The sequence below is a fragment of the Streptomyces sp. NPDC026500 genome (genome assembly GCF_055567635.1).
In genome coordinates, this window is sequence record NZ_JBVHQB010000032.1 from 1 (window position 1) to 81318 (window position 81318).

General features: G+C 68.2%; 69 protein-coding genes and 14 pseudogenes. 48 read left to right on the forward strand and 35 right to left on the reverse strand.

Translation table 11 applies throughout. The features are described from left to right. The 3 genes from ACZ4N5_RS37915 to ACZ4N5_RS37925 form a co-directional block, all read left to right on the forward strand. The coding region (locus ACZ4N5_RS37915) for a bestrophin-like domain (protein ID WP_467761565.1) at positions 1-707 on the forward strand (707 nt) is incomplete at its 5' end. Between the two features lie 1216 nt (positions 708-1923). Continuing rightward, the gene (locus ACZ4N5_RS37920; protein ID WP_467761566.1) at positions 1924-2415 is read left to right on the forward strand and encodes a sortase; all 492 of its coding nucleotides are present in this window, start codon (positions 1924-1926) and stop codon (positions 2413-2415) included. A gap of 129 nt (positions 2416-2544) precedes the next feature. Next, positions 2545-3171, forward strand: a complete 627-nt coding sequence (locus ACZ4N5_RS37925) for a class F sortase (protein WP_467761567.1) — start codon at positions 2545-2547, stop codon at positions 3169-3171. Between the two features lie 742 nt (positions 3172-3913). Here the strand turns inward: ACZ4N5_RS37925 and ACZ4N5_RS37930 are convergent. Then, entirely contained in the window at positions 3914-5512 is a 1599-nt protein-coding gene (locus ACZ4N5_RS37930) for an FAD-dependent monooxygenase (protein WP_467761568.1), read from the reverse strand. A gap of 671 nt (positions 5513-6183) precedes the next feature. Between ACZ4N5_RS37930 and ACZ4N5_RS37935 the strand changes: the two genes are divergently transcribed. From ACZ4N5_RS37935 to ACZ4N5_RS37950, 4 genes and pseudogenes are all read left to right on the forward strand, one after another. Continuing rightward, positions 6184-6567: a hypothetical protein gene (locus ACZ4N5_RS37935; protein WP_467761569.1), complete on the forward strand. Its 384-nt coding sequence runs from the start codon at positions 6184-6186 to the stop codon at positions 6565-6567. Next, positions 6539-6778 (forward strand): annotated as a pseudogene (locus ACZ4N5_RS37940) (tyrosine-type recombinase/integrase); the annotation flags it as partial. The gene ACZ4N5_RS37935 and the pseudogene ACZ4N5_RS37940, both read left to right, overlap by 29 nt. A gap of 481 nt (positions 6779-7259) precedes the next feature. After that, positions 7260-7340, forward strand: a pseudogene (locus ACZ4N5_RS37945) (AAA family ATPase); the annotation flags it as partial. A 94-nt stretch (positions 7341-7434) separates the two neighbouring features. Further along, the gene (locus ACZ4N5_RS37950; RefSeq protein ID WP_467761570.1) at positions 7435-7854 is read left to right on the forward strand and encodes a hypothetical protein; all 420 of its coding nucleotides are present in this window, start codon (positions 7435-7437) and stop codon (positions 7852-7854) included. A gap of 74 nt (positions 7855-7928) precedes the next feature. Here ACZ4N5_RS37950 and ACZ4N5_RS37955 read toward each other — a convergent pair. Beyond that, positions 7929-8118, reverse strand: a pseudogene (locus ACZ4N5_RS37955) (transposase); the annotation flags it as partial. 431 nt (positions 8119-8549) lie between these two features. Between ACZ4N5_RS37955 and ACZ4N5_RS37960 the strand changes: the two are divergent. After that, positions 8550-8744, forward strand: a complete 195-nt coding sequence (locus tag ACZ4N5_RS37960; protein WP_467761628.1) for a DUF6207 family protein — start codon at positions 8550-8552, stop codon at positions 8742-8744. On the opposite strand, the gene ACZ4N5_RS37965 is transcribed toward ACZ4N5_RS37960, so the two are convergent. Both ACZ4N5_RS37965 and ACZ4N5_RS37970 read right to left on the reverse strand, forming a co-directional pair. After that, the gene (locus tag ACZ4N5_RS37965) at positions 8684-10237 is read right to left on the reverse strand and encodes an alpha/beta hydrolase (RefSeq protein ID WP_467761571.1); all 1554 of its coding nucleotides are present in this window, start codon (positions 10235-10237) and stop codon (positions 8684-8686) included. The two genes, ACZ4N5_RS37960 and ACZ4N5_RS37965, sit on opposite strands and share 61 nt — an antisense overlap. A gap of 673 nt (positions 10238-10910) precedes the next feature. Continuing rightward, positions 10911-11324, reverse strand: a complete 414-nt coding sequence (locus tag ACZ4N5_RS37970; RefSeq protein ID WP_467761572.1) for a helix-turn-helix domain-containing protein — start codon at positions 11322-11324, stop codon at positions 10911-10913. Positions 11325-11673: 349 nt separating this feature from the next. On the opposite strand from ACZ4N5_RS37970, the gene ACZ4N5_RS37975 reads away from it, so the two are divergent. Next, the gene (locus ACZ4N5_RS37975; RefSeq protein ID WP_467761573.1) at positions 11674-12633 is read left to right on the forward strand and encodes a LysR family transcriptional regulator; all 960 of its coding nucleotides are present in this window, start codon (positions 11674-11676) and stop codon (positions 12631-12633) included. Between the two features lie 39 nt (positions 12634-12672). Here ACZ4N5_RS37975 and ACZ4N5_RS37980 read toward each other — a convergent pair whose 3' ends face one another. Next, positions 12673-14106, reverse strand: a complete 1434-nt coding sequence (locus tag ACZ4N5_RS37980; RefSeq protein WP_467761574.1) for an aminopeptidase P family protein — start codon at positions 14104-14106, stop codon at positions 12673-12675. Between the two features lie 252 nt (positions 14107-14358). On the opposite strand from ACZ4N5_RS37980, the gene ACZ4N5_RS37985 reads away from it, so the two are divergent. Continuing rightward, entirely contained in the window at positions 14359-16365 is a 2007-nt protein-coding gene (locus tag ACZ4N5_RS37985; protein ID WP_467761575.1) for a collagenase, read from the forward strand. A gap of 209 nt (positions 16366-16574) precedes the next feature. Here the strand turns inward: ACZ4N5_RS37985 and ACZ4N5_RS37990 are convergent, their stop codons facing one another. Both ACZ4N5_RS37990 and ACZ4N5_RS37995 read right to left on the reverse strand, forming a co-directional pair. After that, positions 16575-16823, reverse strand: coding sequence for a hypothetical protein (locus ACZ4N5_RS37990; protein ID WP_362406213.1), 249 nt, complete (start codon positions 16821-16823; stop codon positions 16575-16577). Then, positions 16820-17077: a toxin-antitoxin system HicB family antitoxin gene (locus ACZ4N5_RS37995; protein ID WP_339135258.1), complete on the reverse strand. Its 258-nt coding sequence runs from the start codon at positions 17075-17077 to the stop codon at positions 16820-16822. Before ACZ4N5_RS37995 ends, ACZ4N5_RS37990 begins: the two co-directional genes overlap by 4 nt. Before the next feature lie 268 nt (positions 17078-17345). On the opposite strand from ACZ4N5_RS37995, the pseudogene ACZ4N5_RS38000 reads away from it, so the two are divergent. Then, a pseudogene (locus ACZ4N5_RS38000) lies at positions 17346-17621 on the forward strand (NF041680 family putative transposase); the annotation flags it as partial. A gap of 37 nt (positions 17622-17658) precedes the next feature. Here the strand turns inward: ACZ4N5_RS38000 and ACZ4N5_RS38005 are convergent. From ACZ4N5_RS38005 to ACZ4N5_RS38025, 5 genes and pseudogenes are all read right to left on the reverse strand, one after another. Next, entirely contained in the window at positions 17659-18324 is a 666-nt protein-coding gene (locus tag ACZ4N5_RS38005) for a hypothetical protein (protein ID WP_467761576.1), read from the reverse strand. Positions 18325-18951: 627 nt separating this feature from the next. Beyond that, complete coding sequence (locus ACZ4N5_RS38010) at positions 18952-19728, reverse strand: hypothetical protein (protein WP_467761577.1); 777 nt, start codon at positions 19726-19728, stop codon at positions 18952-18954. A gap of 261 nt (positions 19729-19989) precedes the next feature. Further along, a complete protein-coding gene (locus tag ACZ4N5_RS38015) occupies positions 19990-20139 on the reverse strand; it encodes a hypothetical protein (RefSeq protein WP_467761631.1) in 150 nt (49 codons plus the stop codon). Between the two features lie 47 nt (positions 20140-20186). After that, a pseudogene (locus ACZ4N5_RS38020) lies at positions 20187-20789 on the reverse strand (3'-5' exonuclease); the annotation flags it as partial. A 238-nt stretch (positions 20790-21027) separates the two neighbouring features. Then, positions 21028-21186 (reverse strand): hypothetical protein, encoded by a 159-nt coding sequence (locus ACZ4N5_RS38025; RefSeq protein ID WP_467761578.1) that lies wholly within the window; start codon positions 21184-21186, stop codon positions 21028-21030. Between the two features lie 931 nt (positions 21187-22117). Between ACZ4N5_RS38025 and ACZ4N5_RS38030 the strand changes: the two genes are divergently transcribed. Beyond that, positions 22118-22951 (forward strand): serine hydrolase domain-containing protein, encoded by an 834-nt coding sequence (locus ACZ4N5_RS38030; RefSeq protein ID WP_467761579.1) that lies wholly within the window; start codon positions 22118-22120, stop codon positions 22949-22951. Positions 22952-23128: 177 nt separating this feature from the next. Here ACZ4N5_RS38030 and ACZ4N5_RS38035 read toward each other — a convergent pair whose 3' ends face one another. Next, positions 23129-24328, reverse strand: a complete 1200-nt coding sequence (locus ACZ4N5_RS38035; RefSeq protein ID WP_467761580.1) for a S53 family peptidase — start codon at positions 24326-24328, stop codon at positions 23129-23131. Positions 24329-25384: 1056 nt separating this feature from the next. Next, positions 25385-26335, reverse strand: a complete 951-nt coding sequence (locus tag ACZ4N5_RS38040) for an alpha/beta hydrolase family protein (protein WP_467761629.1) — start codon at positions 26333-26335, stop codon at positions 25385-25387. Between the two features lie 163 nt (positions 26336-26498). Between ACZ4N5_RS38040 and ACZ4N5_RS38045 the strand changes: the two are divergent. The 4 genes and pseudogenes from ACZ4N5_RS38045 to ACZ4N5_RS38060 all read left to right on the forward strand — a co-directional run bounded on the left by ACZ4N5_RS38045 (position 26499) and on the right by ACZ4N5_RS38060 (position 29130). Continuing rightward, positions 26499-27096, forward strand: a pseudogene (locus ACZ4N5_RS38045) (TetR/AcrR family transcriptional regulator). Positions 27097-27236: 140 nt separating this feature from the next. Continuing rightward, positions 27237-27428 (forward strand): annotated as a pseudogene (locus ACZ4N5_RS38050) (ATP-binding protein); the annotation flags it as partial. 76 nt (positions 27429-27504) lie between these two features. Then, entirely contained in the window at positions 27505-27963 is a 459-nt protein-coding gene (locus tag ACZ4N5_RS38055) for a DUF4265 domain-containing protein (protein ID WP_467761581.1), read from the forward strand. Positions 27964-28428: 465 nt separating this feature from the next. Beyond that, positions 28429-29130, forward strand: coding sequence for an alpha/beta hydrolase (locus ACZ4N5_RS38060; RefSeq protein WP_467761582.1), 702 nt, complete (start codon positions 28429-28431; stop codon positions 29128-29130). 187 nt (positions 29131-29317) lie between these two features. Here ACZ4N5_RS38060 and ACZ4N5_RS38065 read toward each other — a convergent pair whose 3' ends face one another. Further along, positions 29318-31000: an SWIM zinc finger family protein gene (locus ACZ4N5_RS38065; protein WP_467761583.1), complete on the reverse strand. Its 1683-nt coding sequence runs from the start codon at positions 30998-31000 to the stop codon at positions 29318-29320. Between the two features lie 565 nt (positions 31001-31565). Here ACZ4N5_RS38065 and ACZ4N5_RS38070 point away from each other — a divergent pair. The 6 genes from ACZ4N5_RS38070 (at position 31566) to ACZ4N5_RS38095 (ending at position 39360) form a co-directional block, all read left to right on the forward strand. Next, positions 31566-33266, forward strand: a complete 1701-nt coding sequence (locus ACZ4N5_RS38070) for a trypsin-like peptidase domain-containing protein (protein WP_467761584.1) — start codon at positions 31566-31568, stop codon at positions 33264-33266. A gap of 3 nt (positions 33267-33269) precedes the next feature. Further along, entirely contained in the window at positions 33270-35420 is a 2151-nt protein-coding gene (locus ACZ4N5_RS38075) for a protein kinase domain-containing protein (RefSeq protein WP_467761585.1), read from the forward strand. A gap of 109 nt (positions 35421-35529) precedes the next feature. After that, complete coding sequence (locus ACZ4N5_RS38080; protein WP_467761586.1) at positions 35530-36942, forward strand: VWA domain-containing protein; 1413 nt, start codon at positions 35530-35532, stop codon at positions 36940-36942. Further along, positions 36939-37787, forward strand: a complete 849-nt coding sequence (locus tag ACZ4N5_RS38085; RefSeq protein WP_467761587.1) for a hypothetical protein — start codon at positions 36939-36941, stop codon at positions 37785-37787. The genes ACZ4N5_RS38080 and ACZ4N5_RS38085 overlap by 4 nt, the downstream gene beginning before the upstream one ends. Next, positions 37784-39013, forward strand: coding sequence for an ABC transporter substrate-binding protein (locus tag ACZ4N5_RS38090; RefSeq protein WP_467761588.1), 1230 nt, complete (start codon positions 37784-37786; stop codon positions 39011-39013). The genes ACZ4N5_RS38085 and ACZ4N5_RS38090 overlap by 4 nt, the downstream gene beginning before the upstream one ends. A gap of 17 nt (positions 39014-39030) precedes the next feature. Continuing rightward, a complete protein-coding gene (locus ACZ4N5_RS38095) occupies positions 39031-39360 on the forward strand; it encodes a CU044_2847 family protein (RefSeq protein WP_467761589.1) in 330 nt (109 codons plus the stop codon). 329 nt (positions 39361-39689) lie between these two features. On the opposite strand, the gene ACZ4N5_RS38100 is transcribed toward ACZ4N5_RS38095, so the two are convergent. Further along, a complete protein-coding gene (locus ACZ4N5_RS38100; protein ID WP_467761590.1) occupies positions 39690-40322 on the reverse strand; it encodes a hypothetical protein in 633 nt (210 codons plus the stop codon). 247 nt (positions 40323-40569) lie between these two features. Next, positions 40570-41409 (reverse strand): SAM-dependent methyltransferase, encoded by an 840-nt coding sequence (locus ACZ4N5_RS38105; RefSeq protein WP_467761591.1) that lies wholly within the window; start codon positions 41407-41409, stop codon positions 40570-40572. Positions 41410-41775: 366 nt separating this feature from the next. On the opposite strand from ACZ4N5_RS38105, the gene ACZ4N5_RS38110 reads away from it, so the two are divergent. The 8 genes from ACZ4N5_RS38110 (at position 41776) to ACZ4N5_RS38145 (ending at position 48725) form a co-directional block, all read left to right on the forward strand. Further along, the gene (locus ACZ4N5_RS38110) at positions 41776-42093 is read left to right on the forward strand and encodes a hypothetical protein (RefSeq protein WP_467761592.1); all 318 of its coding nucleotides are present in this window, start codon (positions 41776-41778) and stop codon (positions 42091-42093) included. Positions 42094-42606: 513 nt separating this feature from the next. Further along, entirely contained in the window at positions 42607-43914 is a 1308-nt protein-coding gene (locus tag ACZ4N5_RS38115; RefSeq protein ID WP_467761593.1) for a hypothetical protein, read from the forward strand. After that, positions 43914-44036: a hypothetical protein gene (locus ACZ4N5_RS38120; RefSeq protein WP_467761594.1), complete on the forward strand. Its 123-nt coding sequence runs from the start codon at positions 43914-43916 to the stop codon at positions 44034-44036. Before ACZ4N5_RS38115 ends, ACZ4N5_RS38120 begins: the two co-directional genes overlap by 1 nt. Next, a complete protein-coding gene (locus ACZ4N5_RS38125) occupies positions 44033-44236 on the forward strand; it encodes a hypothetical protein (protein ID WP_467761595.1) in 204 nt (67 codons plus the stop codon). Before ACZ4N5_RS38120 ends, ACZ4N5_RS38125 begins: the two co-directional genes overlap by 4 nt. A 703-nt stretch (positions 44237-44939) precedes the next feature. Beyond that, complete coding sequence (locus ACZ4N5_RS38130) at positions 44940-46118, forward strand: IS4 family transposase (RefSeq protein ID WP_467761596.1); 1179 nt, start codon at positions 44940-44942, stop codon at positions 46116-46118. 433 nt (positions 46119-46551) lie between these two features. Next, positions 46552-46875, forward strand: a complete 324-nt coding sequence (locus ACZ4N5_RS38135; protein ID WP_467761597.1) for a hypothetical protein — start codon at positions 46552-46554, stop codon at positions 46873-46875. 100 nt (positions 46876-46975) lie between these two features. Next, the gene (locus ACZ4N5_RS38140) at positions 46976-47776 is read left to right on the forward strand and encodes an IS5 family transposase (RefSeq protein ID WP_467761598.1); all 801 of its coding nucleotides are present in this window, start codon (positions 46976-46978) and stop codon (positions 47774-47776) included. 508 nt (positions 47777-48284) lie between these two features. After that, positions 48285-48725, forward strand: coding sequence for a VOC family protein (locus tag ACZ4N5_RS38145; protein ID WP_467761599.1), 441 nt, complete (start codon positions 48285-48287; stop codon positions 48723-48725). Positions 48726-49383: 658 nt separating this feature from the next. Here ACZ4N5_RS38145 and ACZ4N5_RS38150 read toward each other — a convergent pair. After that, on the reverse strand, positions 49384-49863 hold the full coding sequence (locus tag ACZ4N5_RS38150) for a DUF6193 family natural product biosynthesis protein (protein ID WP_467761600.1): 480 nt from the start codon (positions 49861-49863) through the stop codon (positions 49384-49386). 653 nt (positions 49864-50516) lie between these two features. Then, entirely contained in the window at positions 50517-50894 is a 378-nt protein-coding gene (locus ACZ4N5_RS38155; protein WP_467761601.1) for a hypothetical protein, read from the reverse strand. Between the two features lie 441 nt (positions 50895-51335). Here ACZ4N5_RS38155 and ACZ4N5_RS38160 point away from each other — a divergent pair. Further along, a pseudogene (locus tag ACZ4N5_RS38160) lies at positions 51336-51794 on the forward strand (ATP-binding protein); the annotation flags it as partial. Positions 51795-52055: 261 nt separating this feature from the next. Here the strand turns inward: ACZ4N5_RS38160 and ACZ4N5_RS38165 are convergent. After that, positions 52056-52724 carry an HAD family hydrolase gene (locus ACZ4N5_RS38165; RefSeq protein ID WP_467761630.1) on the reverse strand — a complete coding sequence of 223 codons (669 nt, stop codon included), beginning with the start codon at positions 52722-52724 and terminating at the stop codon, positions 52056-52058. A 102-nt stretch (positions 52725-52826) separates the two neighbouring features. Here ACZ4N5_RS38165 and ACZ4N5_RS38170 point away from each other — a divergent pair. From ACZ4N5_RS38170 to ACZ4N5_RS38190, 5 genes and pseudogenes are all read left to right on the forward strand, one after another. Then, positions 52827-53046, forward strand: a pseudogene (locus ACZ4N5_RS38170) (transposase); the annotation flags it as partial. A 241-nt stretch (positions 53047-53287) separates the two neighbouring features. Then, a complete protein-coding gene (locus tag ACZ4N5_RS38175; RefSeq protein ID WP_467761602.1) occupies positions 53288-53851 on the forward strand; it encodes a hypothetical protein in 564 nt (187 codons plus the stop codon). Between the two features lie 98 nt (positions 53852-53949). Further along, positions 53950-54690, forward strand: coding sequence for a hypothetical protein (locus ACZ4N5_RS38180; RefSeq protein WP_467761603.1), 741 nt, complete (start codon positions 53950-53952; stop codon positions 54688-54690). Positions 54691-54725: 35 nt separating this feature from the next. Further along, positions 54726-55384: pseudogene (locus tag ACZ4N5_RS38185) on the forward strand (IS5 family transposase); the annotation flags it as partial. A 34-nt stretch (positions 55385-55418) separates the two neighbouring features. After that, positions 55419-55922, forward strand: a complete 504-nt coding sequence (locus ACZ4N5_RS38190; protein WP_467761604.1) for a hypothetical protein — start codon at positions 55419-55421, stop codon at positions 55920-55922. Positions 55923-56255: 333 nt separating this feature from the next. On the opposite strand, the gene ACZ4N5_RS38195 is transcribed toward ACZ4N5_RS38190, so the two are convergent. The 3 genes from ACZ4N5_RS38195 to ACZ4N5_RS38205 form a co-directional block, all read right to left on the reverse strand. Beyond that, a complete protein-coding gene (locus ACZ4N5_RS38195) occupies positions 56256-57461 on the reverse strand; it encodes a phospholipase D-like domain-containing protein (RefSeq protein WP_467761605.1) in 1206 nt (401 codons plus the stop codon). A gap of 868 nt (positions 57462-58329) precedes the next feature. Next, entirely contained in the window at positions 58330-60150 is a 1821-nt protein-coding gene (locus tag ACZ4N5_RS38200) for a hypothetical protein (RefSeq protein WP_467761606.1), read from the reverse strand. A 322-nt stretch (positions 60151-60472) separates the two neighbouring features. Then, complete coding sequence (locus ACZ4N5_RS38205) at positions 60473-60889, reverse strand: hypothetical protein (protein WP_467761607.1); 417 nt, start codon at positions 60887-60889, stop codon at positions 60473-60475. A gap of 402 nt (positions 60890-61291) precedes the next feature. Here ACZ4N5_RS38205 and ACZ4N5_RS38210 point away from each other — a divergent pair, with 402 nt between their 5' ends. Further along, positions 61292-61876 carry a TerD family protein gene (locus tag ACZ4N5_RS38210; protein ID WP_467761608.1) on the forward strand — a complete coding sequence of 195 codons (585 nt, stop codon included), beginning with the start codon at positions 61292-61294 and terminating at the stop codon, positions 61874-61876. Positions 61877-62101: 225 nt separating this feature from the next. On the opposite strand, the pseudogene ACZ4N5_RS38215 reads toward ACZ4N5_RS38210, so the two are convergent. Next, a pseudogene (locus tag ACZ4N5_RS38215) lies at positions 62102-62409 on the reverse strand (fic family toxin-antitoxin system, toxin component); the annotation flags it as partial. A gap of 219 nt (positions 62410-62628) precedes the next feature. Here ACZ4N5_RS38215 and ACZ4N5_RS38220 point away from each other — a divergent pair. Together ACZ4N5_RS38220 and ACZ4N5_RS38225 are read left to right on the forward strand one after the other, a co-directional pair. Then, a complete protein-coding gene (locus tag ACZ4N5_RS38220; RefSeq protein WP_467761609.1) occupies positions 62629-62754 on the forward strand; it encodes a hypothetical protein in 126 nt (41 codons plus the stop codon). Between the two features lie 545 nt (positions 62755-63299). Beyond that, positions 63300-63470: a hypothetical protein gene (locus ACZ4N5_RS38225; protein ID WP_467761610.1), complete on the forward strand. Its 171-nt coding sequence runs from the start codon at positions 63300-63302 to the stop codon at positions 63468-63470. 241 nt (positions 63471-63711) lie between these two features. Here ACZ4N5_RS38225 and ACZ4N5_RS38230 read toward each other — a convergent pair whose 3' ends face one another. Next, entirely contained in the window at positions 63712-63960 is a 249-nt protein-coding gene (locus ACZ4N5_RS38230) for a DUF1206 domain-containing protein (RefSeq protein WP_467761611.1), read from the reverse strand. Between the two features lie 513 nt (positions 63961-64473). On the opposite strand from ACZ4N5_RS38230, the gene ACZ4N5_RS38235 reads away from it, so the two are divergent. Next, complete coding sequence (locus ACZ4N5_RS38235; protein WP_467761612.1) at positions 64474-65886, forward strand: hypothetical protein; 1413 nt, start codon at positions 64474-64476, stop codon at positions 65884-65886. Positions 65887-65908: 22 nt separating this feature from the next. Continuing rightward, entirely contained in the window at positions 65909-66265 is a 357-nt protein-coding gene (locus ACZ4N5_RS38240; RefSeq protein WP_467761613.1) for a hypothetical protein, read from the forward strand. A gap of 173 nt (positions 66266-66438) precedes the next feature. On the opposite strand, the gene ACZ4N5_RS38245 is transcribed toward ACZ4N5_RS38240, so the two are convergent. Then, positions 66439-67437, reverse strand: coding sequence for an Lrp/AsnC family transcriptional regulator (locus ACZ4N5_RS38245; RefSeq protein ID WP_467761614.1), 999 nt, complete (start codon positions 67435-67437; stop codon positions 66439-66441). 161 nt (positions 67438-67598) lie between these two features. Between ACZ4N5_RS38245 and ACZ4N5_RS38250 the strand changes: the two genes are divergently transcribed. From ACZ4N5_RS38250 to ACZ4N5_RS38260, 3 genes are all read left to right on the forward strand, one after another. Next, positions 67599-68498 (forward strand): alpha/beta hydrolase, encoded by a 900-nt coding sequence (locus ACZ4N5_RS38250; protein WP_467761615.1) that lies wholly within the window; start codon positions 67599-67601, stop codon positions 68496-68498. A 447-nt stretch (positions 68499-68945) separates the two neighbouring features. Next, positions 68946-69494 (forward strand): PRC-barrel domain-containing protein, encoded by a 549-nt coding sequence (locus ACZ4N5_RS38255; protein ID WP_467761616.1) that lies wholly within the window; start codon positions 68946-68948, stop codon positions 69492-69494. 277 nt (positions 69495-69771) lie between these two features. After that, positions 69772-70761, forward strand: coding sequence for an ornithine cyclodeaminase family protein (locus ACZ4N5_RS38260; RefSeq protein WP_467761617.1), 990 nt, complete (start codon positions 69772-69774; stop codon positions 70759-70761). A 231-nt stretch (positions 70762-70992) separates the two neighbouring features. Here ACZ4N5_RS38260 and ACZ4N5_RS38265 read toward each other — a convergent pair. The 4 genes and pseudogenes from ACZ4N5_RS38265 to ACZ4N5_RS38280 form a co-directional block, all read right to left on the reverse strand. Further along, positions 70993-71465 (reverse strand): annotated as a pseudogene (locus ACZ4N5_RS38265) (YxiG-like protein). A gap of 493 nt (positions 71466-71958) precedes the next feature. Next, positions 71959-73077 carry an SRPBCC family protein gene (locus tag ACZ4N5_RS38270; RefSeq protein WP_467761618.1) on the reverse strand — a complete coding sequence of 373 codons (1119 nt, stop codon included), beginning with the start codon at positions 73075-73077 and terminating at the stop codon, positions 71959-71961. A gap of 6 nt (positions 73078-73083) precedes the next feature. Further along, positions 73084-74061: a histone protein gene (locus ACZ4N5_RS38275; RefSeq protein WP_467761619.1), complete on the reverse strand. Its 978-nt coding sequence runs from the start codon at positions 74059-74061 to the stop codon at positions 73084-73086. A gap of 335 nt (positions 74062-74396) precedes the next feature. Continuing rightward, positions 74397-74663 (reverse strand): hypothetical protein, encoded by a 267-nt coding sequence (locus tag ACZ4N5_RS38280; protein ID WP_467761620.1) that lies wholly within the window; start codon positions 74661-74663, stop codon positions 74397-74399. 128 nt (positions 74664-74791) lie between these two features. On the opposite strand from ACZ4N5_RS38280, the pseudogene ACZ4N5_RS38285 reads away from it, so the two are divergent. Then, positions 74792-74996, forward strand: a pseudogene (locus tag ACZ4N5_RS38285) (ribonuclease BN); the annotation flags it as partial. 1051 nt (positions 74997-76047) lie between these two features. Here the strand turns inward: ACZ4N5_RS38285 and ACZ4N5_RS38290 are convergent. Beyond that, positions 76048-76833 carry an ANTAR domain-containing protein gene (locus tag ACZ4N5_RS38290; protein ID WP_467761621.1) on the reverse strand — a complete coding sequence of 262 codons (786 nt, stop codon included), beginning with the start codon at positions 76831-76833 and terminating at the stop codon, positions 76048-76050. A gap of 99 nt (positions 76834-76932) precedes the next feature. Here ACZ4N5_RS38290 and ACZ4N5_RS38295 point away from each other — a divergent pair, with 99 nt between their 5' ends. The 3 genes from ACZ4N5_RS38295 to ACZ4N5_RS38305 all read left to right on the forward strand — a co-directional run bounded on the left by ACZ4N5_RS38295 (position 76933) and on the right by ACZ4N5_RS38305 (position 78819). Further along, the gene (locus ACZ4N5_RS38295; RefSeq protein ID WP_467761622.1) at positions 76933-77325 is read left to right on the forward strand and encodes a helix-turn-helix transcriptional regulator; all 393 of its coding nucleotides are present in this window, start codon (positions 76933-76935) and stop codon (positions 77323-77325) included. A gap of 327 nt (positions 77326-77652) precedes the next feature. Beyond that, positions 77653-78126: a hemerythrin domain-containing protein gene (locus ACZ4N5_RS38300; protein WP_467761623.1), complete on the forward strand. Its 474-nt coding sequence runs from the start codon at positions 77653-77655 to the stop codon at positions 78124-78126. A gap of 150 nt (positions 78127-78276) precedes the next feature. Beyond that, positions 78277-78819 carry a type 1 glutamine amidotransferase domain-containing protein gene (locus tag ACZ4N5_RS38305; RefSeq protein WP_467761624.1) on the forward strand — a complete coding sequence of 181 codons (543 nt, stop codon included), beginning with the start codon at positions 78277-78279 and terminating at the stop codon, positions 78817-78819. Positions 78820-78947: 128 nt separating this feature from the next. On the opposite strand, the gene ACZ4N5_RS38310 is transcribed toward ACZ4N5_RS38305, so the two are convergent. The 4 genes and pseudogenes from ACZ4N5_RS38310 to ACZ4N5_RS38325 form a co-directional block, all read right to left on the reverse strand. Next, a complete protein-coding gene (locus ACZ4N5_RS38310; protein ID WP_467761625.1) occupies positions 78948-79619 on the reverse strand; it encodes an HAD family hydrolase in 672 nt (223 codons plus the stop codon). After that, positions 79616-80602, reverse strand: coding sequence for an LLM class F420-dependent oxidoreductase (locus tag ACZ4N5_RS38315; RefSeq protein WP_467761626.1), 987 nt, complete (start codon positions 80600-80602; stop codon positions 79616-79618). The genes ACZ4N5_RS38310 and ACZ4N5_RS38315 overlap by 4 nt, the downstream gene beginning before the upstream one ends. Positions 80603-80723: 121 nt before the next feature. Beyond that, positions 80724-81068, reverse strand: coding sequence for a hypothetical protein (locus ACZ4N5_RS38320; protein ID WP_467761627.1), 345 nt, complete (start codon positions 81066-81068; stop codon positions 80724-80726). Between the two features lie 4 nt (positions 81069-81072). Continuing rightward, positions 81073-81318 (reverse strand): annotated as a pseudogene (locus ACZ4N5_RS38325) (NrfD/PsrC family molybdoenzyme membrane anchor subunit); the annotation flags it as partial.

An 81318-nucleotide genomic window follows, 5' to 3' on the forward strand; every position in this document is an offset into this window, starting at 1 on the left:
GCCGGGAGGGCAGTCGTCAGGCGCGCGAAGCGCGTCAAGCCCGCTGCCGCGAGGTAAGCAGGAATCTCCCGGCTTCAGCCGGGAGAGCACTTCAAGGAATCATCCTCGCCTTCGTCATCGTCACTCTCTGGACCCAATTGGAGGACACCCAGACCATCGTCGCCACCGAGGCCACCGACACGGCGCTCATCACCCGTGACGCAGCCGCGTTCCCGGCGCTGGTGCGTACTCGTCTCGACTCCACGATGAGCGGCTACGTCCACGCGGTCGTCGAGGACCAGTGGCCCCGGATGCGCGCGGGAGACCCCAGCTACGGGGCCATAGAAACCCACCTCGGAGCCGCCTTCCAGGTACTCCAGAAATATGACCCGAAGAGCCAAAGCGAGCAGGTCTTCTACCAGGAGGCCGTCACTCATCTCAACGACGTCGCCGCCCAGCGCCGCGCCCGCATCACCACGGCACGCCAGGAACTCCCGCCGCTGCTCCAGGCCCTGGCCATCGGCGGCGCACTCGTCCTGGTCCCCCTCACGTTCCTCTACGGCATGCGCAAACTGAGGGTCCAGATCCTCTTCGTCGCCTCGGTCGCCGGCCTCGTCGGCTTCAGCCTGCTCCTCGTCTTCGTCCTGGACCGCCCGTTCGCCGGTGAACTCAGCGTCAGCCCCGCCCCGTACAGAGAAGGAGCCCTCGCCCAGTACTGGAGCCGGTGAGCCGACAACGGGTGTACTGGGCGCCGAGTACTTCATGTCGGCTCGACGGCGAAGCGGCCTGCGCCAGTTGGTGTTCGATGTCGTTGAACGGTCGCCGAACGAGGCCTTGGCCGACCAGCGGGGGCGCATCGACGTCACCCTCACCTTGACCTGTCGGGCAATTCGTCGAGGCGGCTGAGCCACTCCGGGGTCCCGGCCTCGATCGGAGCCACGCGGACCCGACCGGGCGGCGACGGCGACAACGCGAACCTCGTCCGCAGCACCGGCGCCGTGCGCGCATACGTCCGAGACGCCGTACGAGCGCACCTCGACGCACGGCTGGAGCAGCGCCCGAACAGACTGCGGCCCGGACACGCGGCGGGTGACAAGAGCCACGGCGCGGTGCGGGCTGTCCGTGATCGTGCGCGGGGCGGTCCGCGGAACTCATGAGCTGGGCAGGCCGCCGTGGCACGGATTCCTGTCGATGGCTGCGGAAGCACCCCGTCGTCCGGCAAATCTCCGGCGCTCTGCGGGAAGCCGCCAGACCACCCTGACCTTCGGCTCTAGTGCCGCGATCCTGGCTCGGCTGAGACCCTGCAGCATGTGAACCGAGACGATGCAGCTCGCACCCGGAGGAGGTTCCTCGGGGAACTGCGTGCCGACTGGGCGCAGGTACGCGGTCGGACGTGGATGTGGTCCGATACGACCGCAATGTCGGTCTACCACGTCGTCGCGCTCCCGTCGGTTTTCGCGCGGGGGCCTGTTCTGACCGGGGGCGAGTGGGGTGGCGCGGCGGGCTGCGGGGCGGACCACAGCAGTGCCTCATGGGCAGCACACCCGCGTCGCCGAACTGCCGCGCCATGTGCACGCACAGGACCTCCGAACACGCCCCTGGGCACCCGGAACCCGGCCACCGCTCCCCCGCCGTCGGCATTCGTCGCCGACGGGCCGGTGAGCTGGTCCGCTGGCGTGCCCGCACATACGGCCGTACACCCTTGGCCCGTTCGGGGGTGAGGTGCGTTAGCCCGTCCGCCCCCTGTGGCTACACCTCGACGCGTTGCATCCGCTTCCGCGACCTGCGCAAACGTTCCCGCGAGGGCGGTCACTACGACTGCCCGGGTGACACCTGTGCCGATCCCTCCTGTTGCGGAGCTGACGGATCGTCGGTTTTCTCGTCGATGGAGACCACAGGAGCGCCGAGCGGACAGGTCGGCCACTGCACTGTCGGAGGATTCCCTTGCGAAACACACACGTTGGCGTCGGTGTCGGTCTGCTCTTCGGAGTCCTGGCTCTGCAGAGTACGGCGGTCTGGGCCGCCGGTGACCCGGAGCTCCGCATCGATCCGGGCAATGCCTCACCAGGCTCCACGGTCACTGTCACCACCACGGCCTGCGGCCCGGACGTGACCTACGGCAAGGGCGAGTCCGTGGCGGGGGGCCAGTTCCATCTCTTCGAGGGCAACCGCAAGGGCGTGCTCGCGGGAGAGTTCCAGATCCCGGCAGAGGGAGCGTCCGGCACCGACACCGTCACTGTGAAGTGCCCGCCACGGATCAAGCTCACGGATACGTACGAGATCGCCGAGCGGCGGCCCAACGGCGCCATCGAGGCCGGCTTCGGAGGCGCCGAGGACACCGACAGACAGGTTGCCGTGGGCGGAGCGTTGATCACCGCGGCCGCGGCCGGGGTTCTGATCAGGATGCGCCGCCGCTCGCCCGGCGCCCGGTTCTGACCTCCCGCTCAGGCCACCCCGTCCCGGCGCCGCACCGTCCCGGGGAACGCGGGAACAAACCCCACCCGGCTCCAGGCAAGAGGCTCAACTGTGAAGGAATCCCGGGAAAGGACCGGCGCACCGCCGCGCATGTTCGTCCCACCGGTCACGTATCTGGTCCTGGCACTCGTGGCGGGCAGCCTGCTGGTGCTCGGCACGATGGTCGACAGGCGCCCCCCGCAGCCGTCGGCCGACCAGGCTTTCGCCACCTCGTCAGCGGGCCTTGGCTCCTCGCCGGCACACCCCGCCGTCCGGCCACTGCCCCCCGCGAAGCCCGTCCGGATTCGTATCCCCGCCATCGACGTGAACGCGCCTCTGGCAAGGCTGGGCCTCGACAGGGCGGGGGCTCTGCGGCCCCCGCCCGCCGACGAACCCGGTCTTGCCGGTTGGTACGGCGGGGGCACGGCACCGGGTTCGCCAGGTGTGGCCCTGGCCGCGGGGCATGTGGACACACGCGCCGGCAGTCCCGGCGTCTTCTACCGACTGGGTGCCGTCACCAAGGGCGAAACGATCGAGATCAGCCGGGCGGACGGGCGCACCGCCGTTTTCACCGTCGACGCCGTGGAGGTCTACGACAAGGACAGATTCCCCAACGAAAAGGTCTACGGCAGCTCTGGCCGCCCCGAACTACGACTGATCACCTGCGGCGGCCAGGCAGGGGGCAGCGGATACCTCGGCAACATCGTGGTGTACTCGACTCTCACCGCGGTGCGATAGACGCCACTCCCCGGCAGATTGGACCGCACTCGGTGAACCACCTTGCTGCCGGGAACGAGACTGCGCCGCAAGGCCCCATGCTGAGCCTGACCCCCGGAACCGATCCAGGTGGCGCCGACGCAGGCGGCGCGTTCGGCCGTGACGGGGTCAACGTCCTCGCGGGTCTGGTGCGACAGGTCGGTGCCCTGGCCGACCTGCCGCTTCGGCGGTGTCGACAGGACCCCGCCCAGGCCCGCCTCCCGCGTCGACTCCGCCTCACAGCGCTCGGCGAAACCGCAGGTCGGTCTGCGGCCCGCCCCGCCTTCGGCACCCCTGGACTGCCCTGCTCCACCATCACCGCAGGTCCCCGAGAAACGAGAGGCCCTGTCGTGGAAGTGCCGCGTGGTCGCGGTCACTGAGTCCAGTTCGTCCACTCGCGGGTGGACTGTCTCGTCCACAGGTGCGGGAACGTTTCCGACCGGCCCACCCCGGCGGCCACGGTACAACTCGGACGCGAACGATGCCGAGTGGTTCCCTGGTACGGGATCTACCGCCGGTTCCGGGACGGCTGGCCGGCCCGTCGGCCCAGCAGTCCATGCCAGGAACGCGCTGCCGCCGCCGGCGTACGGTCGCCTTCGGCGGCCGGGGAGCCTGTCCGTCCCCGATCACGACACCGACATCGGAGCTTTGGGGGCCCAGTTCTCGATACGCGCCACCAGCGTCCGACACCCGCCGGTGCTGGCGCCGGTGCGAGACGGCCCCGTCAGCCCGCCGCCCCGGCAAGGACACCGCGAGCCACCGAAGCCGAACCTGCTCGTGCTCCCGCCGCAGTTCCCGGACCGAAGTACGCCGTCAGAGCATCCGTCAGTCCCTGCCTGCCCGACGCCCAGGCGATGTAGCCATCGGGCCGCACCAGCAGCGCGTCACAGGACAGCTCCGGCACCGGCCCGGCATGCACCACGCGCACCAGCCCGGTCCACCCGCGGGCCTGCTCCGCATACCCCCCGCGGCCACCCCGCTCACCGAACAGCAGGAGTAGTGGACGCTCCTCCCGCAGCAGCGAGATCACATCGACCAGGCCCGACGAGGTGTGCAGGGCGACATTGTGCAGAAACCTTCCCTCCCACTGCGGACAGTCCGCCCCGCGCGTCGGCAGCACCGTGTCCTGCGCACTGACCATCGACGCCAGCACACCACTTTCCCCACCCCCCGCCAGTAGCTCACCGAACAACACCCGCAACGGCTCCAACTCAGGACCCGGCCGCATCAAAGCGAGCTGGGCCCGCGTACCGTCCACCACCCGCAGCGCAGCCGGCTGCCGCTCCGCGTCATAGGTGTCCAGCAGCCCCGCACCCGCCCTGCCTCGCACTGCGAGCGCCAGCTTCCAGCCCAGATTCACCGCGTCAAGCAGCCCCGTGCTCAACCCCTGCCCGCCCACCGGGAAATGCACATGCGCCGCGTCTCCCGCCAAAAAGATCCGCCCCCGCCGGAACGACCCCGCCACCCGCGAAAAATCACTGAACCGGCTCAGCCACCGCGGCTCCCCCATCGCGATGTCCCGCCCCAGGATCCGGCTCACCTCACCCCGCAACTCCCCCATCGTGGGCGGCAGATGACGTCCCACGTGCGCGCCCCGACAGTCAAGCGTCCGCAGGCGCACCACCCCTTCCCCCACCTCCTTCACCACGACCCAGCCGCGCTCGGTGCGTTGCCACCCCGCTTCCAGCACCTCGCCCTCCCCCAGCCGTACATCACCCGCCAACGCCGACACCGTCGCCGGCCATGTCCGCGACACAAAACCCGTCTGCCCCCGCACCACGCTCCGGGCCCCGTCCGCCCCCACCAGAAAGCCCCCTGAACACACCACAACGCCCCCCGGCCCCCGCGCCACCACGCTCACCCCCGCCGAGCCCTGCGACATCCGGACTACCCGATACCCACGTAAGATCCGCACCCCTGCGGCACGCGCCCGCCCCTCCAAGTCACATTCCAATTCCTCCTGAGCACACTTCAACACCGCCACCGGCTCCCCCGCGGGCGCCGGAATCCTCAGCCCCCCAACACCCCCGAAATGAAACGGAGCCCCATCCCCCGCCGAACCGCCCCGCACCCCGTCGGCGCCACCAACCGCCCCCACATCGCCGCCCGCCGACCGCGCACCCACAAACGCGCCCAGGTAGCCCCGCCGCACCAGACACTGCACCGCACGCGCATGCAACGTCGTCGCCTTCGGACACCCCGACACACCCAACCGCGACTCCATCACCACCACAGCCACCCCCCACCCCGCCAACTCACACGCCAACAGCAACCCCACCGGCCCCCCACCGACGACCACCACCTGCGCCCGTATCTCACGCATCACACAGACCCCCAAAGACGGAAATCCAACCCGAACCCGACCGAACCCCGAACTCACCGCGGAACCAAACCCAAGCCCGAACCGAGCAGCAACTGAACCTCGAGCCGAGGCGGAACCAGCCCGCCCAGCCCCGTCTTCTCTCCCTGCGCAAGCGAGAAAATATACCGGCTGGACGGTTCTTTGCAACGATGCCGACGACTGACTTCCCCTCCCCCAAAAACAGCAGACACCCCACACACAAACCCGGGCTGACCGCGCTCGTGATTACCCGTCGGGGCTGCGGCGCCCCCGCACCCTCGGCGCGGACCTGACGATCTGTCGTGGTGCCGATCGCGGTGAGTGTCGGTTCGACAATCTTTCCGGCTGGAGCGCGAGCGGCAAAGGGCCAGGCGGTGAGGCGCTACAGGACCGTCAATCCGCGGGGCAACGCCGCCGGTCGGCGTATCTGAGAGGCCAATCGACGACCTCCGCACCTGTCAGCAGCTCCTGGGAGTACTCGACCAGGCCCGTCTGCTCAGCGAATTCACGCACGTGCAGGGCCGCCCCAGTCGAAGTCCGGCTACCTCAAGGTGCCTCGCGCGTTCTTCCGCGACCTGCACGAATGGGAGTGGATCCCGCGCCGGTTCGACCCCGCCCACGCTCTGAGAACGCCACGGAGCGTTCGCGCTCTGATGGGCCCGGACCCGCGGGGCATCGCTGATGACATCTGGGCCAAACTGCTATGGGCCGGCCTGAACGTCGAGCCCGGCGACCTGCCGACCGCGGACGGCCGCACCTATCCGGTCGAGCTGATCCGCGCCATCACGTCGACCTGGCTTTTCGCAGGCCAACGCAGCGACGAGATCGCCCGGCTCCGGTTGGGCTGCATCCGTTGGCAGCACGACGGGCTGCCCATCCCCGGCGACTCCGGCGAAGCCCTCGCCCGCGACGCTGTCTGCCTGCTGGAGGTGCCCACCACAAGACCGGCACCGCGTTCACCAAGCCCGTCGACCCCCTGCTCGGCCAGCCATCGAGGCAGCGCAGGCCGTGAGGTCCGCCCAGCCGCCCAAGCTTGACCGCAAGACCAACGAGTACGCCGACTTCTTGTTCGCCCACCGGGTCCGTCGGGTCGCCAAGCACTACATCAACACGGCGATCATCCCGATGCTCTGCCGCAAGGCCGGTGTCCCTCCCGCGGATGTTCGCGCCAACATCACCAGCCACCGGGCCCGGTCCGCCATCGCCAGCCAGCTCTACAACACAAAGGAGCCGATGACGCTCTTCGAGCTGCAGGAATGGCTCGGTCACCGCACTCCCGAGGCGACCACCCACTACGCGAAGCTCACCCCGAACGCCCTCGCCAGGGCCGGGCCTTCAACGACGCCGGATACTTCGCCCGAAAGGTGCGCACCATCGAGGTCCTCGTCGATCGCGACGCGGTCACCTCCGGCGCGGCCGCCACCGGCGAGCCCTGGCAGTACTTCGACCTCGGCCACGGTTGGTGCACCTACTCCTACTTCGAACAGTGCCCGCACCGCAGGGCCTGCGCACGCTGCGACTTCTACACTCCCAAGGGCTCCAGCAAGGGCCAGCTCCTGGAGGCGAAGGAGAACCTTCAGAAGATGCCGGCCAGCATCCCGCTCACCGACGACGAACGCGCCGCAGTCGATGACGGGCAGGCCGCCCTCGACCAGTTCCTGGAGCGACTCACCGACGTTCCCACTCCGGCCGGACCGACCCCTCGACAGATCGGGCTGCCTGCCACCGCGACGTCGTCGCGATCAACGGCCCCAGCTACCGACTCAAGAACCGCCTCAAGGCCATCGAACGGGACACCAACGTGGCCTGACCACTGGCCACGTTCAAACGTACCGACCCGGCCACATCGAAGAGTACGTGGACAGCGGGGCATGGACCTACGCTCGGAGTTGCTTCCGCCACCGGTGGAACAACAACACCTTGAGGAGGTCTGCAGCGAGATCGAGCGGATCGCAGACCTGATTGCTCGCGGCGGACTGGCAGACGACGCCATCGCGGCCTTCAACGAAAGAACCGGACACGAGTACGTCTCTCTCGACTTCACGGAGTACTACGGGTGGCGCGACCTGCACGACTTCGCCCGTGAAGCCGCCCGGCCAGCATGGCCGAGGGTGCCCGACATCACTCGCGACGATCTCGCCGAAATCGTCCGCAGAGTTCTGGCCAATGACGCCGAAGCCGACTACTACCTGCGGCTTTTCGAAGTCAACGTGCCCCATCCGCAAGCAGCTTCTCTGATCTTCCGTCCTCCAGCCGAACTACGGGACGCCTCCGCTGGAGCGATCGTTGATGCGGCGCTGAGCTACCGCGCGATCGCCTTGTGACAACCTCAGCGATACGCCCGGGGACTTGACGCTCTCATATGCCACAGAAACGGCGGGAAGTCGTGAGGCAGCTAACGCCAGGCAATGCCGGTGCCGTCGACGTAGAGGATGGCGTCCATCAGGCGGCGCAGGTCGTGCTCGGGCGACCGGCCGATGTCCAGAGCCCTGCCCCTGCGCTCGACCCGCCACCCGGTGAGGATGGGCCCGATCAGTTCCCAAGCGCGCATCGGAGAGGTCGCTGGGATACGGGCGTTGTCGCGTCATGTTTCGGTAGTACCGGCGGCCAGCCCGTCCCTGCAGGGAGCAAACCGAGCCAAGCGGGGGCGCCTTGGGATCGGATAGCAGCGAACCGACGAGAACGGGCGACCGAGGGGCGACATCTACCCCATCCGCCACATGGAACACCTTCGCCCCAGCAGCCTTCTCGACTCGTCCCGGTGAAGCGCCACCAAACAACCTCGCCGGGACAAAACGCTCTTTGAGAGCCTGTCTCTGAACCCCCGTCGCTCGCGCGGAGCGCGGGCGCAGCAGCGGCCGATGCGGTGTGTGCGGCGAGCGTGCGTACGGGGCGCTGGAACGCAGGTGGGGGTTCAGGACAGGGTCTTCAGCAGGCCATCCTGGTCTGTCGGCGATCTTCAAACTCCGCGAGGAGCACCCGAATCGGGTGACGCTGCCCCGATTTGGAGAAGTGAGCAATCCTTGACGCGCACGTGGCCGAGCCGGGCCTGGCAGTGGTGGAGATTGCCGCCGCCGACGACGCGACCGCCTTCACCCTCCAGATGCGAGCGAACCGGTGTGGTGACGGCCGCCCGGCGGATCCGTACGAGCCTCAGGACATGCTGCCCCGGCACACCGTCCCCGGGGCCGGGGTGCGGCCCGTGCGGAGGTAGTGGTCGACCGTCTGCGTGACGCAGCGGTTCTGCGGGTATGTGCCATGACCCTCCTCCTCGGCCGTCAGAAGGACGCCGACGCCGTCGCCCAGGGCGCGGGCCATGTGGCGGGCGCCGGGGTAGGGGGTGGTCGGGTCGCCGGTGCCGCCGACCACTAGGACGGGGGCCGCGCCGTCGGCGTTCACCTGGAGCGTGGCGCGCTCGCCGTCGAACGGCCAGTCGTAGCAGAGGTAGACGCCGGTGGACCAGGCCGCGCCGAAGACGGGTGAGGCGGCTTTGATGCGGGCCGCGTCCCGGTCGAGGCGTCCGAAGCCGGGGCGCAGGCTGGAGTCCGCGCAGGTGATCGCGGTCAGGGCGGCGCGGATGCTGTCGCGCGGGGTCGCCGCGCGGTCGGCGGATCCGAGGTCGTCCGCGCCCTTGCTCAGCGGACGGCCGTCGTTGTGGTCGATCAGCGCGGTGAGGGCCTTGGCGAGCGGCGCCCAGCCGTCCGTGCCGAGGTCGAGATGGTCGCTGACGGCGTACGCGAGGTCGTGGGCGTCGAGGTTCCTTCCGGCGCCGGCCGGGGCGGGCTTCTTCTCCAGGCGGTCGGCCAGGCGCGCCATGCGCCGCGCGGCCTCCTCGGGCCCGTCGCCGGTCGGGCAGTGGCGGATCCGGGCCGCGCAGTGTGCGGCGAACCGGTCGAATGCCGCCTGGACCGCCTTGACCTGGGACACCTGCTCCTCGTCGTGGTCCTCGGTCGGATCGACGGACGCTTCGAGGACGAGCCGTCCGACGTGCGACGGGTACAGGTGGGCGTAGACCCCGCCGAGTGCCGTTCCGTACGAGACGCCGAAGTAGTGCAGCCGCTCGTCGCCGAGGAGATAGCGCATCAGGTCGAGGTCGCGTGCGGTGTGCGAGGTGCCGATGTACGGGAGGAGCGCCCGGGAGTGCTCGGCGCAGGCGTCGGCCCCGTCGTAGCCGGTGTCGTCCGCGGTCTTCCCGCATCGCACCGGGATGGTCGCGCCGACGCCGCGCGGATCGAAGGAGACCAGGTCGTAGCGGTCGAGGAGCGGCTCGTACTGGTTGATGAGTTCGGGCAGTCCGCTCACGCCGGACACTCCGGGGCCGCCGAAGTTGAGGACGAGCGAGCCGATGCGCCGAGCGTTCGGGCCGGTGGCCTTGCGGCGGATCAGGGCGACGTCGATCGTCCTGCCGTCCGGTTTCCGGTAGTCGAGGGGGGCCTTCATGGTGGCGCAGTCGTAACCCGTGCGTGCGGTGGGCGGCAAGGTGCAGTTGGACCAGTGGAGGTGCTGGCCGGTGGTGAGCGCGGTGGGCAGACCGGCGGGCGGGTTGTTTGCGGTGAACTCCGTACGCGGCTCCGCACTCCGGCCGGGAGCGTCGTGCTGCAGCCAGGCGCTGACGGCCCCGATCGCGGCGAGGACGACCACCGCGATGATGCGCGCGCCGACCGAGAGGCCCGGTCTATGGCTTCGTATCGGATGTGCGTCACTCATCGAAATCCCCGCGCTCCCGCCCCTGGACACCCGCCCCGTGCCCGCATGCCCGTACCCGTGATCATCCGATCGTCGAATGCGTGCAGGATACAAGCCGCCTCCGACAGCACGGCCGGACGCCCGGCGCGCGATGTCCGGGGCGGCGGGCTCGCTGTCACCGCCGGACTCTCTACAACATGGAGCTCCGCCCAGGTCGAGGGCCACGTCACACGCGTCAAACTCCTAAAACGCATGGCCTACGGACGAGCCAACTTCGACCTCCTACGCCAACGCACAACTCGCCCCATGACCGTGCAACATCACAAGATCCCCGACAGAGCCGAATATCGCGAACGTCCACGGACGTCGGTGGCAGAACCTCGTCGGTGGTAACGCCGGTGCGGATTGAAGCGGCTGATGCTCCGCAGGGTGTCGGCGAGGAACAACTGTTGTCCCGTGACGGGGATGAGGTGGATGGCTGAGGGGCCATTGGCGTGGGTTCCCGCGGTCAGCATGCGGGCCTGGTGACGGCACAACCGGCAGTGTCCGTCGGCCAGCGGGACGGTACGTACGCAGGTGATGCAGCGTCCGACTGCGTGGGTTCGCGCGGAACTGCGGCGGGCTTTGCAGATGTAGCCGTCCATGTAGCCCCAGGCGACGCAGACACGGCACGAGCAGGGCCGGCTTCGCGCGTTCAGGTGGGGGTGGCAGCGGCGGCACCAACCGGACATCCAGTACTCCCCGCCACACCCTTTGCACGGAGCAGGGGGATCGGCCGGCCAGCCGCACTCCCAGCAGCATTGGTGCCTCGGCGTGCGCGGCGGCCGCGCCCGGCAGGACACACACCAACTCGCCGTCCAGGGCCGCCCGCAGGATCGGTGAGAGGTTCTTGCGCCCGCTCATGGTGGCGTGCTGCGGCCGATGCGACGAACGGGCCTGACCGCAGGCTGACTACCCACGGCCTGCTCGGCTCTTTCGCAGGAGCGGCCGTGATCTTTCCTGGCTCGCGTATCAGCAGGTCCTCCGGACCGCAGTTCAAGACCGCGCAGATGACGTCCAGGTCATCGAGGCGGATGGAGGTCGGCTGCCCCGACCACAGGCCCGACATCCTGCCGCCCCAACGTTTGGGGCGAAGTCTGTTCGGGGGCAGGTCACCTGAGTTCAACAGCGTAGGAGTCGCCGGAGAATTCCCGGCCGTCGGTGCCTTCGCCGATGTCGGCGACGATGACGTCGTCGATGAAGCGGTCCTCGAAGTCGTCATCACGCAAGTCGTCGGCCAGCCACAGCGTCTCGATTTCGCTCCAGTCCCCACGGCTTCCGTCGATGCGTAGGGGTGCGGCGCGGCGGGTGCCGCGTTCGCGTAGGCGGTTCTCCGCTTACTGACCCCGCGATGAACCACCGCTAGAGTCGCCCGGTGGCCGCGGACGGTAGGGGCATCGAGACGAGGAGCCCGGACGATGGACCTGGAACTTCGGCATCTACGGACCTTGTGTGCGATCGCCGACGCCGGGAGTCTGGGGCGAGCCGCGGCACTCCTGAAGTACTCGCAGCCGGCGATGAGCACCCAACTGCGCCGGATCGAGCGGCTCTTCGGTGAGGACTTGTTCGTGCGTACCGCGTCGGGAGTCGAGCCGACCCAGTACGGCCTTGAGGTCTTGACTCAGGCGCGCGACATTCTGGCCCGTGCGGATGCCATCAGGCGTCGTCCGGCGGGGGACGGCGTCGGAGCACCCCGGGTCCTGCGCCTTGCGGCGACCAACTCGCCCGTCCTGTCCGGCATGGTCGTCCGTATACGCAGCCGGAGGCCTGATCTCACGCTGACGGTGAGCAGCGTCTACCCGTCGTCGGAGATAGTCGAGCACTTGGAGAAGGGCGAGGTGGACGCCGCGATCGCCGCGGACTACCCGGGAATGGAGTTGCGGCACTCCGCGGCCGTGGCGCATCGTGAGATCGTCAACGAACCCGCGTTCGTAGCCCTGCCCGCCGGTCACCGGCTCAAGCACCGCATGGAGGTCCCCCTCGCCGAACTCGCCGACGAGGCCTGGTTCCTGACCCCCGACGACGGTGCCGGCTGGCCGGGCGTGTTCTACGCGGCCTGCGCGGCAGCCGGGTTCACGCCCGCGGCCGTCCATGAGTACCTCGGTGACCGGCTCCAGCTCCAGGACATGATCGCCGAGGGACTCGGCGTCTCCATCGTGCAGGCCACGACCCGGCCGAACCAGGGCGTGATCGTCAAACCGCTGACCGGCACACCGCTGTGGACCCGCTATCTGCTCGCATGGCGCCGCGACCAGGTCACGGAGGACATCACGGAGACACTGTTCAGCTCCGCGCACGCGTCCTACCGCGACCTCATCACGCGGTCGGCGCACTTCCAGGCGTGGGCGGCGCAGACGTTCCATTTGCCGCGTTCCTAGGGTCAGTTACGGCGGCGTCCCGCGCCTTGGGACGCGGGGTCAGACCAGGAGCTCGCCCATCCACGTCTCGATCGCCGACGCGGTGCGCGGCAGCGCCGACGACATGAGGCGGGCGCCGTCCTCCGTGACGACCAGATCGTCCTCGATGCGCACGCCGACGCCGCGCAGCTCCGGCGGCAGCGTCAGGTCGTCCGGCTGGAGATACAGGCCCGGCTCGACGGTCAGGACGTGACCCGCCTCCAGGACGCCGTCCAGGTACTGCTCGGCGCGGGCCGCGGCGCAGTCGTGGACGTCCATGCCCAGCATGTGGCCGCTGCTGCACCACGTGTAGCGGCGGAAGAGACCGCTCTCGGGCTCAAGGGCCTCGTCCGGCGTCACCGGGAGCAGGCCCCAGGAGTGCAGCCCCTCGGCGATGACCCGCATCGCGGCGAGGTGGAAGTCACGAAAGCGCGCGCCCGGCCGGACCGCAGCGATACCGGCGTCCTGCGCGGCGAGCACGAGGTCGTAGAGGTCGCGCTGCGCGGCGGTGAAGGTGCCGCTCACCGGAAGGGTGCGCGTGATGTCGGCGGTGTAGAGCGTGTCCGACTCGACGCCGGCGTCGAGCAGCAGCAGGTCACCGGGATGGACCGGACCGTCGTTGGCGATCCAGTGCAGTACGCACGCGTGCGCTCCGGCGGCGGCGATTGTCTCGTAGCCGAGGCCGTTGCCCTCGAGGCGGGCGCGCAGGCCGAAGACGCCCTCGACCCAGCGTTCGCCGCGCGGATGGCGGACGGCCTCGGGCAGTGCGCGCACGACGTCGGTGAATCCGGCCGCCGTGGCGTCCACCGCGATCTGCAGCTGCTCGACCTCCCACTCGTCCTTGACCAGGCGCATCTCGGACAGGAACGAGGCGAATTCGAGGTCGTCCTTTTCACGGCCGGTGCTGTCGACGAGCGCGTCGATCTCCGGGTCGACACCGCGCAGCAAGCGGGCCGGCCGCGCGCCCACCAGCCGGGCGGGCACGTCGTCGAGGCCCTGGGTCGCCATGCCGAGCCGTGAGGAGGCCTCGTCGAGGGTGGCGCGGCGGCCGACCCAGATCTCGCCGTAGCGGCGGTCGCGGTAGAACTCCCCGGTGTCGCGCGGGGATCGCGGGCGGACGTGCAGCACCGCCTCGTGACCGGAGGCGGTCGGTTCGAGGATCAGGACGCTGCCCGGCTCGGTCCCACCCGTCAGGTACGAGAACGCGGTGTGCGGCCGGAACCGGTAGTCGCAGTCGTTGCTGCGCACCTTGAGGACGCCAGAGGGAACGACGAGCCGTTCGCCGGGGAAACGCGCGGACAGCCGGTCGCGCCGTTTGGCCGCCCACGGTGCGATCGACTGCGGGGGCGGATCGGCGCGCGGCGAAGAGTCCCAGTTCCCCATGAGGAACTCGGCGAGCGCCGAGGAGACCGGAAGGTCGTGCGAACCGGTGTGGAACGGCTTCTTCGTCGTCATACCGGGATCGTAGGGAGCAGGGGGCCGCCCCGCCCCATACCGTTTTCCCGCCGCACGCATAACACGAGCCGGAGACCTGCTCGGCGTCCCCGACCTGACCATCAACTGCCTCTGCGGGCACGGATGTTATGGCCCGCCCCGCCATTGTCGTATCCCTCGGTCCGTTGTCATTGGCCGCTGTGAGTGGGACGTTCCCCCCACGCCTCGCCGCTCGTGCTCGAAGCGCCCCCCCCCACTCACGAAGGAGCATTGATGCGTCGTCGACCTGCCCTGCCCGGATTCCATCCCGGAAGTCGGTCCAGATTCGCGTCCGGATTCCTGGCCGTCAGCCTGGCGGTCAGCGCCCTGACAGCAGGCCTGCTGGCCGCACCGGCCCTCGCAGCAGCCGGACCGAAGACCGCCACAACGGCTGCTCCCACGACCACCGCCGTGACCAAGCCCAAGCCGCGCGCGCTGTCGCCGCTCGGCGCGAACACCACTGCGCCCGATCAAGCAGACGTCCAGAGCGGGCGACTGGCCGCCGCCCATGTCCGGCCGCTCAGCCCGCAGTTGCCGCCGACCTCCTCGACCTCGAGGACCGTGCGCCCTCCCAAAGCCACCAAACACGCGGCAGCCGCGTCGTGCACCCCGGCCGACTTCGGCACCCGTACCGGATCCGAACTCGTCGCGTACATCAAGGACTCGACCACCGACTGCATCAATACGCTGTTCGGCATCACCGGCACGGACGCCCGCAACGTGTTCCGCGAGGCGCAGATGGTGACCGTCGCAGGCGCCTTCCAGGACGCGTCGCAGAGGTATCCCGGCGACAACTCCACGCACGTGTGGCAGCTCGTGCTGTTCCTGCGCGCCGGCTACTACGTGCAGTACAACGACTCGGCCGACGTCGGCGACTACGGCCCGCCCCTGGCCGCGGCCATCGAAGGCGGACTGGACGCGTTCACCACCAACTGCCGCTTTATGCACGTCAGTTCGGAACACGGCAACGTCCTGGGCGACGTCATCATCCTTACGGACAGTGCCGACGAGCAGGCTCGCTACCTGAACACGTACAAGCGACTCCTGAACGCCTACGACAGCTCCTACGACGCCTACTGGAGCATGGACACGGCCGTCAACGACGTCTTCACCCCGCTCTTCCGCGGCCACTTCAACCCCGCGTTCATCAGCGCGGTCACCGCTGACCCGAGCATCATCGACACGCTGAACTCGTTCGCCCTGAACCACATGTCGATGCTGAGCGGGACCTGGTACTTCATGGCCGCCAACGCCGGAACCGAGACGGCGCGCTTCCTCGACACGGCCGGGCTCCAGGACAAGGTGCGGCCGATGGTGAAGGGCCTCCTCGGCGCCTCCTCGATCACCGGCCCGACCGCTCCGCTGTGGGTCGGCACCGCCGAGATGACCTCCTCGCACGACGCGGCCCTATGCTCGTACTACGACACCTGCGACCTGACGTCCAAGCTCACCGCGGCGGCACTCCCCATCACCTACAAGTGCGATGACGGGCACACTTTCCTGGCCCAGTCCCTGACCGACTCGGCGCTCGCCGAGGCCTGCGCGAGCGTGCAGGGACAGGACGCCTACTTCCACGGCATTGTCAAGGACAGCGGCCCGGTCGCCGATGACCGCAACACCAACATCCAGATCGTCGTCTTCGCGAGTCCCAGGGACTACCAGACGTACTCAGGCTGGATCTTCGGCAACAGCACCAACAACGGCGGCGAATACCTGGAGGGCAACCCCGCCGACCCCAACAACCAGGCCCGCTTCGTCGCCTACGTGAAGAGCGTGGGCGACGGCTTCCCGGCGGACATCTGGAACCTGAACCACGAGTACACCCACTACCTCGACGGCCGCTACGACACGTACGGCGACTTCTCCGCGGGCCAGACGGTCCCGGACATCTGGTGGATGGAGGGCTTCGCCGAGTACGTCTCGTACACCTACCGGGGCGTGCTCGACACCGAGGCGCTCTCCGATGCCGGGAAGCACACCTACGCCCTGAGCACCCTGTGGCAGAGCACGTACGCCAACTCCGACCTGACCCGCACTTACCCCTGGGGCTACCTGTCCGTCCGCTACATGATTGAGAACCACCCGGACGACGTGCAGGCCATGCTCACCAAGTTCCGCACCGGCGACTACGCCGGAGCCTATGCGGTCTACAACACCGGCATCGGCACCCGTTACGACACGGACTTCGCCGCCTGGCTGGACACTTGCGCGGCCGGCGCCTGCCGCGGGAGCAGCAGCTGACCGAGCCCTGACGGCTGAGCCGGCCGCCGCCTGCCCCTGCCTCTCCCTGTCACCCCGCCGGGGCGGGAACCTGGTGGAAGTGCGGTGCGCGCTGCATGAAGTGGCCCAGCGCTCGATGCAGTTCGTCAAGCAGCTGGGTGTCGGCCAGCTCTGCCGGATCTTCCTGAAGCCGGTCGAGCTGTCGGCCGGTCTTGGCGCGCCCAGGTGCGTCAGACCGTGATGGCGAAGACCCACAGGTGAGGGTCGGGGCCGGGGATGATCACGTAGTGGACGATGGCGGTGCGGGTCGTGATGACGCGTACCGCCTCATCCATGTCGTACTTGTCGGCCTGCGGCCAGGACCAAGGGTCGGCGCATGCGCGGATCACCGCGTCGTGGAGCTCTTCCTTGGCCGGGCCGGGCAGGTTTTTGATGGTCTCGCCGATGTGCGCGGCGAATCGGGCGGGGATTGCCGTCACGCGCCGAAGACCTCGTCCATGGTCATGGAGCCGGTTTCGGGTCGGCCGCTGGCGATCCACTTCTGGTAGGCGACGCGGGCGTGCATGCGCGCGCGGGCTTCCCGCAGGTCTTCGGGGCCGTCCGCGGCGGCCTGGTCGGCCTCGAGGACGCCGGTGACGTAGTCGTTGAGGGACATTCCGGCGCGCTGCGCCGAGGCGCGCACCTTGTCGGCCAGCTCCTGGTCGACGCGAGTGTTGAGCTGTGCGATTCCCATAGCAGCCATGTTAGCGATCTGCTAGCAGGCGGGGAAGGGGCTGTCGGGCGACGCCCGCGGGCGCAGAGCTGGTCCCGTGTCGCCTGTCCTTCTACCGGCTCGCGGGGGCCGAGGTGGAGCCGTCGCAGGGTGCCTGGGTGTCGCAGACCTCATGGCGTCTGTCCGTGCTCGGCGGAGCGGGGCGAGGGGTTCGTCGACGAAAAGGGGATGAGGCGTGCCCGACCGGTCGCCTGTGCACGCGTACCGCTCACCGACGGTCCTCGACCACGACGGGCCGTTGCCCATCAGCGAGGGCACCGTCATCCGCCTGGTCGTTCAGAAGCTGCCCAGCGGTGGGGTCAACAAGCCTGTCTGGCTGTGGTGGTCGCGCACCGGCGCCACCGAAGTGGACGTCGACCGCTGCTGGCAGTGCTTCCTTCGGCGCTTCGACATCGAGCACACATTCCGCCTGTTTAAGCAGACCCTCGGCTGGACCAAGCCCCGACTTCGCAGCTCGGAAACGGCCGACCGGTGGACCTGGCTCGTGACCGAGCTAAGATCGGCACCTTCGACAACCCGGACGACGCCGCTTGGTTCCGGGGTCACGACGAGCGGACCGGGTATCCCGTCGCGCGGATCTCGTCACGGACGTCCGCGAGGGAGATCTTCGGGTTCAGGCGTCTGACGATGTCCTCGTCCAGCGGTCGCTGCTCGTAGATGTCCCGCACCGCGTCAAGGTCCACGGGCCGTTCGTAGTAGTCCTTCGCCCATGATCGGAACGCCTGCGGTGTGCGCTCGGTGAGCATCGCGAACATCCATCCGGAGCCGTCGGGGTCCCTCTCCCCCTCCGGGAAGTCGATCCGGCCCGTGCGCCACCGGTCGTCCTCCTTCTCGCGCCACAGACAGCAGGTGACCATGGGCATGTCCTCGTCCCGGAAGGCCGGTTCCTCGACGGCGGAGCGGAACACCTCAGGCACCGTGTCCAGGACGCCAGGCCACACCTCGCCTTCCGCGTACGGGCTCATCGCCGACTCGTGGTCAAAACCCCGGATGTACGCACCGGCCGCCGAGAAGACCACGTCGTACTCGTCGCCGCCGCCGTTGCGCATCGAGAAACAATTCTCGCCGTCCCGCCCCTGCGCGCCGAAGGTGTAGTACCGGTAGGCGCCGCCGTGATTGAGCACGGCCTCCGCGACGGCGATCGAGAGGCACAGGTCGTGCAACTCGGGCAGGTCAGGCAGCGAGGCCGCCACGTCATGAACAGTCATGACGTCATCCAAGCGCACACCACCGACAGCACCGACGGCGCCGTCGCGCGCCACCTCCGAGGCCGCACTCCTGAAGCTCTCGAAGCCGCATCCCGTGAAGGGGCCATGGGCCGATCGCTGAATGCGCGCACGCGCGGCACCGCAAGGCAGGGACAGAGACCGTCGGACCGGCCGCGGGACGAGCGCCGACGCCTGCGGGTGCCGTCGTCGGCGGTGGGATCGGCGGTCTGGCACTGGCTGCAATGTGACATTCGGATGCCAGGGCGGCGCGAGGCTTCTGCAATGGCAGGCGCGGAAATGTGTGCGTCGTTACAGGGTGACTGACCACCGGCCACGGGTTTGTGTGTTTCTCCGTCGGGGTGATCGTGACTGCGCCGCCGTAGACGGGCAGTTCGCCAACGGTGTTGAGGCGGTCGCGAATCTCTTCCAGCAGGTTCCATAGGCGGCGCGGGCCGCCCTGATGGACCGTCGGTGACTGGCGGGGGCCGTCCGCAGGCAGCAAGCTCCGGTCATCATGCGCGCGTTGAGGCTGCGGTGTCGCTCGCACCCAGGGGCGCATCCCGTGGGCCTATGCAGCCCACGGGATGCGCCGTGGCCGAGGAGGACTTCCGCGGTGTCGCTCGCCGGCTACTTCAGGTTGAGTACGTCTCCGGCCGACACCTTCCGTGAGGTGGTCGTGGTGCCGGGAAAGTACCAGCGCCAACTGCCCCCCGAAGTAACGGTCACCTTGGTGGTCAGCTTTCCGGCGTCGCCCGTCGTCACGGTCTTGACCGTGCTGTACTGGGCGACGCCCTTCTTCCTGAACTGGAGTTTGACCTGCTGCCCGGTGAACCCGTGGTACTTCAGGTCCTCCCAGTTGGCCCGCGACAGCTTGCCGGTGACAGTTACCTTGGCGCCCTTGGTGACCTCCTCGGGTGCGATCACCGTGGTGAGCTGGGCGGCACGCTTGACCTTGTACAGGGCGATACGGTCGGAGATCCAGTAGTCGCCGTCGTTCGCCTTGACGGTGGCGTTGACCTGCCAGACTCCCGCGACCTTGTTGCTGTCGCTGTCGCTGTAGCCGGGAATCCAGGCCGGCGTGACGGTCATCGTGGCCCTGCACACCGATGTCGTCGCCGACTTCTTGGTGCAGGAGGTGCCGGTCCAGTCCACGAAGCCGCTGCCGGCGGCGCTGGAGGCGTTGTACGTGCTGACATGCGTCAGCCCCTTCACGCCGGAGCCGTCCTTGACGGTGATGTCGATCGGGTACCGGATCGTCTTCGACGTTCCCACAATGACGTTGCCGCCGCCGTTGACGACGGTCTTCACCACCCGGATGTCGCCCCGCCCCTCCGCATGGGCTCCGGTCGCCAGCGCCAAGGCCGCCGCCCCGCCGGCCGCAGCCCAGGCCATTCTGCTTCGCATGATCCTCCCCTTGTCGTGTCCGTGCCAGAAGAGGCTATGCGATCAGGGCTCTTGCCGTGACGACACGGACCTCCTGGGGCGTGTGTGAGAGGGCCGCACTGGTAGCTGGCGGCACTCAGGCCAGACAGATACGCCCACGGCAATCGACCTTTCCGGCAAACTGCCCATCCGTGGACTGACGACGGCCCGCAGCAACCCTGCCGTGAGCTCCGGATCCCACGGCCGATGGTCAGGTTCATCAGAATCGCTTTGGTCTCCGCCTCAAGAGCTGATCACGTGCAGGGTTGCCAGCAGGAGCTGACAATTGGTGATCGCGTCGTACTGTCCGCCCAGGGGTCGATAGCGGTACGCCCTGCGGTGAGCTGCCCACAGGCCCTTCCAGGTGACGTACGACCGCATGGTGTCTTCCACACGGAGTTCGCCAACCATTCTCGGGTCCGGCGAGCGTCGGCGAAGTGGCGGTACAGCTCCCGCTCCATCACTTCGCGGTCGAAAGCTGCGTTGTAGGTGACGCAGCGGCGGCCGTGGAGCAGGTGAGCGAGTTCGGGTACGAGCTCGCTGAACGCCGGTGACACGGCCGTCTGGACGGGGGTGATTCCGTGGAGCGCGCTGGCGCGGGGCGTGATGGCGGCGCGCGGGTTGACGAGTTGGTTGAGGAGGGGGGTGCCGTTCGTGTCCGTCAGACCGATCTGAACGGCCCACGAGCGGTTGAGTCCGATTGTCTGGAGGTTGAAGACGAGCAGCTGGGGATCATGGAGAAGTCTGCTCGACCATTGTCTTGCGGTGTCGCGCCGCCTTGGCCAGGAAGGCGGTCGACGCGGGGCCCGGACGGCGTCGTCCAGGCGAAGGTGGCGTTCGCGGGTGGACTGTTCGCGCCAAAGCTGCCGGCTTCGGGCTGGGTGTTGCTGGTCGGATTCACCGACGTCGAGATGGACCGGGCGCCAGCAGGCGTCGAGGGTCTCGCGGGGCGAGCGCCAGGCGAAGTTGACGTGTGGTCGGCCGGGGACGAAGGTCAGGCGCAGGCGGCCCTTACTGTGTGCCTCGCAGGCTGGAACAGCCAAACCATGTTGCCGTAGATACGTTCACGCTGGACGATGTGGAGCCGTGCGGGGGTTCCGTACTGAAGTTCCACGACGATGCCGTCGGGGCAGACGACGTCGGCTTCCAGATCATCGTGCGGAACGAACTGCCGGTCTTCGGGCAGGCCTTCGCGCCATCGCTGGTTCCAGGACCCCTCGCCGCGTACACGGGAGGGGCCAAGCACTGCCCCGCACTCGGGACACGTAGTCGGGGAGGCCATCACGCAGCCTTGAGCTCCGCGTCCAGCCACATCACGGCGGCCTCGGTAAGGCCGAGTTCCTGGGGTGGCATTCCTGCTGCGCGCAGGACTCCGGCGACAGTGCTCTCGTTGCGATGCCTGTTGACCAGATCGATCAGGACGCTGTCGGCCTTCTCCACGAGATCGAGTGTTGCCAGCAGGTCGCCATTGGTGGCGATCTGCCGGTCGCACCCCGATCAGCCTCCGGCTCTCCTCCTTGGCCTTGTTCCGGCGCGTGGGGACGCTGACGCGGAACTCGGAGTAACGCACAGTGAACGGGGTTCCCTGGGACTATCTCGTGACGGTCGCCCAGTTCGCCGTCGATGACGACGCCGAGCTCGATGTCAGCACGCCCAGCGTCCGCGTAGACGAGGAGCTTGACCGGCAAACACCGGACACCGGACACCGGACCGTGAGGGGACATCGGGGCGTGCGGGCTCCAGCGGAAGGGTGCACTTTCGGCCAAACAGTTCCCGGCAGGGATCGGAGGGGCGCCGATCCGTGATCAACACGGGGACCTTGGGCATGTCTGGTTTTGAGTGGAAGTAAATATTGAATTTTGGATCAATTCGGGTGCCCTTGTCCAGTTCCGTTGATCGTTTTCAGTCACTGAGGTGTTACTGGCGAGGAACATAAATTCGAAGTGTGCCAGTATTCGAGCCAACGGGGACGGCGCTGGAGTACCGGATATCCGGTACCGGCAGGGCGGCATGCTGACCACATGCCGCAGCGGCCCCGTGCCAGTAGGGGGAGTCGGGTGCTTTTTTGATGTGTGCGAAGCACCGGCATCGGCGGCACTGTTCCTTCCTGGCCCGCTACCCACTGTCCCAGTTGCCGAACGTGTGCGACGGCTCGCCCTCCGCCGTGCAGGTGCGCACCACCCGGCCAACTCCAGCCGGACCGGGGCTCGTTGCGGTCCGCCCCGGTCAACGGACCGCGATCATTGTCCTGTTCCGGCGGGCGGCCGACATCAGGGAGACCGCTCAAGTAGTCCATCGCCGGACAGCCACCCACCGGCATCGCCCGCCCGACGGCACGCGCGCCGCCCCGAACACACGACAGAAGATCATCATGATCCGAGTTCCCACCTGCATACTCAGCAGCTTTCAGGCACCCCAGATCTCTCACGGCCACAACCCCGACCGGTTCGTGCAGATCGGTTCGTTGACCAAGCCGCTCACCGCGACCGTCCTGACCGCCTTGGCCGACGCCGGAGTCCTGAGCCTCGACGACCCGCTGGAGCTGTTCCTGCCGGCGCCCCGCGGCACGGGAATCACCCTGCGCCGGCTTGCCGAGCACACCTCGGGCCTTCCTCGGATACCTCCCGGCATCGCCGGGCGCGATCCCTACGTGGCTTTCGACGCCGACACCCTGGACTCGCTCGTACGGCACCTCGACACCCTGGTCACGGCTCCCGCGGGGACGGTCGAGGAGTATTCCAACCTCGGATACGCGGTCCTGGGCGCCGCTCTGGTCGCGGCCACCCGCACCCCGTACGAGGAACTGCTGCACCGCCACCTCCTCGATCCCCTCGGCATCGCCGACGTCGCCGCCGATCCGCCGTCCGGCAGACGACTGTGCCGCAGGGGGCTGTTCGGCCGGCCTCGGCAGCCCTGGACCATGGACGGCGCGATCCTTCCCGCCGGCGGGCTGTGGGCCACCCCCCGGGCCGCCGCCCGCCTCCTCACCGACCTGCTTGTCGACCGCAGGCTGGGTGAGCCTGCACCGGCCTGGCAGAAGGCGGGGAGCCTTCTGTGGCACAACGGCGCGACAGGCGGCGCGTCCGTCTTCGCGGGAGCCTCACCGCAGGGCTGGATTCTTGTTCACCGTCTGTCCGGTAGAAGTGCCGTGACGGACAAGATGGCCCTGGACACGCTCAGACTCTTCATCGGGCCCCGAGCTTGATGCCCGGAGCGGCAAGGAGCCCGGATGCGTCACCACGACGCTCTTCCGAACGGTGCCGTCAGCAACCCTGACGAGCCTCACCGCTCTGAACTGCGTAAAGAGGATGCGAAAAAAGCTGCCGGGCCGCGGGCGGGAAGCCGCCTGCGGCCCGGCAGTTGGTACGAGAGGAGCGGCGGATCAGAAGGCGCCGGTGCCGTTCGGGGTGCCGAGGCCGGTGGGGCCGTCCCAGCCGACGCGGGCGTTGCACCACTGGGTGGTCGGGCAGCTGCCGTTGCTGCCGGAGGTCACGTCGTAGAGCGACGTCGCGTGTGTGTAGGGGTAGTTGTTGTCGATCGAGCCGGTGTTGCCGGCCAGCCCGTAGACCGAGGCGATGATCGGGGACGACACGCTGGTGCCGCCGAAGACCATCCAGCCGGACAGGCCCTGGTACGCGGTGCTGTCGTAGACGGCCACGCCGGTGGCGGGGTCGGCGACCGCGGAGACGTCCGCCTCGGCGCGGTTGGCACAGCCGGTGCCGAAGGATGCGGCGCCGCTGAGCGCGGCGTTGTATGCGGAGCAGCCGCTGCCGGCGCCGCTCCACGCGGTCTCGGCCCAGCCGCGGCTGCCGGTCGAGGTGGTGAGGTGGGTGCCGCCGACGGCGGTGACGTAGTGAGAGGAGGCCGGGTAGCTCGCGCCGTAGCCGCTGTCACCGGAGCTGGCGGTCACCGCGATGCCCGGGTGGTTGTAGTACGAGCCGTAGGTGGCGTCGGAGGCGTCGGAGCCCCCGTAGCTGTTGCTGATCGCCACCACGCCGGGGGTGGCCGCCGCACGGTTCACCGCGGCGCCCAGATTGGCGAAGGAAGAGGAGCTGGCCTCCACCAGGAGGATGTGGCAGTTGGGGCAGATCGCGGAGACCATGTCGATGTCGAGCGAGATCTCCTGGGCCCAGCCGCCGTTGTTGCGGGGGTAGTTGGTGCCGCCGTTCTGGTCGATCTTCTTGAAGCAGCCGTTGGCCGTGGTGCAGGCCGGCAGCCCGAACTGGCTGCGGTACACGCCCAGGTCGGCCTCGGCGGTCGGGTCGTTGTACGCGTCGACGATCGCGACCGTCCGGCCCGAACCGGCCGTGCTGGACGGCAGGTTGTACGCGGACTGCAGACTGGAGGGTCCGTAGCCGGAGGGCGTGGCGTTCGGGGCGACCGACTTCAGGGGGGTGAGGTCGGTGCGGACGATGGCCTTGCACGCCGCGAACCCGGCTTTGGCGGTGGCGCAGGAGTGGGCCGGCGCCTTGGCGCTCGGCGTGGCCGCGGCGTGGGAGGCCACGGCGGGGCCGAGGACGGTGAGCGGGATCGCCGCCAGGGCTGCGGACACGATGGTCAACAGCCTTGCGCGCAGCTGCATATGGGTCTCCTTGGGTTGTGGAGATCAGCGACGGCGCAAGCGTGCTGGAAGAGCAGCTGAACGGAAAGCCATCAAATATTAAAGAAACGATTCGCTTGTGATTCCCGCCTTCGTGAATGGTGATTCGGAGTGCAAAAACCTGACATGTTCATGGAGGGTTTGGGTAGCCGGGTCTCGGGGTAACTGCCCGCTGCCGTGCTGGTGACACGGGCTCAGTTCTGCCGCAGTGCCGGCATCGGGACCGGGATGCCGTACGCGGTCGCGCCCGCTCCGACGTCGCCCTCGCAGGTGTTCGGCGGGTCGGCTGTCACGGGGATTCAGGAACATTCGTGTCAGATGGTGCGCCAAGTGCCTGACCATGTCCTTGCATGACAAGTCGGTCGGTTCGTTGACGCAGTTCAGCGGCTCGTCGCTTCGGGTGGATCCGCCCGAAGCGACGTCTCGGCGACAGGTACCGCCCGCCGTAGGGTGGTCGTATGGGCAACCGGGGCGCCCCGGTTGCGTCCGGTCGTCGTCGCGGTCGACGGGGGCGGGTCAAGGCTGTGCCTCGGGCCCCGGCGAGGTCGACCTGGACGAGCAGCTTCAGAAGCTGCTGAAGGGCTCGGGCGAGTAGCGATGGGGCGGGGCGTTCCCGCTCACGTCCATGCCGAAGCCATCCTTTCGCCGCTACGGCGCATCCGGGTCGCGAGGTGGTCGACCATGAAGAGCGCGGACCGCTGGGCCGGGTCGGCCTCGCGCGACTCCAGCTCGGAGTTGAGAGAGCTGACGCCGGATGAGGCTGTGCGAGCGGCGCGAGAGGCTGGTGAACAGCGCCTCCGCTTCGTACCGTGGCGGCAGGCTGCCCGGACACCGTTGTGGAATGCCGGCCCGCCAACTGTCCCCTCGCGCTCTCCTGCCTCACGCGGCAGGACGCCTTTGCTGCCCCCCGTTCCCTGCGCTCACGGACCCGGGCTTCACCGCGTTCGTGCCGCGCGAGGGCTGCGGCCCCTGCGCGCCCGGACACGGCGAGCCGGACGACGGAACGGGCCGTCCGATGCGGGACGGCCGCCGGGAGGCCTACTTGGATTCGACTCGTCCCACGTGAGTCAGTGCCTCGCACGTGGTCTGCCACGTGGGGGCGCCGGGGTACAACAGGGTGCGGAGGTAGGCCGCGGTAAGCAGGGCGAGGGCGGCGACTCGTTCGGGGTTCTCGTCGGTGGTCTCGGCGGCGTCGTATCCGGCGATCCCGCCGAGTCCGTGCTCCGCGTCGAACAGGGTGAGCAGGGTCTTGGGACTGGGGGCGAGGGTGTAGGGGTCGGCATGCCAGTCCGGCCCCATGTCCGTGAAGTGCCGGGAGTCGTCCTTGTCGCCGGCGACGACCAACGCGGGTGTGGTCATGGTGGAGAAGTCGACGGCCCCGATGATCGGCCACTGCTCGGCCATGGGCCCGTTGAAGACGTCGCCGCCCCTGCCGGGCGCGGCGAGAAGTACGCCCGCCTTGATCCGAGGTTCCACGAGGTGCACCACGTCCCCGGTGTCGGGGTCGGTGAGCCCGGCGCCAAGGAGGAGGGCGGCGGTGAAGCCACCGAGCGAGTGTCCGGCGAGGGCGACCTTGGCGTGGTCGATCCGCCCGGCGAGCTGCGGCACGGCGCTCTCGATCACGTCGATCCGATCGAGGATGTGGGTCATGTCCTCGGCGCGGGAGCGCCAGAAGTCGGGAGCTCCGGGGGCGTCGGCGACCACGTCGGCCAGCGTCCTGGAGGTGAGGTGCGTGGGCTGGACGACGACGAATCCGTGGGCTGCCCAGAAGTTGGCGAGCGGTGCGTAGCCGTTCAGCGAGGAGAGATTGTTCGAGGGGCCGTGGCCATGGGAGAAGAGGATGACGGGAAGGCTGGTTCCGATCGCGGGAGCGGAGACGCGCACTTGGAGGTCCACAGGACGTCCGGGCACGGAGAGGACTACGGGACCGAATGACAGGACCGGGACGGGCGTGCCCAAGGCGTCGGTGGTGGCGGATGTGCTCACGATGAGGGTTCCCTTTCGGTGACACCTGCCGCCCGCCGGTCACCTGCGACGGCGATGGACAGGGCGGTCAGGAGCGTCCCGTTTCGACCAACCTGAAACGGAACACTGCTCCATTTAGTATCCGGAACGCTGTTCCGTTTTGTCAATCGCAGTGAAGGAGCACGTAATGGCCACCGAGGGCCGTGCAGGGCAGTCGCCGTCCCGAAGCAAGCGGGTCGACGCCCGGCGCAACCGCCAGACGGTGCCCACCGCCGCCGCCGAGGTGTTCGTCACCTCCGGGTGTGGACGCGCCGATCCGCCAGATCGCGGCCCAGGCGGGCGTCGGGATGGCCACGATCTATCGCCACTTCCCGACCCGGGCGGATCTCGTCACCGCCGTCTACCGCCACCAGATCGAGGCATGCGCCGAGGCCGGCCCGAACCTGCTGGCCAGTGCAGGCTCACCCCTCGACGCGCTGCGCCAATGGATCGACCTCTTCGTCGAATTCCTGGTCACCAAGCACGGACTCGCTGACGCCCTGCAGTCCGACAACGACCGCTTCGCCGCACTGCACGCCCACTTCCTCGACTGCCTGCTGCCCGTGTGCGCCCAGCTGCTCCACGCCGCGGTCGAGTCCGGTGACATCAGCCCCGGCACGCAGCCCTACGAGCTGATGCGCGGCATCGGCAACCTCTGCATCGGAGGCGACAACGACCCCCGCTACGACCCCCGGCGCCTGATCGCCCTCCTCCTCCAGGGGCTCCAGCGACCTCACGCGTCTTGATGCCGACGAGCGACATCGCCACCCGGTCCCTCCGCGAGACTTCCACGCGATCTGAGCGGGCCGCCTCGCAACAGCCGGAGACGTCGGCAAGCACAAGCGCCCCAGAGCCGGTGCTGTCACTTCTCATGAGAATCGGCGCGGAGGAGAAGAGCAGTATCGCGATTGCCTCCAACGAGGCTTTCACCGGCTGGAGCCGGACCTTCACCGATCCACGGCTCTGCACAGCGATCGTGGACCGGCTCACCCTCAACGCCATCTTCATCGAGACCAGCACCGAGTCCTACCGCCTGGCTCGTTCCAAGGCCAGGGCGGAGCAAAAGGGCAGGCAGTAGTGGAGCACCCGATCAGCTTTGCGAGCCGAGTCCATGGGATGATCTTCGCCGAGATGAGCAGGCAGAGGGGGTGGAGATGCAGTACATCGTGCACGAGAACCCGGTCGGTCGGGCCGAGAGCAACTACATCGCCCAGGCCGATCTGACCCCCTTCGACCTCGACGGGCAGATCGAGCAGTTGTGGCTCCAGCCCGAAGAGGACGGCACATACGCGGTGGCCTGCATCCCCTTCATGACCTACGGCATCGCTCTCGGAGACCGGGTCCGTCTGTCACCGGCATCTCGCGTGGTCGAAGTTGCCCGGACGAGCGGACACCGCGTCCTGCGCACACTGCTCAGGCCGAGCACGGACGCCGAACGACTTGGCCGCAGCATCAACCTCATCAAGAACTCGATCAAGGAATCCGGGCTGCTCAGCGAATGGCACGGCGAGCGCTTCGTCGCCATCGACGTCCCTCCCGGCACCGACGAGTTTGTTGTTCACCCTGCTGCAAAGGGAAGTCGACGAGGCCGGCGCCTTCTGGGAATGGGCTGACGCCATGCCGTTCTCAACCACGCGGAGCTGACCGCGCCGCGACTGGTCCCGGCGCAAGCCAATTCCCGGGGCCACTGCAGGACGTCGCATCGCAGATCCACGACCTCCGCCCTGTAGACGAACTCGCGAAGGCGTTCGTCGGCGGCGTGCTTGTTCCGCCCGATGATGTAGCGGCCCTCGGCGATCTTTGCCAGCACTCGGCTTCGAAGTACTGCGACAAGGCGAATCGATCTTCGACGAGTTGCGCGACCAGTGGGGACGGCAGATCGGTACTGCCGAACTCGCGAGCCTTGAGACGCACCAGGCCACGCTGGTCGGCGCCATGCCCGTACGCCTGGATGCACCGGGCTGGAATGCGCACGACCTCGGCGGGCCGGCCTATGGCGTGTATCGGAAGTGGATCACCGGCAAGGTTCAGCGGTCTAGGATCGCCCCCTCGGAGGTTGACCTGGGGAGGCGGACCAAGTGGCCAGCGCGGTTTTGGTTCACGGCCTGTATCACCAACCTGAGCACTTCATCCAGGTTGCTGAAGGCCTGCGAACGGCAGGTGTGGACGTGGTTGCTCCCGAACTGCATAGGGGCTCCTTGATTGCGGACACGGCGGCAGTGCAGACCGCGGTCGATGCGCTGGTGGAGCCTCCCCTGGTTCTGGGCCACTCCTACGGGGGATCGGTAATCACCGGTCTGCGCGGAGTCGCGCGTCTGGTGTACCTGGCGGCCTTCGTACCGGATGCGCATGAGAGTGCGGCGTTTTTGGGCGGCTCGTCCCCCCAGTTGCAGTCCGCGATCGAGCCGCAGTCCGATGGCTCTACGCGGCTTCATCCAGGCCGGGCAGTGGACACGCTGTACGCAGACTGCCCTGAGCACCTGGCCGCTTGGGCAGTGGGACTGCTACGGGCCCAGGCGGCCGGCTGCGGGCGGGGCGTCCCGGAACGTCAAAGCTGGAAACACACCCCTTCCGCCTATGTCGTCTGCACGCAGGACCGAGCCATCGACCCGGGTCTCCAACGGATCATGGCCGCGCGCTGCGGCTCAGTCCAGGAATGGCAGACAGGTCACTCTCCGTTTGTCGGACGACCGGAGCTGGTCATCGACTTGGTGCAAGAACTTCTCGATGCCTCCAGCACGCCGGACGGAGCTATCGAGGGCATCACAGCCGCTCGTTGACGGCGGCGATGAGGAACACATGTCACTCGTTGGAGAAATGGGGCAAGGAGGAGCCTGCGGCGACAGGGACAAGGTTGTCCTGGTCGCCGAACACGGCCGCCGCCGCACCCGCGCCGAAGGCATCACCGGTGCCCACCGGGACCCGGCTGCTTCGACCAGATACTCGGCGCATCTTGCCGGAGCCGCTTCACAACCCGTGCCGGTCAAGGACGGCCATCAGTTTGCGCCTGCGCTTCAGCTCCGCCCGCAGATCGGCGAGATACGGGGTGAACGCGTCCTCCGTCCCCAGCGCCCGCTGGCAGGAGCGGACGTCGAGCAACAACCTCGCCAACCGCTCGTAGACCCGTTCCCCGGTCGGTTCTTTCAGGGGCTCGACCAGCCGGAGGTACACCCCGAGCGCGTCGGCCGGTCGCGTCTCGCGCGACAGGTCGGCGAGCTGCTGCCACTGCCGGTCGTCGGCACGGCCGGATGCCTCCCGCCAAGCGGTGTCCAGGTCACCGTCGTCGAGCAGGGCATCGATCAGTACGGGCCCTCGGTGCCGGCCGCTGCGCTCCTGAGGAGCGTCCTCGCGCAAAGCGGCCAGCGCCGCCGACCGTTCGGTCTCCCAGCGGCCCGCCGACCGGGCAGCAGCGCGCAGTTGCCGGTAGGCGGCGAGGGACCGCTCGGCCAGGAAGCGGTCCCGGCGGATCGCGACGGTCTCGGCCTCCCTGCCCGCCCGCGAGTAACGGGCGCACGTGTAGTCGACGAGGCGGCCGTCGACGTGAGCCTCGTCGGCTGTGTCCCGCAGTCCGCGTTCGGCCCACGCGAGCGCGTCCTCGGGGCGGCCGGCCGCATCCAGTTCCTCGGCGATGCGCAGATGCGTGGCACCGGACGGCACCAGGTCCTGCGCGTACAGGGCGACCAGCGCGTCCACATCGCCTTCGGCATGGACCAGGCGCTCCATCAGATATCTCTCCGCCCAGCCACGCGGGCTGCGCCGCCGAGCCTCGGCCGCCAGCTGCCGCAGGCGGGCCACCCCCGTGTGCCCCAACACATCGGCGTAGTCGAGCGGATCGAGGTCCGTAGCATCGTTCCAGTCACCGAGCACGTGGCCGACCAGCCACTCGGCCAGCCGCTCCGGGTCTGGGCGCGCGACTGAGCAAGCTTCCAGATGGGCCTCGGCCACCGCGGCCACGGCCTGCCCGACCACGCCGTCCGAGTCGTCGATCTCCCCATACGCCTCGCCGAGCGCCCGGATCGCCTCCTCAGCCAGGCCGACCGCGCACGCCGACTGCCCGCCGGCGCTCAGGGCGCGCAGCGCGTCCGCCGCCTCCCGCACCTGCCGCGCGTACCCAGGGGCGGCGTCGTACTCGACGTACCCGTAGCGGGCGAAGGGCCGCGGGTCGAGCAGCGCCAGGACCCGGTCCCGGACCGTGCCCAGGTCTGAGCGCGCGGCCGCGGCCCGCAACTCCAGCCGTCGACGCAACTCCCGGTCGCCGGCGACCTGTTCCCGCACCAGAGCGAGGAGTTCGTCCCGGGACAGCGCCGTGAGCCACGCCTCGAGGCCGGAGGCACGCGTCCGGGCGGCGGCCCGCTGACGCGGGATCTCCTCCGCCTGCCGCAGGACGGTCAGCCCCACCGCCACGCAGTGCTTGCAGAAGTTGCCCTCCTGCCCGTACGGGCAGTCGCACCGCCCCAAGACCCCTATGTGTCCGCCGAGGGTGAGCTCCACCTCGTATACGTCCGTACCCTGGACGACGGCAGTGACCGAATCGTCGCCCACGTCCAGCCCGCTCACCGCGTCCAGATATCCCAGTCCCCGCTCGAAGGACCGGTCCCCGGCCAGGGCTCGCAGTTCGTCTTCCCCGAATCCCACCGGTTTCCGTGCCACACCGCCATTCAACCGCTCCCCCAGCGCGGGCGGGGGCAACATCCGCCGACCGCCGACAATGATGACGAAGTGAACCTTCCCGCCCTGCTTTCCCGTTCCGGCCTGCTCCCCGACCCCACTCCCCCGGCGACGGGTGCACGGCACCGGCTGGGCTCCGGCTCAGGGCGTGCGCCTGTCGAGGAGGGCGCGGGCGGGCGTACGACATCCTTGTTCGGGCCGAGGAGCGCCACGGTCCGACTGCACCCGGTGCCCCGATCGCCCTGGACGCCCCGATCGCCTTGAACGCCTTGAACGCCTTGAACGCCCAGGACGCCCGAGGGCCGCTACCGGCCCTTGGCACCGTCACCCTCAAGTCCCGCCGCCCCAGCCTCACCCCCACCCCGACCTGCCCCGCTGCCGGCCTGCGAAAGCGACCCAGGCCGTGCCGGACGGACCCGAGCTCCGTCCGTTGCGTGCGGTTGAGCGTGTGCGGGGAGGCGGTGCGCCGACCGAACTGAACGTGAAGAAGTTACGGTCGTCTCGCCGACCCGGTTCAATGTGACTCCCGTTGCCATACCTTGGGCATATGGCGCTGCATCACCACAGTGACCGTCCGTGGCGTGTGAGGGTGGACGACGAGGAAGGCACGCCCTGTGGCGCAGGAGTGCTGCTCGACGACCGGCATGTGCTCACCTGCGCACATGTGGTCCGGTACGCCGGAGCGGCACCAGGGGGCACCACGTCTCACCTGCGGATCAGCAGTGTGGCATGCCGCCCGGAGTGGACCCGCACCGCGCGCGTGGCTCCGGGCACGTGGGTGCACGACCACAGCACCCAGCGCGGCGACGTGGCGCTGCTCGAACTCGACGAACCGGCCGGCTGCGGCACTCGGACCAAGCTGTGGAAGGCACCCATCTCCGGCGGCACGGTCCAGGTGTACGGCTTTCCCCGCGACGAACCGTTCGGCATGGGGGCGGACGCGCGGCTGGCGGGATCGGGCCACCGGCAGGGCGAGTGGGGCCTGCTGAAGCGCATGCGCGAAGGCGACCCGTGGATCGAGCGGGGGTACTCGGGCGCCGGGGCGATGGCGGTGGGCGGCGAGTTCGACGGCCGCGTCATCGGCATCGTGGTGGCCGACTACGTCAACGGCGACGCGAAGGCGGCCTGGATGCTGCCGACCGAGACGATACTGACCTATCTGCCCGGGATCGAGGAGTTCACCGATGGTAGCCGCAGCAACGAACTGAGGCCCTCGCCCCCTGAGTTGCCCGGGGACGTGCTGGGTGACCCGCTGCGCCTCGCGCTCACGCAGGAACTCACCCGACTACTCGACAGCGACTGGTCCGGCACCGTCGTCGTCGGAACCGGCGGCACGACCGCCGTGGGCGACTCCTGGCTCGTCCGTCTGGTGCGCACGGCCGATCCGGCGGCCCGGGCCGGCGTCACCGACGCCGAGCTCACCGGCGCCCCCGGGGACACCGTCCTCGGGCTCGGCACCATCGACGCGGCCTACGACGCGCGCGGCAGGTCGGTCGCCGACGTCAGCGAGTACCTCACGGGCCGGTTCGGACTCCCCGGCGGGGACCCCCAGGACGTGCGGCGACAACTGCTGCGCCGCAAGCCGCCCGCCTGTCTGGTGGTGGGCGGCGTGGACCGGGCCCAGGACCCGGAGGCCCTCTTACGGGAACTGCTGGGGCAGTTGGCCACCCGCGCCCGGTCGCGCGGCGTCCGCCTCGTCCTCGGCTTCGAGAGCGTGCCACCGGCCGGCCTCGCCTTCGACGTCTCTCTCGACCCCGAACCGCTGCGCGGGGGCGCGGCCCGGGGCGTGACCGCCGCCGAGGTCCACGCGGTCGTCGGGCGGCTCGCAGCGGAGGAGGGTGCCGCGTCCGCGCTGCAACAGGATTGGGGCGTACGGTTCTTCGCCGCGCCCCGACTGCCGCCCCGCGCCGCGCCCCGGCTACGGGTCCGGCTGGCAGTGGCCCGGGCGACGGAACCCAACCCCGAACTCACTGCGATCCACGACCTGGCCGTCGAGGCCCGCGCCGCACTCGTCCTGTTCGATCACGACCTGCGCCGGCTGATCGCGGGTCACGAGGATCTCACCGCCGACCTGGAACTGCACCGAGTCCGGGCCGCGCGGCGCTTCGGTGACGAGGACCGACGGCTCGCCGAGCGGCACGCCCCCGCCGCCCGCGCTCTAGGGACCGAGCCGATCGACCTCGGAGCCGCCCGCACGCTGGTCAGGCGCTACATCGAAGAGGTCAACCGACGGTTCGAGGAGAGGTGACACATGGGAATGGGCCGTCAGATGTGCAACCGCCCCGACTGCGGGCGCGGCACGATCGACGAACAGGGCTTCTGCGACGCGTGCGACCGGCAACCGCTGCCGCGGGACGAAACGGTGCCGGTGCCCCGCGACCCGGAACCGGAACCGCTGGTGTTGCCCGGTGCGAGCATGGGTGTGGCGCAGGTGCGCCCGGACCCCTGGTACGGCCTCGGCCTGGTCGACTCCGATCAGGCCCCCGAGGTCCTGGACATGCCGCTGAGCTCGTCGGACCCTGTCGCCGAAGCACACCGCTTCTGCCCCAACCCCTCCTGCAGGCAGCCGGTCGGCCGCGGCCACGACAGCGAGCCGGGCCGGACCGCAGGCTTCTGCCCGCACTGCGGCACCCGTTTCGACTTCGCCCAGCCGAACGGCCTCACCATCGCGGGGCGCTACGACGTCATACGCGGCGTCGGCTCCGGGGCGTACGGCGCCGCCTACCTCGCCCACGATCGCAATCTCGCGACCGACGTCGTCCTCAAGGCCCTGCGCAAATCAGTCGCCAAGACCGCCCGGCACGAACGGGACGTCCTGGTCGGGCTCCGGCACGACAGCATCGTCCGCATCCTGGGCTACGAGCACGAAGGGCCGCACCTCGTCCTCGAATACGTGCCGGGCGAACCGCTCTCGGCACGCGACGGCGACCGTCTCGAAACCCTCCTGGCGCACGGCGTCCGTGTCCTCCAGGCACTCGACTACCTGCACGCCCGGGGCCTGCTGCACTGCGACGTCAAGCCCCTGAACATCATCCGCTTCCGGGAGGAGGGCCCGGCGGGCGCGCTCGACCGGGTGCGGCTCATCGACTTCGGCGCGGTGCGCAGCCACACGAAGGACACCGGGCCGGTCGTGGCGTACACGAGGGCCTACGCGCCGCCGGAGACCGATCCGGAACATCTGCACCCCACCCCCGGCTTCGACCTCTACGGACTGGGCATGACCCTGCGCGAGGTCTGCCGCTCCCGCTGGACCGACCGCTCCGCACCGGGCGTCGACTCGCTCCATCTGCTGCTGGACCGTGCCACGGACCCCGAGCGGCCGTGGTGTCGGTTCGTGTCGGCCCGGCAGTTCGCGGAGCAGCTCAGCGGTGTCATCCGGCAGGTCGTGGCGGCCCCGCCTACGCGTCGTCAGGTGGCCCGTCCCTCCGCCCTGTTCGGCTCGGTGCCCGAACCGCTGCACGGCGGGCTGGGCGTTGTCCGGCCCCCTGCCCACTGGGTCCAGGCGCAGTCGGACGAGAACGCTCTGCTGAAGTTGCCCGGGCCGTTCTCCTCGCCGGACCCCGGCGACGTCGCGGCCGCCCTTCCGGCCCCCCTGACCGATCCCGACGACCCGCGCGTCACCGGCTCGGCGGGCGGGGCGCTGGCGGAGAGCCGGCTCGCCCTGCGCAGAAAGGACGCCGTGTCGGCGGCACGACAGCTCGCGGCGGCGGGTCTGCCCGACTGGCACTGGCTGCCCGACTGGTACTGCGGCCTGATCGCGCTGGCCGACGGCTGCCCGAAGCGGGCCGCGGTCGTGCTCACCCAGGTGCGCAGGGCACTTCCCGGTGAGCTGATACCGCACCTCGCCCTCGGCCTGTGCGCCGAGCTCCGCGGGGACCGCACGGTCGCGCGGTCCCACTACGGCACGGTCTTCGACACCACCCCCGCGCTCGGTGCTGCCGGTTTCGGCCTGGCCCGCGTCCTGCTGCTGACCGGCGAGCGTGCGAAGGCGGTGGACGTCGCCGAACAGCTGGCTAAGGAGTTCCGCTACGAGCGCGAGGCACGCGTGGCAGCCGTACGCCTGCGCGTCATGGTCCTCTCCGAGCCGGGCCACCCGGCGCCGACCGAGGACGACGTGGCCCGCGCCAGGGCGGCTCTGCCCGACCTCGACCTGGACGAGGCGGCGGCCACCGCGCTGCGTGCCGAGATCCAGTACGCGGAGTTCCTGCACACCCACGACCGGCTGAAGCTGTCCGACGCGATCCGCGCCCTCGGCCCGCACGCGTCCACCGAGCGCGAGTACGTCGCACTGGTGGACCTGGCGAACCGGCTGCGCCCGGCGCTGAGATGGAGATGGCCGCGGAAACGGGGCAGAACGAGTCAATCCCATTTCGGAGCAACACCCAGCAGGCTAGGCTCCTGACCCGTTCCGTCGAGGAAGCGGGCATGATCCGCAGGAGAACACGCAGCGACACGGACGGGTGGTATCGGTGGGGGACAGATCACCGTTAGGGCTCAGCTTCACCCTGGAAGTGGACGCACCCTCGGATCTGCCGTACGACGGGCGACGCGCGGACGCCCTGATCACCGTCACGGCACAATCCGCCGCGGGTTCGGCCGCGCAGACTCCGAGTGCCGAGATCCTCATCATGGACCGCTCGTTGTCCATGTCCGGCTACAAGCTGGAAGAGGCGAAACGCGCGATGTGCGCGGCCATCGACACCCTGCGGGACGGCACCCTCCTGGGGATCATCGCGGGTAACCACCAGGCCGACGTGATCTTCCCGACGACGGGCGGCCTGGCCCGCGTCGACGCCTGGACCCGGGAGGACGCCAAGCTCCGGGTCGCCGGCCAGCTCTCGGAGGGGGGCACGTCGATCGGCCAGTGGCTGGCTCGCGCCCGCCGCCTCTTCGCCACGGTGGAATCCCCCGGCACGGTGCGCCACGCGGTGCTCTACACGGACGGCAAGAACGAGCACGAGACACCCGAACAGCTCGGCGAGATCCTCACGATGTGCACCGACCAGTTCGTCTGCCACGCAAGGGGCTTGGGCGAGGACTGGCACTACACCGAACTCCTCCGCGTCACCGAGGCCCTGCACGGCACCGCCGAGGCCGTCGTCACCATCTCCGACCTCACGCAGGACTTCACCCGTCTGATGCGCGAGGCGCAGCAGATCGTCGTACCCCGGGTATATCTGGGTCTGCGCCTCAACAGCCGTTTCGAGCTCGCGTTCGTACGGCAGACCCGCCCCGTCCAGGCCGAACTGGCGGCACGTCAACAGCAGGACGGTGAGACTCACATCCCGCTGGGCTCCTGGCCCCCGGAAAGCCGCCAGTACCAGATCTCTCTCCGCTTCGAACCCGACAGCCTGACTGTCGACGAGACCCTGCGTGCCGTCCGCGTCACGCTGCACGCCGAGTTCCCCGACGGAGCCCGCCACCCCTGCTCCGAGAGCGCGGCCATGGTCGTCTGCCGCCGCTCGACACCGGGCCCCGGCATCGTCCCCTCCCCCCACCTCACCCGCGTCGAGGACGAACGCGAACTCGGCATGGCCATACGCGCCTGCGCCGACGCCCACCGGCTCGGAGACCTCGACCGCGCGGACCGCGAGCTGCGCCTCGCGATCGGCCTCGCAACCTCCCTGGGGGACACCAAGCACCTGGAACAGCTGCGCGAGATCGCGGCCGACGGCCCCGACGGCCGGCTCCAGGTGCGGCGGAACGTCTCCCGAGGCCAGATCCAGAGAATGGGCATCGACTCGACCAAGACCAACGAAGGACCTGTCGACCCGCACGACCTCCCGCCCCACGACTCCGGGTTGCCACGCGTGTGCCCACGGTGCGGTACGACGTCGACGTCGCCCACAGCCAAGTTCTGCGAGGAGTGCGGGCATCGGTTCGGTGACGCGGGTGCGGCCGGTGGGCCACAGGACGCGTCGTGACCGGCGTGCGGCTGCGCGTGCCCCATCCGATCGTCGTGCTGCGGTGGCTCAGGGCGGGCGTGCTGGGCATGGTGGCGGTGACGGCGCTGCTCTATCTGGTGGTGGCGAACCGGGCCGGAGAGGAGGTCGCCGCTGCTCACCGCACGACGACGGCCATCCAGCACATCGGCGCGGCGTACGACGAGGCGGGGAAGGCGAACGACGCGCTCCGCGCCGTCTCCCGGACCGGGGCGATCGACTTGACCGGCACCGGCAACGACTTCGCCAACGCCACCGGCCGCGTGGCCTCCCACCTCACCTCGGCGACGGAGGGCAACGCGGCCGGAGAGCAGGGACTGAGCCACCTCCAGTTCGTCCAGGGCCAGTTGGACACGTGCGTGCAGATGGTCAACAGGGCGGTCCTCGACGGGGCACCGGCTGTGGCGAGGGCGCGGGACGCACTGGACAGCGCACCGGAGTACGACGGCAAGAACCCGGTCCCCTTCACGGGCGGCCTCAGGCGATCGCTCAGGGATCTCCAGGAACTCGAGATCCAGGCCCGCCATGACCAGCTCAGGTCGGGCTGGCGCAACCCCCATCTCCTCTGGCCCCTGTTCATGGGGCCGGTGGCGGTCATGCTGCTGCTGGTCTGTGCGACCGGCTACATCGTCGCCCACCGCTTCCGGCGATACCCCAGCCCGGCACTCGTCGTGGCCCTGCTGGCCACCGCATCGATCGGCGTCTTCATGTGCACGACCGACCCACCCACCGCGGCGATCGCGCTGCCCGTGCTCGCCGCCGCCGGCGCGCTCGCGTATCAGGCCTACCGTCCCCGTCTTGCCGAGTACAGGTTCCCTCACTCATGAGAAGACTCACGGCACCACTCCTACGCTGCGCCCTGGTCCTCGGGCTGCTCCTGACGCCGGTCGCGTGCGGCGAACCCGCGAAGGACAAGGTGACGATCATGGTTCCCTGGTCCGGCACCGAGTTCAACGCGTTCTACGCGGTCGTCAAGAACTTCGAGCGCGACCACGACATCGACATCGAACCGCAGGTCACCCGCGCCCTGACCCAACAGCTCGACGCCGCGGTGGCCGCGGACGCACAGCCCGACCTGGCGGTGCTGCCCAGTGTCGGAGCGATCGCCAAGTACCGCAAGGAAGGGGCACTTTCGAAACTCGACGTCGACACGGACGCCTATGTGCAGCCCTTCCGAGGGCTCGGCATGAACGGCAAGGACGTCTACGCCGTCCCCGTCAAGGCCGACGTCAAGAGCCTCATCTGGTACGACGCCAGGGTCACCCCACGGCCCCCCGAGAGCTGGAGCGCTCTGCGGGCCCGTTCCGGCCGCTGGTGCCTGGGTCTGGAGTCCGGTCCGACCTCCGGCTGGCCCGGCGCCGACTGGATAGCGGACATCCTGCTGGCCGACGCGGGCGTCGGCCCGTACACCGCCTGGGCCTCGGGTGACGCGAAGTGGGACAAGGGGCCCGTCAAAGATGCGTGGACGGCGTGGGGGGACCTCGTGGCTGGTGCTCACAAGGGCGCGGCCGGCTTCAACTTCCGCGCCGCCGCTGAGAAGATGACCAAGAGGGGGTGTTCCCTGAGCCACGGCGCCCTGTCCGCGATGGCTTTCGAGTCAGCCCAGGTGAAGGACGACGGGTACACGTACGTACCGTCCTCTCGTGAAGCGCTCCAGGTCTCGGCGGACTTCGTCGGAAAGTTCACCGGGAACAAGAGCGCCGACGAGTTCATCAAATATCTGGCAAGTGCGCAGGCGCAGCAGGCATGGGTGAACGAACCCGGCTTCGCGCTCTCCGCCGACGACAGGGTGACGGAGTACGGCAACGTCACTCAGGGACGGATAGCCGGGATGCTCCGCTCCCCCCGTTACACGCTCTGCTTCAGCGCCGCCGACGCGATGGATCCCGACGTGTCCGCAGCCTTCTACCGAGCGGTCCTGGACTCCACGAACGGCAAAGACCTGACCCCACTGCTGGCGGCGCTCAACAGGGTCCAAAAGGAACTCGGATACGCGCACCCCGAATCCCCGCCACCGCCCGGACCACTCTGCAGCCACCCGAACCACCCCTGATCCATCCAGGAGCCTTCATGCCGGACGCCATCCAGTTCACCCTCGATGACGGCACCGTCGTCCTCGTAGCCCCACCCGCCCGCAGGGGCACCGACGCCGTGGGCCTGGGAACCCGTCTGGAGAGCGCGGGAAGCACCCTGCGCGCGGCACTGGCGCCGATCACCTCCGCCGCCTCCGAGGTGATCGGCCAGTTCCGCAGTGTCGCCCAACGGCCCGACGAGGTGGAGGTCACCTTCGGCGTCGTCCTGGACGCCAAACTCGGCGCGGTCCTGACGAGCGCCAGTGCCAGCGCCCACCTCGACGTCACGCTCCGCTGGAGCGGCACAGAACCGACACCACCGAACTGATCCCGTACCCGGCGCCCAACGGCCAGTGGGTCGGCCGTCCACGAGTGGGGTCACATCTCTTGTCGTGGTTCCGCCACGGCAGGATCGCCCGAGGCATTGCGGTAGTCCGTGTAGGTGTAGGGGTTGTCGAGCACCTACTCGTCGTTCTTGATCAGTACGAGGTCCGCTCGCTTGCCGGGCTCGATGCTGCCGACGATATGCAGGCCTCATGCCGTCGTCCGATCTGCCGAAGCATCACTGTCAGACGGGGTGTTGGGGGCTGATCCGCGGTCGGGCAACTCCACCTTGGCCGTGGCGTGATGCGATGTGACTACGCCAGTTCGTCGTCCTCACGGGCGCCGGCGCGCCTCGTCTCGTAGGCTCAGCCCGTACCAGACGCCGAGCGCGACAGCGGCGCTCACGGCCGTGGTCCAGGCCGTTGCGCCGCCGTCGAACAGCCAGCCCCACAGGGTCGCCAGCCAGGGAATCTCCAGGAGCAGCACGAACCTGCCGTGGGTCATGGTCCTGCCGGCCGCCTCGGCGCGGCGCACCATCCGGATCCCGAGGAACAGGGGGCCCAACGCCAGCACGGCCACGATGATGAGCAACCAGAGAACGAACAGCCCGTCGTCCTCGCCGTCCGCACCATCCGCGCCGGACATGTTGCGCTGCACATGGTTGTCGGCGATCTCGCCGTAGGCCTCTACTCCACCGATTCCCGCGACGGCGGCGGCAGCCCCTGCGGCGGGCTGTGCCCACGGCCGGGCGTGAGCGCGGGGCGTCTGGGGGGCGTCTGCCCCGACGTAGTTGTACCCGTACCGTTCGGCGGGGCCGAGCTGGTGGTTCTGGGTGAAGGCGTTGCCGTGCGCGTCGTAGTGCGTTGTCTCGTGGACGGCGCCGTTCGTGTCGTTGTACCGCTCCCGGCGGTGCCTCCCAGGGTGGAGTACCTGGTTCGGTTCTTCGACATACCGTTCCTGATCCACCGGGCCCCCAACGGCTTCAATGTCGGCTGAATCCCGACTGGTTCGGATTATGCACCGCTGATCGTGCACGTGTGCAGGTCAGGGCCGACCGGGCCGGGACAGGGGCGGGAGGACACGGCTGCCCCTTTGGGCCGTGCGGGCCACGTCGGAGCTCAGCGACACTCGGTGCGACTTGAGTGCTCCGGATCGGGGGCGGCGTCGGTCGTGGCCCGTCCCGCCGGACGAACCGATGGGTGGGACGGCGCGGTCACGGCTTGCGGGCCACTCCGCCGTAGAAGCCGGCCTGGGCGTCGGTGATGTCGGCCAGCGGCTGGTCCGGCTCCGGGTGCCAGCGATGCGTGACAGCCAGCCCCGGCGGCAACAGCTCCAACCCGTCGAAGAACTTGGCGATTTGAGTCCGGGACCGCAGCTGGATCGGGATGCGGGCACGGACGTACACGTCCTGGGTACGGGCCATGCCCTCCGGGTCGAAGTCGGTGGTGCCGTGGCTGAGGGTGAGGAAACTGCCGGACGGCAGCGCGTCGATCAGTTCCCGCACTGTCTGGTACGCGCCGTGCTCGTCCGGTACGAAATGCATCAGGGCACACAGACTCAGCGCGATCGGCCGGTCGAAGTCGAGCGTTGTCCGGGTCTCGTCGGACTCCAGGATGGCCTTCGGTTCTCGCACGTCCGCCTGCAGGTAGGCGACCCGGCCCTCGGGGGTACCGTGCAGCAGTGCCCGCGCGTGGGCCAGCACGATCGGATCGTTGTCGGCGTAGACCACCCGGCAGTCCGGGGCCTGCTCCTGAGCGACCTGGTGCAGGTTCGGCTCGGTCGGCACGCCCGTGCCGATGTCGAGGAACTGCCGCACCCCGTGATCGCGGGCCAGCACGCGCACGGCCCGGTGCATGAACAGCCGGTTGGCGCGGGCGAAGGTGCGGGCGTCCGGGGTGTGGCCGAGCACCTGCTCAGCCGCCTCGGCGTCCACCGGGTAGTGGTCCTTGCCTCCCAGGTAGTAGTCGTACATCCGGGCAGGGTGCGGCCTGCTGGTATCGATGGGCGTCGATCCTCGAGCTGACTCAGGTAACAACGTGTCCTCCTCGGCCATGCGGGACGGGCCTTCGCCCTGGATCCACAGCGGTTCATCGCGACATGGGGAAACCGGGCGGCTCCGGCTCCCATGACGGGAACCTGTTATTGCCGACTCGAGCGGGCCGGGCCGACCCCGCGAGCGTCCGGGGAGTGGCTCCCTTGAACGCCTCGATATTCCGCACGGACAGCATCGTAGACACGCTGAAACAGCAGGCAGACCCATACCCCCGTATTGGGCCGGCACGGCTGCCCATCGGACGTATTCCTGTCAGCGTGCCAGTGGGTGGCCGACCCGTCCGCCTCCGGATCGAGGCATGGAGCCACACCATAGAGCTGGAACCGATCTTGCGCTCGCGGCAACGGCGGCCTCATCATGGCGGGCATGTTCTCTTCGGGCTCCGCCTGGTTCGGTCTGGCTGTGGGTGCCGCGCTTTTTGTCGAGTGCGCTGTGTTCTTCGTGTTCCGCCACCGGCCCGGGAACGCGAGGCGTGGCAATCAAGTACCGATGCTGCTGTGCATGGGCGTCATGCTCACCAGCGGCAGCGCGGCGCGCCTGCGTGGGTGGACCGGCGTCGGCATGACGACGGTGTTGCTGGTCGGGATGGTCGCCGCCGCTGCGACCGTCGTGTTCGCGATTCGATCGTTGGTGTCCCGCGCGTCTGCGCAGAGCCGGACCACCCTGCCGTCGCAGCCGGAGTAGGGCCTGCCCCGATCGGCCGGTCCGCTACTGGCCATAGGCCCCGGTACCAGGACTTAAGACGGCCACGCGGGATCATCCGAATGTGAACTCGAGTTGGGCCCGGGCGGTCTGTTCTGATTCTGCCTGTGCGCGATTCCGAAGGAACGCCTGGGTGCCCTGATCTATGAACTGACCGGTCCGTGGCGGGCGGTCAGGGAGGCTGGGCGGTTGCACCTACAGCCCCAAGCAGAGCGACTGTCGGAGACGCCTGCCGCCACGCGACCGGCGACCGCCGCGACATCACCGGTGCGCGTTGGGAGTGTTGAGGGAGCCTTGGCCGTCCTCAAGGCCCGCGACCTCGTCGACAACGGCGGCTTCCGCAACGAGGCGATACCCCCTCACCGGTTGATCGGGACTTCTCTCCCATCGATCCGCAACCCGCGCGGAATGCCGTTCTTTTGCCTGTCTGCTGCCTCGTTGCCGGGCGGGACGGGTGCGCATACTTCGGGACGCCGGGGCTGGGGGAGGATCGCAATGGGCAGGCTGCTCGTCGTACCCGTACATCTGGATGCGCTGTGCCTGGCGGGGGAACGCCAGGTCGCGGAGCCTTTCACGGACTTCACGCGGTTGCCGTACACGGACTCCGCCGACGGGCACGATCACCAGGCGGACATGCCGTACGTCAGCGAGACGCTGCTGTCGGTGCCGTTCCGGGACCAGGGCTTCCTGCTGAAGGCGGGCGTCCATCTGCACTGGGCGCTGCCGGACGCGCTGACCCGGCTGGCATCGCGGGACGGGGCGAGCTCGGTGCCGGTGGTGCCCAACCGGTGGCTGCTGACGCGCGCCGCGGGCGGTGCCGTGGCGCAGCAGTGGGTGGTCGAGAGCGACTTCGTGGCCGAGGACAACGCGGGCGGAGTGCCCTACCCGTACATCGCGGACCAGATGGACGGGCCCGAGCGGCTGCCGTATCGGCTGCTGGGGCGCAGGGTGCCGCTGACCGCCTGGCGGCCGGCCGGGCGAACCGGCTCGGCCGACCTGGCGGAACGGGCACGGTATCTGCGGGCGCTGACGGCGGTGGGCTACGGGGAGCCGACCTTCGCGTCGTTCTATCCGCACTGCCACAGTGTGTTCGGGCTGCACGACCCGGCGTTCCAGGGGGTGCCGCCGCAGGACGTGACGTATGACGTGCTGGGCTGGTACGAGGACCCGGGTCAGGACGTGCTGGCGGCCACGCTGGCGGCGCCACGGGATGCCGGGACCGGCTGGCCGGATGTCCTGCGCACCGCCCTCGGATGGACGGCGTCGGACAGCGGCGCCGAGCCGGACCGGATGGTGTGCTGGGGACGGATCGCGTTCGCGCCCGGAGCGGGTGGGTCCAAGGACACCGCGGGTGACGACACCGGGGTGTGGGTGGGCAACACCCCGACCGAGGCGCTGGCGGCCCATCTGGGCGCCGTGCTCGGCGACACCGGCTTGGCGCCGGACGACCTGGAGAGCCTGCTGGAGGCGCTGGCCTTCGCCGAGGAACTGGAATCGGCCCCGCTGGACGTCGGGCTGAAGTTGCTGGAGGCCCGGCACGCCGACACCTTCGGGACCGTGCCGTCCGGGAATCTGTGGACGGTGACGGACGACCGGGCCGGCCAGGGCGCGGACGCCGGCCTGACCACCCTGCCGCGTACCGCCGGGGCGGCGTTGAACACGCTGAACGCCGCGCAGGCGGCCTGCGACCGGGCGGGCGCCGAGCTCACCGGGCTGCGCCAGGAGCTGTACGCCGACTGGTACCGCTACATGCTGTGCGTCTCCACGCTCTTCGTCCAGCAACTGAACCGGGAGGGCTGCTGATGCGGCTGCACGACGCGGAGATCCTCAACCAGCTGACGTCCGGCGAACTCCAGGTCGAGCTCTACGACTTCCCGCACAGCCGGAGCGGGGGCACCTGGACGCTGAGGCTGGTGGGGCAGTGACTGACACCGGCGGCATTGAGGGCACTATCCGGGAACGCAAGACACCCCCGAAGAAGAAACGCAAGAAGGAGCGGACGGAGGACCTGGAGGACCGCGCGGAGACGCTGCGCGCCGAAATGACGCACTGGGCCACGGACATCGCGGAGCTGAAGAAGACGGCCATTCCATGCGGCAGCAACAATTCCAGCCAGACCCACTGACCGTTCGTCAGATCACCACGCCCCGCGGCCAGCGATCATCCACGATGGTGATCCACTTTCACAACACGCCCTAGACACCCGCGTAAAGCCGTCGGTGCCACCATCGATACGGACTCCCGCTCCAGTCCACCCAGTGGCTTGGATCAGGATCGTGCAGTGTCCTGCTTCGGAATTCCGCATCAAGACCGGCAAGCAGTCGTCGCAATTCGGTGCGTGCCGGAAGCGGGAGCATGCCCACTATGTCCTCCAACGCGTCCCTGACTACCGCGACATCGTCGTACTGGCACCCAGGACAGGCCGGGCACTCCGAGGCAGTCAACCTCAGCTTCCGACCGGGCTGGCGCAAGAAATTCCGGTAGCTGTAGAGGAATTGTGAGGTTCGCCCAGGCTGGACCTCATAGCTGTGAGAGCTATGTTCCACCAAGTGAATCGCGGCACTCGTGTCAGCCGACAGACGGTCGATGGTGGGCAGTTCACGCGCCCACTTGGGCGGTTGGCGCTCGCGCATGGCGCGGATTGCACCCGGGCGCTTACGCGGCATGAGCCTTTCTGGTGATCATCATGGAGGCCATCCTGCCATCAGGGGTACTTGACGCGCCAGAGCCGTGCCTGCAGGCCCCAGACGAGGGCACGACTAGGCCCAATGCCGTTGTCTTTGCCGTGGGCGTAGGCTGTTTGGCAGTGGGTCCCGGGGGTGGTTCGGGTGGCTGCGAGCGTGTCTGACTTATCGGGTCTTGGCCTGTTGACCTGGGTGTATCCGCCAGGCTTGGTGGATCGGGTGGTGGCGGCATGCGGTCGTGCCGAGCAGCGTCAGCGGCTGCTTCCCGCGCGGTTGGTGGTGTATTTCGTGCTGGCGTTGGCCCTCTTCTCGCCTGCCCCGTATCTGGAAGTGATGCGCCACCTCGTCGAGGGCTTGCGGGGGTTGGGGTTGCTGGGCAACTGGCGTGTTCCGGCGAAGTCCTCCCTGTTCAGGGCCCGGCAGCGGCTGGGCTCCGAACCCTTGCGGGTGCTGTTCGCCACGACCGCGAAGCCGATGGCGACCGAGGCGACGCCCGGCGCGTTCTGGCGGGGCCTGCGGCTGCCGGCCGTCGACGGCACCTGCTGGGACGTCGCGGAAAGCGAAGCCAACGCGACCGCGTTCGGGCGGCCGGGCAGTGGCCGCGGGTCGGGCAGGAGCGCATTTCCGCAGGTGCGGATGGCGGTGTTGGTGGAGATCGGCAGTCATGCGGTGCTGGACGCGGAACTGGCCGGCTGCCGCACCGGGGAAGTCACGCTGGTGAGCCGCCTGCCGCGTTCGACCGGCCCGGGCCAGCTCGTCCTGGCCGATCGCGAGTTCCTCGGCGTCCCGTTGTGGCGGGCGTTCACCGCCACCGGTGCCGACCTGCTGTGGCGGGTGCCCGCCAACCGCGTCCTGCCCGTGATCAAGCAGTTCCGCGACGGGTCCTGGCTCTCACACATCAGAGCAAGCAGCGGTCCGGCCCGCGAGGAGCCGGTCCTGGTCCGTGTCCTGGCCTACCGGCTCAAGGACCGGTCCGGTCAGGGTGAGAGCGACGGTTATCGCCTGGTCACCACCCTGTTGGACGCCCGCCGGTATCCGGCCCGGCAGCCGGCCGCGCTCTACCGCGAACGCTGGGAGATCGAGTCCGTGTTCGCCGAGATCAAAACACATCAGCGCGGTCCACGCGTCGTGCTCAGCAGCAAAACACCCGACGGCGTCCGCCAGCAGATCTGGGCACACCTGCTGGTCCACCACGCTCTGCGGGAACTCATGCTGAGAACGGCCGCCACCCGCGGCCTGAACCCCGACCGGGTCTCCTTCACCGAAACCCTGCGCTCCGCCCGGCGCAGCGTGACCGTCACGCCGGGCAGCTTTTCCCCCTGACCTCCTGGTCAGGGCACTGGTGATGCTGGAGCAGGACCTCCTGGAACGGCTCCTGCCCGTCAGACGCCTCCGCAGCCAGCCCCGCGTCGTAAAACGCAAGATGTCCAACTACCACCTCAAACGACCTGAACACCGTGCCTGGCCACAGCCGACCCGCACCGGACCTCAAGCCGTCCTCATCACAAGACCCCAGCCAGCAAGCCCGTAACGCAACGGCATTGCGACTAGGCCGTGTCGCTAAAGGAAGCTGGTGAGCCGGGTGCACCCCAGACCTCGGCGTCGAGCAGCGTCATTTCCACACGGGCCACGCCTCCCGCCTGCGACGGTGCAGCCGCGTGGTGTCCATCTCGCTGCGTAAACTGTTGGCTCGTATGCCCGTCGGTGATGGCTACGCGCACACTGACGGTTTCCCGTTTGACCCGAAGGACTGAGCGTGCCCGACCGACCTGAGATTGTCTGCATCTGCGGCTCTACCCGGTTCGCGCACGAGATGAGCGCGGCGAACCGTGATCTGACCTTCGCAGGTGTCATCGTCGTCGCGCCAGGCGTCTTCCTGCGCGCCGAGGATCACGAAGCAGACGAGTTGATCACCAACGAGCAGAAGACCGCGCTGGACGCTCTCCACCTGCGCAAGATCGACCTGGCTGACCGGGTTCTGGTCGTCAACCCAGGCGGGTATATCGGCGAGTCCACGAGCAGGGAGATCGCATACGCCCACGTCACCGGCAAGCCGATCTCGTTCACCGATCCCTTCTGACCAGTATTCGCTTCGTGGTGCGCGCGGGCAACGAGTCTCGGTCAGCCTTGCAGCGTGTTGCTAGAGGGTCTTCGAATTCGTCGGTCGCAGCCTTGTGCTTGTGTCGCGTGACGTGATCTCGGATGAGACGTGGGCCGTGCTCGGGCCGCTGTTCCCGGTCGTGAAGGCCACGGGCCGCCCGACTGTCGCTCGACGCACGGTCGTCGAGGCGGCGGCGTGGCGGTTCCGCACCGGGGCGCCGTGGCGGGATCTGCCGGAGCGGTTCGGGAACTGGAACACGATCTACAAGCACTTCGATCGGTGGTCGAAGGCTTGGGTGTGGGCGCGGGCGCTCGAGCAGGTCCAGGCGATGGCCCACGGGGGCGGCGACGTCGACTGGATCGCGTCGATCGACTCCACGATCGTGCGCGTCCATCAGCACGGCGCGACCCTGCCACGGGACACAGGGGCGAGGTCGAACTACAAGAAGTTCGGTGATGAACCCGCTGATCACGCGATCGGCCGCTCCTGCGGCGGGCTGACGACCAAGTCGCACCTGGTCGCGGACGGCAAGGGACGGGTACTGGCCTTCATCCTTACCGGCGGCCAGGCCGCGGACACAACCATGCTGCCCGACACGCTCGACGAGATACGCGTCGCCGGTGCGACGGGGCGTCCGCGCAAGCACCCGGACCGCCTGCTCGCGGACAAGGGCTACCCGTCCAAGGTGAACCGGGCCTGGCTACGCGAGCGTGGCATCGCCACGACAATCCCAGAACGCGACGATCAGATCGCTCACAGCCGCAAGCGGTCGGGCCGGCCGATCGACTTCGGCGATGAGCAGCGTCAGCAGTTGTCGGCCGCGACAACGAAGGTGATCTGCCCAGCCGAGCGGTCGATGAGCACGAACTCGTGGAAGTAGTCGTGTACACGTCCCCAGTCGTGAAGCGCCCCAGAGCCCCATCCAGCGCTGATCTGCGTTCCCGTCCACGGATGCTCAGGCCCCGCCGGGAGTCAGCGCGGCCCCCAGCTCGCGCCGGCGCCGCGCGACGGACCCGGACTGGTGCGGCGCGGGGCCGGACGGGTGTGGCTAGGGCGAGCGGCACGGGGAACTCCACCCGCCGAGAGTGACCTGGCACCGTGAATCAGTTGGGGAGGCGCCATGCTCAAGCGCGCACGATGCGAATCGTCGAGGAAGCATTGAAAGGCGGGACGGCACGCTTCGGCTGATCGTCTTCACGGGAGCGGCCACCTGCGCCGTACTCACCCTCGGTGGTGGCGCCTGGCTCGCGGGTCTGCTTGTCGGTGCTGAGCGCGATCCAGATTTTTCGGAGCTCGGCGGTCTGAGGGTGTCGAGAACGTGCCACCGGCTCCGTCCCAGGGACATCAGCGGCCACCACGGGCCGCACGAGGAAGAAGGAGAAACCAGCATGGCGATTCAGCGGATGGACAACGTCGGCATCGTCGTCGAGGACATGGATGCCGCCGTCGCGTTCTTCGTGGAACTCGGTATGGAGCTGGAGGGCAGGGCGAAGGTCGAGGGCCTCTTCGCCGACCAGTGCACCGGACTCGACGGCGTCCGCTGTGACATCGCGATGCTCCGGACCCCGGACGGGCACAGCCGGCTCGAACTGGCGAAGTACCGCAGCCCTGAGGTGATCAGCGCCGGGCCGGGCAACCGGCCGCACAACATTCTGGGCACGCACCGCGTCATGTTCGCCGTCGACGACATCGAGGACACCGTTGCCCGCCTGCACCCTCACGGCGCCGAACTCGTCGGAGAGATTGCCCGGTTCGAGGACAGCTATGTGCTCTGCTACCTCCGCGGCCCGGAGGGCATCATCGTCGGACTGGCCGAGCAACTGCGCTGAGAAGAAGCCGAACCATGCAGCCGAACGAGATCATCGAGGTTCTGAACCGCCGATCAGCCAGGAGCTGCCGGCCCGTGACGTGACCCGCCTGGCTTACGGCGCCAATGACGGAACCCCGCGCAGGAACGCGCCCAAACTCCCGTGGCCGCCCTCGCGCACAGGGTCCTGAAACGACGGCACCAGTGTGAACGATCATGTAATTCGGCTCTGGCGTAGATCTTGTGACGAACGGGATGCGGTCACCCAGCAGCTTGCCCGAGGCTCTGCGGAGTATCTCGCCGCCTCCCGGACACACGCCGAGGAGTCCTTCGATGGTGATCATCAGTGGGACCCGCCGACGGCTGACTGCCTTGACCTCGACTGGGCCCCAGCCATGTTGGAACGTGCGTGCGAGATCGCCGGAGTCGGCGAACTACTCCTCGCCGCGCTCAGGCATGCCACCGACGGCGGTGCCCCGATGGATGTCGGTTTCCGGCCCGGATGCAGGCATGGTGGGCGCTACAGTAACCGTTTTCTCCACGCCTCGGCGAGGTTGCGCCAGAGATGCCAGCCGTCCGCGATCTGCCGTGCCTGCGGGGCTCGGCTCTGGCCGCTCTGTCGTGAATGATCTCGAGTAGAGGCCGCGGGGTGCCGAGTTCGACGGCGTGGCCACACACCGTCACACGTGCTCGTCCGCGGAGGCGGTGATGACGGGCTCGGAGTCGGTGGGCAGGAGTTCAAGCACGAGGGCCACAGCCTCCTCGGCGGTCTCGACTTCGCCGATCACGGCGGAAGGACTGCGCCGACGAACCTTGAACCATCCGTTGTCCAGGGGCTCGATCGATCCGGCCTGAACAGTCCAGGGGTAGCTGGTGGAGCTACTGAAGAGCAGGGCGAAGTGGCTGGTGAACGGATACAGCCGCCGGAGTCGTGGCTGAGCGGCAGCAGCCTCCAGCAATGGAACGATGCCCGGATAGGGGCGCCCGGGCGAGCGGATCTGGGCCACTGCATGCTTCCACTGCCAGCTGAGTCGCACGGCCTGCCAATGGGCCTCGACCACGTCAGCCGGCCCGCGACTGCGCGCTGCAACTATGTCCGGCAGAACTGGTCTTGGAGGCAGGGGCAACTGTTGATCGCAGGTCTCGTCCTTCGCGTCCACTGTCATAGTGTCGCGCCCGTTTCCTGAAACCGGTGCTCTGACAACGAAGATCATGGCCGGATGAGAATGCGTATCCGGAGGAGTCGGAACGAGGCTCGGCCGTACTCGCCCCGCATGAGCGCTTCACCCGGTGTACGTGTCCTTCGACGACTCCGGAACTCCAGGGCAGGATCGGGCCGGTAGTCACTGCGCCGAGGTCCTGGCGGAGGAAGCCGGCGAAGCCCTTCGTGTGCTTCGGCGCGTCCTGCTGGGCCTGTCGGATCCACACCGGCAACAGGTACCCCCGCTGGTGCCGGACCAGAGCGGCGAACGCCCAGCGAGATCGCAGTCCCGGGGTGATGTCCGGGCAGGCGAGCCGGACTTGAAGGAGTCGCTCGCCCTGGCTTTAGGTGATCGTCTCCCGGGGCCGCGTGATGCGCGAGGTGATCTTGCGGGGCTCGGGGGGTCGGCCCGGACCGGTTCGGCGGTGCCCGACCGGAGGGCGGCGACCGGGCGCAACCGCCGCAGACACCGGGCAGCGTGGACGGCGGGACTGCGCACCGCCGAGCAGCCGCTCACTGACCGGCGGGCGCCGTACGGGCCGGCGCCCGCCGGAATGAACGGCTGCTGTCCGGAGTGGTCACGCCGGCGCGGCACCCGTAGGAGCGCGCGGGCTACCGGCCGGTGTCTGCGTAATCGGGGTTGCAGTTGGGGACGCTGTCAATGACCACGCACGCCTTGAAGAGGGTGATCGGATTGCTCGGGATGTCGGTGGTTTCGCTGCACTTGCCGTGGCCCTGGAAATTCGTCAGCGTCTGAAGGTTTCCGACCCTGCGGTAGTAGCGGACGGCGACCCCGTAGCCGTCCGAATAGACGTCGCAGACCCTGACCGCGCCGTTCGCACCGTAGGACTTGGCCTCGGCCCGGGTGTGAGCGCCGTAGACGACGATCGACGTGCGGTCGGCGGCGTGCGCCGGTCCCGAGAACACCAGTGCGCCCAGCAGAGCCGCGCCGGCGGTCAGTGCGCGCCCCGTCTTCCGATACCTGGTCATGATCTTTCCCTTCTCGTCGGCCCGTCAGACCTATGGGTCCCCCGTGGCGTGTGCCGTCGGGCTGGGCAGGGCCGGTCGAGGTCCTGTCGGGCTTCGAGCTTTCCGACCGCGGTTTTGTCTGGCAGCCCCTGCCGCCCCCTCGGGCAATCCCGTAGCGGCGCGTCGGCGCGAGGCCGCCGTTGACCAGGACGCCGGGGAGCGTGTCGCCATCCATGCCGGCTGGGCGGAACTTCCACAGTTCGCCAGGCCGGGTGTCGGAGTCCATGCATGCCTCCTGCCGCGGTCGCTACGGTTCACCCTGAGAGGGCGGCGAGCCCCCGGGGTGTGACACCAACACCCCCCGATGTGACCCACATCTCACTGCTCGACAGTGCCTGGTCCACACAAAGACGGAGCCGGTACCCAAGCAAGCGGCCAGGTGAGGTAGTTCAACTCTGACCGTTGCCCCGCCGGCGAGGCTTGACCGAGCAGGCCGATGACGCTGCCATCGACACCGCCTGCCGAATGCTGCGACTGCCCTCGATCCGCAACCAGTTCTCTGACATCGCCGACCGGGCGGTGAAGGACCCGATGCCCAATCGGGGCTTCCTTGCCGAACTCCTGATGACCGAGGGCGACGACCGGTCCCGCCGCCGCTCGGAGCGGGGGATCAAGGCGGCCGGCTTCCCGCGGGAGAAGTCCCTGCGGGCCTTCGAATTCGACGGCAACCCCAACATCGACGCTGCCACGATCCACACCCCGGCCGGCTGTGAATGGATCAAGAAGAGCCAGCCGCTCTGCCTGATCGGCGACTCCGGCACCGGCAATTCTCACATGCTCACCGCCCCGGCCACCGAGGCCGCCATAAAGGGCTACCGCGTCCGCTATCCGCTCGCCACGAAGCTGGTGGTCGAACTCTTGGCCAGCTGCGGAAGGCATCGACGCGGCCCGCCTGTTCGCCCCGCCTCCGGACCGGTCCCCTTTCTGGCCGCTCAGCGGAGGCTGGACCGCCTCGGGGTCCGGGTCGCGGGCTCCACGGCCGCCCCTGCGAACCGCCCCCGCGCCCGAGCCCCCGCCCGCCATGCGTGGTCACCATGCTTGGCGAACTGGCGTGCTTTCAGCCCGGGTTAAGTGGCTGGCCAGGACGACTCCGACGCCGTGAACACGCCAGCCCAGTTGTGATCACGCCGTTCCGTCTGGTCCCTCCTGCCGGGCGAAGGCGAGGATGTCGGGGACCGCTTCGCGCAGGCTCGCGAAGTGACGGTGCACGCCGGCCACCGCAGCCGCGGAGTTGACGCCCCACACCGTCATACCGGCCCGCAGCCCCGCTTCAACTCCGGAGGGAGCGTCCTCAATGACCAGGCAGTCCTCGGGCCGGGCACCTAGCAACTCGGCAGCCAAGAGATAGGGCACGGGCGAGGGTTTGCCTTCTTCCACTGCGGCAGCATCGACGATGATGCGTGGGATCGGCAGGCCAGTGCGAGTAAATCGCCCGCGCACTCGGTGCTCGTAGTTGGAGGTCACGAGCGCCCATGCCCCCGACGGCAGGGTGGCCAGCAACTGTGCCGCGCCGTCGAAGGCCGCATAGACGCCGGACCGGACGTCGTCGTCCTCCAGTTCGTGCAGCGCAGCCAGGCACTCACTTGGAACCCGGTCCGGAGCCACCTTCGCGAAGGTCTCCATCGGCCGCGTCCGCAGGGCCACCCGATAGACCTCAGCCGCGTCCAGTCCGTATCGCCCCGCCCACGCTGCCCAGACCCGACGCTGGTTGTCCACGGCGTCGATCAACGTGCCATCGACATCAAAGAGGACGTACTTCCTGGGGCCGGGTTGCACACGCTCACTGGTCACGCCGTGATCATGCCAGGAGGTCCTGAAGGTCATTGACGGGAGGCCCTTTCCAGGACTCCTTCAGGTCTTCCTATGAGCTCTCATCACGCTCACGTCGGGTGTGTGGACACACATGAAGTGAACCGTGTCCGGGCGACGTTGGCGTGGTTTGTCGCAGAGGGGTTCGCCCCGAGGCCGCGCAAGGACCAACGGGCCAAGGGCGCCTGCTACTTGCGGGGGCTGATGCTGGACGGCCGCCGCGAGTCGGTTCAGGCGATGGCCTCGCGACCCCGCCTGCAACGATCAGAACCCGCAGCAATCCGTGAACCACTCCACCTGGGATCGATGCGGTGGGTATCCAGCCCGATGTCGTGGGCCCACACAGCGAGCAGGCTCCCGGGCACCAGGAAAGGCGTCGTCGTCGGCAGACGCGAGGCTGGGCCAATCAGCCCATACCGGATGTCCAGGTCGAACCTCGATAGCAATCCTTGACCGTGGTGCACCTGAGGGCTCCGCCTGCTCGCTGCGGGAAGGGAGCTGGTGCCGCTGGGGCGTGAGCTGGGCGAATCGCAAGGAGCTTCACCATGGTGGCACCCGTTCAGGTAGGCAGCGCCGCGTCGCCGGTCGCGGCGTTCCGCAACCCCTTCCCCAATGACGGGAACACGCCGGTGGGTACCGGGTTCTGCGAGGCGTTCTTCGTGGACGGCGCGGGGGTGGTGAAGTACGAAGTCCTCGTCGACCGCGACGCGGTCGCCTCCGGCGCCGCCGCCAGCAGCGAGCCCTGGCAGTACTACGACCTCGGCCACGGCTGGTGCACCTACACCTTCTTCGAGCGGTGCCAGCACCGCATGGCCTGCGCACGCTGCGACTTCTACACCCCGAAGAACTCCAGCAGAGGCCAACTGCTGGAGGCGAAGGAGAACCTCCAGAAGATGCTGGCCAACATCCCCTTCACCGACGACGAACGCGCTGCGGTCGACGACGGCCAGGCCGCACTCGACCAGCTCCTGGAACGACTCACCGACGTCCCCACCCCAACCGGCTCCACACCACGTCAGATCGGCGGCGCCCCGGCCACCGCCACCCTCCTGCAGATCGTCGACGTGACGACCCGACCGCGAGAGCGCGGTCCGGAAGGCCCGTGTTGAATCCATGACCGCGCAGGCTTCTGGGGGATCGAAGCGACTCGACCCGGTACCGTGAGGGCCTACGAATCCACACCCTGACATGGAAAAAGAAGTGCAGGATGCACATCCTGGATGACCTCGCCGGTCTTTCCACCCGTGCCCAGAGTCTGCTCGAACGAACCGGTTGGCGCGATCATCAGCACGAACCCCGACTCTCCACAGAGTTCCTGCGGCTCCGGGACCGCGTTGGCCAGTTGATTCCCACACCCATGATGCTCGTCATCCGCCGGGAAGGATTCGAGCAGAGATACGGCGGACTCCGCTACCAGGTGCGAAGCAGCTACACCATCCAGGGCGAACGCCACGACACGCTCCGCGAGTGGCACTACGACCTGGGCCAGCGCATGGCGACCGGCCCTACCCACGGCTGGTACTTCGATTGGTTCGGAGAACGTCTCTCCTCTCCAGTGCGCTACCTGGTGCATACGGACGGACGAGTCGGAGTGGACGACGGAGGCGGCACGTTCCTCGAAATCGCCCCGTCTCTCCCGGCGCTCATCGAATCCCATGCCCTCACCGACACGGTCTCGACCTGGGACCGCATCACAGCCGAGGTGGACAGCTCCGCACTCGTCGAGCAACTCGTCGGCCTCACCGACGTCCCCGAAGCCTCGGGCCCCACCATCCGGTGGCGGCTGTCCGACAATCTCGCGGTCGAGGAGTTCCGGAACTGGAGCAGCGAGACACCACGTCATTGGCGCGCATTCATCTGGAGCCGAGACCAGACTGGCCGACGCCAAATTGAAGGAGCCGCTGTCCGAGCAGCGGCGATGCAGCAGACGATGACAGTCACCGGATGATGACCGCTGCTTGACAAAGCTGATGCCACAGAACGCCCTGGCCGACGGTGTACTGGTATTTCACCTGGTGGCACGACGACGGCACTGTCGAGCGGGTCCACGACGCCCTGCGAGACCAAGTGCGCGGTGCCGTCGGGCGCGACATCGGGCCGAGCGCCGGCTTGATCGATTCACAATCGGTTCGGTCTGCCGACACGGTGCCCGCGGCGACCAGAGGGTTCGATGCGGGGAAGAAGGTCAAGGGCCGCAAGCGGTTCATCGTCACGGACACCCTCGGCTTGCTTCTGGCGGTCCACGTGGTCGCAGCGAACATCCAGGACCGCGACGGTGCGAAGCGTTCGTTGCTGTGGACCCGCCTCGACCACCCGGGCGTACGGAAGATCTGGGCCGACCAAGGCTTCGCCGGACGCCTTATGGAGTGGACCAGTACCGTGCTCGGCCGCGAGCTAGAGATCGTGCGCAAGGCCCCGGGTCAGCGCGGTTTCCAGGTCCAGCCGAAGCGGTGGGCCGTTGAGCGCACACTCTCGTGGATCACCTCCCACCGGCGCCTGGCCCGCGACTACGAGGCCGGCCCGGCCCGGTCAGAGACCATGATCCGCTGGCAATGATCGACATCATGATCCGTCGACTCACTCGAGGCGGGCCGGCCTCACGACCAGGCCCCCGTCCCCTCTCGTCCGCGCCTGGCCTGTGACTGCTTCCGTTGCGGTGTCTGGTTGGATGCGGATATGGGCAACGGTAGCCACGAGGAATCAGGTCTCTCCAAGAGCACTTGGAGCGACGCAGATTTCGAAGACATGGGGTGGCATGACGCCACCATCCACGGCTTGTCCGTCCAGCCGACCAACGACATCCTGCCGCGTCTTCTCCTCGACCTCGACTACATCGTCCACTGGGTCCACCCGGTCCCGCCCGCAACATACTTTTCGTTCTGGGTCTCTCCGGCAACACTCGTCTTCGAAGATGTCTTCGACCTTGAGGGCGACCTCGACTTCAAGGGCTGTGCCCTGGACTTGGAGGTCGACAGGGTGCAGCGGCTGGTGACGGACGATGCCCGCCCGAACTTTGCACACTGTCCGCTCTGGCACGTCGAAGGCCACGCGTTCGAGTTGAAGTTCCGAGCCTCCGGCTTCCATCAGTATTTCCGGCAGACTCCGAGGCTCGTATCCCGGCAGGCATTGCCCTATGCCGAACGCGGGGTTTGTGCCTTCACCGAACTGGGCTTCAGCTGACTGACCTTCCGAAGCATCTGCCAACAGTGAGCACGGCAATCGCGTCGACACAACCTGGGCTGACCAGATCTCAAACACGGTCCGAGACGGCGCTTGGTCCGTCCTCCCCCGGTGTCGGCGAAGGTCGAGGGAGCCTCGGCTCCGGCGGGGGCCACCCGCCGGAGTTCGATACAGAGGCCTACAGGGATCGGCACACGGTTGGGCGCGGCGTCAGGCGCCTCACATGCACTGCGCCAGGGCCACCACGTGCCACAGGAAGCCGGCCCGCCACGCGACTACCATCCGAGCCGCAGCCGTCAAAGAGAGGCTTCGAGTAACGCTTTCGGTACACGCTCAGCAGGTCCCCGCCCGGCTGTAGGTGCCGAGTTGTTCAAGCGTGGTGTTGTTCGACTCGTACGCGTCGAAGACTCCCGGCGTCCCGCTGTACTTCAGCAGTGACTCGTCATTGGCGTGCAGGGACTGGGAGGTGTAGTTCACGCTCCCCGTCCAGATGATCTGCTGCACGGAACCCAGGTAACCAGCGTTCACCAGAAGGTACTTCGAGTGCACCATGGCAGCGGGCGGAGCCGTTTTGTCGAACCGGTAGACAGCCACGCCGTTGTGGGGACCGCAGGCGCTGAGCGCGTTGATCGCGCTGTCGTCGGACGTGCCCTGGTCGGTGTAGACGGCGTGCACGGTGCACCCGGCGTCATCGAGGCTCTTCAACTTCTGAGCGACGGACACGTCCTTGATGTCGTACATGGCCATGTGCACGCTGCCCCCGCTCGAGCAGTCGATATTGCCGAGAATGTCGAGGATGACGTTCTTGCTGGTGTCCTGCTGCGGGAAGAAATACGCCTTCGCGCTGGTGCCGGTCGTGGCGTTGGAGCCTGTCACCGTCGTGTAGTCGACACTTGACGCCGCATCGGACATCTGGGCCGCCTTGATCGCCGTGAAGCGGTCGATGTAGGCCTGGTAGATGTCGGGCTGGTCGACCAAAGTCAGTGCGTTGTTCCAGGCGTTGATGCCGCCGTTCACACCCGAGGTCGTGGAGATCATGTTGGCCGACGACTGCACCACCACATTGGAACCGCCCGACGTGCTGGTGAACAGATAGAACTTGTCGTGGTTGATGATGTCGTTGGCGGTGTCGTGTTCGATGCAGCCGCCATGGCACAGCAGAACGTACGAGCCCGCGGCGGGGTCGTCCCCCAGCACATTCTTCAGGTCGGCGGTCGTCTTCTGGATGTTGGAGGTCGGCGCGTAGTCATCGGCGACGATCTTGACGTTGACTCCGCGCTGGTAGGCACTCACCAGGGCGTCGTAGTACGCCTGAGAGTTGAACGCGTAGATGGAGATACGGATGGTCGCGCCCGCCGGAGTCCCATTGATCAGACCCGTCAGGTAGTTCTGCAGCGCGTATTTGTCCGTCGCGTCGTTCGGATTATTGAAGACGGCATTGTTGGACAGGCCAGCCGCGTGACTCGGCGTTCCGAAACCGAGTGTGGCGCCCAGGGATATCACCAGGGCCAGGACCAGACGCGAAAAGCGAACTCGCACAATTCTATACAAAGCATATACCTTTACAGGCAGACCGGAATCGGGCATTTGTTTCATTTACGGACATGCGAAAATGAATGGACATGCCATAGCGGCACGAGCATAGCGAGCATTCAGCGGTCGACCAGAACCGGGGAGGGGCAGCTCCCGACAACCCGCGGAACTACGCCGCCCGGACGTCAACCAGAGGCCCTTCGCAGCCTTCACCACTGACGGCAAAACGCGCCAACCACGGTCGCACGGTTGAAACTTGACCGAAATGCACCCTTGCAGCCGTTCGGTACCGTTGGACACGTTGTGCACTCCAGCGATCAAGGAAGCGAGAGGGGAACGCGTCACCGGGTTTACTCTCTGACGGCTGCGACTGTTCTGCCTTTTCCGCTCAAAGGACGTGACCTGCGGATGACGACAGAGGGGTGAGCGTCAACATATTCGGCGGCGAGGCAGCCACCCTGTCCGAAGGCACGGTGGCGGCTCACTACAACGGCGCTCACAAATGAAGCGCGTCCGTCGTGGACGATTACTAAGCCCTATCAGCGTTACCGCTCCGGGCTGAGAACGGACGCGGCGAGTGACGAAATTCGATTCGGACTGCACCAGGCCCTGTGGGAGATCCGCCAGGACTTCAGACAGCGTCTGAGATTTACCGTGCCTGGATCTGACAGTCGAAATAGGCGAACCGAAAATACGCTGCACGTGCTGGACGATCGCAGCCCTGAATACATCAAGGAGCACTCCCCCGCTGTCCAATCCGAACGGACCTCGCGTGACCAAGGCCGGGCGCCGTCAGGACGCCGTCGCGGAAGTCATGGCGCTGCGGAGGCAGGGCTCTTCGGCGTTCAGGACGGGTCGGTGGGACAAGGTCTGGTCAGGCGCTGTCAGGCCACGAGAATCCGAGTTCCTCGGCGCGCTCACGGCTGCCGCCGCACACTTGCGCGTAGGACTTCGGGTCCTCTTCAGCCAGCCGGCGCAAGGCGGATGTGGCCTGCGCCTCGGGCGAGGTGCCGTCGTCCGGGATGACCCAGCGGAACTGGAGGGGACTGTCGGCTCGTTCCGGACTCCCGGACGCCAGCCCCGGCACGTACCAGAAGGTGACCACGGCGGTGTCGGGGTCGTCGAAGCCACTGCTGATCCAGCCTCGGCCTGCATCCCATCGGCTCAACAAATCCGGCTCCTCGATCAACCCCGCCTTGATCAGGCGGGCGATGGTGCGAGCCCGCCAGGACCAGGAGCAGTCAGTCTCTGCCCTCGCGATCTCCGCGTGATAGGCGGAGGCGTCGAACCGGTAGGCGGGCGGCGCCGGTGCGGGCTCGCGGGAACCCGGCATGGTTTGCCGCCAGTTCTCCCACACCACCTGGTCCGCATCTCGCCGGATGGTGACGTAGAGCGCGCCACAGCACCCCTCAGTGCAGTCGGCCTCCGCGAGTTGCACCTCGTGAGGCTCCGCCCCGGCCCGCAGCCGCCCCTCGTCCAGCAGGTATTCGGGGCTGTGGGCGGGCCCGCGGCCGAACACCGTCGGAACCACCGGACGGCCATCGATGAGCACACGTGCCTCGACGGGTTCCCGGTGCGCGGGGTCGCCGACCACCACCTCGATGCGGAACGTGTCGGGCACGGCTGGGCGCTTGAACGGCTGCCGTCCGGTGCGGCGGATCCAGCCGACTCGTGGCCGCTGGTCTACCTCACCCCCGGTGGCGCCTGCCTCCGCCCATCGAGACTCGGCCAGCAGCCGCCCGAGCGAGTCCAGCAGTGCAGCGCGCCGCTCATGCGGCCAGGCCAGCAGCACGCCGGTGCCGCTGCTCAGGTCCAGGGCGAGCGACAGCAGCAGGGCAGCGTTGTCGAGGGTGGGCGGCAGCAGACCGGCGCGGCTGACGACTCTTTCGTACACGCGGAGCGCGTCGCGGTAGGCGATGAGGTCGGTCGAGTCGTCACGTGAGCACCCCATCCGGACGAGCAGCCTGCCCGCACGGGAGAGCAGGTCGGTGTCGGAGGGGTGGTGGTCCAGGAGGTCAGGCAACTGGCAAGCCTCCGCGATCCGGCGGGCGACCGCGCTGCTGACGAAGCGGAGTGAGGCCGGAAGCGCGACCAGCTCCGGGCTGACGGCCTGCCGGTTACCTGTCCATAGGGCGTGGACGAGTGGCTGTAGTTCGTCACGGCCGGCGTAGACCGCGAGCCACACGACGGCCGCGGATTGGCGATCCAGTATGTCGAGCGCGTTGACCGCCGGGCCGGTGAGATCTCGGAACAGGCCGAGAACGGTGAGATGCCGGACGTCCTCGGGCTCGCCGAGGCGGCCCAGCAGGGCGATGCCTACAGTGACGGCGGGCGCGGTCGTTCCGGTCTGGATCAGCCCCCGTCCCAGGGCGCGGGCCACATCCACCTGCTCGGCCGGCAGTGGCAGCCCAGCGACGGTGGAAGTGATCAGGTGCTTGTGCCGATAGTGAATGCCGAGCCGTTCGAAGCGGCGATGCAAGGTGGCGGGGTCGACCGGGAGTGGGCTGAGCGCTTCCCGGACGGCACTCTTCACCTCTTCCCGAGAGAGCGGATCCTCGCCCGCAGCGGTCTTCTGAGGCAGGGAGTAACCACGCCGGGGCAGGATTCCGTCGGGGGACTCGCGCAGCAGATGCAGGGCGTGGTCATACAGAGCGGTCTCGGGAGCGAGCGCGTTGCGCTCTTCCTGGGCGCTCACCGGGTGAAGCGGGACTCGATTCCGTAGGTCATGTGCGCAGCTTGCCAGCCGGTCAGCGGCATGTCGAAGGAATTGATGGGGCTGCAGCAGATTCCGAAGCCCAACAGACCATCGCTGGCGTCACCGTGTCCGGCTGGAACGCGCACGGCCCGACCCGGACACCGTCGATGTCCGCCGGTTCAGCCCGACGGTCGGCTGCGGACGGCGGAGTACGAGTCGGCACCGTAGATCTGTGACGTTTTGCCGGGTGATGGCGGCACCGCAGGTCGCAACAGGATGGTCTCCCGCCAGTCCGCTACCGCGACCGCCCGGCCACCGGTGGTCAGCCGAATGCCAGCAGCGCGAGCGCCAGGACGGTATCGACGACGAGCAGGGGAAGGCCCAGGGGCCTGCCCCTGTCCTCGGGAGCGCTTTGCCCGGTCGGCCGCAGCGCGGGATCGGCCTGAAGGGCGCGGATACCGTCCACCGCCCGCAGCGCCTCCGGTCTGTGGCGAAAACGACGGGTGAGCCAGGACGGGGCGAGGACACCGTAGATCTCCGCTCCGCGGGCACCCTTGCCGGACCTCAGGATGATGAATCCGCTGCCCCGCAGCCAGACTTGGCTGAGCTCGTCCCAGGGTATGTGTCGGACCCGCCGCGTCCCCACGGCCCACAGGCCCGCGCTGTCCGCCGTGACGCGCCAGCTGAACTGAGTGGCGATCCAGAGAGTGCTGCCGAGAATGAGAATCGCAGGGAACACGCGTTGCCCGAGCGGAATGCCGCCGAGTGCGGCAGGCTTCCGCCGCGGTCAATGTTCCTGCAGGCAGGCGACGTTCGCTGAGCAGCCCGACGGGCTGACCGTCCGGCACGGCAGGCAGAGCGCCGCGCTGCAGACAGCGAGCGCCGGGCTGCAGACAGCGCTGCACCGCCGTGCTGTGATGCTGACCGGCCAGGTCTGTGCCCGCCTGGTCCGCGCTCTGGCGGCCGAGCTGACGCGACTGCGACGGCGGACCGCTGCCTGCTCAGCCGACCTGTCGGCGGATGCCCTCGGGTGGCCCGCTCTTCCATGCGGCGGACACGCCGGGACCCAGCGCATGGAACCATTTGAGCGCCAGGCACACTCTGCGTGTAGTAGTCCCTTTCACTGGAGGATGGCCCACGCATGATCACGCTCACCAAGGAAGACGGCCCCGCCGACCTGGACGGAGTAACTCACCTGTCCATCGGGGTGTCGTGGGACCCCACGGCCGGCAGCAGCGGAGGAGTCATGGGCAAGCTCCGCCTCAAGTCCGGCACCGACCTTGACCTGATCGCCGTCGCCATGCACGGCACGGACCCGGTGCGCTTGGCCGGCCTCGATTCCCTCGACCCCATGGGCAACGGCTCCCTGATACACAGCGGTGACAACCAGTCCGGACACGGCGACGGCGACGATGAAACCGTCTCGGTGGAGTTCGCACGCATCCCTGCCCACATCACGTCGATCGTGTTCGTTGCCGCCGCCTTCAAGAAGGGAAGCTCCTTCCAGAAGGCACGCAACATCAGCTTCAGGGTCTACGACGCAACCGGCGGCAGCACCCAGCAAGTCGCGGACATCTGGCCCAGCCTGCTCAGCCAGGACAACGGCTGCGCCGTGGCCAAGGCCGTGCGGGTCGGCGATGCCTGGAAGCTCGAAGTGATCAATGTGACGGGAAAGATCAAGCAGGGTGACGAACAGGCCCTGATGCGCTTCGCTCTGAGCAAGTAGACCTGTAACTCAGGCGGGTACCCAACTGGAGCTCGCGTCTGAGGAAATGGTCCGTACTGCTGGCTGTCGCCGGCCTGCGACGCCGGCGACAGCCCGAAGAAACATCTCGAGGACGGCGTCACTCGGCTTGTATCGCTTGTCCGCCGCGCTGTCGCGGATGGTGAACGCCGTTCCACCCAAGGGGCGTAACGGCTGCCTCTGCCCCACTACGCGGGAGCAGGCATTCACCCCGGCCCTGGGCGGGCAATCGAGTCGGCGGCCGTTCAGGGTCAGGTACGCCTCCGCGGAGTGCCAGGCGAAGGCCTCGTTCGAGTGCTCCAGACACGGCAGCTTCACCAGCGTCTGGAGCTGCGCGGCCGCCCCTTGAGGTACAGGGAACCGTAGATGTCGCGCTCCATGGCGCGGGCGTTGTCCCGGGCGACTGCCGCGTAGAGCGGGCCGTAGTCGTCGACCTGCGGATCACCGGCCATCAGCTCGGCCGCGGTCACCAAGAAGGTCACATCCAGCGAGTGGAGCGGTTCGTTCTGAGTCACACGGCGTGGCCCCGCTCCTGCCGCTCCTCGAGATCACGCCGAGCTTCCCGCTCCGCGGCGCGCTGCTCCGCGTCGGGATCTGGTCAGGGCGGGGCCGGTGGCGGTTCTGACGGAGGGTTCGGTCGTCGTTGACACGGAGGGCTCCTGAGGGGCGGGAATCTCGGGGTGCAAAGGCAACGGCTTCGCGGTCAGCGGGGGAGCGGCCCGACATTGGAACCGGTGCAGCTTGCGACGGGGACGATCGACCAAGTCGGCGGAATCGGCGTCCGCCCTCTCTGCCTGCGCCGTATGCGTGCGGGCGGTGTCTCGTTCGTTGATCAGGCCACCGAGTTCCTGTTCGGCTGAGGCAGACGCGCGCCAGGACGGCTTGAGCCCGCGATGTGCAGAACGCCGGCGACAAGTGGTATGGCGTCCACCAGTCAGAATCAGGCCCAGCTCGAGCAGAGCCGCTTCCCCGACGGCCCTTACGTTGAGGGAGAGCGTGCCGGTGAGCCAGGGACGTAGACACCGAAGACCGGAGAGTCCACCAGTGAACTCGTGGGCACTGCCGCAATCACCGCGGCGAAGAGGATGAGAAGTCCGAGAATCGTCATTACGCTCTGGGATCTAATTCCTCTTCGCACGATAGAGCCATTCGCCTGGCAGGCCACCGCCAGAGGTTGCGTCTACCCTGAAGTTGAGGTAAGGGCGAGAACGGACGATGCCATGATCATTTTCAGGGCCGCCCTGTGAAGCCTGGAAGGCGCCCGGTCACTGGGTCGGCACTACTCGCAGATGATCTGACTCCGCAGGCTGCCCCACTCCCGCGCGGCTGACGGTCACGCCTTTCCGGGGCTGTCCCGAGGTCGTCCAATCCACCCGGCCGCCACGACCCCAGGAGGCGCAGCGCCATGGTCCTCTTTCTGATGCTGCTCGCCAGTGCCATCTCGCTGGTCGTCATCGGCGCTGTCATGGAGGGCATGCTCTATCTGCTCTCCATCGGCGTGCTGCTCCTCGTCGCCGCCGTGCTGTATCTGTTCGTGCGCTCGGTGTCGCGCTCGCGCCCCCGCCCGGCTCGCTGACGCGTGGCGTGGCGGTAGTCGGCGGACCACCACCCCACATGCCGGCATTCGGTCGTACGAGTTGGTGCGGTGCAGGGTCAAAGGCCGGCCGTCGGGGTCGGCGAGCAGTCGATAGAGCCGACCGCAGGGCAGTATGGGCACCTGGCTGCAGGCGCCATGGGCCTCTTCAGGGCGGAGCGTCAAGCGGCCGAAAGCCAGGGCTGGGGCTCGCAGGTCAGTGCCGTCCGGCTCGGTGATCGTGTCACAGGCGGCGCCGGCGGGCCCAGGCGAAGGAGAAGACACCGGAGCGGATCAGCCTGGTCGCGACGGCGACCAGAAGCCATGGCCCCACCGGTCTCTGTGTGAAGCTGCGGAGCGTGGCGTCCCCACCTTTGGCCTCGTGCATGTCGAATGTGGATGGCTGCCACCAGGACGAGGATCCCGGCTGCGGCGAACCCACGACTCCGCCCACGCCCAGAGCGGGGACGACCCGCTTCGTAAGGTGGTTCATGGTGGCAGTGTCCAGCTGCTTCAGGAAGCGCCGCATGGCTGCCCGGACGGCGGGTGCCGCACCAATGCCGAGCAGGAAGCCGCCCCGGCACCCACCAGTACCTGGCCTTACTGCAGTCTGAGCGCCGATGCCGTCCAGTCCTGCGACCGCGCGTTGCCGCTGGAACCCTGGCCGCCCCCGGAGGCACAGACGCATCCGAGACGGCGGCGGGCGCGGGCTGAACACCGTTTCGGACCCGAGTACGACACGCGGTCTCCCCACCCTTTCTGCCTGCCGCATCTCACGGCGCCGGTTGCCGGCCGTAGCCCGGCAACCGTCACATACCTCGCGCCAGTGCTACCTCTCACCGAGAAGGCTCACCGAGATGCGCGGGAGCAGTGATTCTTTGGGCGCAGTGCGGTTGGCCGGCGCAGGACCGGCTGGGTTGTGAAGAGGTTCCTGAACCCAAGGGCGTGCAACGCCGTCACCCTCAAGCTCCTGGGCAAGCTGCGGGTCAGTAGTCGATGAACGACGATGGAGAGAGAGCGGTTCGGTAGTTTCCGCCCCGCAGGGCGCATACCGCCGTGGCGCGCCGAGGACTGCGCGCGGAGGGAGTTCGCCGTGGACCCGCCCGCCACCTCCGGCCCGGAAGACCATGGCCGACGCAGGCCGAGCCGTTCTTTGGACCCTGTCGAACGGGCGGAGTACGAGCGACTGCGGCGCACTCTCGGCATGCGAAACCGTCGCCTGCGCCTTTGGGGAGCATCCCTGCTCCTCCTGCTGGCTGTTCTTATGGCGCCCATCAGCGTCGTCGCCACCTGGGTAAATTCCGAGGTCACCGATACTGATCGGTATGAGCAGACCGTCTCACCCCTCGCCCGAGACCCCGCCGTCCAGGACCTGATCATCAATCGCGTCACTGACGCTCTGGTCCACAAGATCGACGTCCGCAAGATCACCGACACACTCGCCGACACTCTGGCCGACCATGACGCGCCCCGCTTCCTCGTCGACGCGGCCAGGTCGCTGGATGAAGAACTCAAGGGCGGATTGAGGGCCGGCGTGCACTACACGGTCACCAGGGTGGTGACGAGCGACGCCTTTGCCAAGGCGTGGGACAACATCCAGCGCGGCGCGCACACCGCCGCGACGAACGTCCTCACCGGGGAGGGAGGCGGAGCGCTCGAGGTCAAGGGCGACACCATCACACTGAACGTCGGCACTGTGATCGAGGAACTTCAGAAGCAGCTGATCGGCGTGACCCTTGTCGGTGCAGAAGACATTCCCGGGGCCGACAAGTCGATCGTGCTGGTGCACAACGACCATCTGAGCGAGGCCCGTGATGCTGCCCGCTGGCTCAGCGTCGTCGCCCCGTGGTTGCCCGCGGCGGTGATTGTGCTCGCCGGGCTGGGCATCTGGGCGGCACCCTCACGCCGGGTTGCACTGATGGCCGCAGGCATCGGCATCGGTGCCATGATGTGCGTGCTGCTCATCGCACTCGCCGTGATCCGCGAGATCTATCTGGATGCGGTGCCTCCGGCAGCCCAGTCGCAGGACGCCGCAGCAGCCCTCTACGACACCCTGGTGAGATTCCTCCGGCAGACCATCCTCACCGTGCTCCTCAGCGCCTTGCTGACCGTGATCGCAGGGTATCTGTACGGACACGGCCGCGGTGCCGCCGCCGTGCGCGGAGCTGCCGCGCGAGCTACCCGAACCGCCGGGCACGCCCTCGCCCGGACGGGACTGAAGCCCGGTGCCGTCGGACAGTGGCTGGGCACGCACAGGCCCCTGACGACGGGCGTCGTCATCGGGGCCGGGATCCTGGCCCTCTTCCTGTGGAACTACCCCACGCCCGCCTCCGTGGCCCTTGTGCTCCTGCTCGTCGTGGTTGTCCTGGCGACCCTGGGCGTCCTTGCCGCTGCGGCGCAGCGGAGCAACGCCGAGTAGGTCGCCCACGTACCTGGTGCTCGTGGGTCACCAGGGCCCACGCCTCCAACGGCAGGGTGCCCAGCAGCTCGGACGCAGCCCCGTACGCTCGGTACTCGCCAGCCCGGGGATCCCCCGCACCACGCTGGCGGCCCACTCCCGGTCGAACGTCGTCAACCGGCTCACGTTCCTCACCAACGACCCGGAGCGCGGAGCGCTGTCACTGCTCTACGCCGCGACCCAAGCCGTCCCCGGCAACTCCCACATCGGGCCGGACGGCCTGGGCGGCCTCCGGGGCTCCCCCGCCGTCCGCCGACAGGGCAAGGCCGGCCTCGACTCCGCCATGGCCGGTCGGCTGTGGGACGCGACCACCGACGTCATCGGGTCGGTCGCCCGATGAGCTGCCTGGAGAGCGCGCCGCCCTCCTGCGTGGTGCCTCGCCGCCATCGTCACCAGCGGCTTCAGAGAGCGTCGTTGTCCTGTTGCCCGATGCGAACCTGAAGGAGGAGCCGGTGACTTGCCCGTTCCGGAGTACCGGTCAGGACATCGCCGGTGGGTGCGGTGGCGGAGGGGTCAGGCACCGGCGCCGCCGCGTTTGGCGACGCGGCCGACGATGGCCGTCTCGACATGGGTGATCCCCAGGCCGACCAAGTCGCGGGAGAGGAAGTCGTAGAGGGCTGTCAGGTCACAGAAGTACGCGGCCGCGTGAAGGTTCGAGGGTCCCGTGGTCGCGAACGCCCCGTGCACCGAAGGATGGTCGGCCAGCGCCTTCCCGGCGGCGGCCAGATGGTCGGGGGCCACGTGCAACAGGAGTTTGGCCTCGATAGGCAGCCCGAGACGGCGCGTGTCCACCTGAACCTGGGTGATCAGGCGCCCCTGCGCGGCCAGTTGGGCGATGCGTCGGCGGACCGTGGTCTCCGCGTGTCCGGTGCGCGCGGCCAGCTCCGCAGCGGAGAGGCGCGCGTCGGGGGTGAGCGCGTCGATGAGGGACTGTTCCAGACGATCGGTTTCGACGCCGTACGGGCCCGGGGATCCGGAAGATGTCTGCCCGGGGACCGGTTCGGCCGGGCTCAGGGCCGCGCGTTCACGTGCCGTGAGAACGTTGTGACGCCACTCGGACGTGAGCCGGAAGACGTGCAGCACCGTGGCGCTCTCCAAGGACGTGACCGCCTGGGTGGAGGGCAGTTGGCGGAAGACCAACGGATCACGCGAGCCCGGCTCGGTACGAGCGACCGCGAAGATCTCGTCACCCGAGGTGCTGACGTCGATGAACGGGATGTCATCGCGCGCGGCGAGCGCGGCCACGATCGTGTCCAGTCTTCCGCGCAGGACCCGGATGCGCAGGAACAGTGCCCCGGCGGAGCTTCCGTTGCGCGGCCGGGCGACAGGTGAGATCACCACGCGCACGGTGCCGTCGGCCCTCAGCGCGTGCAGACGGCGGCGCACGGTCGCGGGGCTGAGACCCAGCACCTGGGCCGCCTGTTCCGCGGTGACACGGCCGTCGCACTGCAGGGCGGTCACCAGCCGCTGGTCGGTGAGGCTCAGTACGGAATCCGCCGATACGTGTGCCATGGAGACAAGTTTCGCTCATTCCGCCGCTCTGCGACGCCTGTCTCGGTAACAACGCCCGACGATGGATGACATCCGCACCGCTCCTTTCCCGGACGCCGGTCGGCGGACCCAAGCCCAGGAACGCCCTCAAAAGAGCGACCGAATCCACCACGGAGGCCGATATGCCCGCCCTCAAAGAACGGAAGAAACTGCGCTTCGCCAGCAGCGACACCACGTGCGCCGCCTGGCACTATCCAGGGACGAACGGCGGCTGCGTGATCATGGCCGGAGGAACCGCAGTGACGAAGGAGCCGGCCTCGGACCGCTTCGCGCAGCGGTTCAACGACGCCGGCTTCGCCGTCCTGGCCTTCGACCACCGACGGTTCGGGGAGAGCGGGGGCGTGCCGCGCCAGGTCGTCAGCTTCGATGAACAACGCGCGGACTGGCAGGCCGCGATCGACTGCGCGGCGGAACTGCCCGACGTGGATCCCGACAGGATCTCGCTCTGGGGCTTCTCACTCGCCGGCGGCCACATCCTCCAAGTCGCGGCCGACAATCCGCGACTGGCCTCCGCCATCGCCCAGACACCGGTGGTCGACGGCCGCGCACTCGCTCCTCACGCGCTGCGCTCCATGACCCCTCTCGCCTTCCTCCGGCTCTTTGGCCTCGGCCTCGCGGACGCGCTCGGCAGCCTCCTCGGGCGGCCGCCGTTGCTCGTCCCCACCGCCGGAGTACGCGGCGCCGTCGCCTCGCTCACCACGCCCGACGCGATGGACGGGGACCGGGCCCTGGATCCCGTCCACCGCTACGCGGACTGGGAGCAGACGGTCGCCGCGCGGATCGCGCTGCAGCTCGGCGGGTACCGGCCCGGCCGCCACGCCTCTCGTATCCGGTGTCCCCTGCTGGTGGTCGTGTGCGACCAGGACCAGAGCGCGCTTCCCGGCCCCGCCGTCCGTGCGGCCCACAACGCACCGGACTCCGAGGTACTTCATCTCCCAGGCCGTCACTACGCCCCGTTCCTCGAGGCACACGAACAAGCCGTCGAGGCGGAGATCGCGTTCCTTGAGAAGCACCTGCGCTGACTGAGCCCGGCGCGCGGCCGACCCCGCCCGCACCACCGTTCGTCGGGCCCGTCGCGCGCCGAGCCCGGAAACAGTACGTACTGTCCGCCCTCGACTCGCTCTGTTCATCCCTGTTCATCCGGTCGTCCGAGCCTTGGCGAGGGGCTCGCGGACGCGATCCGAAGCCGCTCCCGAGGCGAGACCAGACATCCCCTAAGAGTTGCGCAGCAAGTGGGCCCATCCAAGAGTTGCGCAGCAGGAGGGGAGGCGGCCCTCCGTCCGTCGTGGCGGACAGCGCCCTGGCAAGGCCGCCTCGCCCGAGGATGGCCGCCCGCTGCCTCGAACGTCGCAGCGCCACAGCCGGGCGAACTCGAGTCGATGCCCGATAAGGACCACAAATTCACATAGTTACGTTTTCATACTGCTCTGCGGGTTACGCGGAAGATGACCAGGGGGCAGGAGGCCAGGATGATCACCCAAGGGCAAATTGCCGCCCTGCTGGACCATGCTGTGTATGACGTCGACGGAAACAAGATCGGCGACACCAAGCATGTCTTCCTCGACGATGCCACCGGCGAGCCCGAGTGGGTCAGCGTCAAGTCCGGGCTCTTCGGCACCAGTGAGTCCTTCGTTCCCCTTCGCGAGGCCACGATGGTGGAGGACCATCTCGAGGTTCCCTACGCCAAGGCCACTGTCACAGATGCCCCCAACGTCGACGTCGACGCGGGGGGCTTCCTCACGGTCGACGAGGAGCACCGCCTCTACGAGCACTATGGCATCGCATGGGATGGAGGCCGGGGCTGGCAGCCGGTCGTCAAGCAGCCGGACCAGGGCGGAGGGGCCCACCGTCACACACGGACCGTCACCGATGCCACCGAAGGCGCCTCGCTGCCCTACAACAACACCACCGCTTCGGACATCGCCCGCGATGGTCAGAAGATATCAACTCCGCCGATGTCGTCGTCGCCGGCGCGTGGATCTTCGGCAAGTACGTTCTACTGCCGGCCGGGACCGTGAAGACGGTCGACCAGGCCGAGCGCAAGGTCTACGCCGGCCCCACCAAGGAGCCGATCAACGACTCCCACCGAGTTCGGCAAGGACAAGCCCGTCGGCGATCCGGGTATCACGAGCAGGTCGCCCGCTGGCGGTGTACACGCTGGAGGGGTGCTCAGACGCGTACGTATGAACCTGCTCAGGAAGGACTGCGTGTCTTAGCCGGGGCGAGGGGGGCCTCGGTTGAGGCTTTGGTTGTGCGGTCGCCGACTGGATGACCCGTATCAGGAGGCTGAGGCGCATGCTTGTTCTGGGCCGTTCGCAGGTCGAGGCCCTGCTCGACGTGGACGCGCTGATCGATGCCCTGGCCACGGCGATGGCAGACCTCAGTGCGGGCCGCGCCTCGGTACCCGACCGCGTCGCCGCCCTGGTGCCCGAACGCGATGGATTCCTGGCGGCCATGCCGGGCTTCCTGCCGTCGGCCGGGGTGCTCATGACCAAGCTGGTGTCACTCTTCCCGCACAACGACGGGGCACGGCTGCCCACACATCAGGCGGTGATCGTGGCGTTCGATCCGGACACCGGCGAGCCCGCCGCCCTGCTGGACGGTACGGCCATCACCGCGGCGCGGACCGGCGCCTGCTCCGCCCTGTCGGCGCGACTGCTGGCCCGCGAGAACGCAACGGTGCTGGCAGTACTGGGCACCGGCGTCCAGGCCCGGTCCCACGCCCGCGCGATCTGCCGGGTCCGCCCGATCCGGCAGATCCGCGTGGCCGGCCGGGACCCGGCAAAAGCCGCCGCCCTGGCCGAGGAACTCTCAGCCGTACTGGCGGCCGAAGTCCAGGCCGTGTCCAGCTATGCCGAGGCGCTCGACGGTGCGGACATCGCCGCCGCGACGACGCACGCCGTCGAACCCGTGATCCGCCGCCGCTGGCTGACACCAGGAGTGCACATCACGTCCGTGGGATACAACCCGGCCGGACGCGAGATCGACGACGCCACGGTCGCCGAGGCTCTGGTGTGCGTCGAATCGCGCCAGGCCGTACTCGCCCCGCTCCCCGCGGGCAGCAACGACCTGCTCACGCCGATCCGCGACGGCCTCATCACAGCCGACCACGTACACGCCGAGCTGGGCGAACTCGTCGCCGGCAGCAAACCGGGCCGCACCGCGCCGGACCAGATCACCCTCTACAAATCGGTCGGCGTGGCGGTGCAGGACGCCGCGGCCACGGCCCTGGTCGTTGCGGCCGCTCGCGAGCAGTCGGTCGGCGAGAAGATCACGCTGCGGTGATGCCGCCACCAGCACGCGCCGGTGGTCCACGCAGTGTCGCCACAACCGCCGTTCCGACGGTGGCCGGCGCATCGGTGCTGGTGCCGTGTCAGACGCCGCTTCATCCCGGACCGGCTGTGCCTATCAGCGTGGGCATAAGGCATGGCACACAGGTAACCCCGCTGAGACGCTCGGCAGATGAGGGGACGAGGGCCCGGGCCTATACCCGGGCTCGGCTCCTCACTCCTACTCCTACTCCGTGACGAAAGGGGCGTAGCCGACCGGGAGCTCGCTCACCTGGAGGTCGGAGAAGAGCAGGGTCAGGGTGTGCGCGCTGGTTTCCATGCGTACCTCGTGAAAGTCGATCCCGAGGGCCTTCGACCAACCCCGGGTCGCCGCGGAGTCAGGCAGGAGCTTCACTCCGGGGTAGAGGCAGTGCCACTTGACTCCCCAGACGTACCCGCCGAGTTCGGCACCGGTTCGTGCTCGATGAGCCGATCGTCCAAAGAGACCCGCCAGGTCTCCGCCGGCACAGACGTCTCACACCGCGCCTCGACGCAGTACCGGAACAGATACCGCATGTAGGACGACGCGACGCCAGTGGAAGGATCAGCCGTGACGTAGACGATGACCTCGTAATCACGCATGTAGCTGGTATATCCGTGATGCACGACGGCGTGATCGAAGGCCTCGTCCAGCATCTGTTCCAGCACCGCTGTATCCATCCCGTTCTCCTAGCTCACTCAGCGAGAGCTTCGACAAGGAGACGCACAGGTGTCAGGCACCATGGCCCAGTGCTCTCCCGAACACGTCCTGGTCGGGGGTCCATTCCCGTGACGTGAGGACCGCGGCCGGCCGCCCGAGCAGTTCGAGCGCCGACTCGCCGACGGCTGGTGCCGACTGGTGCTCGCCTGATCCCGACCATCGAACCGCCTCCAGCGCCGGCGGATGCGCGCTTTCGCCGCTCTTCAACAACCGGCGGTACGGGGACTGGACACACACGCGGGACGGACTCCGAGATGACGGTGACCGAAGTACGGGAAGCACGGACGGCAGCGCTGCCGGAGATGGCCGACCCCTCGCGGGTCGCTCCCAAGGACGCCCGTCAGCTGTCCCCCGGCGATCACTATCCCTCTGCCGAGAGGGCGTTCGAGAATATCGGCGAGGTCGGTCGTCTGAGGGCCGGAGGCGGGACAGGGACCCTCCCGGAAGTCGACGTCAGTCGCGGCGTCGCCTCTGTCCTCTGCTCTTCCTGGGAGCGTCTTCCTCGTCCTCCGTATCCTCTTCGTCCTCCGTATCCTCTTCGTCCTCCGCTCCTTCCTCGTCCTCTTCCTCCTCGTCGTAAGCGTCTTCCGCCCCCTCTTCCTCCTCTGGTCCCTCCTCGTCCTCGAATGCGTCCCCCGCCTCTTCTTCGTCCTCGTCCTCGTCCTCGTATGCGGAGTCGGCGCCTTCCTCCGCATCGCCTTCGCTCTCGACCTCGGGCTCTTCGCCCTCCGACTCCTCCGGCTCAGCCTCTTCCTCTTCTACCGCGTCCTCGTGGGATACGACGACCTCGCCGTCACGGATTTCGCCCCGCCAGCCCTCGGGTTCTTCATTGGTGAGGGTCACGTACCGCTGGAAGTTCTTGAAGTCCAGTCGCATGCGGCGCCCTTGCGCCCGCCAGAGGTTGCCCGTCTTCTCGAAGAATCCCGACGGGTAGTACTCCACCACCAGGACGATTCGAGTCAGGGTCGGCGCCAACTCGTGGAAGCTCACCGCGCCGCGAGTAGTTCCCTTGGCTCCCTCGGAGGTCCACACGATGCGGTCATCAGGAATCTGCTCCTGGACAGTCGCCTTGAAGCTGCGCGACGAAGGGCCGACCTTGACCTTCCAGTCGCTCCCTGTCTCATCGCCCTTCGAAACGTCACGAACCCCCTTGGCAAAGCTGCTGAACTTGTCGTACTGAGTCCAGTAGTCGTACGCGTCCCGCAAAGGCACTCCGACATCGAGAACCTCGATGATGTTCATGACCTTGCCGCCGCTGGCCTTCCGCTTCCCCTTCCCGCCCCCGAAGGCGCTCTTGGCCTTTTCTACGACGTTGTCCTTGACGCCCTTGGCCTTCTCCGACACGAACGCCTTCAGCGGTGAGTCGCCCTGGAGGATGCGGGAGCCGATCGCGGGAAGCGAGCCACCGTTCTGGGCCGCGTCAGTGAGCTGCCCGGTGACGTCCGTCAGTTTGTCGCCGGCCTTCTCGGCAAGATTCTCCACCTGCGCAGACACGAACTTGGACAGCTCTTCACGAAGCTTGTCCACACCCGACGTACCCTCTGCCGATTCGTCCTTTTCCGTCTTGGCCATGGCCGCCTACCTCCCACGACCCGCGCGCTTGGACGCTGCTCGCTTCGCTGACGTCGTCTTCGAGGCAGCGGACTTCTTGGCAGGAGCTGTCTTCTTCGCCGCGGACTTCTTGGCCGGAGCGGTCTTCTTCGCTACCGACTTCTTCGCCGCCGACTTCTTCGGCGTCCTGCCGGCCGCGCTCTTCTTGCTGGGCGCCGTCGTCTTCGCCGCCGTCTTGCTGGGCGCCGTCTTCTTCGCCGCCCTCTCGCTTGGGGTGGTCTTCTTCGCCGCGGTCTTCTTCGCCGGTGCAGTCTTCTTGGCTGCCCGAGGCTTCTCACTGCCGGCGGAAGCAGCCTTCTCGCGTGCCGCCGGCGCCCCGCGGGACCGATGCGATCGCGAGCTGCGACGCCTCCCCGGCTTTGCTTCCGGTTCTTCTTCCGGTTCTTCTTCCGGTTCTTCTTCCGGCTCCTCTTCCTCGTATTCGCCTTCCGGCTCTTCCTCTTCCTCTTCCTCCTCTTCGGGCTGGTCCTCGGCGTGGTCTTCCTCGTACTCGGCCTCGGGCTCTTCTTCTTCCTCCGGCTCTTCTTCTGCTTCCTCCGGCTCTTCTTCTTCCTCGTACTCCGCGTCCTCGTCCTCCGGCGCGTACTCCTCCTCGTCCTCGTCCTCCTGGTACTCCTCCCCCTGATCCGCCTTCTCCAGGAGTCGGGTTGTACGGTCGCTGAGGGTGTCGGCAAGCGTGCTCATTCCCCGGTCGGCAGCGGCGGTCATAGCCTTGCGGCCCGCCTCCAGCACTTCCCCGCGCAACTGCTCCTGCAACTCGGCGACCTGCGGCATCTCCCCCAGTCTGCGCATTCCCTCGGCCGCGAGCTGGCGAGGTTCGAGACCGAATCGACGGCCCGCCAGATAGGTCGCGATGGACAGAGCCATCCGGCCCTTCTTGGTGCGGCCCAGCACATAGCCGCCCACTACAGCGGCCGCGAGAACCACCTTGTCCTTGCCATCCATGACTGCGTCACCTTCGATCGCTCGGGGCGTGGAACAGGCCCGTGCGGCATATGGCCGATCGAGCAGCCGCTCCTCTTCTCGTTCGAACTCCTCCAGGCTGATGTCTCCGTCTTCGAATTCCCGGTTCAGCAGGGCCAGATGGGCCTACAGCACTCCCGGGTCGTGCAGCTGCGTCCTGCGTTCGGGCCATCGCCGCACGGGACGGCGACCGTTCAAGACGAACTCGACTCCGATCAGCACAAAAAGAGGTCTGCTCGCAGGCAATACGTATGCCGCATCCCTGCTGTTGTTCTGGCGGAACACTGTTTACCCGGGGCGCAGTTGGGCCCCGTGCGTCAGCCGACGCTCTGATGCGCCAGCAGCTCGCTGGCGATGGTGTCCTCTTGCTGCTCGTACTGGGCAAGCGCCAGGCCAAGGCCAAAGAAGGTGGGGGCCCATTCGCCGATGTAGATTCCCCAGCGGTCGGCGCGGGCGATGTCGACGCCGGGCTCCATCTTCAAGGAGCCTGCCCAGGCGACGACGGTGAGGCCTATGGATGCCATGGCGGCCAGGTATGCATGTTCGCTGCGGATACCCATGTCATGCATCTTCTTGATGATCACGATGCGCTCCGTTCACTAGTCCTCTGACGGACTACCCGGACCACCTCGCCCTATTCACACCATTTGCCGGAAATGTTCACTGGCGTGTAGCTCAGAGACTGGCACTCTGGAAGCTCGCCGCGGCGCTCTCGATGGCCGGCGTCGTCGTCTTCCTGGTATGGCCGTGGATCAGCGACCTCGCGATCCTCCTTGGTCTGGAGTTCGACGCGGAGGCGGTACGCCAGCGGGCCGTCGTCGGCGGACTCCCGCCGTGCCGAGCCCTACACCCAACCCCGCGACACCCGGAAATGGGACCAGAAGGACCTACGGCGCGTCGCCGAAGGCGATGAGTGACAGACCAGGCGCTTGGCGCGCAGGCAACGACTCGTCTGGGGATACCCGCAGCTCATGAGACTGACACAACGGGGTTGAGCGAAGCGGATCGGCATCTGACGCAACAGGCAGCCGCCCGCATTCCACCTGCCATCGGCCGGCTGCTGCGCGGTGCCTGCCACCCTGCTGGCCGTCGAGCGGGTGCGGCGAAGTTCCCAGCCTGCAGACAGCACTCGAACGCGTCGCGGTCATGCCGGCGGGCCCGGGCTGGCGCCCGCTTGTTCAAGACCCTGACAGACGGGGTGAGCATGTCGACGCCGCTACGGCTGATCCGCCGCTCGCCGGAACCCCAAACGACGACACCCTGAGTCCTCGGGCTGGACGACTTCGCCCTGCGCAAGGGACACCACTACGGCACGATCCTGATCGACATCTAGACACACCAGCCCATCGACCTGCTGCCGGACCGGACAACATCGACGGTAGCCCTCCGGGCCAGGCCGGGCGCACGCGAGGGCGTGGCATGCGCCGGTCCGTGCGGGACAACGGCATAAGCCTGGGCTTCGGAATCGCCTTCCTGCTCGCTCTGGCAGGAAGGGCGATCGCCGACTGCACGGAGCCCAACAGCCCCTCCCCAAAACCTTGGGGTGGCAGCCCGGGACATCAGCGGATGGCTTCCCGATGCCGGGCGCACGGCAGGTGAAGCGCAAAGTCAAGCGCCCAAAGCAACGGGCACGATGCGTGCCGCGAGTCAGCCCGGTCGAGACAGCACTCGACAGGGATGCACGATTTCTCCGCCGCATACGGCAGTTGCACCGTAGAGACAGACAAGGCCCGGGGCTCCGCATGGGTCCTGTCCGTAGCCTGAGTCTTGTGTCGCCACTTTCCCTGACCTTGATGATCACCGCACCACAGACATCTGAGTCACCCCTGATCGCGGCCTTCTCCGCCCTCTGGGCCGTGACCGCGCTGTGGCCGTCGTATAGGTCTCCGCGTAGGTGCGAGGCCGACGCGCCTACGGAACCCGCATCGGGGACGCGGTCGCCGCCAGGACACGGTGTCCGGGCAGCCGTCACGCCGATGATCTGCGGCTGTCCAGGGACGCGGTTCTGGCGGCGGGCGGAACCCAGTCGGGGCGCCGGTGGTGACACCGTGAACGCGGGTCGTCGGAGATCTTGGCGGCCGCCGCGGAAATCTGCTGCCGCAGGTGGTCGGGCAGCGGATCGCCGCTGACGGCCGCGACCAACTCCTCGGCGACGAGGCGAAGTTTGGTGTTGGTGCGCTGGGACACCTCGACGAGGACGCTCCAGGCGTCTTCGTCATTCAACCTGAACGAGGCCATCAGGACTCCGCGGGCGAGGTCGATGACCGGCCGGCTCCGCATCGCCCTTTTCAGGTCGATGACCTCGGCGCGCAGGTCCTCCTCGTTCTTCCCGTCCAGGTGAGGACCGGCCCCGTTCGAGGGTGCGAACAGAGGTGCCGTGCCGGTGAGCGTGAGCAGCCGCGCGACCGCGCGTCCAGCAGCGCCGATATGGACCGTCTTGTCCTGACCGAGAGCAAGAATCCGGAGACGCAACAGGACCCGGAGGCCGGAACAGTCGCAGAAGTCGACCCGCGTGAGGTCGAGGTTCAGCCCCTGGTGCGCCTGGGCCAGTGCGGCGCACAGACTGTGTTGCAGTCGTTGCGCGGTATCGATGTCTATCTCACCGGCGACGACGACCAGTGTCCGTGCGCCGGCGGGATACGCGACTGTCTCTAGGAAGGGTGACGCGCCTCCCACCCTGGCGCCGCAGGCCAGTACATCGTGGGCGGCTTCGTCCCCGCTTCCCTCAGGGGGAGAAAGCGGATGTTCTCGCATGGCATACAGGTTCACCCTCGCCCCGGTTACACGTCAAGAGATACATGAACTTTCTTTCGCCCTTTTGAATGCGTGAATGAAAGGGCCTACTGTGGGGGGATGACTGAGGTACCCGAGGGACACAGCGGCTGGACCTTTCTGACCAACCACGCACGAGTCCTCGCCGCGATCGCCTCCGGTGCGCAAGGCACCCGCATCCGCGACATCGCCGCACGGTGCCGGCTCACCGAGCGGGCAGTCCAGAAGATCATTTCCGATCTGGAGCAGGACGGCTATCTGGACCACACCCGGCAAGGGCGCACAAACCACTACCACATCCAGCCCGGGACCATCCTTCGACACCCGGCGGACTCCGGCCTGACGGTGGCCGGCCTCCTGGCGGCTCTCGACCAGCACGAAAGCTCCGCTGAAGCCCCGCCCGAGCAACGGACCGCCCGATCGTCCGATCGCTCCGATGTGTTCGCTCGCGACGACAGCACGGCTGCCTCGTAGGTTCCATGCGGCCCTGGTCGGCGCCTCGCCCGCCGGAGCGCGGTCGCTCCCGGCAGGGCGCCGAACCATGCGCCGGCGAGGCGGCCGGGGTGGCGTGCCATCGCCGCTTGAACGGAGTGCCGCATGGCGCGGTCGTCGAAGATGGCATCGGCCCGGTAGCCGTGCCCCTTCGGCCAACCAGGCGCGAACCAGCCCCCTCCCATCGGCGTACACCGCGGACCGGGCCGGTCTTCCGGGCGACCTCATGCCTCCTGTGACGATCCGCGGCTGCTGGGGTACTCGGTCCCGGGCGGCACGAGCCGTCCGAACGGGATCGGAGGAGAAGCCGTGGACGGGATCGTGCTGCTCAAGGAAGACCACAAGAGGGTGGAAAGGCTCTTCAAGCGGTTCGAGAAGGCGGGGGCCAACGCCCACGTGGAAAAGCGGAAGATCGCCGATCAGGTGATCGAGGAGCTCACCACCCACACCTGGATCGAAGAGGAGATCTTCTACCCTGCCGCCCGGGAGGCCGCCCCCGACACCAAGGGCCACGTCCTGGAGAGCGTCGAGGAACATCACGTCGTGCTGTGGATGCTCTCCGAGCTGAAGGGTCTCGATGCGGCGGACGAACGGTTCGACGCCAAGATGACCGTCCTCATGGAGAGCGTCCGCCACCACGTCGAGGAAGAGGAGCAGGAATGGTTTCCCGACGTACGCAAGACCATGGGCCGTAACCGGCTCACCGAACTGGGGGAACAGATGGAATCGGCCAAGAAGACGGCTCCGAGCGAGCCCCTCGCCGTTCCCAGCGCCGAGCGGTAGGCCGTACCGGCACATCGATGAACCTGGGGTTTCGATCCGGGACTCGGTGGAAGGGGCCGCAGCCGCTTCGTGGATCGAAGGCCGCCGGGTCGGCGGTCCATCAACCGCGACCAGTCCCCAGGGTATCCAGCACGGAGAGGATCCACATACATGCGCATCGCATTCCTCGTGGCGCCGGAAGGCGTCGAACAGATCGAACTGACCGAGCCGTGGGCCGCCGTGGCGGGCAGCGGGGGTACTCCCGTACTCGTGTCCACAGAGTCGGGAGAGGTGCAGGCCTTCCGGCATCTCGACAGGGGGGACACCTTCCCCGTCGACCAGGTGGTGAGGGACACGTCCGTGGACGAGTTCGACGGTCTGGTGCTGCCTGGTGGAGTCGCCAACCCCGACCAACTGCGCCTGGACGAGCGGGCCGTGGCCTTCGTGAAGGCCTTCTTCGACGCGGGCAAGCCGGTGGCGGCCATTTGTCACGCCCCGTGGATTCTCGTCGAGGCCGATGTACTGCGCGGGCGCAAACTGACCTCGTGGCCGAGCCTGCGCACCGACATCCGCAACGCTGCCGGGAGTTGGGTGGACGAACAGGTCAAGGTCTGTGACGGCGGCCCCAACACCCTTGTCACCAGCCGCAAGCCGGACGACCTGAAGGCGTTCTGCGAAGCCCTGGTGCACGAGTTCGGCCGCGCGACCGCCTGAAACGCGGGACCGATGGGGGCGTACGTTCGCCCCTGTCCTGGGCAAGATGGCCTGCCCGGGACGGGGGCTGTCGCCGCCACTGGCGAGGGAGCGAGTACCCCGAACCCGACCATCCAGGGCAGCGTGCGTCAATCCCTGTCCGCGAAGGCGCTGGTGTCCAGGCGGTCGAGGAGGTCGGCGGGGTCTTGGTACACCGCGTGGGCGCCCGCCGACTCCAGGTCCGTCCTCGGGATGCCGCCGGACAGGACCGCCAGGGGTGTCACCCCGTCCCGCACTGCGGCCTGCATGTCCCAGACCGTGTCGCCGACGAACACCGCTTGTCCGCTCGGTACTCCGGCGAGCGCCCTGGCCTGCTCGACAGGGTCGGGGGCGGGTTTGCCCTCGGCGACGTCGTCCGCGCTGGCCGCCCCGAGGATGACATCGTCCGCGCCGATGGCACGGCGGAGCGCGGAGAGTTCCGCGCCGCTCGCCGAGGTCGCCAGGACAATCTCCCAGCCCCGGCCGGCGAGGGTGCGCAGCAGTTCCCCGGCCCCGTCCAGCGGCGGCAACCGGTCGAAGTACGTTGCGTAGAGCGCGTGGTGGGCCGCGACGAATTGTTCGTCGTCCTCGGGGTCGCGGTCCTTGCCGAGCAGGTGCTCGACCAGGTCGTCGCTGCCAAGACCCACGGCCCGGTGAATGTCCCGCATGGGGACGCGGTGGCCGCCCTGGCGGAAGGCCTCCCACCAGGTGACGACGTGCAGGTGGTTGGTGTCGACGAGTGTTCCGTCGACATCGAAGATCGCGGCGCGTTTCGTGGTCATCGCAGGTCCTCGCCCTCTCCCAGGTCGCGCAGAGCGGGAAGCAGTTTCCGCTCGGCCCATTCCAGAAACGGCTCCTGGTGGTCACCGCCGATCTGGATGAGCGCGACCTCGGTGAATCCCGCTTCGACGAAGGGCCGTACGGCGTCGACGACGGAGTCCACGTCATCTCCGCAGGGAATCGACTCGGCCACGTCCTCGGGCCGTACGAACTGGGTCGCGCCCGCGAATCCTTCGGGGCCGGGCAGTTCCGAGTTGACCGGCCAGCCCCCGCCGAACCAGCGGAACTGGTCGTGGGCGCGGGCGATGGCGGCGTCCCGGTCCGTGTCGTAACAGATGGGCAGCTGGCCCACCTTGGGCTTGGCGGCGCCGCCGTGCCGGTCGAACTCGGAGATCAGGTCGGCCTTCGGTTCGGTGGCGATCAGCAAGTCGGCCAGGTGTCCGGCGACTTCGCACGAGCGCTCACCGGAGACGGCGACTCCGATCGGCGGGGGCGTGTCGGGCAGATCCCACAGGCGGGCGTTCTCCACGTCGAAGTGGGCACCGTGGTGGTTCACCTTCCCACCCGCGAACAGCGAGCGGATGATCTCCACGGCCTCTTCGAGCATCTCCAGCCGGACGTGTGCGGCCGGCCATCCGCCGCCCACCACATGCTCGTTGAGGTTCTCGCCGGAGCCGAGCCCCAGACGGAATCGCCCCTGCGACAGGAGTTGCATGGTGGCGGCCTTCTGGGCGACGACCGCGGGGTGGTACCGGGTCGTCGGGCACGTCACGTAGGTCATCAGAGGAATGCGCTCGGTGGCCTGCGCGGCGGCACCGAGCACGCTCCAGGCGTACGGGGCGTGACCCTGGGAGTCCAGCCACGGAAAATAGTGGTCGGACGTGACGGAGAAGTCGAAGCCGGCGCGCTCGGCGCCGACCACATGACCGACGAGCTCACGCGGGCCGGCCTGTTCCGTCATCATCGTGTACCCGATCTGCACCATGTCGCTCTCCTCCTCGTGGCAGGGCGCCGCCGGCGGTGTGCCCGGGAGGCTCTGCCCGGTCAGCGGCGGAACCCAAGGGGGGTGCCGCGCGTTCTCCTGCCGACGCTGCCGCTCTATCGCTCTACCGCTTCGTCCGGAGTCGCAGGTCGACCTCCTTCTCCTGATCTCCCGACGCCGTGCCCTGTTCCTGGACGGCGAACGAGTCGCTCAGAGCCTCACGGAGCCGGTCCACGGCGACGTAGCCGCCCTGCAACGTGGCGTTGACCGATCCTTCCAGAGGGGTGGGACCGGTCGGGATGCGTTCCTCGGTCGGATGGAAGTCCGCGGTCCACACGGGAAGGCGGTCGCCCGGCTGCTCGTGAGGAAGGTCGTCGGCGGGCCGGTCGGTCGGGAACGCCGTCCGCAGGACACCGAACACGGTCGCGACGTCCTCCTTCGACCCTCCGGTGAAGGACACGGTGGCCATCGGGTCACTCTCCTTTCCGCTGGGGTACGACGATGTACTTCGGGTCCGCCGCGGAGGCGATGCCCGCCTCGAAGACCCCGAAGCGGGTGCAGGCCGACCCCGCGAGCAGCGCGAGCCCGCCCAGCACGGCGGCCGGTCGGCTGCGTCCGCCGGCGAGGGCCGCGCTCGCGGCCCCGGTCAGGGTCAGGACACGGGCGGTCCGCATGAGCGTGCCCGCGCGTCCTTCGCGCCAGGTCTCGGCCACCATGCC

What these genes read in the sequence shown, in the direction of transcription:
- ACZ4N5_RS37975 (WP_467761573.1), top strand. Translation starts at nt 11,674, where the DNA reads ATGGACCTGGAACTTCGGCATCTACGGACCTTGTGTGCGATCGCCGAC.
- ACZ4N5_RS38075 (WP_467761585.1), top strand. Translation starts at nt 33,270, where the DNA reads ATGGGAATGGGCCGTCAGATGTGCAACCGCCCCGACTGCGGGCGCGGC.
- ACZ4N5_RS38115 (WP_467761593.1), top strand. Translation starts at nt 42,607, where the DNA reads ATGGGCAGGCTGCTCGTCGTACCCGTACATCTGGATGCGCTGTGCCTG.
- ACZ4N5_RS38245 (WP_467761614.1), bottom strand. Translation starts at nt 67,437, where the DNA reads ATGGCACACGTATCGGCGGATTCCGTACTGAGCCTCACCGACCAGCGG.
- ACZ4N5_RS38155 (WP_467761601.1), bottom strand. Translation starts at nt 50,894, where the DNA reads ATGACCAGGTATCGGAAGACGGGGCGCGCACTGACCGCCGGCGCGGCT.
- ACZ4N5_RS37995 (WP_339135258.1), bottom strand. Translation starts at nt 17,077, where the DNA reads ATGGGAATCGCACAGCTCAACACTCGCGTCGACCAGGAGCTGGCCGAC.
- ACZ4N5_RS37930 (WP_467761568.1), bottom strand. Translation starts at nt 5,512, where the DNA reads ATGCGTGAGATACGGGCGCAGGTGGTGGTCGTCGGTGGGGGGCCGGTG.
- ACZ4N5_RS38055 (WP_467761581.1), top strand. Translation starts at nt 27,505, where the DNA reads ATGCAGTACATCGTGCACGAGAACCCGGTCGGTCGGGCCGAGAGCAAC.
- ACZ4N5_RS37965 (WP_467761571.1), bottom strand. Translation starts at nt 10,237, where the DNA reads ATGAGTGACGCACATCCGATACGAAGCCATAGACCGGGCCTCTCGGTC.
- ACZ4N5_RS38230 (WP_467761611.1), bottom strand. Translation starts at nt 63,960, where the DNA reads ATGAACCACCTTACGAAGCGGGTCGTCCCCGCTCTGGGCGTGGGCGGA.
- ACZ4N5_RS38275 (WP_467761619.1), bottom strand. Translation starts at nt 74,061, where the DNA reads ATGGATGGCAAGGACAAGGTGGTTCTCGCGGCCGCTGTAGTGGGCGGC.
- ACZ4N5_RS38320 (WP_467761627.1), bottom strand. Translation starts at nt 81,068, where the DNA reads ATGGCCACCGTGTCCTTCACCGGAGGGTCGAAGGAGGACGTCGCGACC.
- ACZ4N5_RS37985 (WP_467761575.1), top strand. Translation starts at nt 14,359, where the DNA reads ATGCGTCGTCGACCTGCCCTGCCCGGATTCCATCCCGGAAGTCGGTCC.
- ACZ4N5_RS38145 (WP_467761599.1), top strand. Translation starts at nt 48,285, where the DNA reads ATGGCGATTCAGCGGATGGACAACGTCGGCATCGTCGTCGAGGACATG.
- ACZ4N5_RS37925 (WP_467761567.1), top strand. Translation starts at nt 2,545, where the DNA reads ATGTTCGTCCCACCGGTCACGTATCTGGTCCTGGCACTCGTGGCGGGC.
- ACZ4N5_RS38210 (WP_467761608.1), top strand. Translation starts at nt 61,292, where the DNA reads ATGATCACGCTCACCAAGGAAGACGGCCCCGCCGACCTGGACGGAGTA.
- ACZ4N5_RS38095 (WP_467761589.1), top strand. Translation starts at nt 39,031, where the DNA reads ATGCCGGACGCCATCCAGTTCACCCTCGATGACGGCACCGTCGTCCTC.
- ACZ4N5_RS38110 (WP_467761592.1), top strand. Translation starts at nt 41,776, where the DNA reads ATGTTCTCTTCGGGCTCCGCCTGGTTCGGTCTGGCTGTGGGTGCCGCG.
- ACZ4N5_RS38305 (WP_467761624.1), top strand. Translation starts at nt 78,277, where the DNA reads ATGCGCATCGCATTCCTCGTGGCGCCGGAAGGCGTCGAACAGATCGAA.
- ACZ4N5_RS38260 (WP_467761617.1), top strand. Translation starts at nt 69,772, where the DNA reads ATGCTTGTTCTGGGCCGTTCGCAGGTCGAGGCCCTGCTCGACGTGGAC.
- ACZ4N5_RS38225 (WP_467761610.1), top strand. Translation starts at nt 63,300, where the DNA reads ATGGTCCTCTTTCTGATGCTGCTCGCCAGTGCCATCTCGCTGGTCGTC.
- ACZ4N5_RS38035 (WP_467761580.1), bottom strand. Translation starts at nt 24,328, where the DNA reads ATGCAGCTGCGCGCAAGGCTGTTGACCATCGTGTCCGCAGCCCTGGCG.
- ACZ4N5_RS38030 (WP_467761579.1), top strand. Translation starts at nt 22,118, where the DNA reads ATGATCCGAGTTCCCACCTGCATACTCAGCAGCTTTCAGGCACCCCAG.
- ACZ4N5_RS38005 (WP_467761576.1), bottom strand. Translation starts at nt 18,324, where the DNA reads ATGACTGTTCATGACGTGGCGGCCTCGCTGCCTGACCTGCCCGAGTTG.
- ACZ4N5_RS38105 (WP_467761591.1), bottom strand. Translation starts at nt 41,409, where the DNA reads ATGGCCGAGGAGGACACGTTGTTACCTGAGTCAGCTCGAGGATCGACG.
- ACZ4N5_RS38295 (WP_467761622.1), top strand. Translation starts at nt 76,933, where the DNA reads ATGACTGAGGTACCCGAGGGACACAGCGGCTGGACCTTTCTGACCAAC.
- ACZ4N5_RS38255 (WP_467761616.1), top strand. Translation starts at nt 68,946, where the DNA reads ATGATCACCCAAGGGCAAATTGCCGCCCTGCTGGACCATGCTGTGTAT.
- ACZ4N5_RS37935 (WP_467761569.1), top strand. Translation starts at nt 6,184, where the DNA reads ATGGGCCCGGACCCGCGGGGCATCGCTGATGACATCTGGGCCAAACTG.
- ACZ4N5_RS38070 (WP_467761584.1), top strand. Translation starts at nt 31,566, where the DNA reads ATGGCGCTGCATCACCACAGTGACCGTCCGTGGCGTGTGAGGGTGGAC.
- ACZ4N5_RS38120 (WP_467761594.1), top strand. Translation starts at nt 43,914, where the DNA reads ATGCGGCTGCACGACGCGGAGATCCTCAACCAGCTGACGTCCGGCGAA.
- ACZ4N5_RS38270 (WP_467761618.1), bottom strand. Translation starts at nt 73,077, where the DNA reads ATGGCCAAGACGGAAAAGGACGAATCGGCAGAGGGTACGTCGGGTGTG.
- ACZ4N5_RS38190 (WP_467761604.1), top strand. Translation starts at nt 55,419, where the DNA reads ATGGGCAACGGTAGCCACGAGGAATCAGGTCTCTCCAAGAGCACTTGG.
- ACZ4N5_RS38175 (WP_467761602.1), top strand. Translation starts at nt 53,288, where the DNA reads ATGGTGGCACCCGTTCAGGTAGGCAGCGCCGCGTCGCCGGTCGCGGCG.
- ACZ4N5_RS38235 (WP_467761612.1), top strand. Translation starts at nt 64,474, where the DNA reads ATGGAGAGAGAGCGGTTCGGTAGTTTCCGCCCCGCAGGGCGCATACCG.
- ACZ4N5_RS38290 (WP_467761621.1), bottom strand. Translation starts at nt 76,833, where the DNA reads ATGCGAGAACATCCGCTTTCTCCCCCTGAGGGAAGCGGGGACGAAGCC.
- ACZ4N5_RS38180 (WP_467761603.1), top strand. Translation starts at nt 53,950, where the DNA reads ATGCACATCCTGGATGACCTCGCCGGTCTTTCCACCCGTGCCCAGAGT.
- ACZ4N5_RS37970 (WP_467761572.1), bottom strand. Translation starts at nt 11,324, where the DNA reads ATGTCGGGCCTGTGGTCGGGGCAGCCGACCTCCATCCGCCTCGATGAC.
- ACZ4N5_RS38010 (WP_467761577.1), bottom strand. Translation starts at nt 19,728, where the DNA reads ATGCGAAGCAGAATGGCCTGGGCTGCGGCCGGCGGGGCGGCGGCCTTG.
- ACZ4N5_RS38090 (WP_467761588.1), top strand. Translation starts at nt 37,784, where the DNA reads ATGAGAAGACTCACGGCACCACTCCTACGCTGCGCCCTGGTCCTCGGG.
- ACZ4N5_RS37980 (WP_467761574.1), bottom strand. Translation starts at nt 14,106, where the DNA reads ATGACGACGAAGAAGCCGTTCCACACCGGTTCGCACGACCTTCCGGTC.
- ACZ4N5_RS38250 (WP_467761615.1), top strand. Translation starts at nt 67,599, where the DNA reads ATGCCCGCCCTCAAAGAACGGAAGAAACTGCGCTTCGCCAGCAGCGAC.
- ACZ4N5_RS38315 (WP_467761626.1), bottom strand. Translation starts at nt 80,602, where the DNA reads ATGGTGCAGATCGGGTACACGATGATGACGGAACAGGCCGGCCCGCGT.
- ACZ4N5_RS38310 (WP_467761625.1), bottom strand. Translation starts at nt 79,619, where the DNA reads ATGACCACGAAACGCGCCGCGATCTTCGATGTCGACGGAACACTCGTC.